This window comes from Streptomyces sp. T028, from assembly GCF_048159505.1.
In the GTDB taxonomy this organism is placed as follows: Bacteria; Actinomycetota; Actinomycetes; order Streptomycetales; family Streptomycetaceae; genus Streptomyces.
The window spans coordinates 10606-125948 of record NZ_JBLRVZ010000011.1 but is presented as its reverse complement, the minus strand read 5'-3'; the positions used below and the strand labels follow the sequence as shown (position 1 = coordinate 125948).

General features: G+C 71.6%; 92 protein-coding genes and 3 pseudogenes (1 of these 95 running past the window's edge). 51 read left to right on the top strand and 44 right to left on the bottom strand.

Going from position 1 to position 115343, the window contains the following annotated elements:
* On the bottom strand, positions 1-261 hold the 5' portion of the coding sequence (locus ACLZN2_RS11850) for an ATP-binding protein (RefSeq protein WP_416978354.1). It extends 219 nt beyond the left edge of the window; 261 of the gene's 480 nt are visible here — the first part of the coding sequence; it begins with the start codon at positions 259-261; its stop codon lies beyond the left edge, outside the window.
* Between the two features lie 518 nt (positions 262-779).
* On the opposite strand from ACLZN2_RS11850, the gene ACLZN2_RS11845 reads away from it, so the two are divergent.
* Entirely contained in the window at positions 780-1622 is an 843-nt protein-coding gene (locus tag ACLZN2_RS11845) for a glycosyltransferase family protein (protein ID WP_416978353.1), read from the top strand.
* Between the two features lie 33 nt (positions 1623-1655).
* On the opposite strand, the gene ACLZN2_RS11840 is transcribed toward ACLZN2_RS11845, so the two are convergent.
* Positions 1656-3182: a protein phosphatase 2C domain-containing protein gene (locus tag ACLZN2_RS11840; protein WP_416978352.1), complete on the bottom strand. Its 1527-nt coding sequence runs from the start codon at positions 3180-3182 to the stop codon at positions 1656-1658.
* Positions 3183-3559: 377 nt separating this feature from the next.
* Between ACLZN2_RS11840 and ACLZN2_RS11835 the strand changes: the two genes are divergently transcribed.
* Together ACLZN2_RS11835 and ACLZN2_RS11830 are read left to right on the top strand one after the other, a co-directional pair.
* The gene (locus ACLZN2_RS11835; RefSeq protein ID WP_416978351.1) at positions 3560-4543 is read left to right on the top strand and encodes a helix-turn-helix domain-containing protein; all 984 of its coding nucleotides are present in this window, start codon (positions 3560-3562) and stop codon (positions 4541-4543) included.
* Positions 4544-4613: 70 nt separating this feature from the next.
* A complete protein-coding gene (locus ACLZN2_RS11830; protein WP_416978350.1) occupies positions 4614-5096 on the top strand; it encodes a DUF456 domain-containing protein in 483 nt (160 codons plus the stop codon).
* 50 nt (positions 5097-5146) lie between these two features.
* On the opposite strand, the gene ACLZN2_RS11825 is transcribed toward ACLZN2_RS11830, so the two are convergent.
* The 6 genes from ACLZN2_RS11825 to ACLZN2_RS11800 all read right to left on the bottom strand — a co-directional run bounded on the left by ACLZN2_RS11825 (position 5147) and on the right by ACLZN2_RS11800 (position 12642).
* Positions 5147-5920 carry a class I SAM-dependent methyltransferase gene (locus tag ACLZN2_RS11825; protein ID WP_416978445.1) on the bottom strand — a complete coding sequence of 258 codons (774 nt, stop codon included), beginning with the start codon at positions 5918-5920 and terminating at the stop codon, positions 5147-5149.
* Positions 5921-6141: 221 nt separating this feature from the next.
* The gene (locus ACLZN2_RS11820) at positions 6142-6651 is read right to left on the bottom strand and encodes a methylated-DNA--[protein]-cysteine S-methyltransferase (protein ID WP_416978349.1); all 510 of its coding nucleotides are present in this window, start codon (positions 6649-6651) and stop codon (positions 6142-6144) included.
* Positions 6648-8093: a DNA-3-methyladenine glycosylase 2 family protein gene (locus ACLZN2_RS11815; RefSeq protein ID WP_416978348.1), complete on the bottom strand. Its 1446-nt coding sequence runs from the start codon at positions 8091-8093 to the stop codon at positions 6648-6650. The genes ACLZN2_RS11820 and ACLZN2_RS11815 overlap by 4 nt, the downstream gene beginning before the upstream one ends.
* Positions 8094-8167: 74 nt before the next feature.
* Positions 8168-9295, bottom strand: coding sequence for a ribosome small subunit-dependent GTPase A (gene rsgA, locus ACLZN2_RS11810; protein ID WP_416978347.1), 1128 nt, complete (start codon positions 9293-9295; stop codon positions 8168-8170).
* A gap of 276 nt (positions 9296-9571) precedes the next feature.
* The gene (locus ACLZN2_RS11805; RefSeq protein WP_416978346.1) at positions 9572-11062 is read right to left on the bottom strand and encodes a cellulose binding domain-containing protein; all 1491 of its coding nucleotides are present in this window, start codon (positions 11060-11062) and stop codon (positions 9572-9574) included.
* Between the two features lie 260 nt (positions 11063-11322).
* The gene (locus ACLZN2_RS11800) at positions 11323-12642 is read right to left on the bottom strand and encodes a radical SAM protein (protein WP_416978345.1); all 1320 of its coding nucleotides are present in this window, start codon (positions 12640-12642) and stop codon (positions 11323-11325) included.
* 150 nt (positions 12643-12792) lie between these two features.
* Here ACLZN2_RS11800 and ACLZN2_RS11795 point away from each other — a divergent pair, with 150 nt between their 5' ends.
* The 9 genes from ACLZN2_RS11795 to ACLZN2_RS11755 all read left to right on the top strand — a co-directional run bounded on the left by ACLZN2_RS11795 (position 12793) and on the right by ACLZN2_RS11755 (position 24623).
* Positions 12793-14142, top strand: a complete 1350-nt coding sequence (locus ACLZN2_RS11795; RefSeq protein ID WP_416978344.1) for an FAD-binding protein — start codon at positions 12793-12795, stop codon at positions 14140-14142.
* A gap of 147 nt (positions 14143-14289) precedes the next feature.
* Positions 14290-15537, top strand: coding sequence for an ROK family transcriptional regulator (locus ACLZN2_RS11790; RefSeq protein WP_416978343.1), 1248 nt, complete (start codon positions 14290-14292; stop codon positions 15535-15537).
* Positions 15538-15822: 285 nt separating this feature from the next.
* A complete protein-coding gene (locus ACLZN2_RS11785) occupies positions 15823-17085 on the top strand; it encodes an ABC transporter substrate-binding protein (protein ID WP_416978342.1) in 1263 nt (420 codons plus the stop codon).
* Between the two features lie 20 nt (positions 17086-17105).
* Positions 17106-18071 carry a carbohydrate ABC transporter permease gene (locus tag ACLZN2_RS11780; protein ID WP_416978341.1) on the top strand — a complete coding sequence of 322 codons (966 nt, stop codon included), beginning with the start codon at positions 17106-17108 and terminating at the stop codon, positions 18069-18071.
* Complete coding sequence (locus ACLZN2_RS11775) at positions 18068-18952, top strand: carbohydrate ABC transporter permease (protein WP_416978340.1); 885 nt, start codon at positions 18068-18070, stop codon at positions 18950-18952. Before ACLZN2_RS11780 ends, ACLZN2_RS11775 begins: the two co-directional genes overlap by 4 nt.
* Positions 18953-18964: 12 nt before the next feature.
* A complete protein-coding gene (locus ACLZN2_RS11770) occupies positions 18965-21865 on the top strand; it encodes a glycoside hydrolase family 2 TIM barrel-domain containing protein (protein ID WP_416978339.1) in 2901 nt (966 codons plus the stop codon).
* Between the two features lie 154 nt (positions 21866-22019).
* The gene (locus ACLZN2_RS11765) at positions 22020-23015 is read left to right on the top strand and encodes an ABC transporter ATP-binding protein (RefSeq protein ID WP_416978338.1); all 996 of its coding nucleotides are present in this window, start codon (positions 22020-22022) and stop codon (positions 23013-23015) included.
* Positions 23015-23818: an ABC transporter permease gene (locus ACLZN2_RS11760; RefSeq protein ID WP_416978337.1), complete on the top strand. Its 804-nt coding sequence runs from the start codon at positions 23015-23017 to the stop codon at positions 23816-23818. The genes ACLZN2_RS11765 and ACLZN2_RS11760 overlap by 1 nt, the downstream gene beginning before the upstream one ends.
* Before the next feature lie 4 nt (positions 23819-23822).
* On the top strand, positions 23823-24623 hold the full coding sequence (locus ACLZN2_RS11755; RefSeq protein WP_416978336.1) for an ABC transporter permease: 801 nt from the start codon (positions 23823-23825) through the stop codon (positions 24621-24623).
* A gap of 249 nt (positions 24624-24872) precedes the next feature.
* Here ACLZN2_RS11755 and ACLZN2_RS11750 read toward each other — a convergent pair whose 3' ends face one another.
* Positions 24873-26132 (bottom strand): MFS transporter, encoded by a 1260-nt coding sequence (locus ACLZN2_RS11750; RefSeq protein ID WP_416978335.1) that lies wholly within the window; start codon positions 26130-26132, stop codon positions 24873-24875.
* A gap of 105 nt (positions 26133-26237) precedes the next feature.
* Between ACLZN2_RS11750 and ACLZN2_RS11745 the strand changes: the two genes are divergently transcribed.
* Entirely contained in the window at positions 26238-27323 is a 1086-nt protein-coding gene (locus ACLZN2_RS11745) for an endo-1,4-beta-xylanase (RefSeq protein ID WP_416978334.1), read from the top strand.
* 25 nt (positions 27324-27348) lie between these two features.
* Here ACLZN2_RS11745 and ACLZN2_RS11740 read toward each other — a convergent pair whose 3' ends face one another.
* On the bottom strand, positions 27349-27819 hold the full coding sequence (locus ACLZN2_RS11740; RefSeq protein WP_416978333.1) for an ArsR/SmtB family transcription factor: 471 nt from the start codon (positions 27817-27819) through the stop codon (positions 27349-27351).
* 153 nt (positions 27820-27972) lie between these two features.
* On the opposite strand from ACLZN2_RS11740, the gene ACLZN2_RS11735 reads away from it, so the two are divergent.
* The gene (locus tag ACLZN2_RS11735; protein WP_416978332.1) at positions 27973-28548 is read left to right on the top strand and encodes a TetR/AcrR family transcriptional regulator; all 576 of its coding nucleotides are present in this window, start codon (positions 27973-27975) and stop codon (positions 28546-28548) included.
* Positions 28549-28878: 330 nt separating this feature from the next.
* On the opposite strand, the gene ACLZN2_RS11730 is transcribed toward ACLZN2_RS11735, so the two are convergent.
* The gene (locus ACLZN2_RS11730; protein ID WP_416978331.1) at positions 28879-29259 is read right to left on the bottom strand and encodes a VOC family protein; all 381 of its coding nucleotides are present in this window, start codon (positions 29257-29259) and stop codon (positions 28879-28881) included.
* A gap of 164 nt (positions 29260-29423) precedes the next feature.
* On the opposite strand from ACLZN2_RS11730, the gene ACLZN2_RS11725 reads away from it, so the two are divergent.
* The gene (locus tag ACLZN2_RS11725; protein ID WP_416978330.1) at positions 29424-30812 is read left to right on the top strand and encodes a hypothetical protein; all 1389 of its coding nucleotides are present in this window, start codon (positions 29424-29426) and stop codon (positions 30810-30812) included.
* Here the strand turns inward: ACLZN2_RS11725 and ACLZN2_RS11720 are convergent.
* A complete protein-coding gene (locus ACLZN2_RS11720; RefSeq protein WP_416978329.1) occupies positions 30802-32511 on the bottom strand; it encodes a DUF2264 domain-containing protein in 1710 nt (569 codons plus the stop codon). The two genes, ACLZN2_RS11725 and ACLZN2_RS11720, sit on opposite strands and share 11 nt — an antisense overlap.
* 111 nt (positions 32512-32622) lie before the next feature.
* The gene (locus ACLZN2_RS11715) at positions 32623-33675 is read right to left on the bottom strand and encodes a rhamnogalacturonan acetylesterase (RefSeq protein ID WP_416978328.1); all 1053 of its coding nucleotides are present in this window, start codon (positions 33673-33675) and stop codon (positions 32623-32625) included.
* A gap of 192 nt (positions 33676-33867) precedes the next feature.
* On the opposite strand from ACLZN2_RS11715, the gene ACLZN2_RS11710 reads away from it, so the two are divergent.
* Positions 33868-35547 carry a rhamnogalacturonan lyase B N-terminal domain-containing protein gene (locus ACLZN2_RS11710; protein WP_416978327.1) on the top strand — a complete coding sequence of 560 codons (1680 nt, stop codon included), beginning with the start codon at positions 33868-33870 and terminating at the stop codon, positions 35545-35547.
* Between the two features lie 7 nt (positions 35548-35554).
* Here ACLZN2_RS11710 and ACLZN2_RS11705 read toward each other — a convergent pair whose 3' ends face one another.
* The gene (locus ACLZN2_RS11705; RefSeq protein ID WP_416978326.1) at positions 35555-36967 is read right to left on the bottom strand and encodes an RICIN domain-containing protein; all 1413 of its coding nucleotides are present in this window, start codon (positions 36965-36967) and stop codon (positions 35555-35557) included.
* Between the two features lie 288 nt (positions 36968-37255).
* Here ACLZN2_RS11705 and ACLZN2_RS11700 point away from each other — a divergent pair, with 288 nt between their 5' ends.
* Positions 37256-39403: an autotransporter gene (locus ACLZN2_RS11700; RefSeq protein ID WP_416978325.1), complete on the top strand. Its 2148-nt coding sequence runs from the start codon at positions 37256-37258 to the stop codon at positions 39401-39403.
* Positions 39404-39459: 56 nt separating this feature from the next.
* On the opposite strand, the gene ACLZN2_RS11695 is transcribed toward ACLZN2_RS11700, so the two are convergent.
* Entirely contained in the window at positions 39460-40578 is a 1119-nt protein-coding gene (locus tag ACLZN2_RS11695) for an aminoglycoside phosphotransferase (protein WP_416978324.1), read from the bottom strand.
* Between the two features lie 99 nt (positions 40579-40677).
* On the opposite strand from ACLZN2_RS11695, the gene mmuM reads away from it, so the two are divergent.
* Positions 40678-41634 (top strand): homocysteine S-methyltransferase, encoded by a 957-nt coding sequence (gene mmuM / locus ACLZN2_RS11690; RefSeq protein ID WP_416978323.1) that lies wholly within the window; start codon positions 40678-40680, stop codon positions 41632-41634.
* An 84-nt stretch (positions 41635-41718) separates the two neighbouring features.
* A complete protein-coding gene (locus ACLZN2_RS11685; protein WP_416978322.1) occupies positions 41719-42792 on the top strand; it encodes a LacI family DNA-binding transcriptional regulator in 1074 nt (357 codons plus the stop codon).
* Between the two features lie 78 nt (positions 42793-42870).
* Here ACLZN2_RS11685 and ACLZN2_RS11680 read toward each other — a convergent pair whose 3' ends face one another.
* The 7 genes from ACLZN2_RS11680 to ACLZN2_RS11650 form a co-directional block, all read right to left on the bottom strand.
* Positions 42871-44469, bottom strand: a complete 1599-nt coding sequence (locus tag ACLZN2_RS11680) for a carboxylesterase/lipase family protein (protein WP_416978321.1) — start codon at positions 44467-44469, stop codon at positions 42871-42873.
* Between the two features lie 91 nt (positions 44470-44560).
* Entirely contained in the window at positions 44561-45832 is a 1272-nt protein-coding gene (locus ACLZN2_RS11675; RefSeq protein WP_416978320.1) for an alginate lyase family protein, read from the bottom strand.
* A 27-nt stretch (positions 45833-45859) separates the two neighbouring features.
* The gene (locus tag ACLZN2_RS11670; RefSeq protein WP_416978319.1) at positions 45860-49192 is read right to left on the bottom strand and encodes an alginate lyase family protein; all 3333 of its coding nucleotides are present in this window, start codon (positions 49190-49192) and stop codon (positions 45860-45862) included.
* Positions 49193-49222: 30 nt separating this feature from the next.
* Complete coding sequence (locus ACLZN2_RS11665; RefSeq protein ID WP_416978318.1) at positions 49223-51007, bottom strand: glycosyl hydrolase family 28 protein; 1785 nt, start codon at positions 51005-51007, stop codon at positions 49223-49225.
* A gap of 44 nt (positions 51008-51051) precedes the next feature.
* Entirely contained in the window at positions 51052-51933 is an 882-nt protein-coding gene (locus ACLZN2_RS11660) for a carbohydrate ABC transporter permease (protein WP_416978317.1), read from the bottom strand.
* Positions 51930-52928, bottom strand: a complete 999-nt coding sequence (locus ACLZN2_RS11655) for a carbohydrate ABC transporter permease (protein ID WP_416978316.1) — start codon at positions 52926-52928, stop codon at positions 51930-51932. Before ACLZN2_RS11655 ends, ACLZN2_RS11660 begins: the two co-directional genes overlap by 4 nt.
* Positions 52925-54274: an extracellular solute-binding protein gene (locus tag ACLZN2_RS11650; protein WP_416978315.1), complete on the bottom strand. Its 1350-nt coding sequence runs from the start codon at positions 54272-54274 to the stop codon at positions 52925-52927. The genes ACLZN2_RS11655 and ACLZN2_RS11650 overlap by 4 nt, the downstream gene beginning before the upstream one ends.
* A gap of 614 nt (positions 54275-54888) precedes the next feature.
* Here ACLZN2_RS11650 and ACLZN2_RS11645 point away from each other — a divergent pair.
* The 7 genes from ACLZN2_RS11645 to ACLZN2_RS11615 all read left to right on the top strand — a co-directional run bounded on the left by ACLZN2_RS11645 (position 54889) and on the right by ACLZN2_RS11615 (position 63562).
* Positions 54889-55902 (top strand): hydroxyacid dehydrogenase, encoded by a 1014-nt coding sequence (locus ACLZN2_RS11645; protein ID WP_416978314.1) that lies wholly within the window; start codon positions 54889-54891, stop codon positions 55900-55902.
* A 177-nt stretch (positions 55903-56079) separates the two neighbouring features.
* Positions 56080-57168, top strand: a complete 1089-nt coding sequence (locus ACLZN2_RS11640) for a LacI family DNA-binding transcriptional regulator (protein ID WP_416978313.1) — start codon at positions 56080-56082, stop codon at positions 57166-57168.
* A 306-nt stretch (positions 57169-57474) separates the two neighbouring features.
* The gene (locus tag ACLZN2_RS11635) at positions 57475-58812 is read left to right on the top strand and encodes an ABC transporter substrate-binding protein (protein WP_416978312.1); all 1338 of its coding nucleotides are present in this window, start codon (positions 57475-57477) and stop codon (positions 58810-58812) included.
* 11 nt (positions 58813-58823) lie between these two features.
* Positions 58824-59708, top strand: a complete 885-nt coding sequence (locus ACLZN2_RS11630; RefSeq protein WP_416978311.1) for a carbohydrate ABC transporter permease — start codon at positions 58824-58826, stop codon at positions 59706-59708.
* Positions 59708-60613 carry a carbohydrate ABC transporter permease gene (locus ACLZN2_RS11625; RefSeq protein ID WP_416978310.1) on the top strand — a complete coding sequence of 302 codons (906 nt, stop codon included), beginning with the start codon at positions 59708-59710 and terminating at the stop codon, positions 60611-60613. The genes ACLZN2_RS11630 and ACLZN2_RS11625 overlap by 1 nt, the downstream gene beginning before the upstream one ends.
* 56 nt (positions 60614-60669) lie before the next feature.
* Positions 60670-62313, top strand: coding sequence for a family 43 glycosylhydrolase (locus tag ACLZN2_RS11620; protein ID WP_416978444.1), 1644 nt, complete (start codon positions 60670-60672; stop codon positions 62311-62313).
* Between the two features lie 205 nt (positions 62314-62518).
* The gene (locus ACLZN2_RS11615) at positions 62519-63562 is read left to right on the top strand and encodes a LacI family DNA-binding transcriptional regulator (RefSeq protein WP_416978309.1); all 1044 of its coding nucleotides are present in this window, start codon (positions 62519-62521) and stop codon (positions 63560-63562) included.
* Positions 63563-63848: 286 nt separating this feature from the next.
* Here ACLZN2_RS11615 and ACLZN2_RS11610 read toward each other — a convergent pair whose 3' ends face one another.
* Complete coding sequence (locus tag ACLZN2_RS11610) at positions 63849-64508, bottom strand: ThuA domain-containing protein (protein WP_416978308.1); 660 nt, start codon at positions 64506-64508, stop codon at positions 63849-63851.
* 97 nt (positions 64509-64605) lie between these two features.
* On the opposite strand from ACLZN2_RS11610, the gene ACLZN2_RS11605 reads away from it, so the two are divergent.
* Both ACLZN2_RS11605 and ACLZN2_RS11600 read left to right on the top strand, forming a co-directional pair.
* Positions 64606-65238 (top strand): VOC family protein, encoded by a 633-nt coding sequence (locus ACLZN2_RS11605; protein ID WP_416978307.1) that lies wholly within the window; start codon positions 64606-64608, stop codon positions 65236-65238.
* Positions 65239-65363: 125 nt separating this feature from the next.
* Positions 65364-65762 (top strand): VOC family protein, encoded by a 399-nt coding sequence (locus tag ACLZN2_RS11600; protein WP_416978306.1) that lies wholly within the window; start codon positions 65364-65366, stop codon positions 65760-65762.
* Here the strand turns inward: ACLZN2_RS11600 and ACLZN2_RS11595 are convergent.
* Complete coding sequence (locus ACLZN2_RS11595) at positions 65748-66425, bottom strand: helix-turn-helix domain-containing protein (RefSeq protein WP_416978305.1); 678 nt, start codon at positions 66423-66425, stop codon at positions 65748-65750. The genes ACLZN2_RS11600 and ACLZN2_RS11595 overlap by 15 nt on opposite strands.
* 187 nt (positions 66426-66612) lie before the next feature.
* Positions 66613-67794, bottom strand: a complete 1182-nt coding sequence (locus tag ACLZN2_RS11590; RefSeq protein WP_416978304.1) for a YihY/virulence factor BrkB family protein — start codon at positions 67792-67794, stop codon at positions 66613-66615.
* A gap of 123 nt (positions 67795-67917) precedes the next feature.
* Here ACLZN2_RS11590 and ACLZN2_RS11585 point away from each other — a divergent pair, with 123 nt between their 5' ends.
* The 15 genes from ACLZN2_RS11585 to ACLZN2_RS11515 all read left to right on the top strand — a co-directional run bounded on the left by ACLZN2_RS11585 (position 67918) and on the right by ACLZN2_RS11515 (position 82960).
* Positions 67918-69552, top strand: coding sequence for an acyl-CoA dehydrogenase family protein (locus ACLZN2_RS11585; RefSeq protein ID WP_416978303.1), 1635 nt, complete (start codon positions 67918-67920; stop codon positions 69550-69552).
* Between the two features lie 299 nt (positions 69553-69851).
* Positions 69852-71144 carry a GAF domain-containing protein gene (locus ACLZN2_RS11580; RefSeq protein WP_416978302.1) on the top strand — a complete coding sequence of 431 codons (1293 nt, stop codon included), beginning with the start codon at positions 69852-69854 and terminating at the stop codon, positions 71142-71144.
* A gap of 182 nt (positions 71145-71326) precedes the next feature.
* A complete protein-coding gene (locus ACLZN2_RS11575) occupies positions 71327-72655 on the top strand; it encodes a hypothetical protein (RefSeq protein ID WP_416978301.1) in 1329 nt (442 codons plus the stop codon).
* Positions 72656-72764: 109 nt separating this feature from the next.
* On the top strand, positions 72765-73394 hold the full coding sequence (locus tag ACLZN2_RS11570; RefSeq protein ID WP_416978300.1) for a GNAT family N-acetyltransferase: 630 nt from the start codon (positions 72765-72767) through the stop codon (positions 73392-73394).
* Positions 73395-73487: 93 nt separating this feature from the next.
* Complete coding sequence (locus tag ACLZN2_RS11565; RefSeq protein WP_309500612.1) at positions 73488-73571, top strand: putative leader peptide; 84 nt, start codon at positions 73488-73490, stop codon at positions 73569-73571.
* 148 nt (positions 73572-73719) lie between these two features.
* Positions 73720-75417 (top strand): nitrite/sulfite reductase, encoded by a 1698-nt coding sequence (locus tag ACLZN2_RS11560; protein ID WP_416978299.1) that lies wholly within the window; start codon positions 73720-73722, stop codon positions 75415-75417.
* A complete protein-coding gene (locus tag ACLZN2_RS11555) occupies positions 75414-75602 on the top strand; it encodes a hypothetical protein (protein WP_416978298.1) in 189 nt (62 codons plus the stop codon). The genes ACLZN2_RS11560 and ACLZN2_RS11555 overlap by 4 nt, the downstream gene beginning before the upstream one ends.
* Entirely contained in the window at positions 75599-76309 is a 711-nt protein-coding gene (locus tag ACLZN2_RS11550; RefSeq protein WP_416978297.1) for a phosphoadenylyl-sulfate reductase, read from the top strand. Before ACLZN2_RS11555 ends, ACLZN2_RS11550 begins: the two co-directional genes overlap by 4 nt.
* A gap of 29 nt (positions 76310-76338) precedes the next feature.
* On the top strand, positions 76339-76875 hold the full coding sequence (cysC, locus tag ACLZN2_RS11545; RefSeq protein WP_416978443.1) for an adenylyl-sulfate kinase: 537 nt from the start codon (positions 76339-76341) through the stop codon (positions 76873-76875).
* On the top strand, positions 76872-77807 hold the full coding sequence (cysD, locus tag ACLZN2_RS11540; protein ID WP_416978296.1) for a sulfate adenylyltransferase subunit CysD: 936 nt from the start codon (positions 76872-76874) through the stop codon (positions 77805-77807). Before cysC ends, cysD begins: the two co-directional genes overlap by 4 nt.
* Positions 77808-77809: 2 nt before the next feature.
* On the top strand, positions 77810-79144 hold the full coding sequence (locus tag ACLZN2_RS11535) for a sulfate adenylyltransferase subunit 1 (RefSeq protein ID WP_416978295.1): 1335 nt from the start codon (positions 77810-77812) through the stop codon (positions 79142-79144).
* 262 nt (positions 79145-79406) lie between these two features.
* Entirely contained in the window at positions 79407-80519 is a 1113-nt protein-coding gene (locus ACLZN2_RS11530) for an aliphatic sulfonate ABC transporter substrate-binding protein (RefSeq protein ID WP_416978294.1), read from the top strand.
* Between the two features lie 20 nt (positions 80520-80539).
* Positions 80540-81343: an ABC transporter ATP-binding protein gene (locus tag ACLZN2_RS11525; protein WP_416978293.1), complete on the top strand. Its 804-nt coding sequence runs from the start codon at positions 80540-80542 to the stop codon at positions 81341-81343.
* Positions 81330-82211 (top strand): ABC transporter permease, encoded by an 882-nt coding sequence (locus ACLZN2_RS11520; protein ID WP_416978292.1) that lies wholly within the window; start codon positions 81330-81332, stop codon positions 82209-82211. The genes ACLZN2_RS11525 and ACLZN2_RS11520 overlap by 14 nt, the downstream gene beginning before the upstream one ends.
* An 8-nt stretch (positions 82212-82219) precedes the next feature.
* Complete coding sequence (locus ACLZN2_RS11515) at positions 82220-82960, top strand: sirohydrochlorin chelatase (RefSeq protein ID WP_416978291.1); 741 nt, start codon at positions 82220-82222, stop codon at positions 82958-82960.
* Between the two features lie 183 nt (positions 82961-83143).
* Here ACLZN2_RS11515 and ACLZN2_RS11510 read toward each other — a convergent pair whose 3' ends face one another.
* Positions 83144-84136: a helix-turn-helix domain-containing protein gene (locus ACLZN2_RS11510; RefSeq protein ID WP_416978290.1), complete on the bottom strand. Its 993-nt coding sequence runs from the start codon at positions 84134-84136 to the stop codon at positions 83144-83146.
* 70 nt (positions 84137-84206) lie between these two features.
* Here ACLZN2_RS11510 and ACLZN2_RS11505 point away from each other — a divergent pair, with 70 nt between their 5' ends.
* Positions 84207-85526, top strand: coding sequence for an MFS transporter (locus ACLZN2_RS11505; protein WP_416978289.1), 1320 nt, complete (start codon positions 84207-84209; stop codon positions 85524-85526).
* A 10-nt stretch (positions 85527-85536) separates the two neighbouring features.
* Here the strand turns inward: ACLZN2_RS11505 and ACLZN2_RS11500 are convergent, their stop codons facing one another.
* Positions 85537-86544 (bottom strand): ketopantoate reductase family protein, encoded by a 1008-nt coding sequence (locus ACLZN2_RS11500; protein ID WP_416978288.1) that lies wholly within the window; start codon positions 86542-86544, stop codon positions 85537-85539.
* Between the two features lie 33 nt (positions 86545-86577).
* A complete protein-coding gene (locus ACLZN2_RS11495; protein ID WP_416978287.1) occupies positions 86578-87126 on the bottom strand; it encodes a DUF1697 domain-containing protein in 549 nt (182 codons plus the stop codon).
* A 244-nt stretch (positions 87127-87370) separates the two neighbouring features.
* Here ACLZN2_RS11495 and ACLZN2_RS11490 point away from each other — a divergent pair, with 244 nt between their 5' ends.
* The gene (locus tag ACLZN2_RS11490; RefSeq protein ID WP_416978286.1) at positions 87371-89623 is read left to right on the top strand and encodes an MMPL family transporter; all 2253 of its coding nucleotides are present in this window, start codon (positions 87371-87373) and stop codon (positions 89621-89623) included.
* A gap of 159 nt (positions 89624-89782) precedes the next feature.
* On the top strand, positions 89783-90646 hold the full coding sequence (locus ACLZN2_RS11485) for a phosphotransferase enzyme family protein (RefSeq protein WP_416978285.1): 864 nt from the start codon (positions 89783-89785) through the stop codon (positions 90644-90646).
* 60 nt (positions 90647-90706) lie between these two features.
* Here ACLZN2_RS11485 and ACLZN2_RS11480 read toward each other — a convergent pair whose 3' ends face one another.
* The 4 genes from ACLZN2_RS11480 to ACLZN2_RS11465 all read right to left on the bottom strand — a co-directional run bounded on the left by ACLZN2_RS11480 (position 90707) and on the right by ACLZN2_RS11465 (position 95104).
* Positions 90707-91432, bottom strand: coding sequence for a 3'-5' exonuclease (locus tag ACLZN2_RS11480; protein WP_416978284.1), 726 nt, complete (start codon positions 91430-91432; stop codon positions 90707-90709).
* A 139-nt stretch (positions 91433-91571) separates the two neighbouring features.
* A complete protein-coding gene (locus tag ACLZN2_RS11475; protein WP_416978283.1) occupies positions 91572-92810 on the bottom strand; it encodes an SAV2148 family HEPN domain-containing protein in 1239 nt (412 codons plus the stop codon).
* A gap of 102 nt (positions 92811-92912) precedes the next feature.
* Positions 92913-94232 (bottom strand): copper amine oxidase, encoded by a 1320-nt coding sequence (locus tag ACLZN2_RS11470; RefSeq protein WP_416978282.1) that lies wholly within the window; start codon positions 94230-94232, stop codon positions 92913-92915.
* A gap of 59 nt (positions 94233-94291) precedes the next feature.
* On the bottom strand, positions 94292-95104 hold the full coding sequence (locus ACLZN2_RS11465) for a Tat pathway signal sequence domain protein (RefSeq protein ID WP_416978281.1): 813 nt from the start codon (positions 95102-95104) through the stop codon (positions 94292-94294).
* Between the two features lie 192 nt (positions 95105-95296).
* On the opposite strand from ACLZN2_RS11465, the gene glgX reads away from it, so the two are divergent.
* The 3 genes from glgX (at position 95297) to ACLZN2_RS11450 (ending at position 101362) form a co-directional block, all read left to right on the top strand.
* Complete coding sequence (glgX, locus tag ACLZN2_RS11460; RefSeq protein ID WP_416978280.1) at positions 95297-97405, top strand: glycogen debranching protein GlgX; 2109 nt, start codon at positions 95297-95299, stop codon at positions 97403-97405.
* A gap of 75 nt (positions 97406-97480) precedes the next feature.
* Positions 97481-99823, top strand: coding sequence for a malto-oligosyltrehalose synthase (treY, locus tag ACLZN2_RS11455; RefSeq protein WP_416978279.1), 2343 nt, complete (start codon positions 97481-97483; stop codon positions 99821-99823).
* A 288-nt stretch (positions 99824-100111) separates the two neighbouring features.
* Positions 100112-101362, top strand: a complete 1251-nt coding sequence (locus ACLZN2_RS11450; RefSeq protein ID WP_416978442.1) for a M14 family zinc carboxypeptidase — start codon at positions 100112-100114, stop codon at positions 101360-101362.
* A 40-nt stretch (positions 101363-101402) separates the two neighbouring features.
* On the opposite strand, the gene ACLZN2_RS11445 is transcribed toward ACLZN2_RS11450, so the two are convergent.
* The 3 genes from ACLZN2_RS11445 to ACLZN2_RS11435 all read right to left on the bottom strand — a co-directional run bounded on the left by ACLZN2_RS11445 (position 101403) and on the right by ACLZN2_RS11435 (position 103949).
* On the bottom strand, positions 101403-101900 hold the full coding sequence (locus ACLZN2_RS11445) for an SSI family serine proteinase inhibitor (RefSeq protein ID WP_416978278.1): 498 nt from the start codon (positions 101898-101900) through the stop codon (positions 101403-101405).
* On the bottom strand, positions 101897-103216 hold the full coding sequence (locus ACLZN2_RS11440; protein ID WP_416978277.1) for a M14 family zinc carboxypeptidase: 1320 nt from the start codon (positions 103214-103216) through the stop codon (positions 101897-101899). Before ACLZN2_RS11440 ends, ACLZN2_RS11445 begins: the two co-directional genes overlap by 4 nt.
* 181 nt (positions 103217-103397) lie before the next feature.
* The gene (locus ACLZN2_RS11435) at positions 103398-103949 is read right to left on the bottom strand and encodes an FHA domain-containing protein (protein ID WP_416978276.1); all 552 of its coding nucleotides are present in this window, start codon (positions 103947-103949) and stop codon (positions 103398-103400) included.
* A gap of 173 nt (positions 103950-104122) precedes the next feature.
* Here ACLZN2_RS11435 and treZ point away from each other — a divergent pair, with 173 nt between their 5' ends.
* Complete coding sequence (gene treZ, locus ACLZN2_RS11430; protein WP_416978275.1) at positions 104123-105868, top strand: malto-oligosyltrehalose trehalohydrolase; 1746 nt, start codon at positions 104123-104125, stop codon at positions 105866-105868.
* A 148-nt stretch (positions 105869-106016) separates the two neighbouring features.
* Here the strand turns inward: treZ and ACLZN2_RS11425 are convergent, their stop codons facing one another.
* The 9 genes and pseudogenes from ACLZN2_RS11425 to ACLZN2_RS11385 all read right to left on the bottom strand — a co-directional run bounded on the left by ACLZN2_RS11425 (position 106017) and on the right by ACLZN2_RS11385 (position 114452).
* Positions 106017-106952 (bottom strand): aminoglycoside phosphotransferase family protein, encoded by a 936-nt coding sequence (locus ACLZN2_RS11425; RefSeq protein WP_416978274.1) that lies wholly within the window; start codon positions 106950-106952, stop codon positions 106017-106019.
* Between the two features lie 62 nt (positions 106953-107014).
* A complete protein-coding gene (locus ACLZN2_RS11420; RefSeq protein WP_416978273.1) occupies positions 107015-108142 on the bottom strand; it encodes a M24 family metallopeptidase in 1128 nt (375 codons plus the stop codon).
* Positions 108143-108247: 105 nt separating this feature from the next.
* Positions 108248-108866: pseudogene (locus ACLZN2_RS11415) on the bottom strand (LysE family translocator).
* A gap of 89 nt (positions 108867-108955) precedes the next feature.
* Positions 108956-109513: a PDZ domain-containing protein gene (locus tag ACLZN2_RS11410; RefSeq protein ID WP_416978272.1), complete on the bottom strand. Its 558-nt coding sequence runs from the start codon at positions 109511-109513 to the stop codon at positions 108956-108958.
* Positions 109514-109630: 117 nt separating this feature from the next.
* Positions 109631-111808, bottom strand: coding sequence for a germacradienol/geosmin synthase Cyc2 (gene cyc2 / locus ACLZN2_RS11405; RefSeq protein ID WP_416978271.1), 2178 nt, complete (start codon positions 111806-111808; stop codon positions 109631-109633).
* 403 nt (positions 111809-112211) lie between these two features.
* A pseudogene (locus ACLZN2_RS11400) lies at positions 112212-112457 on the bottom strand (zinc ribbon domain-containing protein); the annotation flags it as partial.
* Between the two features lie 55 nt (positions 112458-112512).
* A pseudogene (locus ACLZN2_RS11395) lies at positions 112513-112632 on the bottom strand (helix-turn-helix domain-containing protein); the annotation flags it as partial.
* A gap of 234 nt (positions 112633-112866) precedes the next feature.
* Positions 112867-113514 (bottom strand): ScbR family autoregulator-binding transcription factor, encoded by a 648-nt coding sequence (locus ACLZN2_RS11390; RefSeq protein WP_416978270.1) that lies wholly within the window; start codon positions 113512-113514, stop codon positions 112867-112869.
* Between the two features lie 71 nt (positions 113515-113585).
* A complete protein-coding gene (locus ACLZN2_RS11385; RefSeq protein ID WP_416978269.1) occupies positions 113586-114452 on the bottom strand; it encodes a ScbA/BarX family gamma-butyrolactone biosynthesis protein in 867 nt (288 codons plus the stop codon).
* A gap of 215 nt (positions 114453-114667) precedes the next feature.
* Between ACLZN2_RS11385 and ACLZN2_RS11380 the strand changes: the two genes are divergently transcribed.
* Positions 114668-115318 carry a ScbR family autoregulator-binding transcription factor gene (locus tag ACLZN2_RS11380; protein WP_416978268.1) on the top strand — a complete coding sequence of 217 codons (651 nt, stop codon included), beginning with the start codon at positions 114668-114670 and terminating at the stop codon, positions 115316-115318.
* The last annotated feature ends 25 nt before the right edge of the window (positions 115319-115343 follow it).

Below are 115343 nucleotides of genomic sequence, written 5' to 3'. Positions count from 1 at the left end.
GTCGGTGTGCACCAGCGCGTTGGTGACGAGCTCGCTCGTCAGCAGTTCCGCCGTCTCCGAGCGGCCCGGCTTCCCCCAGCCCTCCAGCAGCTCGCGCAGCGCGCGGCGCGCCTCGGGCACCGCCCGCAGGTCCGCCCGTCCGAGTCTGCGACTGAGCCGCGCGTCTACGGTGTCGTCCCCCTCCGCGGTCTCCGTGTCCCGCTCTGCCGCCGAGGTGCCCGCGATCGCCGTCCGACCGCTGCCCCGTGCCTGCCTCACCATGACCCCCGCCCGCGTGCCGATGTCGGTTCCCCTCCTGCTCGAACACGTTCACGGGGATCCATGCCCGGTCGGCACGGCGCCAGTCATGTCGAATCGTCCACGCCCGGGTGTTCGGCCATGTTCGAGGGGGCGCACAAGCGGCCGGCCGGACCGCGCCCCCCGGTGCGCGGTCCGGCCGGATCACCGGGGGCGAGGCCGGTTTCCGTACCGTACGGACCCGGTTTCCGTACGATGCGGACGCGCCGCGACGGCACGGCCGTACCCCTGAAGGGCGTACGCCCGCGCGGCCCGCGAGCCGTCCCCCCACGGCCTCGCGTTCCGGCCCCGCCGAAGTTGGCCGGAATGCGTCGCCTCCACGCGGCGCGGATCAGCGACCTGCGCCTGTACCTGGTACCTCGAACTCGACTGGTCCTCCCAGGGCCGCACCGGCACGGTACGGGTACTACACGTCGGCACGCGAGTGGAAGTCATACCAGCCCTAATTAACCCAGGATGGACATTCCACCTAGGGTGTCGCCATGCGCACGCGATTCGCGGTCACCGTCCTCCGTCCACCCGGGTACCAGCACTGGGAGGTGTTCAGCGAGGTCGCCACGACGGTGCACTGCGCGTTGTCCCGTCTCGGCCACGACAGCGTGCTCACCCATGAGTCCCGGCTGGCCGGTCGCAGGCACATCGTCCTCGGCTGCAATCTGCTGCCGTCGTACAGGGCCGACCTCGCGGACGACGCGATTCTCTACAACCTCGAACAGGTCCACGGCGGATCGCCGTGGGTCACCGAGGATCTGCTGGGCCTGTTCCGGAAGCACACGGTCTGGGACTACAGCGCCCGCAATGTCGTCGAGCTCCGGCGCCTGGGCGTGGACGCCGTCCATCACGTCCCGATCGGTCACGTCCCGGAACTGGAGCGGATGCGGCCGGCGGCACGGGAGGACATCGACGTCCTGTTCGTCGGTTCCCTGAACGAGCGTCGCCTCGAGACGATCCGGCGACTCGACGCCGCCGGACTCGGCACGGTGGCCCGGTTCGGGCTGTACGGCGAACAACGTGACGCCCTGATCGCCAGGGCGAAGATCGTCCTCAACCTGCACTTCTACGAAGCCAAGGTCTTCGAGGTCGTGCGGGTGTCCTATCTGCTGGCCAACAACAGGTTCGTGGTGTCCGAGCGGGGCGGCAGCCCGCAGGAGGAGGCGCCGTTCGCCCCCGGAGTGGCCTTCGGTGACTACGCCGACCTCCCGGACCTGTGCCGGTACTACCTCGACCGGGACCACGAGCGCCGGGCTCGCGCCGAAGCGGGGCAGGCCATCATGCGCTCGCGTCGCGCCACGGACATCCTGCGTTCCGCGGTCGCCGCCCTGTAGCGCCGTCGGCGACGGCTGCCCTCGGCGACGCGCTCACGCCTCCCAGACGGCCGCCACCGTACGGTCGTCCGCGTACCCCTTGACCCGGACCTGGGTGTCGGCGAGGAACGCGGCGAGGCCGGGCGGGGCCTGGTCCGACCAGCGTTCCGTGAGGTGGGCGAAGAGCGCGGGCTCACCCCGCAGGGGGTCGGCGAGCCCGCTCGTGCACATCAGCAGGGTGTCACCCGGGCGGGCCACCGAGGCACGGAAGCGGAAGGGGTCGCGGGGCGGCTCGGGGGGCGGGTCGTAGGGGCTCGGCGGAGTGGGGATGCCGAGGTCCATGGTGAGCCGGTCGCCCTCGGGTGTCTCGGCGGGCAGCCCCCCGAACCCGACGACGGGCCCGCCCGCGATCTCGCCGGCCCTCGGCTCGAGGTCCTGCCACTCCCCGCCGCGCAGCCGGAACAGGCCCCCGCCGCCGACGCCGAAGAACACCCGGGTACGGCAGTCGGGGTCGGCGGGCAGCAGCAGACAGCGCAGGCTGGCCGCGTACTCGTCGGGTTCCAGGCCCTGTTCGGCGGCGCTGGCGCGGAGCCGGCCGAGGCTGCGGTCGGTGAGACGGTGCAGGCCGGACTTCAGGTCGCCGCGCCGGGCGGCCCTCATGTCCTGCGCGAGCCGGACATGGCTGCGGCCCACGGCCCGCCCGATCCACCGGCAGGCCTCGGCGGCGGCCCGGTGCGCGCCCGGCGTGGCCCGCGCACCGGTCGCCATCGCGACCAGCACCAGCGCGTGCTCACCGGTGCCGAAACGGGCGGTGAGCAGCGAGTCCCGGCGCGGCTCGCCCCGGTACCGCGCGGAGTCCCCGCGCACGGACGCGGCGCGCAGCGCACAGGTCCCGTACAGGGCCCCGTCCAGCACGGTGTCGGCGACGAGGTCGTCCAGCGCGTCCGGATCGGCGGTGGGCAGCGCGGTGGGCTCGGCGTCGTAGGTGGGCGGCCGGGACCCGACGTAGGCCTTCGGCTCGTCCGACAGAACGGGCAGGTCGAGGGCGGTGGGGGTCCGGGCGGGGTCCGGCGGGGCGGAGGTCAGGGGGGCGGCGGTGCCGCTGGTGGAGGTGGTGCCGCTCACCAAGGAGGCGGGGGTACCGGCGGACGGGGCGACCGGTGCCCGGTGGGTGAAGCCGGGGGGCAGCGCGGGTGCGGGGGCCGTGTCGGGGACGGTTCCGGGAGTGGCGTGAGGGCCGGCGTGAGGGCTGCTCTCAAGGCGCGGTGGCGGGACCGTGGTTCTCGGGGATGCCGGGGCGGTTGCCGTCGCCGCGTCGTCCGCCGGCCACCAGTCGGTCCGGGCGTCCGCCGCGGCGCGTTCCGCCTCCGTACGCTGCGAAGGGACCGCGTCCGCCGGGGCCTTGTCCGCCGGGCCCGTGTCCGCCGGGCCCGCGGTGCGCACCGCTCCCGCCGCCGACGCGAAGCGGTCGTCGAGGGAGTCCGCGGTGGGCGCTGGGCCCGTGTCCGCGGTGGAGTCGTCGTACAGCTGCCCCCACCAGTCGTCCTCGGGACCGGTGGGCCTTCCCCCCTGCTGGCTCATGCCCCCAATTGTCCACCGCACGGGCCGGATGAAAACGGGGCATCCGCAAAACGCACCACCGCCGAACATCCGTACGGGCGCGCCGGGACGCCGATCGCCGGGCGGTCCCACCCCCCACGGGAGAACCGCCCGGCGACCTTGGGAGTGACCCCGGCTCAGATCCCCTATGCGCCCCTGCGCTTCTTGAGCCCGGACCACGTTCTCGATGCCGAAGTGTGCACGGCGTACCTGGACCTGCGCTGTGGATGATCAATGTCTTCCCGCCGTGGCCACACCTTGGCAGAGTGACCTGCGGTACGGCGACGGTGCGCGGCGGCGGGTTTACGCCGTGACCGTTTCCCGCCACCCCTTGGATGCCGGAGGAGGGACCGCACCCGATGCTGGGAGCGATTGGGCTCGACGAGACGCACGAATCTGCGTACCGGGCGCTGGTGTCGGTGGGCGCCGCCGACGTACCCGATCTGGCACGCCGACTGGCCCTCGGCGAGTACGACACGGAGCGCGCCCTGCGCCGCCTGGAGCGGCACGGACTCGCGGCGCAGTCCTCGGGCCGACCCGGCCGCTGGGTCGCCGCGCCGCCCGGTGTCGCGCTGGGCGCGCTGCTCACCCAGCACCGGCACGAGCTGGAGCGGGCGGAGCTGGCGGCCGCGCTGCTCGCCGAGGAGTACCGTGCGGCCGCCGCCGAACCGTCCGTGCACGACCTGGTCGAGGTGGTGACGGGCGCGGCGGCCGTGTCCCAGCGTTTCCTGCAGCTCCAGCTGGGCGCGAGCGACGAGGTGTGCGCGCTGGTCACCGGCACCCCGGTGGCCGTGACCGGGGTCGACAACGACGCGGAGGAGCGGGCGGCCGAGCGCGGGGTGCGCTACCGCGTCGTCCTGGAGCGGGAGGTCCTCCACCAGCCGAACGGCATGACGGAGCTGACCGCCGCTCTCGGCCGCGACGAGCAGGTGCGGGTGGTGGAGCGGGTGCCGACCAAGCTGGTCGTGGCCGACCGCTCGCTCGCACTGGTCCCGCTCACCGGCCGCTCGGCGGAGCCCGCCGCTCTGGTGGTGCACGCCAGCGGGCTGCTGGCGCTGCTGTCCGGGCTGTTCGAGTCGGTGTGGCGGGACGCCCTGCCGCTCAGGCTCGGCGCGGACGGTGTGCTGGAGCAGCGCCCGGCCGGGCCCGACGCCACCGACCTGGAGATCCTCTCCCTGCTGCTGGCCGGGCTGACCGACGCGAGTGTGGCCAAGCAGCTCGACCTGGGCCTGCGGACCGTACAGCGCCGGGTGAAGGGGCTGATGGAGCTGACGGGGGTGTCGACCCGGCTGCAACTGGGCTGGGTCGCGCACGAACGCGGCTGGGTGACCCGGGACCGGTAACCCGTCACACGCGTACCCCACGCGTACCTCTTGACCTGCGGGTCACCCACGACTCCGGCACTCTGGGCAGATGGGAGCGTGGGAACTCCTGCTGGTCGGCCTGGTGATCCTGTTCGGCCTGTGCGGAGTGCTGGTGCCGGGGGTGCCGGGCTCCTGGCTGGTGTGGTCCGCGGTCCTGTGGTGGGCGCTGAAGGATCCGCAGCCGGTCGCCTGGTGGGTGCTCGTGGGTGCCACGGTCGCGCTGTTCCTGAGCCAGGTGGTGCGCTGGGCCCTGCCGCCCCGTCGGCTGCGGGAGAGCGGCGCGACGCCCCGGATGGCGGTGTACGCCGGGGCCGGCGCGTTGCTCGGCTTCTTCCTGCTGCCCGTACTGGGCGCGATCCCCGGCTTCATGGGAGGCGTCTACCTCTGCGAGCGCCTCCGCCTGGGCCGGCACGGCGAGGCCCGCGCGGCGTTGCGCAGGGCCATGCGCCACGGCGGCTCCAGCGTCCTGGCGGAGCTGTTCACCTGCCTGCTGATCACGGGGGCTTGGCTGGGGGCGGTGGTGTCGGGATGAACCTGTAGGGGTGAGCCTGTAGGGGTGGCCTGTAGGGGTGACCCGCCCGGTCATACGTCCCGACGGAACAGCGCCGTCCAGAGGAAGGATTCACCGAAGTACGGGGACTCGGGCCCCTGCTGCCGCATGCCCCGCAGCTCGATCTCCCTCAGGTCGCCGAAGATCCGGCGCAGGGACGCGGGGGTGTACGCGAGGCCACCCTCCAGGCGGGTGCGCCGGTAGAAGGCCTCGTCGGGGAGTTCCGAACCCATCCGCCCGGCGGCGAAGCAGGTGAGGGCGAGATGACCGCCGGGGGCCAGGGCGCGGTCGAGCAGGGCGAGATAGCTGATGCGGCGGTGCGGAGGCAGATGGTGGAAGCAGCCCGAGTCGTGGATCAGGTCGTAGGGCCCGTCGAGGGCCGCGGCGCCGGGGTCGAAGGCGTCGCCGCAGTGGAACCGGACCTCGGCTCCGGCCTCGCGGGCCCGTTCCCCGGCCCAGGCGACGGCCGTCGGGGAGAGGTCGACGGCGTCCACCTCGAAGCCCCGGGAGGCGAGGTACAGGGCGTTGCGGCCCGGCCCGCACCCCAGGTCGAGGGCGCGTCCCGGGACGATCAGCCCTCTGTCGACGTACGAGACGAGGTGCTCGTCGGGCTTCGCGACGAAGAACGGCACCGCCTTGGACCGGTCGGTGTAGAAGCCGTCCCACCAGTCGGCCCCGCCGGCCGTCCAGCGGTCGGCCTCGGGCGCGAACAGGCCGTCCAGAAGCCTCAGCACGTCGTCCACGGTACGTATGTGACGTTCCGTCAAGTCCCCTCCCCCAGGGCGTTCTTCCGGTGCGGTGAACATAACCGCGCGGGGCATGGATGACCAGCTCAGGGGGTGTGGGGGAAGGTCGTGCGCAGACGTGTGACGGACCCGCAGGTGCCGGGGCGGGCTCCCGGTCCGAGGAAGCGCCGGAAGATCCCCGGCACCCGGTGGACGGCCGTCACAGGCCCGTTCCGGGCGAAGCGGCCCCTTGTTTTTTCACGACCGCACGCCGATTTTTCACGACCGCACGCCCTCCGGTTTCACGGCCGCACACCCTCCAGCTCCAGCAGCCGGATCTTGCGCTCCAGCCCGCCCGCGTACCCCGTCAGGGAGCCGTCCGCGCCGACCACCCGGTGGCAGGGGCGCAGGATCAGCAGGGGGTTCGCGCCGACCGCCCCGCCGACGGCACGTACGGCCGCGCGGGAGGCGCCGATCCGGGCGGCGATCTCCCCGTATGTCGTGGTCGCCCCGTAGGGGACGGTGTCGAGGGCGGCCCAGACGCGCTCACGGAACTCCGTGCCCTCGGCGCGCAGCTCCAGCCGGAACTCCTTCAGTTCTCCGGCGAAGTACGCGGCGAGCTGTTCCTCGGCGGCGCGAAACGGGCCGGGATCGTGCCGCCAGCCGTCCTGGACGGTGCGTCCGCCCTTCTGTCCCGCGACGGAGAGCGAGGTCAGGGCGCCGTCGGGGGCGGCGGTCAGCCGCAGGGGGCCGAGCGGGCCGTCGACGCTGTTCCAGTACACGGGCTCGGTGCCGGTCTCGGTGCCGGTCATGGGGTTTCCTCCGCTGCACGCAGGTGGTGAAGGGCGTACGTCCGCCAGGGACGCCAGGTGTCGGGTACGTCCGCGCCGGGCGGCGCGACGTCGGGGTCACCGAGGGCGCGCGCCCTGATCGCCGCCACGGTACGGCCGTCCAGACCGGGTACGGCGAGCAGGGCGGCCTCGGCGTCGTCCCGGTCGGCGCCCGGGTCGAGGCGTACCCGGCCGTCCGCGAGGGCGACGGCGAGCGGGCCGACGGTCTCCGTCAGGGCGGCCGGTTCGGGGAAGAGATGGGTGAGGGTGCCGCAGGGCGCGTCGAGGGCCTTGCCGTGCGCGCGGACGAGCCGCTCCGCCTCCGCCCGGCCGACCAGGGCCCGTACGGCGTACTCCTCGGGGTCGGCGGCGCCCGGTGCGCGCAGCCCGGGCCGGGCGGCGACCAGCGGGGCGAGCCGGGGGTCGGCGCCGAGGCGCTCGTCGACGGCGTACGGGTCGGCGTCGAGGTCGAACAGCCGGCGCAGCCGCTGGACGGCGGTGGTGAGGTCGCGCGGGTCGGTGAGGCGCAGCCGGGCGTCGAGCCAGCCGCCGGGGTGGAGGGCGGTGGCGCGGCCCGGGTCGCCCGGCCGCTCGTCGACGGCGACGATCCCGGTGCCGTGCGGGAGGCGCAGCGTACGGCGGTACGTGCGCCCGCCGACCGGGCCGCTCACCTCCTCCACGCCGGCCACGGCCTCCCGCTCCAGCAGGTCGAACACCGTGCCCGCCCGGTAGGGGCCGCGGTGGGCGAGGCGCAGCGGGATCCCGGCCGCGGGGATCCCGGCGGCCGGGGTGGCCGTACGGCGGGAGGTGCGGACGGCGGCCCGCAGCCCCGTCGGGGTCGTCGCGTACACGGCGCGGATCGTGTCGTTGAACTGGCGCACGCTGGCGAACCCGGACGCGAAGGCGATCTCCGTGACCGGCAGCCCGGTCGTCTGGAGCAGCACCCGCGCGGTGTGGGCGCGCTGGGCGCGGGCGAGGGCGACGGGGCCCGCGCCGAGTTCGGCGGTGAGCTGCCGCTGCACCTGGCGGGCGCTGTAGCCGAGCCGTACGGCGAGCCCGGCGACGCCCTCCCGGTCCACGACGCCGTCGCCGATCAGCCGCATGGCCCGGCCCACCACGTCGGCGCGCACGTTCCAGTCGGCGGAGCCCGGCACGGCGTCCGGACGGCACCGCCGGCAGGCCCGGAAACCCGAGCCCTGCGCGGCGGCGGCCGTGGTGAAGAAGCGCACGTTGCGCCGCTTCGGGGTGACGGCGGGGCAGCTGGGCCGACAGTAGATGCCGGTCGTCTCGACGGCGAAGAAGAACTCGCCGTCGAACCGCGCGTCCCGGCTGCGCACCGCCTCGTACCGGCTGTCGTACGCGCCTTTGTCGTACGTCGCGCCTTTGTCGTACGTCGCGTCGTACCTGATGTCCTGACCCGTCATGCCCTCCAGTCTTGGCCCGGTACGGAGAGGGTGCTAGCGGGAATCGGACGTGGCGGTGACGAGCGGGTACGGGGTCACCGGGGCGGGGTGGGCCGCCAGGGCCCGCGCCCGCGCTTGGCGTCCTGCGCCGCCCGGCCCTCCGCCTGCTTGCGCTTCCAGTCCTGGCGGATGCCCGCGCGGACCCGGGCGTCGGACTTGGCGACGATCCACTGGTTCTCCCGGACGAGCTTGCGGTAGCTGTCCAGTCGGCGCGGGGCCAGGTCCCCGTCGTCGACGGCGGCGCGCACCGCGCACCCCGGTTCCGCGTCGTGCGCGCAGTCGTGGAAGCGGCAGCCCCGGGCGAGCTCCTCGATCTCCGAGAAGACCTGCCCGACCCCGCCGCCGGCGTCCCACAGGCCGACGCCGCGCAGTCCGGGCGTGTCGATGAGGACACCACCGCCGGACAGCGGCAGCAGATTGCGGGTGGTCGTCGTGTGCCGGCCCTTGCCGTCGAGGTCACGGGTGGCCTGGACGTCCATCACGTCGGCGCCGGCGAGCGCGTTCGCCAGGGTGGACTTGCCGGCGCCGGACGCGCCGAGCAGTACGGAGGTGCCCCGCCCGAGGAGCGCGGCGAGCTCCTCGAGGCCCTCGCCGTCGCGGGCGCGGACGGGGAGCACCGGCACACCGGGGGCGCTGGTCTCGACGTCCTGGACGAGGTACGCCAGCACGACCGGGTCGGGCACCAGGTCGGCCTTGGTGAGCACGACGACGGGCTGGGCGCCGGACTCCCAGGCCAGCGCCAGGAACCGTTCGATCCGGCCGAGGTCGAGTTCCACGGCCAGGGAGATCGCGACGACGGCGTGGTCGACGTTGGCGGCGAGGACCTGCCCCTCGGACCGCTTGGAGGAGGTGGAGCGGACGAACGCGGTACGGCGCGGCAGCAGCGTCCGTACGTACCGCGGATCGGCGCCCTCGGGATCGAGGGCGACCCAGTCGCCGGTGCAGACGACCTTCATCGGGTCGTGGGGGACCACGAACTCGGTGTCGGCACGGACCGGGCCGGTCGCCGTCACGACATCGCACAGGCCACGGTCGACCCGCACGACACGGCCGGGCAGCAGCCCCCGCTCGGCATGGGGGACGAACTCGGCCGCCCAGTCCTCGTCCCAGCCGAGGGCGGCGAGAGGATGCGACGAAGCGGTGGAGGAAACAGAGAGAGGCAAGGGAAACCCTTCACAGGGCGGCCCCGGCGGCGCGCGGCACGCGCGCGAAGAAGTCGGTTGGTCAGCCGGAGACCGCGGGGGTGAGGTGGACGATCGTCTGGCCGCGTCGAGCGGCCCCGGTGCCGGTGACAGCCATCGGTCACACCTCCCGTTCCTCTGTTTTCTCGTACGCCGCTGTTCTCGTACGACTCCGTCTTCGTCGTACGACTCCGTCAGGCTAGGGACACCTGACGGAGGACGCCACTCGTTTTCTCTCCCTCTTCCCCTGCGGGGTGCTCAGGAGCCGGTGCACTCCTGCCCGTTGAGCGTGAAGCCGGACGGTGCCGTGTTGGTCTCCTGCCAGGAGGCGAGGAAGCCGAAGGTGACGGTGCCGCCCGCCGCGACGGAGCGGTTGTAGTCGGCGGCGGTCGCGGTGACGCGGGAGCCCTGCTGGGCGACGCTCGCGTCCCACATCTGGTCGACGTGCTGCCCGTCCCCGAAGGACCAGGCGACCCGCCAGGACTCCAGGGCGGTGGGCGACGTGAACGTCACGCTGGCCTGGAAGCCGTCCGGCCACTGGTTGACGAGCTCGTAGCGGACCTCGCAGACGGCCGAGTCCCCGGTCTCGCCGCCGCCGGCGGTGGCCGAGGAGGTGCCCTGGGGTTCGGGGTCGGGCTTCTCGTCGTCCGCCCCGGCGCCCGGCGTGGCGCTGCCGGAGGGCGCCGGGGACGCCGACGACGGCCGGGCGGTGGCCGAGGTCCCGGGCGCGGTGGAGGACGGCACGCCGGGGCCGGCCACCGGGCTGCTGTCCGTGGGGAGGTTCTGCGCGCCGGTGTCGGTGCCGCTGTCACCGCCGAACGGCATCAGCGACGCGGCCAGTGCCAGCCCCGAGACCAGGACGGCGGCGGCGAACAGCCCATGACGCCGCAGCCGCGCCTTGCGTGCGGCGGCCCGCTCGGCCTCGCCCTCCGGGTCCGGCGCGTCGGGGCGTCCGGCGCCGAGGCGGACCTCGGCGGCGCGTCGGCGGCGCTCCAGGTACGCGAGGCCGCCCCAGCCGATGACACCGCCGGCGAGCGCGGCGGGCAGTCCGCCGCCGTGCAGCCGCAGACAGGCGGCGGCCTCCGCGCACTCCACACAGGTGGCGAGGTGCCGGGAGAGGTCGTCGGGCGTGTCGGCGCCGGGCGAGCGGGTGACGGCGTCGAGCAGCCGGACGTAGGAGCGGCACTCCGCGCTCATCGGCGTGTCGAGGTGGTTGCGGTGGCAGCGGTCGCGGAACAGGCCGCGGACCGCGTTCAGTTCCTCGACGGAGGCGTCCGGGTCGAGGCCCTGACGGCGGACGACGGTGCGCAGCGGCAGCGCCTCCACCTCCGCCAGCCACAGCAGGGTGGCGTCCGACTCGCCCATGTCGCGCAGTCCGCGCAGGGCGATGGGGCGGCTCAGCGGCGGGCAGATGTAGCGCCAGGCCTTGTCCGAGTTGAGCCAGAGGCGCAGGTCGGGGTCGAGTTTGTGGCCCTGCCCCTCGGCCTCCCAGGCGGCGGCCGTGTTGCGTACGGCGGTCAGCAGCAGGGGGATCCGGGGCAGCCGGGAGGAGCGGCGGCCGGCACCTCGCACGGTACCGTCCTCGGCGGCGCGGGCCTCGTGTATGCCGAGCGCGAACGCCTCGCGGGCCAGCTGGTTGGCCGCGGTCGAGCCGGACGTGCACAGGTCCGCGTACGACAGGACGGCGTCCCAGCACTCGGAGAACAGCGCGGCCTCCGCGGCGTCCTTCGGGGTCGGCAGGTCGGGCATTTGTCTCCTGCATCCAAATGCGAGGTCAACTCACCATGACGGCAATGGAGTTGGGGGGAACCTCGCGGCAGGCACCGAGGATTTCACGTCTCTCACACAACTGACAAGCGCCCTGTTCAAATGTCATGTAAGGACGTCCTGACAGGCGACCGCACCCCTTCTCCGCCCTGAAGTACGGACGCGGGCCCCTCTGCGTTCAACTCCGGGCCGGCCTTGTGCTCAACTCCGTGTCGGCCCGGTGCTCAACGGCGGTGCCGGGACTATACGGCGGCCGTCTCCTGCGCGGGAAGACTGTCCATGAAGGAACTCACGGAGAACACCGCGCGGCCGGGTCCGGGCGGGCCGTAACCGGGGGGCGAGGACAGCCCGAACTCGTCCATCGTGGCGCGGTAGGCCTCCAGCAGACGGATGTGGTACTCCAGCGGCGCGCCCTGCGGGTTGGCCTTGCCGAGGGGGGTGGTCGGCTCCGGGCACCAGGTGGTGAAGCGGGGTGTGATGCCGTGCGACATGAAGAAGCGCAGGCCCTCGGTGGTCGACGCGATCGCCTCGTCGACGGTGGTGAAGCCGAACGGCTCGGCCATCTCCACGCCCGCCACGAAGTTGGGGATGACGTTGCGGGCGCCGAAGACCTCCGCGGAGTCGAGGATGCGCCTGTGCCACTCGTCGCGGCCGACGTAGCGCTCCTTGCCCGGGCAGTACAGCTCGAACAGCCGGCGGTCCCACACCTCGTAGTTGGGGTGGTAGATCTGCACGCCGTAGTCCTTGAACCGCTGCACGTCGTCGCGCGGCAGCGCCTGGGCGACCACCTTGCCGATCCAGCGGCCCGGGAAGCGCTCCTCGATGGCCTTGGCGTAGTGGCCGTAGAAGTCGGCCTCGTCGCGGCCTGCGACCGTCTTGGTGATGGCGCCGCCGGTGAGGGTGTAGGCGGTGGACGCCTTCGCGGTGTCGTACTTGTCGATGATCTCGAGGGCCTCCAGCACCTCCTCGACGTCCTTGACTCCGGTATACGGTCGACCGGCGGCCTTGTGCTGTCGCCAGTTGTGGTTGATGTCGCAGTACTGGCACTCCTCCTTGGCGCCGAAGTACTGGCAGACCCGGAAGACCGTCAGATAGATGAGGTAGCCCCACTGGATGGTCGGGGCGACCTCCATCACGGACTTCCCGTTCGACAGCTTGTGCCGGTAGTACTCGGGCATGGGCGGCACGCCGACGTCCGCGATCCGCCTGCCGTCGAGGTAGAGCCCGAGCAGCCCCTCGTCGTCGGCGGCCACCCGGTAGGGCGAGGCCGGGTTCACCCGCACGGACACGACCGTGCGCCTGAGGTCGTACGGCCCACCGGTCAGGATGATCTCCTCCGGCGGGCGGCGCAGCGCGGCCTCGCCCAGCTCGGGCAGGGTGCCGTGGTCGAAGGAGAAGATGAAGTACGACTTCGGTTTGACCTCGCCCGACTCGTTGTCGCTGAGGGCGGAGGCGTCGAAGGCCACTCCCCCGCGCAGCAGGTCCTCCTTGAAGACGGCCTCCCGCGGCACATGCGGAAACCGCTCCATCAGATCCTCGACCAGCGCGGTACGGCTGCCCATCCGTCTCTCCTCCCGGCTCAGGCGTACGACTCCTCACGGTATGCCCCCGGCGGCACGCGGGCTGGGGCGGGGGGTCTCGTGTTGCGGGCAAGGTAGGTTCGACCTGGGCATTCCGGGTTCTCGATCACCTCGAAAGGGGCGGGCAGTCGCATGGGCGGGACCGTGACGGACGGGGCGGGAAAGGACGCGGGCGGGCGGGACGCGGGCGGGCGGGGCGAGTCGGGGCGCGACAGGTCGGGGCCGGGCAGGTCGGCGGGCAGCCGGCCGTGGCGGAACTGGGCCGGAAACATCGTCTTCGCCGCCGGTGAGCTGCACCGCCCGGCCTCACCGGACGCGCTGCGCGCGCTGGTGGCGGGCAGCGGGCGGGTGCGGGTGCTGGGCAGCGGGCATTCCTTCAACCGGATCGCCGAGCCGGGCGCCGACGGGGTGCTGCTGTCGCTGGACGCCCTGCCGGCCGAGATCGACGTGGACACCGCGGCCCGCACGGTGCGGGTCGGCGGCGGGGTGCGGTACGCGGCCCTGGCCCGGCGGGTGGACGAGCATGGGCTCGCCCTGCCGAACATGGCCTCCCTCCCGCACATCTCCGTGGCCGGCTCGGTAGCCACCGGTACCCATGGGTCGGGGGTGCGCAACGGCTCCCTCGCCTCGGCGGTACGGGAGGTGGAGATCGTCACGGCGGACGGCTCGACGGTCGTGATCGGGCGGGACGATGAACGCTTCGGCGGGGCCGTGACCTCCCTGGGCGCGCTCGGCGTGGTCACCGCGCTCACCCTGGATCTGGAGCCCGCCTACCGGGTCGAACAGCATCTGTTCACCGAACTCCCCCTGGACGGGCTGGACTTCGAGACGGTGGCGGGGGCCGCGTACAGCGTGAGCCTGTTCACCGACTGGCGTGCGCCGGGTTTCCGTCAGGTGTGGCTGAAACGGCGCACCGACGAACCCCTCCCAGCGTTCCCCTGGGCCACGCCCGCCACCGAGGCACTGCACCCGGTGCCGGGCATGCCGGCGGTCCACTGCACCGAGCAGCTCGGGGTGCCGGGGCCGTGGCACGAGCGGCTGCCGCACTTCCGGGCGGAGTTCACGCCGAGCAGCGGGGAGGAGCTGCAGAGCGAGTATCTGTTGCCGCGGTCGGCAGCCGACGAAATGCTGTATGCGGTCGACGAGATCCGGGAGACGGTCGCCCGTGTCCTGCAGACCTGCGAAGTGCGTACGGTGTCCGCCGACGACCAGTGGCTCAGCCCGGCCCACGGCCGCGACACGGTCGCCGTGCACTTCACCTGGATCGCCGACACACCGGCCGTACTGCCGGTGGTGCGGGAGGTGGAGGCCGCGCTGGAACCGTTCTCCCCGCGGCCGCACTGGGGAAAGGTGTTCGAGATCCCGGTCCCCGCGCTGCGGGGACGGTATCCGCGCATCGGGGAGTTCGCGGCACTGGTACGGGAGCTGGATCCCGCCGGGAAGTTCGCCAACGCCTTCGTGCGCGACGTACTGGGGACCTGATCGCGCCACCCCGCGCACCACGGCGCGGCGGACTTTATAAAGCCCCTTTCCTAACCCCTTGTCGAACGTCCTGGCACGCCATAGCCTGTCGCCGCGCCGGTGCCGTCGCCGCTACCGGCCTCGGTGCCGGGAGGCGAAGGGAGCTCGATGAAGCGCGGCACATCACGGGACATCCGCACCGCGAACCGCTACGAGGTGCTGCGCCAGATCATCGCCGCCTCGCCCACCTCCCGGCAGGAGCTGGCGGCCGCCACCGGCCTGTCCCTCGCCACCGTCGCCACGCTCGTCGGTGAGCTGCTCGACCTCCGCATGATCACGGAGGTCGGGTTCGAGGACTCGGCGGGCGGCCGCCCCCGGGGCCTCGTGGCCGTCAACGCGTCGGGGGGCGCGTTGATCGGCGTCGACATCGCGGAGACGTACGTCCATGTCGAGCTGTTCGACCTGGCGCTGAACGTGCTGGCCCGCGCAGAGGAGAACATGCGCCCCGGCGAGAGCCGCCCGGAGCAGGTGGTCGGCCATGTCACCGCGGCCGTCGGCTCGGTGGTCGCACAGGCCGGGGTGGACGCGGCGCGGGTGCTCGGGGTCGGGGTGAGCGTGCCGGGGCAGGTGGACCGGAACACCGGCATCGCCGAGTACGCGCCCAACTGGGACTGGCACGACGTGCCGTTGCTCGATCTGCTCTCCGAACACATCGCGTATCCCCTGTACCTGGACAATCCACTGCGGGCGAGCGCGGTCGCCGAGCTGTGGTTCGGGGCGGCGCGCGGGCACGGTGACGCCGTCGTGGTGAACCTCGGCACGGGCGTGGGCGCCGGTCTCGTCCTGGGCGGCGGGCTGCACCGGGGCGTCAGCAACAGCGCCGGCGAATGGGGGCACACCACGCTCGTGCTCGACGGGCGGCTGTGCCGCTGCGGCAACCACGGCTGTGTGGAGACGTACGTCGGCGCGCTCGGGATCATGCAGAACCTGCGTGAACTCAGCCCGCAGAGCACCCTGTTGCACCCGGGCGACCAGACCGCCACCATCGACGCGCTGGCGGCCGGGGTCGCCGTGAGGGATCCGGACGCGGTCAAGGTCGTACGGGACACGGCCCGCTACCTCGGCGCGGGTATCGCCGTGCTGGTCAACGTGCTCAACCCCGAGGTGGTCGTGCTGAGCAGCTGGGTCGCGGCCCGGCTCGGCGAACCCCTCCTGGAGGAGGTGCGCGAGGCTGTCGCACGGCACGCGCTGAAACGGCCGCTGGCCGCCAGCCGTATCGTCCTCTCCCCGATCCCCACCGACCCGGTCTGTCTGGGTGCGGCGACGTTCGCGCTCGAAGGGGCGCTGCAGCGCGTCGGGCAGCGGAGCACCAAACGCACCACCCCGGCCAGGAGCCGCACCGCACCGGCCCCCTGACCACCCCCTGAACCGAGGGCCGCCGGCCCCTGACACCGGCGGCCCTCACCTCCCTTTCCCCGCGCCCGCGTTCCCCATGTGCGGGCGCTCCACACCCACGTCCCACGGCGTGTTCGGAAGCGTTCGTTCGCCATCCCGAACCGATCACAACGCTTCGAGCAGACTTCGTCCAACCCCTTGCCGAAGCCTTAGCCGAAGGTTAACGTCCCGCTCCGCGACAGGAATTGAGCCACCTGACGCAGATCCACCGAGCCGTAGCCGTACTTCGAGACAAGGACGTCCACCATGTCGGCAATGAGCAACAACTGGTCCCGCCGTTCTCTCTTCCGGGCCGCCGCGGGCATGGCCGCCGCCGGCACGCTCGCCGCCTGCGGCGGCAACAACGGCCGAGGGAGCAGCGGGGGTTCGGGCAAGGCCCTCACGCAGTACTTCCACGCCTATGGCGAGGCCGGAGTCGAGCAGGCCGTCAAGCGGTACGCGAAGGCCTACAAGGACGCGAACGTCACCACCCAGTGGATCACCGGCTCGCAGTTCGAGCAGAAGCTGTTCGCCGCGCTGCTCACCAAGAACGCGCCGGACGTCTTCGAGTTCCACCCGCAGATCCAGCTCGTCAAGAGCGGTCAGGTGGCTGACCTGACCGACATCATCGAGCCGGTCAAGGACGACTTCAACCCGGCCGACATCACGTCGCACACGGTCGACGGGAAGATCTACGGCGTCCGGATGATCGACGACCCGCAGTTCTTCTTCTACCGGCCCTCGCTGTTCGAGAAGGCGAAGATCGAGGTGCCGCAGACCCTGGAGGAGCTGATCGAGGCTGCCGCCAAGCTCAAGACCAGCAAGGTCAAGGGCGCCTTCCTCGGCAACGACATCACCCCGGTGCAGAACCCGCTGATCTGGTCGGCCGGCGCCGACACCCTCACCGAGGACCACAAGGTCGCCTTCAACACCGACGCGGTCGCCGAGGGCCTCAAGCAGCTGCGTGGCCTGTTCACCAGCGGCAACCTGCTCCTCGACGCCCCCGCCGACTGGTGGGACCCGTCGGCCTTCACCCAGGGCCTGACCGCGATCCAGTGGTGCGGCATGTGGGCCATGCCCACCATGCAGAAGGCGCTCGGCGACGACATCGGCATCTTCCCCTTCCCGAAGGTCGGTTCCGCGGGCAGGCAGTCGGTCACCAACGGCGGTTGGTCGATGTTCGTCAACGCCAAGGGCGAGAACGTCGAGGCGGCCAAGGAATACGTCAAGTGGCTGTGGATCGAGCAGAAGCAGTACCAGGAGGACTTCGCCACCTCCTACGGCTTCCACATCCCGCCGCGCACCTCCCTCGCCCAGTCCGCGACCAAGCTGAAGTCCGGCCTCCCGGCCGAGGGTGTGAAGCTCTTCAACGAGTTCGGCCACTTCGACAACATCGGCTGGACCCAGGCCATGATCTCCTCGATCAACGACGTGATGGCCAACTCCGTCCGTAAGGACGGCGACCCGAAGGCCCAGCTCGACGCCGCCCAGAAGAAGGTCGACGCCGAGCTGACGAAGCTGTTCGGTTAAGCCGCCGAACGGATCACGACATGTCGACCGCCACCCCGCGCAAGGTCGCCCAGCCCGCCCCGGCCGAGGTCGCAACGACCCGGCCGCGGCGGGGCCTGCGGGCGAGCAGCACCTTCAACTTCTGGCTCTTCACCGGGCCGTTCCTGATCGGCCTGATCGTCTTCGTCTTCGTGCCCATCGTCTGGAGCATCTACCTCAGCTTCTTCGAGGCACGCTTCACGGTCACGCCGAGCGAGTTCGTCGGCTTCGCCAACTACAAGCAGATCCTCACCGACACGGACTTCCGCAACTCCCTCGTCACCTTCACCGTGTTCGCCGCGTTCATCGTGCCCGCCACCTGGGGCCTCTCCCTGGGCCTGGCGCTGCTCGTCAACCGGCTGCGGTTCATGCGGGCGTTCTTCCGGTCGGTGTTCTTCCTGCCGACCGCGTGCAGCTACGTCGCCGCGGCGCTGATCTGGAAGATGTCCATCTTCAACGGCGTCCGCTTCGGCCTGGCCAACACCGTCCTCGGCTGGTTCGGCGTCGAGAACATCGCCTGGCTGGCCAACCCCGATCCGCCCTGGTACTGGCTGGTCATCGTGACCGTCCGGCTGTGGCTCCAGTCCGGCTTCTACATGATCCTGTTCCTCGCGGCGCTGCAGAACATCCCGCAGGAGCTCTACGAGGCCGCCGCCATCGACGGCGCCAAGCCGGGCTGGCAGACCTTCCGGCACATCACACTGCCCCAGCTGCGGGCCACGTCCACCGCCGTGATCCTGCTCCTGCTGATCGCCGCCTACCAGGCCTTCGACGAGTTCTACAACCTGCTCTCCAAAACCACCTGGGGCCAGCCGCCGCTGGTCGAGCTGTACAAGATGGCCCTGGGTGAGAACCAGAACTACGGCGCGGGCAGCGCGGGCGCGGTCGTGCTGACCCTGCTCATCTGCGTCGTCACCCTGCTCCAGGGCAAGATCATGGGCTTCGGAAGGGGTGAGGAGTCCAAGTGACCACCACGGCACCCGACCTCAAGAAGGCCACCAAGCCGGCCAGGGCCCGGCGTGGCGGCGGGGTCATCGGCAACACCGGCCTGTACCTCGCGACCGGCATCGCCGCGCTCCTCTTCCTGATCCCCTTCTATCTGATCGTCCGCAACGCCCTGATGACGGACCTGGAGATCACGGGCGAGGAATGGAAGTGGTTCCCGACCGACATCCAGTGGGGCAACATCACCGAGCCGTTCGACGACGTCACGGTGGACTTCGCCCACTCCATGTGGAACTCCGTGGTCGTCGCCGTCCTGCACACCTCGGGCATCCTCCTGGTGTGCTCGCTGGCCGGCTACGGCCTCGCCCGCATCCCGTACAAGCACGCGAACAAGGTCTTCTACGCCGTGCTGGTCACCCTGATGGTGCCCACGGCCGTCACCTTCGTGCCGAGTTTCGTCCTGGTGTCGTCCCTGGGCTGGGTGGACAGTTACCGAGGTCTCATCGTCCCGGGCCTCTTCAGTGGTTTCACCTGCTTCCTCTTCCGGCAGTACTTCCTGGGGTTCCCCAAGGAGCTGGAGGAGGCGGCACGAGTGGACGGGCTCGGCTACTGGGGCGCGTACTGGCGCGTCGTCGTACCGAACTCGCTGAACTTCTTCGCCGCGATCGCCACGATCACCTTCATCAACGGATGGAACTCCTTCCTGTGGCCCCTGGTCATCGGCCAGGACCCGAGCGCCTGGACGGTGCAGGTCGCGCTGTCCTCGTACATGACGAACCAGACGGTCAACTACCACCTGATCTTCATGGCCACCGCCATTTCCATCCTGCCCCTGCTGCTCGTCTTCCTCTTCCTCCAGCGCTGGCTGGTGCAGGGGATCGCACAGACCGGCATCAAGGGCTGATCTAGGAGACAGATGTCCTTCCGCACCACCAGCACCACCACCGGCAGCACGACGGCCTTCGACTACGTCGAGGACGTGTCGCCGGGCGGCGGGGCGCTCGCGCCCCGCGCCTGGTACGCGTCCTCGGACGCGAAGTCGCTTTCCCTGAACGGGGGTTGGCGCTTCCGCCTGTCGCCGACCGCGGACGCCGAGGACGACTCGTTCGCCGAGCAGGGGTACGACGCCGGGGACTGGGCCGAGGTCACGGTCCCCGGCCACTGGGTCCTGCAGGGCGAGGGCGCCTTCGGCGCGCCGATCTACACCAACCACCTCTACCCGTTCCCGGTCGACCCGCCGCGGGTGCCGACCGAGAACCCGACCGGCGACCATCTGCGGGTCTTCGACCTGCCGGCGGACTGGCCCGAGCTGTCGGAGGAGGGCGGCGCGGTCCTGCGGTTCGACGGCGTCGAGTCCTGCGCCCGGGTCTGGCTGAACGGGACCGAGCTCGGCGAGTTCAAGGGGTCGCGGCTGGCGCACGAGTTCGCGGTCGGCCATCTGCTGAAGACTGTGGACAATGTACTGGCGGTGCGGGTCCATCAGTGGTCGGCGGGCTCCTACCTGGAGGACCAGGACCAGTGGTGGCTGCCGGGCATCTTCCGTGACGTGACCCTGCTGCACCGGCCGGCGGGCGCCGCGCTCGACTTCTTCGTGCATGCCGCCTACGACCACGTCACGGGCGAGGGCACCCTGCGCGTCGACTCCGACGTCGACGGCCGGGTGACCGTGCCCGCTCTCGACATCGATGTCGCGACCGGGGAGACGGTCACCGTCCCCGTCGAGCCGTGGACGGCGGAGACCCCCCGGCTGTACGACGGCGTCCTCGCCACCGAGGGTGAGCGGGTGCCCCTGCGGATCGGCTTCCGGACCGTAGAGCTGGCCGACGGACTGATCAAGGTCAACGGCAGGCCGCTCCTCTTCAAGGGTGTCAACCGGCACGAGTGGCATCCGGAGCGGGGCCGCGCCCTCGGCCTGGAGACCATGCGCGAGGACGTGCTGCTGATGAAGCGGCACAACGTCAACGCCGTCCGCACCTCCCACTACCCGCCCCACCCCGCCTTCCTCGACCTGTGCGACGAGTACGGGCTCTGGGTCATCGACGAGTGCGACCTGGAGACCCACGGGTTCGTCGAGCAGGACTGGCGGGACAACCCCGTCGACGACGACCGCTGGACCCCGGCCCTCCTGGACCGCGCCGCCCGCATGGTCGAACGGGACAAGAACCACCCCTCGGTGGTGATCTGGTCCCTCGGCAACGAGGCCGGCACGGGCCGCGGCCTGACCGCGATGGCCGAGTGGATCCATGCCCGTGACACCTCCCGCCTCGTGCACTACGAGGGCGACTGGAACTGCCGCGACACCGACATGTACTCCCGTATGTACGCCTCCCACGAGGAGGTCGATCGGATCGGCCGCGACCTGGACGGTGGCACCCTCAAGCGGCGCCGGCTCCCCTTCATCCTGTGCGAGTACGCCCACGCCATGGGCAACGGCCCGGGCGGACTCGCCGACTACCAGCGGATCTTCGAGTCGTACGAGCGCGTCCAGGGCGGCTTCGTCTGGGAGTGGATCGACCACGGCATCCAGCACCCGACCCTCGGCTACGCCTACGGCGGCGACTTCGGCGAGGAACTGCACGACGGGAACTTCGTCTGCGACGGTCTGCTCCTGCCCGACCGCACCCCCTCCCCCGGCCTCACCGAGTTCAAGAAGGTCATCGAACCGGTCGCCGTCGAGGGCTCCGGCGACGGCACGGTCCGCGTCACCAACAAGCAGGACTTCGCCGACCTGTCGGCGCTGGCCTTCACCTGGTCGTACGAGGCCGACGGCGAGACGGTCGGCTCGGGCACGCTGCCGGTGCCCGCGCTCGCGGCGGGCGAGTCGGCGGACGTGAAGCTGCCGCAGCCCCCGGTGGACGTCCCGGCCGGCGCCGAGACCGGCTGGACGGTCCGCGCCGCGCTCGCCGAGGACTCCACCTGGGCGTCCGCCGGCCATGTGGTGGCATGGGGCCGACTGCCGGTCGCGGCCCGGGCCGTACCGTCGGTCGCCGCGACCGTCGGCCCGGTGGCCGAGGGGCGGCTGATCACCCTGGGCCCGGCCTCCTTCCACGCCCGCACGGGCGCGCTGCGCGCCATCGGCCCGGTGGAGGTGACCGGTCTGGGCCTGGACGTGTGGCGGGCCACCACCGACAACGACGACGGCGCGGACTGGCAGTCGAACACCCGCTACGGCACGCTCTGGCGCGAGTTGGGCCTGCACCGGATGCGGCACCGCCTCGACGCGGTGGAGCTCGGCGACGACGCGCTGACGGTGCGGACGCGGGTGGCGCCGGCGGCCCGCGAGGTGGGGCTGTCGACGGCGTACACATGGCGGTCGGACGGCGATCGCCTGCAGCTGACCGTCTCCGTCACCCCTGAGGGCGACTGGACCGTGCCGCTGCCCCGGCTCGGCGTGCGCTTCGCGCTGGCCGAGGCCGACGCGGTGACCTGGTTCGGCGGCGGGCCCGGTGAGGCGTATCCGGACAGCAGGATGGCGTCGACGGTGGGCCGTTGGCAGTCGACGGTGGATCGTATGCAGACCCCGTACGTCCGTCCGCAGGAGAACGGCGCCCGCGCCGACGTCCGCTGGGCGGAGCTCGGCGGCCTGCGCATCGAGGGCGACCCGGAGTTCTGGTTCACCGCCCGCCGCTGGACGAGCGAGCACCTGGACGCCGCCCGGCACCGCACCGATCTCACGCCGGGCGACAGGGTCTGGGTCAACCTCGACCACGGCCACCACGGTCTCGGTTCACAGTCGTGCGGACCGGGCCCGCTGCCGCGGTACTTCCTGAACGCGGCACCGGCGGAGTTCTCGTTCGTGTTCACGGCCACCGGGTGACCGACAGCCGACAGCCGACAGCCGACAGTGTTCGTATACCGGTCGATCGATTAATCGATTGACCATTTGATCGATATTCCGAGAATGTGAGGACCTCTCCCGCGGCCGTGCCGGCCCCCCGTCGGCCGGCCGCGCTTCACTGGAGGTTGAACGAGTGAGCGGCACCATCCAGGTGCGCGGTCTGTGCCGCACCTTCCACACCACCGTCCGCCGCCCCGGCTTCGCCGGAGCCCTGCGTTCCCTGGTCGACCCGGAGCGGGTGGCCAAGCACGCGGTCAGCGACATCACCTTCGACGTGGACTCGGGCGAACTCCTCGCCCTGCTCGGCCCCAACGGCGCCGGCAAGTCGACCACCATCAAGATGCTCACCGGCATCCTCACCCCCACCTCCGGCGAGGCTCGTGTCGCGGGTGTGGTGCCGTACGAGGACCGGGAGCGCAACGCCCGCAACATCGGGGCGGTGTTCGGGCAGCGCACCCAGTTGTGGTGGGACCTGCCGGTGCGCGAGTCGTTCTCGATCCTCCGGGACATCTACGAGGTGCCGAACGCCGAACACAGCGCCCGGCTCGCGGAGTTCGACGACCTCCTCGCGCTGTCGTCGTTCTGGGACACGCGGGTCCGGCATCTCTCCCTCGGCCAGCGGGTGCGCTGCGATCTGGCGGCCGCGCTGCTGCACGACCCACCGGTCGTCTTCCTCGACGAACCGACCATCGGCATGGACGTGGTGGTCAAGGAGCAGGTCCGCGAGTTCCTCCGGCACCAGGTCGAACAGCGGGGCCGTACGGTCCTGTTGACCACGCACGACATGACGGAGGTCGAGCGGCTCGCCGAGCGGGTGGTGCTGGTCAACCACGGCCGCCTCGTGCTGGACGGCACACTCGACGAGATCCGCCGCAAGTTCGGCTCCACCTGGCAGGTGCGGGCCACGCTCGCCGACCCGCACGCCGAGGTCGCCGCGCTGCCGGGGATCGCGGTGGTCCGGCGCGAGGGCGCGCGGGTGGTGTTCGGTCCGGACGGGTCCGCCGCGCCGACCGTGCACCAGGCGCTGAAGTCGGTCATCGAGCGGTACGAGGTGACGGACATCGCGCTGGACGAGGCCGATCTGGAGGACGTGATGCGGGCGGCGTACGCGCAGGCGGGGGACGCGTGATGGCCGTTCTGCACGCCTGGCGCACAGCCCGTGTCACTCCGCTCGGCGAACTCCACAGCCCGCCCCGGATGACGGCCGTGCTGCTGCGGCTGACCGTCCAGGTGGTCCTGGTCGCGTCCCTGTGGCATGGCCTGTACGCCCACACCGGCACCACGGCCGGGATGGACCGCGACCAGGCGGTGACGTACGCCGTACTGGCCGTGCTGGCGTCGCGGCTGCGGGAGTTGGACCAGTACACGGGGCGCGACACCGTGATCCAGCACATGCAGTCGGGCACGATCGTCTACTGGTATCTGCGCCCGCTGCCGCCCCAGCGGTACTACGCCCTGCGGGCGCTGGGCGAGCAGCTCTACGGGCTGGCGTGGGTGCTGGCGGGGTACGCCGTGTGTCTCGCGGCCGGGGTGGTCCAGCCGCCGAAGTCGGCTGCCGTGGCCGGGGTGTTCGCGCTGAGTCTGCTGCTCGGCCAGTGGATCCTGTACTACGTCATGCTCGTCATCGACCAGCTGTGCTTCTTCACCCTGCGCAACAACGCCGCGATGTTGATCCTCATCTTCGCGCAGAACCTGCTGTCCGGGGTGTACGCGCCGCTGTGGTTCTTCCCCGACTGGTTCGTGACCCTGAGCGGCTTCCTGCCGTTCCAGGCGACGCTGAATGTGCCGCTGTCGCTGTACGTGGGCCGTATCCCGCTGTCGGACGCGGGGTCCGCGCTGCTGGTGCAGGCCGCCTGGGTGGTGGCGCTGTCCCTGTTCACCCGGCTGGTGTGGCGGCTCGCCGCCCGACAGGTCATCTCCCAGGGAGGCTGACGCCTTGAAAGCCGTTCGTCTCGTGTGGCGGATCACCCGTCTGAACTTCCGTGCCCAGCTGGAGTACCGCACCGAGTTCCTGATGATGGTCGCGATCGGCGCCGTCTGGCAGGTCTCGGTGATCGTGTTCGCCACCGTGCTGCTGACCCGCTTCACGGGGATGGGCGGCTGGGCCACCTCGGACGTCCTGCTCATCCCGGCGACCCGGATGCTGGCGCACGGTCTGATGGTCCTCTTCCTCGGCCGTATGCACGGCGTCGGATACTTCATCCAGGAGGGCGGGATCGACGCCTGTCTGCTGCGGCCCATGCCGGTCCACCGCCAGGTGCAGTTGCGCTACTTCCCCACCAACGCCATCGGTGACCTCACCGTCGCGATCGGGCTGATGATCGGGGCGCTGAACCGCAGCACCCTGGAGTGGACGGCGGGCCAGGCCGCCTACCTGGTCGCGGCCGTGCTCGGCGGCATGCTCCTGGAGGCCGCCCTGTTCACCGCGCTCGCCTCCGCGACGCTGCGCTTCCCGGCCGCCGAGTACTGGAGCCGCTGGCTGGAGGAGCTCCTCGGCACGTTCGGCAGCTACCCGCTGAACGTGCTGCCCAGGGCCGTCGGCGGTTTTCTGACCTACGGCCTGCCGCTCGCGTTCGTCGCCTATCTGCCGGCCGCCGTCCTCACCGGGCACGGCCACGACACGGGGGTCCCGTACTGGCTGGCGGCGGCCTCGCCGCTGCTGGGCGTCCTGGCGTACCTGGCCTCCCGGCTGCTGTGGCGGTGGAGTCTCGGGCACTACACGGGAGTCAACGGATGAGAGCCTGTGTCATATCCCCGGTCGGATCAGCGCGCGGCGTCATGGGGGCCCTCCCGCGCGAGCGGAGCCGAGCGTGGGGGAGCGTGCGATCGCAAGGCGCCGGAGCACCCTCGATGGGGGTGCCCCCTCTGGGGGTGGGGGTACCCCCTCTGGGGGTGGGGGTCCCCCCTCTGGGGGAGTGCCAGGCGTCGCGCGCCCGGCCGGGGATATGACACAGGCTCTGCCCCCGCGACGCCGGCCACCGGTGCCTCACCCGCGCCCCGCGCCCCGTATCGGCGTCAGCAGGGCGGCCCCGGCCACCAGGACGCAGACGGCGCCCGCGACCAGCGCCACCGGTGCGGTGCCCCGGCGCTCCGCGGCCCAGGTCAGGACGGCGGCGCCGACCGGGGCCGCGGCGTACTGAATCGTCCAGAACGCGGAGGTCACCCGGCCCAGCAGCGGCTCCGGGGTCACCTCCTGGCGCAGGGACATCGAACAGGTGCCGGCGACGGCCGTGCAGGCCAGGAAGACGGCGGTGAGCCCGCCGACGACCGGCACCTCCCGGGCCCAGCCCAGTCCGGCGACCGCGAGGCCGCTCACGGCGACCGCAGCCGTCCAGGTCCGGCCGAAGCCCAGCCGGCGCCGGACCCGCGCCACCAGCAGGGATCCCGCGATGGTGCCGAGCGCCCCGGCCGCCATGACGGTTCCGACGGTGCCGTCGGCGTGGCCCAGGTCGTGTTTGAGGTGGTAGATCACCAGGTCGTTCAGACCGAGGGTGAGGAAGCTGAAGACGAAGAGCAGGGCGGTCAGCGTACGCAGCACGGGATGGCCGTACAGGAACGTCACCCCGGTCCGCAGGTCCCGCCACAGCCCGGCCCGTTCGGCCGGTACCTCGTCCGCAGGCCGCCGCCGGATCCGTACGACGGCCAGGCAGGCGGCCGAGACGCCGAAGCTGGCCGCGTCCACACCGACCGCGGCGGCCGGCCCCGCCCAGCCCGCGAGCAGGCCGGCGCACAGGGGTCCGAGGACGCCGGCTGTGGCGGCGGTCGCGTTGAGACGGCCGTTGGCCTCGGTGAGCTGCGCGGTGCCGACGAGTCCGCGTACGACGGTGACGTAACCGACCGCGAACAGCATGCCGACGGCCTCGCACACCGGCAGCACGGTGTACAGCAGCCAGATCCTCGGCCCGAACAGCCACACCAGCGGGATCAGCCCGTAGAGCACCATCCGGACCAGGTCGCAGACGATGAGGAGGCGCCGCCGGTCGACCCGGTCCACCACCGCCCCCGCGAACACGGCCGCCACCACCGAGGCGGCACCGCCGACCGCCGTGAGCAGGCCCATCCGGGCGAGGGAGCCGGTGGCCCGCAGGACCAGCAGGGGCAGGGCCACGAGCGCGAACGAGTCGCCGAGGAAGGACAGGGTCTGCGCGGCCCAGAAGATCCCGAAGTCCCGCTGCCGCCACAGGGGTTGGCCTCCGGAGTCGGGGACGGTCCGCCGCGAGCGGCCGCTGCGGGCCCGGTACGTCACGCGTCCCCCTCCCCCTGCGTATTCCCCGGCAACCTTACGTCCGTCTGCGGCGACCCAAGGGGGAAGCACCCGCATCGCCACTCCCCCACATCCCGAGGAGCCACCGTGCCGCACACCCCGGTGAACCACCGCCTTCGGCGCCGCTTCCTGCGTCCCGTCCCGCTCGCCGTCGCGGGCGCGCTCGTCGCCGCGGCGGCTGTCGCGCTGCCGCGTCTGACGCCCGAGGCCTCGGCCGCCACGACCCTGCGCGGGTACGCCGACGGGCGCGGGGTGAAGATCGGCGCGGCGGTCGGTGACACCCCGCTGACCTCCGACGCGTCGTACACCTCGGTCCTGGACCGGGAGTTCAACTCGGTGACGGCGGAGAACGCGATGAAGTGGGACGCCGTCGAGCCGGGCCGGGGCAGCTTCAACTGGGCGGCCGCCGACCGGCTGGTGGCGCACGCCGCCGCGCACAACCAGGGCGTACGGGGCCACACGCTCGTCTGGTACGCGCAGTTGCCGTCCTGGCTGAAGAACGGCAACTTCTCCGCGACCGAGCTGAACACCATCCTCAAGAGCCACATCGACACAGAGGTCGGCCGCTACAAGGGCAGGGTGTACGCCTGGGACGTGGTCAACGAGACGTTCAACGAGGACGGTTCGATGCGCGGTTCGCTGTGGCAGAACAAACTCGGCACCGGCTACATCGCCAACGCGCTGAAGTGGGCGCACGCCGCCGATCCCGCCGCGAAGCTGTACATCAACGACTACAACATCGAGGCGGACAACGCCAAGAGCGACGCCCTGTACGCGCTGGCGAAGCAACTCCTCGCGCAGGGCGTGCCGTTGCACGGCATCGGCTTCCAGTCGCACTTCGAGGTGGGCAAGGTGCCGTCGTCGATGAAGGCGAACCTGAGGCGGTTCTCCGACCTCGGTCTGGAGGTGTCGGTCACCGAGCTCGACATCCGCATCCCGCTGCCCGCGTCCTCAGCCGAACTCGCCCAGCAGTCCACCGACTACAAGACGGCGAGCGAGAACTGCCTCGGTGTGCCGCGCTGCGCGGGGGTCACCCTGTGGGGCGTCACCGACAAGTACTCGTGGGTGCCGGGTACGTTCAGCGGCTACGGGGCGGCTCTGCCGTACAACGAGAGCTACGCGGCGAAGCCGGCGTACACCGGGCTGTCGAACGGACTCAATCCGAACGCGTGAACGATCCTGGCCTGGCTGCGGGACATCACTCCGCGGCGCCCTCGGGGAGCGTGTACGTGATGACGCGCACGCTCCGGCTCCCGGGCGGCCACCGGTCCGCCTCCCGGGTCACGTAGGGCGCGAGGAGTTCCTCGACCGCCTCCCGCAGTCCGGCCAGTTCCTCGGGGGTGACGACGATCCGGGTGTTCAGCCCGTCGGCCCGGACCTCCCACTCCGGCTCCCCGACCCGGAACCCGGGGCCCACCGCCTCCCAGCGCCGCTCCCGGCGGTCCGTCCCGGCCTGGGCGTCCCGGACCAGCCCGAAACCGGCGAGATGGCGCAGATGCCAGCTGGTCACCGAGGGCGTCGCCCCGACGTGCGGGGAGAGCTGGGAGGCGGTGGCCGGCCCGTACCGCTGCAGCCGCTCCAGGACGGCCAGCCGCACGGGGTGCGCGAGCGCCCGCATGGCCTTGGGATCGGTGGGTTCGACATCGCCCGGACGGTTACCCGAATCCATGACGTGAGAGTGTCGTGTCACAGTGCCCGAGAGTCAACTCGCGGACCGAACACGCTGGTTGAGGAGGCCCTCGCGGCCACCGGGTGAAGGGGACCGACCCCCCTTAGGATTTCTCCTGCACTGTCCAGGCCCGAGTACCCAAGGCGGTCCCCCATGCCCCGAGCCGGCCTCACCGCCGACCGCCTGGTCGCGGCCGCCGCCGAACTGGCCGACGAGGCCGGCGCCGACGGCGTCACCCTCTCGGCTCTGGCCCGGCGCTTCGGCGTCAAGGACGCGAGCCTGTACTCCCACGTCAAGAACCTCAGGGACCTGCGGATACGGCTCGCGCTGTTCGTCGGCGGCGAGATGATCGACCGGATCGCACCGGCCGTCGCCGGGCTCGCCGGCAAGGACGCCCTCGCCGCCTTCGCCGGGGCCTACCGGGAGTACGCCCTCCAGCACCCCGGGCGGTACGCGGCCGGGCAGCTCCGTATCGACCAGGACGTCGCCGTCGACTCCGCCGCGCTGCGCCGCACCGCCGAGATCACCCACGGCATGCTCCGCGCCTACGGCCTCGCCGAACCCGACCTCACCGACGCCGTCCGTCTGCTGCGCAGCACCTTCCACGGGTACTGCGCGCTGGAGGCAGGCGGCTCGTTCGGCGCACCCCGGGACGTACAGCGGTCGTGGGAGAAGGCGATCGACGCGCTGCACCTGGCGCTGACGCACTGGCCCCGCGAGGAGGCCTGACCCGGCTCCCCGCGCGGCGGCCTCAGTCCGGCGGGCTCCCGGTGCCCAGCGCCTGGACATCCCCGTACGACGGTGTCCTCCCCCGGGGCGTACGCCCTTCGCGGATCTCCGTCACCGTCTCCAGCGCCGCGCCGAGCGCCGCCGGTACAGCGGCGAGCCCAGGCTGACCCGGCGCACGCCCGGATCGGCCGGCCGGGGGACGGTCGGGCAGACCGGCGAGTAGAGGATGTCGAGGGGGGCGTCGAGGCGGGAGACGAGGTCGGCGATCGAGGCTGGGATCCCGGCCCTTCGGCAGCGGCCGAACCGTGGCCGACGCCGGGACCGGGCCGCTCAGCCCGCTGCCGTGGCCGCCCGCTCCCCCTCGCTGCGCTCCACGCAGAACTCGTTGCCCTCCGGGTCCGCGAGCAGGGCCCACCCGGTGCCGTCGGGCCTGCGCATGTCGGAGACCAGCGTGGCGCCGAGGGCGAGGAGCCGCTCGACTTCCTCTTCCCGGGTGCGGTCCTGCGGCTGGAGGTCGAGGTGGACCCGGTTCTTGACGGTCTTGGCCTCCGGCACGGTGACGAAGAGCAGGCCCGCGCCCTCGATCAGCGCCTCCTCGTCGCCGGGCTTGTCGTCCTCGTGGCGGGGCAGGCCGAGCACCTCGGACCAGAAACCGGCGAGGGCGTAGGCGTCGGAGCAGTCGATCGTCACATGGCGGATGGCAGAAGTCATGCGGGGATTGTTGTGCACGCCATGCCACGCGGCAACGCAGTAACCCCCCGTGGAAACCCCCACGGAACGCCGCGCGCGGCCCGCTGCGGAAGCCGCGCGAGGCAAGCGCGGGAATTCTCTTCCGTCACGGCAACCCTTTCCCGCCCCGGTGGCAACAACAGGCCATGACAACTGCACGACGCACAACGCGCCACCGCCGCATCCGCGCGGCCCGCAAGCCCGCGATCGGCGCCCTGGCCGCCGCCGGGGTGCTCGCCGGCGCGTGGTACGCCACCGCCGGGGCCGCGACGACCACCGCCTCGAACCTCACCCCCACCACCACCGCCGTGGCCCTCACCGCCAAGTTCCCCTACCTGTCGGCCGGGTACAACAACACGCGCGAGTGGACGCGGACGACGACCGCGGCGGCCCCCAACGGCACGTTGCGGGTGGCCTGGCCCGCCTCGGACGGCATCCATGTCACCCCGCTGACCGCCGCCGGGAAGCGCTCGGGCGCGGACACGGTCGTCAAGGGTGCCAAGGAGGTCGGCGGCCTGGTCGCGCACAACAACGGCTTCGCGCTGCTCACCCGCGTCTCCGACTCCAACAAGTGGAAGGAGACGGCGGCCGCGATCATCCGGTACACGAACGGCAAGCAGACCTTCCGCACCAAGCTCACCGGCACCGCGTCGAACGACACGGCCCCGCTGCTCGACGGCCAGCTCACCTGGAACGGCACCAAGTACGGTGCCTACTTCGTCGTGCACGGCGCGGGCGGCTTCGCCGACGGGCACTACGGCGACAAGCTGACGTACATCAGCGCCAAGGGCGCCAAGCTCAGCGGCGGCTGGGGGTGGGGCTGCAGCCACAACGAGGGCATCGCGCTGCACGCCGAGACGACCGGCGCGTTCACCTCCCTGTGCTTCGACGACTGGCGCTCCGGGCTGTTCGTCTCCACGAAGATCGGCGCCCCGGACGTCGCTCCGGTCGTGCAGCGCGAGCAGTGCTGGGCCGGTTACTGCGGCGGTACGTTCCCGGGCCGTACCGGCGACCTCGTGAAGTCCTCCACCGGCCGGTACGCCACCGCGTTCGCCTCGCGCGGCGCCGCCTCCGCGAAGAAGAACCCGGACGACTCCAGCGGGCGCGGCTGGACCGTCAAGCCGAAGACCAGCACCCACCAGGTCGCCGTCGCCTTCATGAAGAACCGCAACTCCGGCCCCGGCAAGGCGGTCTACCTCACGAGCGCGGCCGGCACGGAGAACGTCAACGTCCACATCGCCCCGTACGGCAAGAACCGGCTGCTGCTGTCCTGGGAGTCCCTGAAGAACGCCAAGTGCTCCTCCGGCACCTGCACCGGCACCTTCACCGGCACCCATCTGCGTCTCATCGACTGGAACGGCAAGTTCCAGAGCGCGGACAAGGTGGTGAGCACCCGCATCACCGGTGACATCGCGGTCCTCAAGGACGGGACGCTGACCTGGGCGTACGCCCCGGTGACCCCGACGTACGCCAAGCCGCTCAACGGTGCCTCGCCGACCACGAAGACCCTGCGGATCGCCCGCCTCAAGCCCTGACCCGTACGGCGTCCCCCGACAGGGTCACCCGGACCTCGGGGCCACCGCTCCAGCGCACCCGGATCCCGTCCGGCCCCTCCGCCCGCACGGAAACCGTCTCCTCCAGGGGGACGGTTTCCGGCGCGGCGGTGAGCCGGGCGAGCGCGACGAAGAGGGTGCCGCCGTCTCCCGTGGTACCGGTGAGGGAGCCGTCCAGACCGTGAACCGGGACGAGTTCCGCCCGTACGCCGTCGCCGGCCGCCCAGCCCGTCACCCGCACGGACGTCCCCGGCTCCGCCCCCTCCACGCGATGCGCCCGCACCTCCGTCGCCCCGCGCGCCAGCACGACGCTGGTGACCCGGGCCCCGCCGCCCGCGGTGTGCCGCGAGGCCACCCAGCCGTCCCCGGCGCCGAGCGGCTCGATACCCGTACGACTCGGGTCTCCCCCGACGATCACACTGTTGTCGTACGACGGTGAGGGCGCCGATGTGGGCGCCGGTGGGGGCACCGTCACCGTCGAGTACGCCAGCCGGGTGTAGTACGGGTCGTAGCGGACGTCCTCGCTGCCGTGGTTGTGCAGCCTGACCACGCCGTCCGCACGCGTCGACTGCAGCAGCCAGTTGGGCGCGGCGACCGGTGTCACCGCGTCCTCCCGTTCCGCCGGGCCCGGCTCCTCCGCCGCCGTCCACACGTCGTGGTCCGGGGGCAGCAGCAGGCCGAGGAAACCCTTGCTCGCCCAGTAGGGGGAGGCGGGACCCGAGTAGCCCTGGAGGACGGCGGGGTCGGGGCCGTGCCAGCCGAGGGTGAGCAGCCCGCGTTCGTCGACGGCGCCCCGTTCCAGGAAGTACTTCAGGGCGCCCGAGGCCAGTCGGCGTGTCTCGCCGGGCGGCAGCGGGGTGTGGCCGGTGAGGGCGCCCAGCCACAGGGGGGCGGTGGTCGCGAAGCGGTAGGTGAGGGAGCGGCCCTGGTGCATGGGGGCGCCGTCGCCGCCGAACAGCCGGGCGTAGTCGGCGAGGTGGGCCTCCAGCCGACCACCGTATACAGACAGCAGTCGACTGTCGTCCGCGAGCCATGCGTGCAACACCGGATACAGGTGCATCGCCCAGCCGTTGTAGTAGTCGTACTTCCGGCCGTCGCCGTCCGTGTACCAGCCGCCGCCGACGTACCACTGCTCGATCCGCTCCAGACCGCGGTCGATCGCCTTGCCGGACGCCTCGGTCTCGTGGCCGATCTCCTGGAGGAAGCCGCCGACCGTGACGGGGAACAACTCCCAGTTGCAGGGCCAGGGTTCGGCGGTCAGCGCGTCGCCGAGCCAGTCCGCGGCCCGCTGCCGTACGGCGTCGTCCAGCCGGTCCCAGAGCAGGGGGCGGGTCAGCCGCAGCGCGAGGGCGATCGACGCGGCCTCGACGAGCGGCTGGCTGCGGTCCTCGATGCGGGGCCAGACGCCCGAGACACCGGCCGCGAGTCCGTCCGCGTATCGCTGCAGGGCCGTCTCGTCGCGGCGGAAGGCGGCCAGCAGCAGGGTGCGGGCGTATCCCTCCAGTCCGTCGGAGAGGCGGCCCGACCAGCTCTGCCGGTCGCCGGGGAAGTGGTAGAGGGCCTGGTCCTCGGTGGCGTACGGCTCCACCGCGGCGAGCAGGGCGTCGGCGGCCGCCTCCCAGTGGGCGCGGGTGTAGCCGGTACGGGGGCTGAGGACGGGGTCGGCGGGCGGCAGGTGCATCGGCGTTTTCTCTCTCGGCACGCGGTGGGTCGGGACCTGGTGGGACCTGGTCCCGTAGGGGTCAGGCAGCCCTGGGGGCGTCCCGGTTCCGGTCGGGGCGCCCCCAGGAGTTCATCCCACCCGCACGGTGCCCCTGGGCACCAGGTGCTGGGCGACGAGTTCGTCGCGGACCAGGCCCGCGTAGACCGTGGCTCCGTACACGGAGGTGTGCGTGTTGTCGCGTTTCTCGTTGTACAGGTAGAGCACCTTGGAGCCCTCCACGCCCAGGGATTCCACCAGCGCCTTGGTGCTGGCGGTGAGGTCGATCAGCGGTACGTCCTGTTCGGCGGCGACCGAGCGGATCACCGCCGGGTGGTCCACGCCGAGTCCGTTGACCAGCAGGGCCGTCGGGTTGTTCAGCGTGCCGTCGGCGTTGAACCAGCGGCGCACGATCGGGGTGACGAGGACCGGCCTTCCGCCCTTCTCCCGTACCCCCGCCACCAGTGTCCCGAGGTTCGTGCGGTACGTCACCTCGTCGGTCGTCTTGTCGTTGTGCGCGAGCTGGATCAGGACCGGGTCGCCGGGGCGGATCAGCGGCTGGACAGTGGCCCACAGTTGCGGGTTCTGCAGGTAGGTGACCGTACTTTCCCCGGAATCCGCGTAGTTGGCGACGGAGGCGCCCCTGCGCAGGTACTGCGGCAGTTCCTGGCCCCAGCCGGTGTAGGGCTCGCCGGGCTGGTCGCACACGGTGGAGTCGCCGACGAGGAAGATCTGCCGGGCGTGCCGGGCGGGGGTGACCCGGATGTCCGCGAGGGCGGGTGCCGTGCCGCCGAGTACCAGGTCCAGTCCGGGGGTTCCCTCGGCGCCCGTCGGTTCGCCCTCCGGCGTACGGACGTTGACGGTGAAGCTGCGGACGACGTGTTCGCCGGCCGGGACGGCGGTCTCGGCGAGCAGCGCCCGCCGGGTCTCCCCGCTGACGGAGGTGCTGGAGTCGGCGTCGCCGCCGAGGACGACCCGGACGTCGTAGGTGCCGGGCGGGACGTCGAAGTGGCAGGCGCCGGCGGTGCAGTGGTCGATGCCGAGGGGCGCGGGACGGTGCTCGTGCGCCCGGGCGGAGGCGGGGACGGCCGTCAGGACGGCGGTCAGTGCCAGCGCCGCCGGCAGGGCGATGTTGAAACGTCTCACTCGGGGCTCCTCCGTCACGGCGGCAGTCCTGGCGGCTGGACCGTACCGCCTTCGGCAAGCGCTTTCTAGATCCTGTACCGATTTCATGAGATTGCCAACCTCCCGCGAGTGAAAGCCCTTTCGCGAAATCGATTCAACTGTCACTCTCTCCCACACCCGCACACCCCACACCTCCCGAAGGAGGCTCCCCCCATGTCCGGATCCGACAGTCACCCGGTCCGACGCCGCACCTTCGTCCTCTCCGCCGCGGCCGCGGCCGGTTCGGCCGCCCTCGCCGGCCCACTCGCCTCCCCCGCCTCCGCCGCGAGCTTCGGCTGGAGCGACGACGGCTCGAACTACGTCGTCGACACCGGCGCGAGCCTGGTCTTCAAGGTCAGCAAGACCAACGGCGACCTGACCTCGCTCGTCCACAAGGGCATCGAGTACCAGGGCTACGACGGCAAGAACTCCCACATCGAATCCGGCCTCGGCACCTCGACGGTGACGATCGGCCAGTCCGGTCCGACGATCCTGATCTCGGTCGCCTACGGCACACTCAGGCACTACTACGCGGCCCGCAGCGGCGAGAACAACATCTACCTGTGGACCAACAAGGCCGACACCTCCGTCTCGGCCACCCGCTACATCCTGCGCGTGAAGACGGGCCTGTTCCTCAACGACGAGCCCGACTCCTACACGTACACGTCCTCCACCATCGAGGCCTCGGACGTGTTCGCGAAGTCGGACGGCCAGACCCGCTCCAAGCACTACTCCAAGGTGCGCGTGATCGACTACAACTACGTCGGATGGTCTACAGGATCCGTCGGACTGTGGATCGTCCGCAGCAACCACGAGAAGGCCTCGGGCGGCCCCTTCTACCGCTCCCTGCTGCGCCACCAGAGCGCCGACGGCGGCGGCCTGTACGAGATCCTCTACTACGGCGAGAACCAGACCGAGGCCCAGCGCTTCGGCCTCCAGGGCCCCTACGTCATCGCCTTCACGGACGGCGGCGCGCCCTCCTCGTCCCTCTATCCGGGCACCCTGACCACGTCCTGGGCCGACTCCCTCGGCATCTCCGGGTACGTCGCCGCGAGCGGGCGGGGCCGGGTGGCCGGCGTCGGCATCAGCGGACGGAACACGGCGTACCCGTACACGGTCGGGCTCGCCAACTCGGCCGCCCAGTACTGGGGGTCGGCACGGGCCTCGGACGGCTGGTTCTCCATCGGCGGGGCACTGCCGGGGACGTACACACTGACCGTCTACAAAGGCGAGTTGGCTGTATACAGTACACAGGTGACCGTATCCGCCGGCGGGACGACCACCCTCAACACGATCACCATCCCGTCCTCCAACGACCCGGCCAACGCCGGCGCGATCTGGCGGATCGGCGACTGGAACGGCACGCCCGGCGGCTTCAAGAACGCCGACCTGATGACGTACGCGCATCCCTCCGACGTACGGGCCGCCTCCTGGACCGGGAACGTGGTCATCGGCAGCGGCACCGAGACGTCCGCCTTCCCCTGCTACCTGTGGAAGGACGTCAACAGTGGCATCATCGTCTACTTCCGGCTGACCGCCGCCCAGGCCGCCGCAGCGCACACCCTGCGCATCGGCGTGACGACGGCCTACGCCAACGGCCGGCCGCAGATCGTCGTCAACGACGCCTGGACGTCGGCCGTCCCCTCCCCGCCCACCCAGCCGAGCACCCGGTCGCTGACCGTGGGCTCCTACCGGGGCAACAACCACACGTTCACCTACAGCGTCCCGGCGTCGGCCTGGCTGACGGACACCAGCGCCTACAACCAGCTGAGGATATATGTGGCGAGCGGTTCGGGGACGACGTCCTTCCTCAGCGCGGGCACGTCGATCGACGCGATCGACCTGCTCGCCTGACATCACGTCATGAACTCTGTGTCCACTGCTGGTTCGTACCGCCGTTGCACGTGTAGGTGATGATCGCGGCCGAGTTGGCGGTGGACGCGCCGTTCACGTCGAGGCATTCGCCGCTGGCCCGGGACTTGATGTTCACGTAGCTGCCGCTGGTGGTCACGGACCACTGCTGGGTGGTGGCCGAGGAGTCGCAGTTCTCCTGGGAGACGGTGCTGGCGTTCTCCTGCACGCACAGGGAGCTGTGGCGGGCGACCAGCTGGTAGTAGCCGCTTCCGACGGACTTGAACCAGTACTTCTGGTTGTTGCCGCCGTTGCAGGTGTACTGCTTGATCTGGGTGCCCTGCCACAGCGACTGGCTGGTCACGTCGGCACACTTGGAGGAGTGCCGGGCGACCAGCGTGTTGTAGGTGGCGCTGGTGCCGGTCACCGTCCCGGCGGCCGTGTCCACGGTGACCTCCGGGTACCAGGACATGGACAGGGTCGTCGAGGTCGGGAAGGTCAACGGCAGCCACACGTAACGGGAGTCGTTGACGGTGCCGCTGAAGGAGTTGCCCCAGCGGTCGCCCATGTAGAGGTACGACGTCCCCGAAGTGCCCTGGACCGGAAGGACGTACGCGGTCTGCGAGCCGTAGGCGGTGGAGTCGCCGACGTTCGTCATCGACGTCCATGGGCCGGACAGGCTCGTCGCGGTGGCGTACTGCTGCTGGTTGGGGTTCCAGCCGGTCGCGCCCGAAGTCAGCATGAAGTAGACGCCGCCCCGCTTGAACAGAGCCGGCGCCTCACGGTGGCCGCCCGCCCAGGGGTTCGCGACGAGGCTGTCGATGGCCGTGTAGTCGGCGGTGAGCTTGTAGATGTGCAGGTCGTAGTTCTCGTTGGCGGCGGAGATCATGTAGCCGGTTCCGTCGGTGTCGACGAAGGTCGTGATGTCCCGGGACATGTGCGAGCCGAGCGGGCGGAAGCTGCCCTGGTAGGTGTAGGTCCCGTCGACGGTGTCGGAGACGGCGACGGCCGCGCGGGCCTCGCTGTAGTCGGTGCCGTTCTCCTTGTGCATCCACATCACGAACTTGCCGGTGGACGCGTTGTAGACGACCTTGGGCCGCTCGATGTAGGCGGTGCCGAGCTCGGAGGCGCTGGACTGGGTCAGGACATGGTTCCTGAACTCCCAGTTCTTCAGGTCGGTGGAGCGGTAGGCGTCCACGTACCGGAAGGTGTTGTCCGCGTTGCGGTCCTCACCGAACCAGTAGTAGTAGCTGCCGACCTTGATGACACCGCCGCCGTGCGCGTGCACGACAGCGCCGGAAGTGTCGGTGAACTGGACGCCGTTGGGGACGGTCACGGCCGCCGCCTGGGCGGGGCCGGCGGTGGCGAGTGCGCCGGCCAGCGCCAGACAGAGGGCGAGCAGGGTGGCGTACACACGTCTCATGGGGATACCTCTCGGGGAACGGCCACCTTCACGGGACTACAGGTGTGTTCGGGGCTGTGGGGGTGTTCGGGAGTGTGGGGGTGTTCGGGACTGCGGGGGCGTTCGGGACTGCGAACAACATGTGGAATGACGAACGCCGAAAAGGTAAGGGTGTGTTACCAGCGGGTCAACGGGTCGGACGGGACTTGACAGAAAGCCTTTTCCGGAGGGGGCCCGGCGGGACCCGGACGATTCCGGCGCGGCACAGAATTTCTGTTATCGGCGGTGACCCCGTAGCGTCTCCGACCCGTGCGCACCCCCCTCCACACCTCAGCAGCGGCCGCCGGGGCCCTCGCGGCCGTCGCCGCCCTCCTGGCCACCGCTCCCCCGGCCGTGGCCGCCGGCGCCCGGGACGTCACCGCCGACGTACTCGCGAACCGGGACGTGACCCTCACCGGCGACACGGTGATCAGCGTTCCCTCCGGGACGACGACGTACGACGGCGTCCTGCGCGGCGAGGGCACGCTCACCGTCCGCGGCGGCGGAACACTGGTCCTCACCAAGGACAGCGACTTCACCCTGCCGAAGGCCCGGCAGCGGCAGGTCGTGCGCACGCAGGGCGGCAACCACCCGTACACGACGGTCACCCGCCCCGACCCGCCCGCGATCACCGTCGAACGCGGCACGACCCTGCAGTACGGCACCGGCGGCGGCACCGGACTGATCGGCCACTTCCCCTACAACACCCCCGGATACCAGCTCAACCAGCTCAACATCCGCGTCGACGGCACCCTCCGCCTGTCGCTCACCCGCACCTTCAACATCGGCACCATCAGCGGCTCCGGCCTGGTCACCCAACCCCGCAACATGTGGGGCACCCTCGACCTGGCGGGCACGCACCCCTTCTCCGGGGTCATCGACAACGGCACCGGCATGGCCGTCGGCCGCCCCGAGTACCCCGTGGCACTGCCCAGCGCCCGCGCCGTCCTCAACCAGGGCTCCTGGATCATCGACACCCCGCTGAACCAGACGATCACCCTGCGCCAGGACTTCTACCAGCGGGAGTACGGCAGCGACGTCAACGTCCACAGCCGGCCCGGCAGCAAGGTCGTCCTCACCGGGCAGTACAGCTACAGCGACCGGGGCGGGGACACGCATCCGTCGCTGAGCGACTCGGGCCTCAACTGGCGTGCGATTCCTCATCAGTTGAACAAGCGGGGCACCAACATCGAGGGTGCGGACGTCCGGTGGGGCGACGGCACCACACACCGCATCTTCATGCCGGGCACCAAGGACACCGTCTACATCAATCTGCACGAGCGCAGCGGACGCCGGTCGCTGCTGACGTTCGACTACAACGGGCCGGTGACGCTCGGCGCCCCGATCGGCGGCGGCCAGTACCACGACACGCTCGCCGCACCCGGCGCCGGGGACATCGTCATCGCCGGCACCAGGGGGAACGACGTCACCTTCGCGGCCGCCCAGCACTACGACGGCTCCACGACCGTCGAGAAGGGCGCGGTGCTGCGACTGGGCTCGGGGGCGGCGGGCGGTGACGGTTCCCTGCTCACCGGCACGGCGCGGCGGCGGATCGTGAACAACGGGACGCTGGTCGTGCGGAACACCACGACTCCCGTCTCCCTGTCGGGGATCGGCGGCAGCGGCGCGCTCGTCCAGTCCGGGGCGGCGACCACGACCCTCACCGGGTCCTCCGTGACGTACACCGGGACGACGACGGTCCGCAGGGGAACCCTGGCCCTGCGGAACGGGGCGAGTCTCGCCAACAGCCGTGCGGTGCGGCTGACTTCGGCCGGCTCGCGGCTGGACACGGGCGGCTCGGCGTTGCGGGTGATGAGCACGCTCGACGGCAAGGGCACGGTGAAGGGGGCCGTGACCAACGCGGGCGTGGTCGCGGGCGCGTTGACGGTGAGCGGTGACTACGCCCAGAGCGACGAGGGGCAACTCGTGCTGGGTGATGTGCCGTTGAAGGTGGGCGGTCGGGTGCGGCTGGGCGGGGGGCTCGACCTTTCGAAGGCCGCGAAGGCTGCGAAGGCTGCGAAGGCAGAAGAAGGGGCGAAGGCAGAAGAAGGGGCGAAGGAGATCACCGTGCTCGACCACACCGGGCGCGGGGCGGTCTCCGGCACCTTCGACGGGCTGCGGGAGGGCGCCCGGGTGCAACTCGCCGACGCCGTCTACCGGATCAGCTACCGGGGCGGTGACGGCAACGACGTGGTGCTCACCGCCGACAGCAGGAGCGCCTCTCCCTCCGCCACCCGCAAGTCGTCCGCTTCCGGCGACGTGGCGGCCAGGACCCACAGCGCGAGCACCGGGATGAGCAGCGGGATGGGGTGGTGGCCGTATGTGCTCGCCGCGGGGCTGCTCGCCGGACTCGGGATGCCGATGACGCTGCGGAGACGGGCCAGGCCCCGCCGAGGAGGCGGGCGGCACGCGGGGTAGGGAGTGCCCGAAGGCCACCGCCGCGGTGCGGTCGACGGCGGAAGGGCCGACCACCGCTACCTGCCGCTGGGCGCCTCCGGGAATCCCACCCGCGGGGCCAGGGAGCGCGCCTCCGCCGCCCACCGGCCGAGGAAGGCGAGCGTCAACCCCCGCTCGTGGTAGCGCAGTTCGGCCGACACCGTCCGCTCGCCGCCGTAGTCCAGCTGTGGGTGGCCGGCGCGGGCGAGCATACGGGCCGTGAGCCAGTCGTACTTCACTGCCGACGCGCACACCGCGAGCCGCACAAGGCGCTCGTCGCCGCGCCAGCCGCTCTCCCGCAGGCCGTGCAGGTACGCGTCGTAGGCGGAAGCCGCGTACTCGGGGAGGCGGGCAGCGGGCAGGAAGAGGTCGAAGACCGTGTCCGGGAGGTAGTTGCCGAGGTCCTCGCCGAGCGCGCCGTCGCCCGCGAACGCCCAGTCGAACGCCACGGACTCCGCACCGTCCGACGAGCGGACGTTCGCCGGCCACATGTCGAGATGACTGAAGGCGCGCGGGAGGCTCTCCATGATGTCGAGGAACCAGTCCCGGTCGTGGTGCAGCCGGACCATGTCGGTGCGCAGGCCGGGCGGGAAGTGGTCGCGGACCAGGGGCTGCCGCCAGGCCTCGTCGTCGTCGAGGAGTTCCTGGCCGAGGGTGTTCTTCCCGACGTACTGGCGCAGGAAGCGCCGGGTCAGCCAGGGCTGGTCGACGGGCGGTGCCGCACCCTGGGCGCGGCCCAGCCGGTGGAGGTGTTCGATGTGCCGGGTGAGCGGCCAGGCCGTGGCGGGTTCGCCGACGACGTGTTCCAGCCACAGTGCGAGGTCTCCGTCCGGCCGCTCGACGCAGGCCAGCAGACGGGGGGCGCGGACGCCGTACGGCTGCCAGCGCGCGTCCAGGCCGGAGGCGTAGACCTCGGCCTCGCGCCGCCAGTAGTTCCAGTGCCGCGGGTCGTCCGAGGCGGCCCAGGCGCCGTCCGTTCCCTTGGCGCGGGTGAGGATCTTGAGCACCGCCGAGCGGTCCCCGGCCGAGACGGTCCAGACACCGCCGGTGACACCGTTCATCGGGTTGTGCGTGAGCGGGGTGAGCCGGGCGGATCCGCGGGGGGCGCCGAGCAGCTCGCCGGCTTCCGCGTGGACGAGGTCGGTGTCGGACGGCATCCGCCAAGGCTAGCGGGGCTCTCTCCCACATGGTGGGCGATCTGTTCACGGGATGGACGGAGCGGGCCTCTGTACCGCCGCTTCGACTAGCGTCGTGACATGACCAGCGACACCCCTTCCCCCGACGGCGCCCCTTCCCCGTACGGCGCCCCGCTCGCCGAGGCCCTCGCCGCCGGAACCGTCGTCCTCGACGGCGGCATGTCCAACCAGCTGGAGTCCGCCGGGCACGACCTGAGCGACGAGCTGTGGTCCGCGCGGCTGCTGGCCGAACGGCCCGAGGCGATCACCGAGGCGCACCTCGCCTACTTCGAGGCGGGCGCGAACGTCGCGATCACCTCCAGCTACCAGGCCACCTTCGAGGGCTTCGCCAAGCGTGGCATCTCGCACGAAGAGGCCGCCCGGCTGCTGGCGCTGAGCGTGGAACTGGCCCGGGAGGCCGCGCGTCAGGCCCGGGACAAGGGGATCACGCAGCCGCTGTGGGTGGCCGCGTCGGTGGGGCCGTACGGCGCGATGCTCGCGGACGGCTCCGAGTACCGGGGCCGCTACGGGCTGAGCGTGGCGGAGCTGGAACGCTTCCACCGGCCCCGTCTGGAGGTCCTGGCCGCCGCGGCGCCCGATGTGCTGGCGCTGGAGACCGTGCCCGACGCCGACGAGGCCGAGGCGCTGCTGCGCGCGGTGCGGGGGCTGGGAATGCCGGTCTGGCTTTCGTATACCGTCGACGGTGGACAGACGCGTGCCGGTCAGCCACTGGATACCGCGTTCGCCCTGGCCGCCGACGTCGACGAGGTGATCGCGGTCGGCGTCAACTGCTGCGCACCCGAGGACGTCGACTCCGCCGTCGCGACCGCCGCCCGGGTCACGGGCAAGCCGGTCGTCGTCTATCCCAACAGCGGAGAGGCCTGGGACGCCCGGGCCCGCGCCTGGAAGGGCCACTCCTCCTTCGCTCCCGAGCAGGTCCTCGGCTGGCGGGACTCGGGTGCGCGGCTGATCGGTGGCTGCTGCCGGGTGGGCCCCGAGGCGGTGGCGTCGATCGCGCGGACCCTGCGAACGGCGTAGTTCCACCGCCCGCACCTGCGGACACTGCTAGCCTCCGCTCGTGGAAACCGGTTGCTGCCGGTGTTTCCGAAGGGGAGGGGCGGGATGACGAGAAAAAGCGCGGACGCGGCGCGCAGCACCATCCGTGACGTGGCGGCCCGGGCGGGGGTGTCCGCCTCGACCGTGTCGCGGGTGCTCGGCGGGGTGTATCCGGTGAGCACCGAGACCCGTACACGGGTGCTGCAGGCCGTCGGCGAACTGGACTACGTCGCCGACGCCCGCGCCAAGGCGGTCGCGGGGGCCGGGACGCCCACCCTGGCGTTCGTGCTGGAGGACATCACCGGGCCGTCGTTCGCCCACATGGCCCACGGTGTCGAACGCGAGGCGCACCGGCTCGGCCATCTGTGCCTGGTGTGCAGCACGGAGGGCGACGTGGGCCACGAGCTGGACTTCGTCGAGACGATGCGGGCCCAGCGGGCCACCGCCGTGATCCTGGTCGGCGGCGGCGCCGACACCCGGGAGTACCGCGAACGCACCCGCCGCATGGCCGACTCACTGGCGTCGGCGGGATCCCGGCTGGTGCTGTGCGGGCGCCCGCCGCTCGGCCCGGGCGCGCCGGTGACGGTCGTCGAGTACGACAACGAGGGCGGCGCCTTCGCCCTCGTCGCCCACGTCCTGGCCCAGGGCCACCGCCGGGTGCTGTTCCTCGGCGGCAAGCCGGACCACACCACGGCGCTGGGCCGGGAGCGCGGGTACACCGAGGCCCACCGGGCGCGGGGCGTCGAGGTGGACCCGGCGCTGGTGCTGCACGGCGACTTCACCCGTGACACCGGGCATCGTCTGGTGCGTCAGGCCCTGGAGCAGGGTCTGGACTTCACGGCGGTCGTCGCCGCCACCGACATGGTCGCGGCGGGGGCGCTGACCGCCCTGCACGAGGCCGGCCTGGACGTGCCGGGCGATGTTTCTCTCACCGGTTACGACGACATTCCCTTCGCCCGCGACCTGAGTCCCGCCCTGACCACGGTGCACGTCCCCTACGAGGAGCTCGGCCGCCTGGCGGTCCGCACGGTGCTGGGCCGCTCCCCGAACGCGCCGGGCGAGCATCTGCTGCTGGGCACGCACGTGGTGGTGCGGGACTCGGTGGCGGGGGTGGGAAAGGGTTCGGCGGCGGCCAGGTGAAACCCCGGGCCACCGGTCACCGCGTCACCACCGTCCCTGCGGTCACTGCGGTCACTGCCGTCGCTGCCGTCGCTGCCGTCACCGGCGTCGCACTCCCCCGGCCCTGCTCAGCCACCGCACCGCCGACCTGAGCTCCGTACGGCGCACGACACGGCCGCCGGCCGACGGGTCCGGCGGCCCGGTCACCGAGGGCTCCTCGGGGGAGGTTCCGGCCACCGCCCACAGCGCCAGCTCCGCGTCGCGTGGCCCGTACGCCGTGTACGGCGCCGCGTCGCCCTCGCCGAAGACCCGTACGGGATGCCGGGCGTCCCACGCCTCCCATCCCGGATCGCCCGTCGCCGCGAACCGCACCCACGCGGTGTGCATGGCGTCGGCCAGTTCCTGCGGGGCGCCCTCCCCGGCGAGCTTCGCGGACTCGGGGGTGTAACCGGTGTCGAAAACGAACCCGAGTTCCAGCGCGTGGCAGGCGCCGAGGCCGGGACGGAGCGAGGTCCAGGCGAACTCGTAGCCGTACGACGTCCCGGGGCGGGCGTCGGCCAGGCGCTGCAGCGGCAGGCGCAGCAGGTGGTCGGTGACCAGCTGGCCGACGATCTCGGTGGTGCCGGCCTCGGGGTGCAGGGCGCGGTAGCCGCGCGGCACCTCGTGGCCGCAGTGGCAGCGGGCCATGGCGCCGGCGAGGGCGACGGCGCCGAGCCGGTCGACGCGTTCCAGCAGGCCGCCCGGGACGAGCCAGAGCCGGTACTCGTCGCGGGTCCAGCCGAAGAGGAGGTCGGTGCCGAGGGCGGCGTCGCCGTCGACGAGGGCTTCCAGCGGGTCGCGCGGGACCAGGTCGCCGTCGACGACGATGCCGAAGGCGGGACCGCCCAGGACCGGGCTGCTGAGTCTGCCGATGTCGGCCTGGGTGCGCAGCAGCAGGTCGCGGTCGACGGCGGCGAAGGCTTCTGCGGTGGCGGGGATCCTCAGCCGGTTCGCCATCCGGCGCACCATGCGGCGTACCTTGTCCCGTTCGAAGGCCTCGGGCGGCCCGCTCTGCAGGACGGCCCGCCGGAAGAGCCCCTGGGCCTGCGGGGCGGCGATCAGCGCGCCGGTGCTGATGGCGCCGGCGGACTGCCCGGCCAGGGTGACCCTGTCGGGGTCGCCGCCGAAGTCCCTGATGGACCGGTGGACCCATTGCAGCGCGGCGAGTTGGTCGCGCAGGCCCGGGTTGGCGGGAGCGTCGGGAAACAGTCCGTAGCCCTCCACTCCCAGCCGGTAGTTGATCGAGACGAACACGATTCCGTCGCGCGCGAAGTGCCGTCCGTCGTACACCGGAACGGCCGAGGATCCCCTGGTCAGGGCCCCGCCGTGCAGCCACACCAGGACGGGGAGGCGGCCGTCGGGGCCGGGTTCGGGGGTCCAGACGTTGAGGTTGAGACAGTCGTCGCCGGGCACGACGGGGTCGGACAGGTACTGGGCGAAGGCGTCGGAGTACGGCGGTTTCGGCGGCGTCGGCCCGAAGCCGCCCGCGTCGCGCACCCCGTCCCAGGGTTCGGGCGGCTCGGGCGGCCGGAACCGGCGGAGGCCGAAGGGCGGGGCGGCGTACGGGATGCCCCGGAACACCGCGACGCCGCGCTCGTACCTGCCGCGTACCGCCCCGTAAGGGGTTCTGACCACGGGGTTCGCCTGGTCTGCCGTCATGCGCCCACCAGCCCTTCGCCGCCTCGTGCACCGGTAACACAAGAGCACCACACCACCGGGGGGTATTCCGGTGCACGAGGCGGGAAAAGGGCTATTTGGCGTACATCAGCGTGCCGAAGCCGAGCTGGTCGTAGCCGCCGCTGGTGGAGCCGTAGTCACCGCCGCCGCCCTCGGGGGCGACGAGGTTGTAGTACATCTGCGAGATGTACTTGTCGTCCAGGTACAGCCGCCGGTTGTAGTGGAAGTGGAGCATGGCCCACACCGGGCGGATCTGGCCGCGGCTGCCGGAGCCGATCACGGTCTGCGACTGCTGGGAGCAGTTCGTGCCGCTGCCCCAGGTGTAGGTGGTGTACGGGACGTCCAGGCCCAGGTTGTACTTGGCGACGTACTGGGCCGCTTTGAAGAACCTCCTGCTGTCGTAGCTGTACAGGTCGTCGCCCTGGTTCCAGGCCATCTCGCAGATCGCGCCCATCTGCCCCATGCCCATGATGGTGTGGCCCTGGTCACGGCCGGACTCCTGCCACTGGCCGAGGTCGTAGCCGTCGACGCCGCTGTACAGGAACGGCACCGCGTTCTGGATGGAACCGTTTCCCGCGCCGGTCTTGAAGTAGTTGACGGCCTGGTCGTACTTGGCGGCGTCGTCGGTGAGGATCCCGATGGCCATGACCGAGGCCATGTTGCACAGGTCCCAGTTGGCCCAGTAGTTGGTGATGCAGGCGCCGTTGTGCTGGGTGAGGAACTGGTTGTTGAGCGGGTAGAAGACGTTGACCATCATCTGCTGGAACGCGGCCAGGTCGAACCCCGCGTAGCCGCGCATGAGCTCGGCGGCCTGGCAGAACGTCCAGCCGTAGATGCCGGCGGCGAGGAACCGGTCGGCGTTGCCCTGGATGGACGTGAGGGTGTCCGCCCAGGCGTTGAGGATGCGGACGGCGCAGTCCGCGTTGGCGCTGGTGCCGCCGACGACCCAGCGCAGGGCGTTCTGGTAGGCGGCGGCGATGTCGTTGTAGAGGAGGCCGTAGTTCTCGGGGTAGCCCGAGCCTCGGTAGACGGTGGCCTGCGGGTTGGGGGTCCAGGTGGACGCCGAGTGGGAGTTGGCGGTCAGCCGGTTCCAGCCGGACAGCCAGGGGTCGGTGCCCGCGGCGACCCTGACCTTGGCGCGGTTGATGTCGCCGGCGTTGTGCAGCATGCCGGGGTGGGTGAAGGTCGCGGGGGCCGCGTCCGCCGTGGTGGCGGCGACCGCCGTAGTGACGGCAGACGCAGCACCCAGTGCGACGGCCGCGGTGAGGCCGCCGGCGGTCTTCAGCAGACCGCGACGGCTCAGCTCACCGGTGTGGAGGTGCTGGTGGGGGGAAGTGCGGCTCATCGTGGTGCATCTCCAATCCATGGAGGATCAGTCGGTGGTGATACTCACCTCGCCGAACTCGGTGGTGCAGCGGGCCAGGGGGCTGCGGGAGCAGACCACGAGGCCCACGTAGTAGGGGGCGTCGCCGAAGCCGGGGATGTCTCCCGCGGCGAGGGGGGTCCAGCTGACGCCGTCATCGGTGGAGAAGGACGCGCTGAAGGTGGTGCCGGAGCGCTTCAGCCGCAGCAGGGTGGGCAGGCCGACCGTGCCGCTTCCGGAGAAGGCGGAGGCGCCGGCCACGGTCTTGCGCAGCATGAGCTGCGCGGTGGTGCCACCCGTGACGACGGCTCCGGCGGCCTGGTCGAACGGGGACAGCGACTTGGCCATGAGCAGGCCCACCCGGTCGCCGCTCGTCCCGCTGCGGGAAACCAGCCGGGCGGTCACCTCGCAGTCGCCGGTGACGGGCTGCCGTACGAACTGGCCTGTCATGCCCTGGCCGTTGGCGTTGAGCTCGTACCCGGCGCCCCGCACCACGAAGGTCCCGTCCTCGTAGGCGGAGCTGCCGGGCGTCTGGATGGCGACCACGCCGAGCGTCCCGAAGGCGCGGTCGTCGAGGACCACGTCGCCCAGGTCGCCGTACGTCCACGGGCCGGGCGGAGGAGTGCCGACCGTGAGCGTGAGCGTGCCGCTCCCGTCACCGGCGGCGTTGCCCGCGGTGGTGACGACGGTGAACTCGCCCGTCTCGTCGGGGGTTCCGGAGACGACACCGGTGCGCTTGTCGAGGCGCAGGCCGTCCGGCAGGCCGTCGGCGGTGAACCGGATGGGCTCGTGCGAGGCCCGCAGTACGTGCCGGAAGGGGACGCCCTTGTTCGCGAACGCGGTGGCCCGGGAGGTGAGTTCGGGCACCGAAGGCGTCGGCATCTGCGCTGCGGCCGGCTCCGACAGGGGGCCGCGCCCGCCGCCGTTCGACTTGGAGACGACGTAGTGGTACGTCGTGCCGGGCGTTCCCGTGGCGTCCGCGTACGTGATGCGGGCACCGAACCCGACGGGGCCGACGGAGGTCGCGATCGTCTGGAACGGGCCGTCCGCGCCGGTGGCCCGCAGCACCTTGTACCGGGCCGAGAGGTCCGGGTCGGTCCAGGCCAGCTCCACAGCGTCCGCGCCCGTGGTTGCCCGCAGGTCGGTGGCGGCGCGCCGGGAGCGTGGCGTGCTCCAGACCTCGCCGGTGGCCGACGACGTCACGGTGACGCAGTCGAAGGCTCCGGTGCCGGTCTCGGCGTAGTCCTCGTCGACGCCGAGGCAGGAGGTGAGGGCGAGTCCCGCGTACGCGGTGTATCCGAGGTCGACCTCCGTGGAGCCGACGTCGGTCCAGCGGATGCCGTCCGGGGAGATGGCTCCTGTGCAGCGCCGGCCCTTGCGGGTGACGCGCACCCAGTACGGCATGCGCAGCCGGTAACCGTCGCCCGCGCCCTCGACGTACGGGGCCTCCAGCGGGGTCGCCGACTCGGGCAGTTCCCCGAGGTTGGAGATCGGGAACGACGCGCTGGTGGTGATGGCCTCCTGCTGGCTGGGCGGCACGGGCGTGCTGCCGGTGGCGGAGACGGACGCGCCGGTCGTCGGGCGTACGGTCCACACACCGCTCCAGGTGTGCAGCGGCAGGCCCTGGATCAGCATCGACGCGTGCGCGGCGTCGGCGTCGAGGGAGTCGCGGAGGGTGACGCCGATCTTCGAGTACTGCGAGCTGAGCGGGAACACGATGCGTGCGGTGACGGATCCGTCGCCGGGCAGCGGCAGGTGCGCCACCCGGTAGGTGTCCGCGGTGCCGCTCGCCTCCAGCACGAACCGCTCGCCGTCGAAGACGGCGGACCCGGCACGCTTGACGTCCCCGACGTCCTGGGTCGCCCAGGGTTCGGGCAGGCCGGCGGCGGCCGCGACCCAACCGGAACTGTCGCTTTGGCCCTGGGAGTTGGCGGCGGTGACCTGGTAGTAGTAGGTCCGTCCCGTGCGTGCGTCGGTGTCGGTGTACGTGGGCGTGCCGATGCCGGAGGCAATCTCCTCGTACGTCCCGTCGGGGCTGGTGGCCCGCTGGACGGTGTACTCGTCCGCCCACGCGGACGGCAGCCAGCTGACGGTGACGGCCTGGTCGTCGCCCGTCGCCGTGACGCCGGCCGGAGCCGTCGGCACGGTCGGCGCCGGGGCCGTCGTGCCGGCGTAGGTGAAGGTGCCGAAACTGGGCAGGTCGTCGTTGCTGCCCTCGACGACGCGGGCGCCGCCGGTGCCGCGGAAGACGGCCGCCTTCGTGTACGGGGTGTCGAGGCCGCGAACGCCGGCGTAGTGGGCGTAGTACATCTCGTAGATCGGCGGCAGGGTTCCGCGGACCTTGCTCGAGACGGTCGTCTTGATGTACTTCCCGGTACGGTCCAGGTCCGGCGTGAAGGGGACGCCGTCGTCGCCGAGGTTGTAGCGGGCCGCGTACTCCGCGTTGGCGAGGATGCGGTTGCTGTCGAAGCTCCACAGGTCGACGCCCTGGTTCCAGGCGACCTGGGCGGCGTCGCCCATCAGGCCGACGGCGAGCTGCTCGTGGCCCTGGTCGCGGCCGGACTCCTGGCCCTGGCCGGCGTCGGTGACGACGCGGTTGCGGACGCTGCCGTTGCCGGCGCCCGCCGCGACGAACCGCAGCGCGTCCTCGAAGAGCGTGCGCTCCTCGCAGAACACGCCGATGGCCAGGATGGACTGAACGGCCGTCAGGTCCCAGTTGCCGTTGGCGTACAGCATGTATCCGGAGATCGCCGGATACCAGACGTTCAGGAAGGACTGCTCACAGCGGGCGATGTCGGCGTCCGTCCAGCCGTCGTAGTCGCTGTACCGGAGCAGCTCGGCCGCGTTGACGAACTTGAAGGCCTGCAGTCCGGCGCCGAGCGGGCCGTCGGCCCCGGTGACCATCGTCAGGGACGCCGACCAGGCATTGAGGATGTCACGCGCCTTGTCGGCGTTGGCCCGGTTGCCGGTCACGCACCACATGAGTGCGTTCTGGTAGGCGGCGGCCGAGTCGGCGACGGCCTGGTTCTGGAAGTTGGTCGGGCCACGGCCCCAGGAGGTGATCTGGCCGGTGTTCTGGATCGTGTACGTCGACTTCGAGCGGGCGTGGGCGGAAAACGTCAGGTAACCGTTGTAGATCGGCGATTCCTGAGCGGCGACCGCGGCCTTCATGCGCGCGAGGTCGGCGGCGCTGTGCAGCAGTCCGGGGTGGGTGAAGGCGCGGGGCGTGGTGTCGTCGCTCTGGGCCCACGCCGCCGCGGCGGAGGCGGACAGCAGTCCGGTTCCGGCCGCGGCCACGAGTCCCGTCGCGCCGAGGAAGTTCCGCCGGCTGAGAGGAAACACGGGTGACTCCATGGTTCTAGAGGTGCTGCGTCACGCGTGCTCTACGGTGAACGTGACGGTCTGCGTGGCGGTGCCCACGCTGTTGGTGGCCGAGACCCTGGCGGTGGAGCTTCCGACGTTGTCCTGCATGGTCCCGGAGATCAGACCCGTGGCGGTGTCGATCTCCAGCCCCTTCGGCAGCCCGTCGGCGTTGAACGACGTCGGCAGCCCGGAGGCCGTGATCAGGTAGTTGAAGACCTGGTTCTTGGTTCCGGTGGCCTGGTCCGAGCTGGTGATCACGGGCTGGTCGGTGGACGTCGCCTCGGTGGAGTTCAGGAACCGCGTGTTCAGTACGTGCTCGTTGGCGTAGGCCGGCATCATGTCGGTGAACTTGTACCAGCCGGGCTTCTTCATCCCGTTGCCGATGAACTTGCCGTTGATGACGAGGTTCTGGAAGGTGACGTTCTGGATGGCGTGGTCCGCGTCGTAGCCGACCATGATGGACGGGTTGGCGTGGGTGCCGGTGTACGTGAGGTTCTTGATGTAGACCCCGTCGATACCACGGCCGACGGAGGTGTTGTACGACTTGTTGAACATGACCCGCATGTTGATCAGCTGGCCCCAGCGGAAGTCCTCCACCCGGATGTCCTGGGCGCGGACGTTGCGCACCAGGTTGCTGTCACCGGGGTTGAGCGCGATGCACCCCTGGTAGTCCATCTGCGGTTCGCGGTGGTCCAGGATGTCGATGTTGCTGAAGACCAGGTTCTCGATGGTCTCCGGGTTGTCGGTGTTGCCGTGCGTGCCGACGTTGATCGGGTGCGCGACGTCCGCCCAGAGGGTGGAGTTACGGACGGTGATGTTGCGGCAGTCGCCGTAGTAGTCCCAGCGGTGGGCGTAGATCGCGATGCAGTCGTCGGCGTTGCGCATCCAGACGTTGTCGATGAGGACGTCCTCACTGGAGAAGACGTCGATGCCGTCGCCCCACTGCCCGTGGCTGTAGGAGTGGAAATCGCGGATCGTCACCTGCTTCGACTGGCCGACGGTGCACGCGTAGCCGCTGCTCGGGTTGAGCACCATGATGCCGTCGATCTCGATGTTCTTGGAGTACTGGAGCAGGACACCGCTCGGCGAGTTGTACAGCACGCCGCGGCCGATCAGCCGGGCGTTCTCGACGTTGACGAACTCCACCCGGGAGGTCAGCACCGCGCCGCCGGCCAGGTAGACCGTCTTGCCGCTGGGCACCTTCACCACGTTGTCGGTGGTCTTGTGCAGGCCCGGGCCGAAGTAGATGACGTCGGGGTCGTCCGGGTCGGGTACGTGCGTCTCGATCGGGTTGGCGTGCAGCTGCAGGTTGTCGAAGATCTCGCCGTTGATCTCGATGGAGAGGTTGCGCGGCTCGGTGAGGGTGAAGCTCACCGTGGCGCCGTCCACCGTGAACTGGGTGCCGTACGACAGGGGGCGGATCCGTGCGGAGCCGATGGTGCCCTTGGACGAGGTGACGGCGACCTCGACTGTGCCCTGGAAGTCGAAGGTGGCGACGGAGGAGTTGTAGACCGGACCGCTGCCGGTGTCCGCATTGATCCACTTCGCTCTCGCGCGGTAGACCGGCACCGTCTGCCATTCGCCGCCCGGCGTGCGGGCCTTGACGGAGAAGCTGGCGTTGGTCGGGACCCCGGACGGGATGGGGTACACGACCAGCTTGTCGGCCGATGCCGGGGTGTCGTCCGCTCGCGCGGTGCCGGCCGCCGCGCCGATCAGGGAGTACGCGGCCGCGGCGGCGCCCGCGGCCTGGAGAACGGTGCGCCTGGACAGACCGGTGCTCAGGTTGTCGTTCATGGTGCGGTTCCTTCAGTAAAGGGAGGGATGAGAGATACGGAAGATCACTTGAGGCCGGAGGTGGACATCCCGGCCACGAAGCCGCGCTGGGCGACGAGGAAGATCAGCAGGATGGGCACCACGTACATCACGGAGGCCGCGGCCTGGAGTTCGGGGACGGGCTGCCCGGCGGGGGTGTTGTAGGCGGTCATGATGGCGACGGCCAGCGTGGAGCGGTCGCTGGACAGCAGCAGCTGCGGGGCGATGTAGTCACCCCAGGTCCAGGTGAAGGCGATGACGAAGCTCGCGGAGAGGACCGGCCAGGACTGGGGCAGGAAGATCTGCCAGAACATCCGGGAGAAGCCGCAGCCGTCGACGATCGCCGCCTCCTCCAGCTCGCGGGGCAGGCCGGCGAAGAACTGCCGGAAGAGGAAGACAAGATACGGCGCCGCGGACAGCCCCCACAGTACCCACGGCCAGTAGGTGTCGACCATGCCGAGCTTGGCGAAGATCAGGTAGGTCGGCAGCAGGGTGATGATCTGGGGCAGCATCATCGAGCCGATCAGGATGCCGAACAGCGTCTTCTTGCCGGGCGCGGTCAGACGGGCGAAGCCGAAGCCGACCCAGGCCGAGCTGAGGGTGACGAGGGTGGCGTAGATGAGGGCAATGACCAGGGAGTTGCGGGTGTAGCCGAGGAAGTCGATCTGGTGGAAGGCGTCGGTGAAGTTGTGCCACTGGAACGCCTCGGGCAGCCAGCGGACCGGGGAGGAGGCCAGTTCGGCCTGGGTCTTGAGGCCGGAGACGACCAGCCAGCCGAACGGGCCGAGGAACAACCCGGTGATCGCGACGAGGAACGTGTAGAGGACGAGGCGGCTGCCGCGCACCTTCACGCGGGCCGAGGACGCCGAGGACGCCGAGGACTGGGAAGAGAGGCTGGTGGCGGTCACTTCTTCGCCTCCGGGTCGACGTTGTAGAAGACCGCGCCGGACGTGAACCTGAAGATGAGGCCGGTCACGACGAGGATCAGGGCGAAGAGCACCCACAGCAGCGCGGAGGCGTAGCCGTAGCGGCCGATCGCGAAGTACTGCGCGAACACGTGCATCATGTAGAGGTAGTTGGACTGCGGGACCAGCGTGACGCCGGCCGTGGTGCCGTCGGGGGCGAGCAGCAGCGGCATGATGGTCTGCACCGAGGCGATGACGCCGGTCACCGTCTGGAAGAGCAGCACGGGTGACAGCAGCGGCAAGGTGATGCTGCGGAAGGTCCGCCAGGCGCTCGCTCCGTCGACGCGGGCCGCCTCGTGCAGTTCCCGGGGCACGTCCTGGAGCCCCGCCAGCGAGATGATCATGATGTTGCCGGCGGTCCACAGCACCGTCATCAGCAGCACGTAACGGGCGTAGGGGTCGGCCAACCAGCCGAGGGCGTCGATCCCGAAGAGGTTGAGTACGCCGTTGGCGGCGCCGGAGTTCTGATCGAAGAGCTGCTTGAACGCCAGGCCGGCGCCCACCGGCGGCACCACGGCCGGGAGGTAGAGCAGGGTGCGGAACAGTCCGCGTGCTCTGAGCGGCCGGTTGACCAGGACCGCGAGGCCGAGCCCCGCGAGGATCGACAGCGGCACCGAGGTCACCGCGAACAGACCGGTGCGCCCCAGGGCGTCCCAGGTGACCGGGTCCGACAGCAGCTCTCGGTAGTTGTCGAGCCCGACGAACCGCCAGTGGGGCGATAGGCCGTCGAAGGTGGTGAGGCTGAGCCACAGCGCGTACGCCATGGGGGCGACGGTCAGCAGCAGGAAACCGATGATCCAGGGCGAGGTGAACATGTAGAACGCCCGGTGCCTGCGCGCGGTCATGGAGATCCTGGGCCGGTTCGCGCCCCGGGACGGGGCCGCGGTCGCGGCCGGTTCCGGCCGACCGGCCCTGGAGGTGATCTGCCCGGTTGTCATCCGACCTGCTCCTTACCGCGCGCGAGCTGCTCGTTCATGGCGGAGTTGAGGCGTCCGGCGAGGGTGTCGACGGACATCTGGCCGGTCATCGCCGCCGGGGCGATCTGGTTGAAGAGGGCGTCGAGCGCGTCCGCCGTGGCGTACGGGGTGAAGGAGATCAGCGAGAAGTGCTTCAGCTCGGCGTCCTGCACCTTCAGCGTCCGCTTCTGGTAGTCCTCCTGCGCCGGCATCAGCGGGCGCAGCGACTTCAGGGTCGGGATGCCCCAGCCGCCGGAGGCGCGCGCCTTGGCGGGTCCCTCGCCGAAGAACCACTCGAAGACGCGCCATGCGGCGTCCTTGTTCCGTGCCTCCTTCGGCATCCACAGGCCGGTTCCGCCCTGGCAGGGACTGATCCGCGGGCCGCCCTCGAAGACGGGGGCGGGGGCGAGGCGCGACACCTTCGCCAGCTTCTTGTCGGTGTTGATCATGCCGCCGAGCCAGTAGCCCGAGTTCGACATGGCCATCCGGTTGGCCTGGTAGGTGGGCCCGTCCCAGGCGTTGGGGTCGGGCTGGATGGCGCTCGGCCCGACCTTGGTCCTGCAGTAGTCGATGTACCAGCCCAGGGCCTTGCGGGCCTCGGGGGCGGTGAAGTCGACGCGGGTGAAGTCGTCGGTGAAGAGGCTGCCGCCGGCCGCCGCCGTCAGGCAGGCGAGAAGGCTCGATTTCATCAGGCCGTTGTAGCTGCCGCCGAAGACGGTGGTCTGGCCGTTCTTGCGCTGGGCGAGGCGCTTCGCGTTCTCCAGCCACTCCTCGTAGGTGACCGGTTCGGTCTCCGGCGGTTGGTCGACACCCGCCTTGTCGAAGAGGGAGGTGTTGCACCAGTACATGGAGTCCTGGGAGAAGTCCTTCGCCATGCCGTAGCGCGGCCCCTTGCCCTGGGTCGTGCCGTCGTAGCGCCACAGGTTGTTGACCGGGTCCAGGTCGCCGGGCCGGAGGACGCTGCTCCTGGCGAAGTACGGATCCAGTTCCTCCATGACGTCCCGCGCCGCGAAGTACGGCGTGTCGATGGCGCCGACGCCGCGCACCAGGTCGGGCGGGTTGCCGGTGGTCATCATCGCGATCAGCTTGGTGATGTCGTACTTCACCAGGACGATCTTGATGCCGAGGTCCTTGTGGGCCTGCTTGACGTCGTCACCGGTGATCTCCCCCGACTTGACCATCACCGTGACGGTGTCGCCGGATCCACTGACCCCGCTGGAGACCTGCAGGGCACATCCGCTCAGCGCCGCCGCGCCGGCCACGGCGCCACCTGCCGAGAGCGCGAGGAAGCGACGTCGACTGGGAGGGGCGCCGGCGTCAGAGCGCATGGAAACCTCGCCTTCTGGTTCGGGGATACGGGCCCGGGTGCTGCAGGGACACGAACGCCGACTGCAGCGAGATCGTCGTAGTAACAGGTAGCAACCGGTTGCTAGAGCGAGTGGCCAGAGCTTGTGCCGGTCTTGAGGTCACGTCAAGGGTCTGCGCAGACTTTCGAAAACTCTGCACGAGGACCAGGCGGTCCGCGGTGTTACCGCAGGACGATCTTCACTGCGCCGAAAAGTTCCATCTGACCTGCGAAGATCGAAGCAAATGCCGAGACGCCCCACCGGCCCGGACCAGCCCTCCAGCGATTTCGCCGGCGCGCACACCGAGGCGCCGCCATTGCCCGTCCTTGGCAACCGGTTGTGACGAAGACGTGTCCACCCCCACTCCACCGTTTCGAGGCCGGAAACATGTTTCGAGCCTGCCTGCGGCTCGTCCGCGCCGCCCCGCACCAGGCGCTCAGGCCCTCAACTACCGCCCCGACGTGGCCCTTTGCCGCCAAATCCGCTGGAAAGGATCTCAGCCCCAGCCGTTCCTCACACCGATTGACCCCGGCCGCAGGCCAGATCTACCGTAGAAGACGCTTTCAGAAAATGTTTCCCAGGCACTCAGGAGAGTCATGCCAAGCGCCCAGCTGCCCAGGGCCGTGTTCGCCATGGATCCGGTGCACCTCCCCCTGCTGTTCCCCGCGCCGCTCCTGGACCGGCTGCGGCGGACAGCCGACATCGACCCCGCGCTCGTCGTACAGGACTTCGCCGACCCGGCCGCCGCGTCCGCGCTGGCCCGCGCCGAGGTCCTGATCACCGGCTGGGGGTGCCCCCACCTCGACGCGGGCGCCCTCGCCGCGGCGCCCGGGCTGCGCACGGTGCTGCACGCGGCCGGCTCGGTCCGCTCCCTCGTCGGCGAGGCCCTGTGGAGCCACGGGGTAACCGTTTCCAGCGCGGTCACCGGCAACGCCGTACCGGTCGCCGAGTACACCCTCGCCATGATCCTGCTCGCGGGGAAGGACGCCTTCACCCACCGCGAGAGCTTCCGGCGCACCCACTCCTACCCCACCCCCGCCGAGACCGCGCCCATCGGCAACCTCGGCCGGCGCATCGGCGTCATCGGCGCCTCCCGGGTGGGCCGCCGTCTCCTGGAGCTCCTGCGCCCGTACGACTTCGAGGTCCTCCTGCACGACCCGTACGTCGACGCGGCCGAAGCCGCCGAGCTCGGCGCGCAGCTGTTCTCCCTGGAGGACCTGCTGCGCCACAGCGACATCGTCAGCCTGCACGCGCCGGACATCCCCGAGACCCGCCACATGCTCGACCGCGCCCGGCTCGCCCTGGTCCGGGACGGCGGGGTGCTGATCAACACCTCCCGGGGCGCCCTGGTCGACCACGCCGCCCTCACCGACGAACTCGTCTCCGGCCGGCTGCACGCGGTCCTGGACGTCACCGATCCGGAACCGCTGCCCGCCGACTCCCCGCTCTACCGGCTCCCCAACGTCTTCCTCACCCCGCACATCGCGGGCTCTCTCGGCAACGAACTGGAGCGGCTCGGCAGCATCGTCGTCGAGGAACTGGAGCGTCTGGCCGCGGGCCTGCCGCCGGCCCACCAGGTACGGCACGCGGACCTGGCCCGGGTGGCGTGATGCCCGCCCCCGTGCCGTCGTCCGACCCGGTTTTCCACAGGGCCCGGACGGCCCCGGCGAGCGTTGTCCACAGGCCGCTCCACCTGCCAGAACGATGGGATACCGTTTCGCCACCGGCGCGGTACCGCCCCACGTTCCGCCCGGTCATCGCGTCATGACGGGGAAGGAGCCACGACGGTGAGTCAGCGCAGGACGGCCGGCGACGCCGGACGAGCGACCATCCGCGACGTGGCGGAGCGCGCGGGCGTGTCGGTGGCGAGCGTGTCGCGCGTGCTGTCCGGCAACTACCCGGTCTCGGAAGAGCTGCGCCGCCGGGTGATGAAGGTCGTCCGGGACCTGGACTACGTCACCAACGCCCACGCCCGCTCCCTGGCCGGCGGCGGCACCCCGACGGTGGCGATCCTCCTCAACAACATCACCGGCGCCGCCTTCGCCCATGTGGCCAAGGGCGTCGAGGGCGCCGCCACGCTGCGCGGATGGCTCTCCCTGGTCGGCACCACCGGCGACGACCCGGAGCGCGAGCTGACGCTGGTCAACATGATGCGGCAGCAGGGCGTCGCCGCGGTGGTCCTGCTCGGCGGCGCCTACGACTACGAGGAGTACCAGCTGCGCATGGCCCGCTTCGCGCGCTCCCTGGACGCGGCGGGCTCGCACCTGGTCCTGGTCGGCAGGCCCCCGCTGGAGGGCGACGTACCGGCCACGACGGTCGACTACGACAACGAGTCCGGCGCCTACGCCATGGCCAGCCATCTGCTGTCCGCGGGTCACCGGCGCATCCTGATCCTGCCCGGACCGGCCGGCCTCAGCACGGCGCAGAGCAGGCTGAAGGGTGCCCGGCGGGCCTTCGAGGCGTACGGGGTGCCGTTCGACCCGGGCCTGGTCCGGCACGGTCCGTACGACGACGAGCACGGGTACGCGGCCGTCGAGACGGCCCTGCACGAGACCCCGGACTTCACCGCCGTGCTCGCCGGGACGGACATCGTCGCGGCCGGAGCCATGCAGGCGCTGCGCGCCGCGGGTCTGCGGGTGCCCGACGACGTGTCGATCGTCGGCTACGACGACATCCCGCTGGCCTCCCAGCTCACCCCCCAGCTGACCACCGTGCACGTCCCGTACGAGGAGATGGGCCGCGTCGCGCTGCGTGCGGTCGCCGACCGGCGTGAGACGGGCGCGGGTGCCCGCAAGGGCGGCGACGGCGAGCATCTCGTGCTGGGCACCCATGTCGTCGTAAGGGACTCGGTGCGGCCGCCGAAACGGCGTGGCTGACCCGATGCGCCCCTGCGCGGAGGCCTCGTGATGATCTAGTTACGTAAACGGTTTCCGTCGCTCCGACCAGCGTCAATGCTCCGCGGACCTCGCTCTTCTGCAACTTTTTGCCGCACACCTCTTGATAAGCGTGGACCGCTCGGCCTACCGTCCTCAGCAACCGGTTTCTACACCTTCCGCTTCGGCCGACCCCCACGAGCGCCAGCCGATGTCGTAGCCGACGTGTCCGGCCACCGTTCCCGGCCAGTACCGAGCCGCCGTTCTCGCTTCCGCCGAGACGCCTACTTCCCGAAGGATCACGGTCAGATGAACTCCACCAACCCCCGGAGAAGGTTCACCCGCGCCGCCGTTGCCGGACTCGCGCTCACAGGTCTGCTCACCGCCTGCGGCGGGTCTGGGGACGACGACTCGTCCTCGAAGTCGTCCGGCCCCGTCACCCTCCCCTTCTGGGGCTGGGCGAACGGCCAGGAGACGATCGTCAAGATGTTCAACGCGTCCCACAAGGACGTGCAGTTGAAGTACACGAAGGTCACCGACCAGCTGACCATGCAGAAGCAGCTCGCGAACGCCGTCAAGGCGAAGAACGCGCCCTGTCTGCTGCAGAACACCGCCGAGTACGTGACGAGCTGGGTCTCGCAGGGCGCGCTGGCCGACATCAGCGAGTACGTCGGCTCCAGCAAGGACAAGTTCCTCCCCGGCGCGTGGGCGGGTGCCCAGGTGCAGGGCAAGGTCTACGGCGTACCCACCAGCGCGGCGCCGGCGTTCACCATCTACCGCACCGACGTCTTCAAGAAGTACGGGCTGGAGCCGCCGGCGACCTGGGACGACTTCATCGCCGCGGGCAAGGTGCTGAAGAAGCACGGCATCCACGTCACGAACTACGCCGGTGAGGACCCCAGCACCCTGGAGGTGCTCGCCATGCAGGCCGGCGCGCACTGGTACTCCATCGACGGCGACTCCTGGAAGGTGGACTTCCAGGACGCGGGCAGCCTGAAGGCCGCCGAAGTGATCCAGCAGGTCATCGACAACGACCTCAACTCCAAGCTGTCGTTCGCCGATTACGCCGCCCTGCAGCAGAACTACGACAACGGCGGCACCGTCACCCGGCAGATCTCCACCTGGCAGATGGGCGGCATGGTGAACAGCTTCACCAAGTCCTTCGGGCAGTGGGCGCTGTCGCCTTGGCCGACGTACAAGGGTGAGGCGGCCAGGACGCCGGCGGGCACCAACCAGAGTGCCAACATCAACCTGGTCACCTCGCAGTGCAAGTACAAGAAGCAGGCCGCCGAGGCCGCGCTGTGGCTGTCGACCGACAAGGGCGCGGTGGACAGCATGGCGAACCCGGAGACCGGCAGCGGTGTCATGCCGAGCCTGACCGACAGCGCGGGCTACGTGGACAAGGCGATCTCCGAGAAGCTGCTCGGCGACAACTACGAGCCCGCCAAGAAGACCGTCACGGACAGCCTGGGCACCGTCACCACCGACTGGACCTTCGGCCCCGACTGGACCGCGATGTTCACCGAGTTGCAGGCGCAGTGGGGCAAGGTGGTCGCCAAGCAGCAGAAGGTCACCGACCTCCTCGCGCACATGCAGGAGTGGACGGTCGCCGATCTGAAGTCCCGCGGCATCAGCGTCAAGGGCTGAGGCGCCGGCCGATGATTCGCTCACTGCGCTGGAAGGGTGCCGCGTTCACGGTGCCCTTCCAGCTCGGCTTCGTGTTCCTGTATCTGGTCCCGATCGGATACGCCGTCCACCAGTCGCTGTACCGGACCCAGCAGTCCGGGCTCGGCCTCGGCGGCTCCACGGACGAGTTCGCCGGTCTCGCGAACTACCGGCAGGGGCTGACCGATACGGCGTTCCTCGGGTCGATCCTGCGCGTGGTGCTGTTCGCCTGTGTGCAGATCCCGCTGATGCTGCTGATCAGCCTGGGACTGGCGCTGCTCCTCGACACGCTCGCTTCCCGTGCGGCGAGCCGCTTCCGGATCATGCTGCTGGTTCCGTACATGATCCCGGGCGTGGTCGCCGCGATCGTGTGGATCAACCTGTACAGCCCCGAGGTCGGCCCGCTGACCACGCTGGGCAGGGCCCTCGGGTTCGACTGGAACTTCTTCGCCCCGTCCATGGTGTGGCCGTCCATCGGCAACCTGCTCACCTGGCACGGCATCGGCTACAACATGGTGATCATCTACTCGGCGCTGCAGGCGGTGCCGCGTGAGCTGTTCGAGGCCGCCCGGCTGGACGGCGCGAGCGAGATCCGCATCGCCCGCAGTATCAAGGTGCCGTACGTGCGCGGGGCGCTGGTCCTGACCGGTCTGCTGTCCGTCATCCAGATGCTGCAGATCTTCAACGAGCCCGCCCTGTTCCGGAACGTGACCCCGCAGACGGTGAACGACAGCTTCACCCCCATCATGATCATCTACAACCAGGCGTTCAACGCGAGCAACTACCACTACGCCGCCGCCCTGTCCGTCCTGCTGGCCCTGATCCTGGGCGTCGCCTCCTTCCTCTTCTACCGGCTCACTTCGAAGGAGGCCGACTGATGACGCTCACCGAGGACCGCCCGAGAACACGTGCCGTGCGCAGGCTCAGCCGTCCCGACCCGGCCGCCCGCGGCAGGGGCGGTCAGCGGTTCGTCCTGATCGGCCTGGTGCTGGCCAGTGTCTACAGCCTGTTTCCCGTGTACTGGCTGATCATCGCCGCGACGAAGGACCGCATCGGGCTCTACCAGAGCAACGGCCTGTGGTTCTCCGGCTGGCACCTGTGGGACAACCTGCATCAGCTGTTCACGTACGAGGACGGCATCTTCCTGCGCTGGACCGCCAACTCCCTGCTGTACGCCGGTGTCGGCTCCCTCGGCGGCACGATCATCGCCCTCGCCACCGGCTACGGCCTCGCCCGCTTCGACTTCCCGGGCCGGGGCCTGGTCTTCGCGTGTGTGGTGGGCTCGTTCCTGATCCCGCTCGCCCTGCTCACCCTGCCGCTCTACCTGCTGTTCTCGGCGATCGGCATGGTCGACACCCCCTGGGCGATGCTGGTCCCCTGCCTGATCAACCCGTTCAGTGTCTACCTCGCCAAGGTCTACACCGAGGCGACGATCCCCTACGAGCTCCTGGAGGCGGCCCGTATCGACGGCGCCGGCGAGCTGCGCATCTTCTTCAGCATCGTGGTACGGATGATGACCACGGGCGGCGCCACGGTGTTCCTGCTGGCCTTCGTCAACACGTGGAACGCCTTCTTCCTCCCCCTGACCGTCCTGCGTGGCGAGGAGAACTGGACCCTCAACCTGGGCCTGTACAACTGGAGCGGCAAACGCATGGAGTCGGGCGTCGACCTGACGGGGCTGGTGCTGACGGGGGCGTTGTTGTCGATCGTGCCGATGGCGATCGTGATGGTGGCGATGCGGCGGTATTGGCGGACCGGGGTGACTCTGGGGGCGTTGAAGTGAGTGCTGTGGACAGTGGACACGCTTCCATCGACCGCACACGAGCCGCCGTCGACGGCATACAGTCGACGGCCGTCGCCCGGAATCCCGTCATCCGTGGCTTCGCCCCCGACCCCTCCCTGATCCGGGCCGGTGACTGGTACTACGTGGCGAACAGCTCCTTCGAGTGGTTCCCGACGATCCCGATCCACCGGTCCCGTGACCTGGCGACCTGGGAGTACGCCGGCCATGTCGACGGCGCGGCGCCGGGCGGGACGCTGGCCGGCGTCCCCGACTCGGGCGGCATCTGGGCGCCGTCGCTGAGCTGGGACGGCGAACGCTTCTGGGTGGTCTACTCCGTCGTACGGTCGGTCGGCACGCCCTACTTCGACCAGGACACGTACGTCACCACGGCGCCCGGGGTGAGCGGCCCGTGGGCACTGCCGCGCCGTGTCCCGAGCCATGGTTTCGACCCCGCCCTCTTCCACGAGGACGGCCAGCTCTGGCTGCTCAACCTGCAGAACGACCACCGCCCCGGCGGACAGCGTTTCGCCGGTATCGTCCTCACCGAACTGGACCGCGACACCCTCGCCCCGCTCGGCGGCACGCACCTGCTGCTTCAGCACGAGCGGCTGATCGAGGGGCCGAAGCTGCTGCGCCACGACGGCTGGTACCACCTGCTGCTGGCCGAGGGCGGCACCGGTTTCGAGCACGGTGTCCGTACGGCCCGCAGCCGCCGGCTCACCGGGCCGTACGAACTCGACGACCGCCCGATGCTGACCTCCCGCGACGATCCGAGGCTGCCGTTGCAGAAGGCGGGGCACGGCGAGTTGGTGCGGACGCCGGACGGCCATTGGTTCCTGGGCCACCTCGCGGCCCGCCCGCTGCACACCCCGGACGGCCCCCGCTGCACTCTGGGCAGGGAGACCGCGATCCAGTCGGTGATCTGGGACGCGGAGGGAAGACCCCGGCTGCGGCAGGGGGGTTGGCATCCGGCAGTCGAGGTCGCCGTACCGCGAGCCGCGGGAGAGGCCGCGCAGGGAGCAGCCGCGCCGGGGGAAACCGACCGGGGTCCTCAACCCGCCTCTCCCGAGGCCCCGTTGGGCTGGCCCTGGAGCACCCTGCGTGAACCACCGACCGCCTCATGGGCGGACACCGTCTCCCGGCCGGGCTGGATCCGGCTCCGCGGCCGCCAGGGACCGGAGTCCCGCTGGGCGCAGAGTCTGCTCGCCCAACGCCTCACGGAACACCGAGCCACTGCCCAAGTCACGGTCGAGGCACGGCCGTTCACCTTCACGCAGGCCGCAGGTCTGATCCTGCGCTACGACGCGGAGGCGTACCTCTCGCTCGACCTGACCTGGGCGGAGTCCCCGGGTGAGCCGCAGCGCGGCCAGCAGTGGCGGGGCGGGGGCAGGACCGTGCTGCGCCTGGTGGAGCGGGACGAGACGGGGGCGCGGCAGGCCGCGGTCGTGGAGGTCGACGCGAGTGCGCCGGTCACGCTGGGGGTGACCGTCGAGGGCGCGGAGGCGTGTTTCTGGTACGTGCGTGAGGGGGCGCGCACTCCGGTCGGCCCGGCTCTGGACTGCTCCCGGCTGTCCGACGACCACGGCGGCCGGCTCCGGTTCACGGGCACGCTGGCCGGCATCCACGTACGGGACCTGGTCGACGCGGCGTTCACGGCGGACTTCCGGGACTTTCGGCTGACCTGCGCGGCGGGCGACTGAGGCGGGTGGGGCTCGGCGGATGTGCCTGCCCGGTTTTCGGAACTTCAGCCCCCCAAAGTCCCGGCCACCCCCGGCGTCTTCACCTCTCGCCGCCCCGCCCCTAGGATAGCAAGCGCTTTCTGCGAGCCGCCTGTTCGGATCGGCTCCGAAAGGGCGCTGGTCGAGCTTTCGCTGGCCCTCGGGCGGGCCGGAGAGGTGGTTCCCCATGGTGCGCACGGCGAGTGCGGGCGCGACGGCCGGTCCGACGCTGGCGGTCGTGGCCCGGGAGGCGGGGGTGTCCGTGCCCACCGCGTCCAAGGTGGTCAACGGGCGGGAGGATGTCGCGCCCGAGACCAGACGGCGGGTCACGGAGGCGCTGGACCGGCTCGGCTATGTGCGCAGACCGCGGTTCGACGCGTCGAAACCGCCCCGGCTGGTCGATCTGGTGGTGCACTCGCTCGAGAGTTCCTGGTCGGGGGCGGTGCTGCACGGGGTGGAGGAGGCGGCGCACGACGCGGGGCTGGACGTGGTGGTCTCGGCCGCGCTGTCGCGGACCCGGGCCGGCCGCCCGCAGCGGGGGTGGCTGGACAAGCTGACCGTGCGGGGTTCGGCCGGAGTGCTGTTCAATCTGGCCGAGTTGACGGACTCTCAGTACGCGTGGCTGGAGCAGCACCGGACACCGTTCGTGATGATCGATCCGGCGGTGGAGCCGCCGCCGGGAGTGGTGTCGGTGGGTGCGACGAACTGGCGGGGCGGGGTGACGGCGACCGAGCATCTGCTGGCGCTCGGCCATGAGCGGATCGCCGTGGTCGCCGGGCCGCGCCGGAAGATGTGCAGCGGCGCGCGGGTGGCGGGGTACCGTTCGGCGCTGGCGGCGGCGGGGCTGCCGTATCGGGCGGATTACGTGCGCAACGGTGGTTTCGACGAGTCCACCGCCCATCGCCGGATGCGGGAGCTCCTCGATCTCCCCGAGCCGCCGACGGCTGTCTTCGTGTGCTCCGACGCGATGGCCCTGGGGGTCTACCGGGCGGTGCTGGAACGGGGGTTGAGGGTCCCTTACGACATCAGCGTGGTGGGGTTCGACGATCTGCCGGAGTCCCGCTGGGCGAGCCCCGCGCTGACCACCGTCCGGCAGCCGCTGGCCGAGATGGCGGCGACGGCGCTGCGGCTGCTGGTGCGGATGATGGACGGCGAGCATCCGGAGGGGACCCGGACGGAGCTGTCGACGCGCCTGGTGGAGCGGGCGAGCACGGCTCCGCCGAGACACTGAGCGCACGGCACATCGGTCACGACATCACCATCACGGCTTCGGCGAGTTCCGCAGCCCTGCCGACTCGCAGAAGCGCGGGCCGTGCGGGGCCGTTCAGTCGGCGTCGGGTCCCTGCTCCACCGCGGTGGGCGGCGGCGAGGGTCTCGGCGCGGTGCGGGATGTCGGGCAGTCCGTAGTCGATCCCCTCCCGCAGCTTGGTGCCTCAAGTCAACGTCCGGCTCCTCCTGACCGGCTTGCGCGCGGGCGTCACTCACCCCGATGGCTCTACCGGTTCACCGCGGAAACGTCACTGGGCGTCGCGGCCCACCCGGGCCGCCCAGGCGATCCCGCCCCGCAGATGGGCCAGGAAGTCCGGGTCGCGGTAGGCCTCGGAGGCGTGTCCGAGGGCGGTGTAGAAGACACGGCCCGCGCCTTCCTCGCGGCACCACACGAGGGGGTGGTCGGCGCCCATGCCGCCGCCTTCGTACGACGACTCGTCGGCACCGGCGAGGACGCGGACCCGTCCGCGGGGGCTGGCGCGGAAGTCGTACCACTCGTCGGTGAAGTCCCAGACGGTGGGCAGATGCCGGGTGGCGGGGTGGCCGTGGTCCTCGATCACCGCCTTGCCGGGCTGGTAGTCGGGGTGGCGGTCGAAGCGGGCGCCGAGGAGTTCGCCGTAGTACGGCCAGTCGTACTCGGTGCAGGCCGCGGCGTGCACGCCGACGAAGCCGCCGCCCGAGCCGACGTATCCGGCGAGGCGCTCGCGCCCGGCGGGGGTGAGGACCTCGCCGCTGGTGGAGAGGAAGACCACGGCCGCGTATCCGTCGAGCGGGGCCTCCAGGGCCGCCGGGTCCTCGCTGTGGTCGACGGTGAAGCCGTCGAGGGCCTGTACGGCGGTGACGGCGTCCGGGATGGAGTCGTGGCGGTAGGCGGTGGTGCGGGTGTACACGAGCAGGCGGGCGGTCATGCCACCGAGCCTATGACCATGGGCGGCCGTGTCCCAAGGAGATCGCCGAGCGAAAGTTTCAGTGCCCCTTGAGGCGGGGCGCGTAGGCTCGGGCGGGATGAACACCATTCCCGCACGTCTCGACCACATTGTCCTCGCGACCCCCGAACTGGCGGCGACAGTCGCGGAGTTCACCCGGCGCACGGGAGTGGCACCCGCGCCGGGCGGGGTGCATCCCGGGCACGGCACCCGCAACCATCTGGTGGGCCTGGGCGGTGGCGCCTATCTGGAGATCCTCGGCCCCGATCCGGACCGGCCCGCACCGGCGGGTCCTGGCCCGTTCGGCGTGGGCGGTCTCGACACGGCGCGGATCCTCACCTGGGCGATCAGCCCCGCTGACCTGGACGCGACGGTCGCGGCGGCCCGTGCCCGGGGCTACGACCCGGGTGACGTACGGGAGATGAGCCGGCGGCGGCCCGACGGCTCGCTGCTGCGGTGGCGGCTGACCGACGGCGGTTCCCCGCATCCGTCCGGGCTGGTGCCGTTCCTCATCGACTGGGGTGCCGCGCCCCACCCGTCCGCGTCCGCGCTGCCGGTGACCCCGCTGCGGGAGCTGACCGCCACGGCTCCCGACCCCGACGAACTCCGCCCGCTGCTGACCGTCCTCGGCACGGATCTCCACCTCACCGAGGGTCCGGCGGCGTTCTCCTTCACGGTGGACACCCCTAACGGGCCGGTGACGTTCGCCTGAGGATCAGGGGCTGAGGATCTGGGACGGAGGATCTGGGACGGAGGATCCGGGACGGAGGATCCGAGGGGGCCGGGGTGTCCGTTTCCTTCAAGACCGGCCGTCGCCGGCGCGCCTACGGTGGCCGCATGAGTACACGATTCGACGCCATCGGGCTGGTCGTCTCCGACATGGCCGCCTCCGTCGCCTTCTACCGCCGCCTGGGGTTCGCGTTCCCGGACGGCGCCGAGGGGGAGCCGCACACCGAGGCGGAGCTGCCGGGCGGGCTGCGGCTGATGTTGGACACCGAGGAGACCGTGCGTTCCTTCCATCCGGGCTGGCGTGCGCCGTCCGGGGGCGGACGGGCCTCGCTCGCGCTGCGCTGCGACGGGCCGGCCGAGGTGGACGCGGTGTACGAGGAGCTGGTGGGCGCCGGTCACCACGGCGAGCTGAAGCCGTGGGACGCCTTCTGGGGGCAGCGGTACGCCGTCGTGCACGACCCGGACGGCAACGGCGTCGACCTGTTCGCGCCGCTACCGCAGCAGTAGGCCGCTCAGGGTCGTACCGGTGAACTCGCGTACGTCACGGGCGAGATGGGCCTGGTCGGCGTATCCGGCGCGGGCCGCCGTGTCGGCGTACGGGACTCCGGCCCGGGCGAGGTCGAGGGCGCGCCGCAGGCGCAGGATCCGGGCCAGGGTCTTCGGGCCGTAGCCGAAGGCGGCGAGGGAGCGGCGGTGCAGGCGGCGTGCGCCGAGGCCGAGTTCGTCGGCCGTCGCGGAGACGGACCGGCCCTCGGCGAGCGCGGTGACCAGCCGGCGCAGTTCGGGGTCGGGCGGGGCGGCCCGCTCCAGGGCCAGCTCCTCCAGTGCCGTGGCCGGGTCGGGGGCGGCGGCGACACGGCCGGTCAGGCGCCGTACGCGGGCCGCCGGCCACAGATCGGCCAGTTCCACGCGACGGTCGCGCAGCGCGTGGGCCGGTACGCCGAGCAGGGCGGGCGCGGTGCCGGGGTAGAAGCGGACGCCGGCCCAGGTGGTGGGCGGTCCGTCGGGGACGTGGGCGTGGGTGTCGGGCCCGGCGACGAGCAGCCGGCCGTCGTTCCACAGCAGGTCCATGCAGCCGTCGGGCAGCACGGGGCGCGCATCGGACCCCGGCACGGGTGCGTTCGTCCAGACCACCGAGCCGGCCAGCCGGGAGGGCCGTTCCTGATACACGTGGGCCAGGCTACGCCGCGCCCCCGGCCCGCCGTACACCCCATCGCGCACCGCCACACGGCCCGCGCCGAGCAGGCATCCCCGGTCACTCCGGCGCGGCGGGACAAAGTGTGCGCTCAGTCTCAGTGACACGCCGTGTGTGCGGCGTGTCGGCGGCGTGTCGCTGAGACTCGATCACCACTTCCCCTCACTTCCCACCCGCCCCCGGCTCCTCCCCGTTCGGGCCCGTGGTGCCGTTCGGCTTCGGGGAGGCCTTGGCGTGGGTGCGCAGGCGGGCGGTGACGTCGTCGGGGGGCAGGAAGCGGGACCAGCGTTCGGGGAACTCGGAGGGCATGTCGGGGTCGTCGGGGTCCTCGTCGTGGGTGCGGGCGGCGGCCATACGGATGACGTACTCGGCGGCCTCCTCCTCCCGGTGGCGTTCGTTGGCGGCGCGGGCGGCGGCGGTGGCGGCGGCGGGCCAGACGCTGTCGATGGCGGCGTTGACGGCGGCGCCGACCAGCACGGCGAACGCGGACACGCCGATCCACAGCAGGACGGCGACGGCGGCGGCGAGGGAGCCGTAGATGGTGGCGCCCTCGATGGTGTTCGTGAGGTAGATGCGCAGCAGGAAGCTGCCGAGGACCCACATGCCGAGGGCGACGAGCGCGCCGGGGACGTCCTCGATCCACGGGGAGCGCACGGGCACCGACACGTGGTAGAGGGTGGTCAGGAAGGCCACGGACAGGACGATCACCACGGGCCAGTACAGGACCTGGACGACGGTGGTCGACCAGGGCACGATCCGTACGACCGCGTCGGGTCCGGCGACCATGAGGGGCAGGGCGACGGAGCCGATCAGGAGGGCGGCGAGGAACAGCAGGAACGCCACCAGCCGGGTCTTGACGATGCCGCGGACGCCGTCGAGGCCGTACATGACGGTGATGGTGTCGATGAAGACGTTGACGGCGCGGGAGCCGGACCACAGGGCGAACAGGAAGCCGATGGAGATGACGTCGGGGCGGCCGCCCTTCATGACGTCGTCGAGGATGGGCTGGGCGATCTGTGCGACGCCCTTGTCGGACAGGACCGTGCGGGACGCTTCGAGGAGGTTGCTCTCCAGGCTGCTGATGGAGTCGGTGCCGGTCCAGTCGTCGACGTAGCCGAGCAGGCCGATGAGGCTGAGCAGCAGGGGCGGCACGGACAGCAGGGTGAAGAACGCGGCCTCGGCGGCGAGGCCGAGGATGCGGTACTCGATGCAGGAGTTGACGGTGTCCTTCAACAGCAGCCAGGCGGTCCGGCGCTTGGAGACGTTCCGGTAGAGGGCACGCGCCCGGTGGAGGCGTCCCGTGGGGCCTCCGGGTTGCTCGGGTGACTGACTTGCTGGCTGCACGCCCTAAAGGTATCCGCCGTTCGGGTCCGCACTCACCTTCGGCAAGGTCACATCGCCTGGTCGGGGAGCGGCGCGCGGACCTCGGGTCGCCGTGCGGGGCGTACCCGGGGGTAGGTTCGCGGTATGGCAGGCAGCACGCACACCGTGACCAATCAGCCCCCCGAACTGAGCGGGTACGACGTCTACGGCGCCGACCGGGCCCTGGTGTCCGCCGTGGAGCGGCAGCTGGATCCCGCGCTGGTGGAGGAGGCGCGCGACGAGTTGTCCGCGCTGGGGCGGGCCGCCGGGTCGGAGCAGTTGCGGGAGTGGGCGGTGCAGGCCAACGAGCATCCGCCGAGGCTGCGGACGCACGACCGGTTCGGGCACCGGGTCGACGAGGTCGACTTCCATCCGGCGTGGCACCGGCTGCTCGGCAAGGGGGTGGGCGCGGGGTTGACGGCGGCGTGGGCCCGGCCGGGCGGGCATGTGCGGCGGGCGGCGGCGTTCGTGGTGTGGACGCAGGTCGAGGCGGGCAACTGCTGTCCGCTGTCGATGACGCACGCGGCGGTGCCGGCGCTGCGGGTGGACGCGGAGCTGGCGGCCGAGTGGGAGCCGCGGCTGACGTCCATGGTCTACGACCGCGGTCTGCGGCCCGCGCGGTCGAAGGCGGGGGCGCTGTTCGGGATGGCGATGACGGAGAAGCAGGGCGGCAGCGACGTACGGGCGAACACGACGCGGGCGGCCGCGCTCGCGGAGGCGGGGACGTATGCGCTGACCGGGCACAAGTGGTTCTGTTCGGCGCCGATGTCGGACGCCTTCCTGGTGCTGGCGCAGGCTCCCGGGGGTCTGACGTGTTTCCTGGTGCCGCGGGTGCTGGAGGACGGCGGCCGCAATGTGTTCCGGCTGCAGCGGCTGAAGGACAAGCTGGGCAACCGGTCGAACGCGTCGGCGGAGGTGGAGTTCGAGGGGACGTGGGCGCGCCGGGTCGGGGACGAGGGGCGGGGGGTGCGCACGATCATCGACATGGTGGCGGCGACCCGGGTGGACTGTGTGCTGGGGTCGGCGGGGCTGATGCGGCAGGCGGTGGCGCAGGCGGTCCATCACTGCACCTACCGCGAGGCGTTCGGGGGGAGGCTTCGCGACAAGCCGTTGATGCGCAATGTGCTGGCGGATCTGGCGGTGGAGTCGGAGGCGGCGACGGCGCTGGGGCTGCGGCTGGCGGCGGCGTACGACGACGGGGGTGAGCAGGAGCGGGCGTTCCTGCGGATCGCGGTGCCGGCGGCGAAGTACTGGGTGACCAAGCGGTGTGCGCCGCTGGTGGTGGAGGCGGCGGAGTGTCTGGGCGGAAACGGGTACGTGGAGGAGTCGGGGATGCCGCGGCTGGTGCGGGAGTCGCCGCTGAACTCGGTGTGGGAGGGCGCGGGCAATGTGCAGGCGCTCGATGTGCTGCGGGCGTTGCAGCGGGAGCCGGGGGCGCTGGACGCGTATCTGCGGGAGGTGGGGCGGGCGCGCGGGGCGGACCACCGGCTGGACGCGGCGATCAAGGGGCTGCTGACGGAGTTGGCCGATCTGCACGGGGTGGAGGCACGGGCGCGGCGGCTGGCGGAGCGGTTCGCTCTGGTGCTCCAGGGGGCGCTGCTCGTGCGGTTCGCGCCGCCGGAGGTGGCGGACGCGTTCTGTGCGTCGCGGCTCGGCGGGGACGGGGGTGCGGCGTTCGGGACGCTGCCGCACAGCCTCCCGCTGGCGGCCCTGGTGGATCGGGCCGCTCCGGGGGTGTGAGCTGGGAGGACAGGTGCGGGGGTGGTGCTGCGCCGACACGGCACCACCCCCGCGGCTTTGGCCCTGCGAGGCCAGAATCGCCGCTCGGGACGGCGTGGCTCAAGTTTCGGACACGGTGTGGATGTTCACCAGGGTTGCAAGGGGTTGCAACTTGTCGGCGGTTGTGACCGGAGTGCACCCCTCCGGGCGTGGTGGGCGGCAAGATGGGGCCTTCGGCACGACTGGAAACAGTCGGTTGGAGACAGCCGTGCCGACAGCAGATGATCGGTCGTTCTCTCCGTGTCCCCCGGGAGGCTCCTGTGGCCAACTCGCCGTTGTACGTGGATCGGCTCGCGGCCGTGGACGCCGCGCGGGCGGCGCGGGTGCTCAACGAGGTGCGGGACGCGCGTCTGGCGGGCCGGCGGGCGCGGCTCGCGCCGCGTCCGGTGATCGAGCAGTCATGGGAGCGGATGCTGCGCGGCGGGGTGGATCCGGAGCGCGGTTTCCCGCCGGGGACGCTGGGCGCGGACGAAGTGCGGCGGCTGCGGGAGGAGTCGCCGCTCAGGGAGGTGCTTCGGGAGCTGCGCGAGGGGCTGTTGTCGGTGGCGGACGTGGCGCAGCACATCATGGTCGTCGCCGACGAGGAGGGCCGCGTGCTGTGGCGGGAGGGTTCTTCTCCCGTGCTGCGCAAGGCGGACGGGCTGGGGCTGGAGCCGGGCGCGGACTGGGGGGAGGGGGTGGTCGGCACCAACGGGGTGGGGACGCCGGCGGTGGTGCGGCGGCCTGTGCAGGTGTTCGCCGGTGAGCATTTCGTGCGGTCGCACGGCAGCTGGACGTGTGCGGGTGCCCCGATCTGCGATCCGCGCAACGGCCGGCTGCTGGGTGTGGTCGATGTCAGCGGGCCGCTGGAGACGATGCATCCGGCGACGCTGGCCTGGGTGGAGTCGGTGGCCAAGCTCGCCGAGGCGCGGCTGCGGGAGTTGCACGTGGGGTCGCTGGAGCGGCTGCGGGCGGTGGCGGCGCCGGTGCTGGCCCGGTTGGGCGGCCGGGCGGCGGTGGTGGACGGGGACGGCTGGACGGCGGCGGTGAGCGGGATGCCGTACGTCAACCGGATCGCGCTGCCGAAGTCGCCCTCGGCGGGGCGGCGGTGGCTGCCGGCGCTGGGGCTGTGCGCGCTGGAGCCGCTGGCGGGGGGCTGGCTGGTGCGGGCGGTGGACGAGGCGGGCGGGCGGGGGCCGGGGGACGCCACCCGGATCGTGCTGGATCTGAGCCGGTCGCGGCGCTGGTCGGTGACGGTGTCGGGCGGGGCGGGCACCTGGTCGCACGAACTCAGTCCGCGGCATGCCGAGTTGCTGTATCTGCTGGCGGTGCACCGGGGTGGGCGCAGTGCGTCGGGGCTGGCCGAGGACATGTTCGGCGATCCGGCGCGCACGGTGACGGTGCGGGCCGAGATGTCGCGGGTACGGCGGTATCTGGGGGGTTTCCTGGAGCACCGGCCGTATCGTTTCTGCGAGGAGGCGGAGGTCGAGGTGCGTCTCCCGGCCGACCCGGCGGGCCTGTTGCCGCACTCGACGGCACCCGCGGTGCTGCGGGACCGGACCCGCACGCCGTGACGGCACGCCGCGATTGCACACTGTAGCGAGAATGCTGCACTCGGTGGCATCTTCCGCGTATTTGCGAGGTCTTCGTCCGGGACGGGCACCGACTGCCGTAGCATCCCTCTACGGGTCACCCCACCTGCTCCTCGGTCAACGTACGGATCATCAGGCGCAGTTGGCCCGCCTCGGGAGGACGAATGAGACATCGCGGCCGACATCGCCGGCGCAGGCGGGGCAGGGCGGTACGGGCGTTCCTGACCGGGACCGCCCTCGCGCTCACCGCAGCCGCCACCATGATCAGCGCCTCCCAGGCCACGGTCACCGACGACGGTCCCGGGGCCCTCAAGCCGCTCGCCGCGTCCGCGGGGACCGGGCAGCCGGGCCTGACGCAGCAGCTGGTCCCGCAGGCCGACCTGGACCGGCTGGCCGGTGCGATGGGCGGCCCGGTCGGGGTGGGCGCCGTACTCGCCGACGCCGACGGCGTGCTGCGCGACGCGGACGACTGCTCCACGGCCGAGCGCGCGGACCTGCCCGTCTCCCCCGCGGCCACGCGCGCGTACTGCTGGAACGCCGGTGACACCGAGGGCTGGGAGCCGGGCGCGGTCACCACTTCGGGCGACGCGGACGACGACGGCGTCTGGGGCAGCAACCGGGTCGTGCTCTCCGCCTGGTCGGACACCGGCGGCGCGTCGACCGACCAGGGTCTGGCCCGGGTCGCGTTCGTCGACGCCAACGACCTCGGCCACCTCTCCTACACCTGGGTGCTGCTGGCCGTGCCGGTGGACGGCGGCCGGGACTACCGAGGGCTGGTCTCCCATGTCTCCGGGATGGTCTGGTACCAGAACAGGCTGTTCGTCACCGCCGACGACGGGGACTCGGCCGCGCTGTACGTGTACGACATGAACCGCGTCCAGCGGACCGACGTGGCCGGTGAGGTGGTCGGCCGCACGGACGGCGGCTGGTCGGCGCACGGCTACCGGTTCGTCCTGCCGGCCGTCGGCTCCTACCTGCTCGACGGCGCGGACGCCCCGCGGCCCACCACGATCTCCCTCGACCGCAGCACCGCGCCGGACACGCTGGTCGCCGGCGAGTGGACCCTCGACGGCGGCGACCGTTCCGCCCGGCTGTGGCGCTACCCGTTCAGTACGGTCGCCGGCCACGGGGGCCTGCTCGCCGCCGACGCCGACGGGCGGGTGCGGGTGTCGGAGGCGTACGAGACGAAGCTCACCGGCGTGCGCGGTGTGCTGGCGTATGCCGACGCCTGGTACGTGAGCCGCGCGGCCGGGGGCGGGGACCGCCACGGGATGCTGTGGCGGCAGACCACCGCCAAGAAGGACGGGGCGCGGGCCGCGGAGTGCGGCACCGCCGGATCGCACGCCTGCTGGAGCACGCGTACGGAGTCCCTCTCCTACTGGGCGGAGACCGGCGAGGTCTGGACCCAGTCCGGCCGCGTGCTGTTCGCCACACCCCTGTCCGCGATCGCGAGCACGGCGTCGGAGCACCCGGCGAGCATGCCGGCGCAGTAGGAAGCGGGAAGGGCCGGCCCGGGCGCGGCCGGGGCGGACCGATCCGGGTCGGCGGTCGGCCCGTGGACCGCGATCGACAGATCCTCGACCGCGATGATTCCCTGACCGTATGACCAACATCCCCGTGACCACCTGGTCCCTGGAGCAGACCACCCCGGCCGACCTCCTCCCGGCCGCCGCGCCGGACGGTGACGTCCGGATCGTCCGCGCCGAGGTGCCCTCGCCCGAGTTCAGCCGCTTCCTGTACGCGTCCGTCGGCGGCGACATCCGCTGGATCGACCGGCTGAGCTGGCCGTACCCGCGCTGGGCCGAGCAGCTGGCGCGTCCGGGGGTCGAGACCTGGGTCGCCTACGACCACGGCACGCCGGCCGGGTACGTGGAGCTGGAGCCGCAGGACGACGGGGTCGTGGAGATCGTGTACTTCGGGCTGATCCCGGCCTTCCGCGGACGGCGGATCGGCGGACATCTGCTGTCGTACGGCGCCGCCCGCGCCTGGGACCTCGGGGACCGCTGGCCGGGCCTGCCCGAGACCAAGCGGGTGTGGCTGCACACCTGCAGCCTGGACGGCGAGCACGCCATGGCGAACTACCAGCGACGGGGTTTCAAGCTGTTCGACACCAGGGTGGAGGAGCAGCCCGAGGTGTCCGCGCCGGGCCCCTGGCCTGGTGCGCACGCCGTCCGACCGGCCGCGCATACCGGTTCTGACCTGCGGGGACAAGGGGCCGTGCGCGCCATGTGATCGACGACACCCCTGTCTCACATTTCGGGACAAGGGTGTCCACATGGCGGATAAAGCTGGACTGTGTCCAGATCGCCGTGACACGCTTCCGCCATGTCTGGAACTGGAATTGCCTTGGTGAGTCGGCGGCACGTCGACCTCGGCCGCATGTCCAGCGCCATCTGTCCGGCGGGCTGACAGCACAGCACCGCTGACATCTCCTGCTCCAGTCTTCCCTCCGCTTCCCTCTGCTTTCCCCCGGCGCAACGACGCGCACATATCCCCCCATGCGCCCGTACGCGCAGGTCAGAGCCGGTTTCCGCCTGTCCCGAAGGACGTATTCACGATGGCCGCCACCCCACAGAACCCTGCCGCCTCCGCGCCCCGCCGCAAGGTGAGCCGTCACCGCGGTGAGGGGCAGTGGGCCATGGGGCACCACACCCCGCTCAACGGCAACGAACAGTTCAAGAAGGACGACGACGGTCTCAATGTGCGGACACGCATTGAGACGATCTACTCCAAGCGCGGCTTCGACTCGATCGACCCCAACGACCTGCGCGGCCGTATGCGCTGGTGGGGGCTGTACACCCAGCGCAAGCCCGGTATCGACGGCGGCAAGACCGCGGTCCTGGAGCCGGAGGAGCTGGACGACAAGTACTTCATGCTGCGGGTGCGCATCGACGGCGGGCGCCTCACCACCCAGCAGCTGCGGGTGATCGGTGAGATCTCGCAGGAGTTCGCCCGGGGCAGCGCGGACATCACCGACCGGCAGAACATCCAGCTGCACTGGATCCGCATCGAGGACGTCCCCGAGATCTGGAACCGCCTGGAGGCCGTCGGGCTGTCCACCACCGAGGCCTGTGGTGACTGCCCGCGTGTCGTGATCGGCTCGCCGGTCGCCGGGATCGCCGAGGACGAGATCATCGACGGCACCTGGGCGATCGACGAGATCCAGCGGCGGTACATCGGCAGCAAGGAGTTCTCCAACCTGCCGCGCAAGTTCAAGTCCGCGATCTCCGGCTCGCCGCTCCTTGACGTGGTGCACGAGATCAACGACATCGCGTTCGTCGGTGTGGAGCACCCCGAGCACGGCCCCGGCTTCGACCTGTGGGTCGGCGGCGGCCTGTCCACCAACCCTAAGATCGGTGTGCGGCTCGGCGCCTGGGTGCCGCTGGCCGAGGTCCCCGACGTCTGGGCCGGTGTCATCGGCATCTTCCGGGACTACGGCTACCGGCGGCTGCGCACCCGCGCCCGCCTGAAGTTCCTGGTCGCCGACTGGGGCGCGGAGAAGTTCCGCCAGGTGCTGCAGGACGAGTACCTCAAGCGCGAGCTGGTCGACGGCCCCGCGCCCGCCGAGCCCGTCTCGCGCTGGCGCGACCACGTCGGGGTGCACCGGCAGCAGGACGGCAACTTCTACGTCGGGTTCGCCCCGCGCGTCGGCCGGGTGGACGGCACCACCCTGGCGAAGATCGCCGACCTCGCCGAGGCCCATGGCTCGGGCCGGGTGCGCACCACCGTCGAACAGAAGATGATCATCCTCGATGTGGTGGAGGACCAGGTCGACTCGCTGGTCGAGGCCCTCGAGGCGCTGGACCTGACCGCGAAGCCGTCCCCGTTCCGGCGCGGCACCATGGCCTGCACCGGTATCGAGTACTGCAAGCTCGCCATCGTCGAGACCAAGCAGCGCGGCTCCTCCCTGATCGACGAGCTGGAGCGCCGGCTGCCGGAGTTCGACGAGCCGATCACCATCAACATCAACGGCTGCCCGAACGCCTGCGCCCGTATCCAGGTGGCGGACATCGGTCTCAAGGGACAGCTGGTCCTCGACGACAACGGCGAGCAGGTCGAGGGCTACCAGGTGCACCTGGGCGGCGCGCTCGGTCTGGAGGCCGGTTTCGGCCGCAAGGTCCGCGGTCTGAAGGTCACCTCCGAGGAACTGCCGGACTACGTGGAGCGTGTGCTGACGCGGTTCCAGGACGAGCGCGAGGACGGCGAGCGGTTCGCCGCCTGGGCCGCGCGGGCCGGCGAGGAGTCCCTGTCATGAGCGAGCGGGCCGCCCCCTTCTACTGCCCCTACTGCGGCGACGAGGACCTTCGACCGAGCGAAGCCTCGGAAGGCCGTCACGGCGCCTGGGAATGCGCGGCGTGCAACCGCGCATTCCAGCTGAAGTTCCTCGGGCTGCTGGCCCGGGGCGTTCAGCGCACCGACACGGGAGGGGACCGGATATGACGACGGTTCAGGAAGGCCGTACGACCGAGGAGTTGAAGGCGCTCGCCGAGCAGGCGGGCCGCGACCTGGAGGACGCCTCCGCCCTGGAGATCCTCCAGTGGGCGGTGGACACCTTCGGCAAGGGCTTCTGCGTGACCTCCTCCATGGAGGACGCGGTGGTCGCCCATCTGGCGTCCCGGGTCCGCAAGGGCGTGGACGTCGTGTTCCTCGACACCGGCTACCACTTCCCGGAGACCATCGGCACCCGCGACGCGGTCGAGGCCGTGATGGACGTCAACGTCATCACGATCACACCGCGCCAAACGGTCGCCGAGCAGGACGCCGAATACGGGCCGAAGTTGCACGACCGCGACCCCGACCTGTGCTGCAGGCTGCGCAAGGTGCAGCCGCTGGAGGAGGGGCTCGCGGGATACCAGGCCTGGGCCACCGGCCTGCGGCGCGACGAATCCGAGACCCGGGCGAACACCCCGGTCGTCGGCTGGGACGAGAAGCGGCGCAAGGTAAAGATTTCGCCGATCGCCCGCTGGACACAGGACGACGTCGATGCGTACATCACGGAGCACGGCGTACTGTCCAACCCCCTCCTGATGGACGGCTACACCTCCGTCGGCTGCGCCCCCTGCACCCGCCGGGTCCTCGAGGGCGAGGACACACGCGCCGGCCGCTGGGCGGGACGCGCCAAGACCGAGTGCGGACTGCACGGCTGACCCCCATGACACAGACATTGGAGAACCACGTGACGACCGGAGCCACCGTCTGGCTCACGGGTCTGCCGAGCGCCGGCAAGACCACCATCGCGTACGAGCTGGCCGGCCGGCTGCGCGCGGAGGGCCACCGTGTCGAGGTGCTCGACGGCGACGAGATCCGCGAGTTCATCTCGGCGGGCCTCGGTTTCAGCCGCGAGGACCGGCACACCAACGTGCAGCGCATCGGTTTCCTCGCCGAACTGCTCGCCCGCAACGGCGTGAAGGCGCTCGTGCCGGTGATCGCGCCGTACGCGGACAGCCGGGAGGCGGTGCGGGGGCGCCACCAGGAGGGCGGGTCGGCGTACCTGGAGGTGCATGTGGCGACCCCGGTCGAGGTGTGCTCCGTACGTGATGTGAAGGGCCTGTACGCCAAGCAGGCGGCGGGCGAGCTGACCGGGCTGACCGGCGTCGACGACCCGTACGAGATGCCCGAGTCGCCCGATCTGCGGATCGATTCCCAGAACCAGACCGTGCAGGAGTCCGCGGCGTCGGTGTACGCGCTGCTCAGCGAGAGGGGTTTGGTGTGACGACCGTCGCCACGACCGAGGAGGGCACGGCCAGTCCGTACGCCCTCAGCCACCTGGACTCGCTGGAGTCCGAGGCGGTGCACATCTTCCGCGAGGTGGCGGGCGAGTTCGAGAACCCGGTGGTGCTGTTCTCCGGCGGCAAGGACTCCATCGTCATGCTGCACCTCGCGCTGAAGGCGTTCGCCCCGGCCGCGGTCCCCTTCTCGCTGCTGCACGTCGACACCGGGCACAACTTCCCCGAGGTCATCGACTACCGCGACCGGGTCGTCGCCGAGCACGGGCTGCGGCTGCATGTGGCGTCCGTGCAGGACTACATCGACCGTGGTGTACTGCGCGAGCGGCCCGACGGCACCCGCAACCCGCTGCAGACCCTCCCGCTCACCGAGAAGATCCAGTCGGAGAGGTTCGACGCCGTCTTCGGCGGCGGGCGCCGCGACGAGGAGAAGGCCCGCGCGAAGGAGCGGGTGTTCTCGCTGCGCGACGAGTTCTCCCAGTGGGACCCGCGCCGCCAGCGGCCCGAGCTGTGGAACCTGTACAACGGCCGCCACGCACCCGGCGAACACGTCCGTGTGTTCCCGCTGTCCAACTGGACCGAGCTCGACGTCTGGCAGTACATCGCCCGCGAGGACATCGAACTGCCCGAGATCTACTTCGCGCACGAGCGGGAGGTGTTCCAGCGGTCCGGGATGTGGCTGACCGCCGGTGAGTGGGGCGGCCCGAAGGACGGCGAGACCGTCGAGAAACGCCTCGTGCGCTACCGGACCGTCGGTGACATGTCCTGCACCGGTGCCGTCGACTCCGACGCGGTGACCCTGGAGCAGGTCATCACCGAGATCGCCGCCTCCCGGCTCACCGAGCGCGGCGCCACGCGTGCCGACGACAAGCTCTCCGAGGCCGCGATGGAAGACCGCAAGCGCGAGGGGTACTTCTAATCATGAGCACGATCACCGCCGAGGAGCTCTCGGCCACCACGCTTCTGCGGTTCGCCACCGCCGGTTCCGTCGACGACGGCAAGTCCACCCTCGTGGGACGGCTGCTGCACGACTCCAAGTCGGTCCTCACCGACCAGCTGGAGGCCGTGGAGCGCGCCTCGGCGAGCCGCGGCCAGGAGGGCCCCGACCTCGCGCTGCTCACCGACGGTCTGCGGGCCGAGCGCGAGCAGGGCATCACCATCGACGTGGCGTACCGCTACTTCGCCACGGCGAAGCGGCGGTTCATCCTCGCCGACACCCCGGGCCATGTGCAGTACACCCGCAACATGGTGACGGGTGCCTCCACGGCCGAGCTGACGGTGATCCTGGTCGACGCCCGCAACGGCGTGGTCGAGCAGACCCGCCGCCACGCGGCGATCGCGGCCCTGCTGCGCGTCCCGCACGTCGTCCTCGCCGTCAACAAGATGGACCTGATCGACTACCAGGAGTCCGTGTTCGCCGCGATCGCCGAGGAGTTCACGGCGTACGCGACCGAGCTGGGCGTCCCGGAGGTCACCGCGATCCCGATCTCGGCGCTCGTCGGCGACAACGTCGTGGAACCGTCCGCGAACATGGACTGGTACGGCGGCCCGACGGTCCTGGAGCACCTGGAGACCGTGCCCGTCAGCCACGACCTGGCGCACTGCCACGCCCGGCTGCCCGTGCAGTACGTGATCCGGCCGCAGACCGCCGAGCACCCCGACTACCGGGGCTACGCGGGCCAGATCGCGGCCGGCACCTTCCGTGTGGGCGACCCCGTCACGGTCCTGCCGTCCGGCCGCACCTCGACGATCTCCGGGATCGACCTGCTGGGCGCGCCGGTGGACGTGGCGTGGACGACGCAGTCGGTGACCGTGCTGCTCGCGGACGACATCGACGTCTCGCGCGGCGACCTGATCGTGCCCAGCAAGGACGCGCCCGCCACCACCCAGGACGTGGAGGCGACCGTCTGCCATGTCGCCGACCAGCCGCTGGCCGTCGGTCACCGGGTGCTGATCAAGCACGGCACCCGCACGGTCAAGGCGATCGTGAAGGACATCCCGTCCCGGCTCACGCTCGACGACCTGTCCCTGCACCCGCACCCGGGACAGCTCGTCGCCAACGACATCGGCCGGGTGAAGATCCGCACCGCGGAGCCGCTGCCGGTGGACTCCTACGCGGATTCGCGCCGTACGGGATCGTTCATCCTGATCGATCCGGCCGACGGCACAACGCTGACCGCCGGGATGGTCGGCGAGTCGTTCGCCTCTCCCGAGCCCGTCAAGGACGAGTCCGACGACGACGGTTGGGACTTCTGACCGTGAACTCCGACGGGTTCTACGGGATGTTCGCGAAGGAGGGCGGCCGTGTCGGCAGCGGCGCCCTCGGCTGGGGGTCCCCCCGAACGGAGTTTGGGGGAGGGCAGGGCGGAGTAGCGCGATGTGGGTTCTGACGTACGCGCACCGCCTGCGCGCCCCGTCCCCCCACTCGACGTCCCGGAAGCGACGAAGACCCTTTGCCGATTACCCGGCCACGACCTGAGAGACCGTGACCGCCGGGCCAACGAGAGGAACCCCTCCCGTGCCTGCCTCCCGCTCAACGCTGCTTCGCCGCGGCCTCGCCGCCGTAGCCGCTCTGCCCCTCCTCGCCCTCGCCGCCTGCGGCTACGGCTCCCAGGCCAAGGACACCAACGCCAACGAGAAGGTCGCCGCCGGAGCGGAGAAGATCGACGGGCTCGACACCGTCAAGATCGGTTACTTCGGCAACCTGACCCACGCGACCGCGCTGGTCGGCCGTGAGCAGGGCATCTTCCAGAAGGCACTGGGCGGCACGAAGGCCTCCTACGCCACCTTCAACGCCGGTCCCTCCGAGATCGAGGCGCTCAACGGCGGTTCGATCGACATCGGCTGGATCGGCCCCTCCCCCGCGATCAACGGCTACGCCAAGTCCGACGGCAAGTCCCTGCGGATCATCGGCGGTTCGGCCTCCGGCGGCGTGAAGCTCGTCGTCAACCCGGACAAGGTCAAGTCCCTCAAGGACGTCAAGGGCAAGAGGATCGCCACGCCCCAGCTCGGCAACACGCAGGACGTGGCGTTCCTCAACTGGATCGCGGACCAGGGCTGGAAGGTCGATGCGCAGAGCGGCAAGGGCGACGTCACCGTCGTCCGCAGTGACAACAAGGTGACGCCGGACGCGTTCAAGGCGGGCTCGATCGACGGGGCGTGGGTGCCGGAGCCGACCGCGTCGAAGCTGGTCGCCGAGGGCGGCAAGGTACTCCTCGACGAGTCGACGCTGTGGCCCGACAAGAAGTTCGTGATCACGAACATCATCGTGTCGCAGAAGTTCCTCACCGAACACCCGAAGGTCGTCGAGGCCGTGCTGAAGGGCTCGGTCGACGCCAACAAGTGGATCAACGCCAACCCGGACGAGGCGAAGGCGGCGGCGAACAAGCAACTGGAGGCGGACTCCGGCAAGGCGCTGCCGACGGACGTGCTCGACCCGGCGTGGACGTCGATCCAGTTCATCAACGACCCGCTGGCCTCCACCCTCAACACCGAGGCGGAGCACGCGGTCACGGCGGGTCTGCTGGAGAAGCCCGACCTGAAGGGCATCTACGACCTGTCGATTCTGAACAAGGTCCTCAAGACCGAGGGTGAGCCCACGGCCGACGACGCCGGTCTCGGCGTGAGCTGACCGAAATCCACGAGATCCCGATGAGTTCCCAGGAGGTGACGACCATGAGCACGACCCTCGCCAAGGCCGCCGAAACGGTGGAGTACGCGGCACGCCTCGACCACATCTCGAAGTCCTTCGCGGGACCGGGCGGGCAGCAGCTCGTCCTGGACGACATCACGCTCGATGTCGCCCCGGGCGAGTTCGTCACCCTCCTGGGGGCCTCGGGCTGCGGCAAGTCGACGCTGCTGAACCTGGTGGCCGGGCTGGACCGGCCCACCACCGGATCCATCACGACCGACGGCCGCCCGGCGCTGATGTTCCAGGAGCACGCCCTGTTCCCCTGGCTCACCGCCGGCAAGAACATCGAACTCGCCCTGAAGCTCAGGGGAGTTCCCAAGAACGACCGGCGCGGCCGCGCCGAGGAGCTGCTCGAGCTCGTCCGGCTGAAGGGCGCGTACGGCAAGCGGGTGCACGAGCTGTCGGGCGGTATGCGCCAGCGGGTCGCGATGGCCCGCGCGCTCGCCCAGGAGAGCCGGCTGCTGCTGATGGACGAGCCGTTCGCCGCGCTCGACGCCATCACCCGGGACGTGCTGCACGACGAGCTCACCCGGATCTGGACGGAGACGGGCCTGTCGGTCCTGTTCGTCACGCACAACGTGCGCGAGGCGGTGCGGCTCGCCCAGCGGGTGATCCTGCTGTCGTCCCGGCCCGGCCGGATCGCGCGTGAGTGGGTGGTCGACATCCCGCAACCGCGCCGTATCGAGGACGCCCCCGTGGCGGAACTGTCCCTGGAAATCACCGATGTCCTGCGTGGGGAGATCCGCCGTCATGGCCAGCACTGAGACGAAGACCGCCGCCGACACCGAGAGCGTCGAGGCCGGTCTCGACGCGCTCGACGGCATCACCACCACCGGCCGGACCCCGTTCGCGCGCACCTTCGTGGACAAGATCCTGCCGCCGATCGTCGCGACCGTGCTGCTGCTGGTCGTCTGGCAGATCGCGTTCAAGGTCGTCGACGACCCGAGCAAGCTCGTGGGGCCCGGCGACGTCTGGAACACGCTCAGGACGGCCTGGCTCGAAGGGACCCTGCTCGGCTACATCTGGACCAGCGTCTCGCGCGGTCTGCTCGGCTTCCTCTTCGCGCTCGCCATCGGCACCCCGCTGGGCCTGCTGGTGGCGCGGGTGAAGTTCGTGCGCGCGGCCATCGGCCCGATCCTGTCCGGGCTGCAGTCGCTGCCGTCGGTGGCGTGGGTGCCGCCCGCGGTGCTCTGGCTGGGACTGAACAACTCGATGATGTACGCGGTGATCCTGCTCGGCGCGGTCCCCTCGATCGCCAACGGCCTGGTGTCCGGCGTCGACCAGGTGCCGCCGCTGTTCCTGCGGGCCGGCCGCACCATGGGCGCGACGGGCGTCAAGGGCACCATCCACATCACGCTGCCGGCCGCGCTGCCGGGCTATGTGGCGGGCCTGAAGCAGGGCTGGGCGTTCGCGTGGCGGTCGCTGATGGCGGCGGAGATCATCGCCTCCTTCCCCGATCTCGGCGTGGGCCTCGGCCAGCTGCTGGAGAACGGCCGCAACGCCAACGACATGGGGATGGTGTTCGAGGCGATCCTGCTCATCCTGTTCGTGGGCATCGCCATCGACCTGCTGATCTTCAGCCCGCTGGAGCGGTGGGTGCTGCGCAGCCGCGGCCTGCTGGTGAAGGGCTGAGCGTCAGGATGCGCACCGAGCCGGTTCTCCTCGTCGTCGCCCACGGCAGCCGCGATCCGCGGCACGCCGCGACCGTGCACGCCCTCGTGCGGCGGGTACGGTCGCTGCGGCCGGGGCTGCGCGTGGAGACCGGCTTCCTGGACTTCAACATCCCCTCCGTGCACGGGGCGCTGGAGTCGCTGGCGGCCGACGGCGTACGGGATGTCGTGGCCCTGCCGCTGCTGCTGACCCGCGCGTTCCACGCGAAGGCGGACATCCCGGCGGTCCTCAGGGACGCGCCGCCGCAGCTGCGGATCCGGCAGGCCGAGGTGCTGGGCCCGTCGCCGCTGCTGCTGTCGGCGCTGGAACGACGGTTGTACGAGGCGGGGTTGTCGCCCGCCGACAAGCCCTCGACCGGGGTCGTGCTGGCCTCGGCGGGGTCCACGGACCCGGAGGCGATCGCAGTGATCGCAGAAATCGCGCGGGAGTGGCGGCACACCGGTTGGTGCGCCGTGCGGCCTGCGTTCGCCTCCGCGTCCCTGCCGCGCACCGAGGACGCGGTGCGCGAACTGCGCGCGCTGGGCTGTGCGCGGGTCGCCGTCGCGCCGTACGTCCTGGCGCCCGGTTTCCTGCCGGACCGCATCGCGCGCGGCGCGACCGGGGCGGACGTCCTGGCCGAGGTACTGGGCCCGGCGCCGGAGGTGGCACGGCTGCTGCTGGACCGGTACGACACGGCACGCCTGCCGGCACTGACGGCGGTCGGGGCCTGAGCGGCCGCTGAGCGGGCGGGGCGAAGTCGGCTGCGGTGCGGCAGCGCCCCAAAGGGGCGCGGGGCTGTGTCGATATGCGGCTCCGCCGCGATGGGGGTCCCCCCGCTCGAGCGAAGCCGAGAGCGGGGGAGCGACCAGCCCCGGCGGACCCGCAGATGAAGCACCGGACTTACAGCGAAGCGTTCAGCGGTCCTCGCGGCACAGCGCGTCGCCGAGACGGGTGCGGCCGTACCGGACGATCCGTCCGCTTCTGGTGCGGCTGAGCAGACCGGCGTCGTGGAGGACGGTCAGATGCTGGCTGACGGCGCCCGGGGTGATGCCGAGGCGGTGGGCGAGTTCGGTGGTGGAGGCCGGTTCCGCGAGGAGCAGGAGCAGCCGGGCGCGCGGGCGGCCGAGGAGGCGGGCCAGGGTGTCGTCGGTGACCGGGGGCGGGCTCTCGGACAGGGTGGCGCGGCCACGGGCCGGGTAGATGAGGGTGGGCGGCCGGGACGGGTCGATGAGGGGCTGGGCGCCCCGGGCGAACACTGTCGGCAGCAGGACCATGCCGCGTCCGGCGATGCTGGTGTCGCACCAGGGAGCCTGCATACGGAAGTCCGTGGTGGTGAGCCGCAGCCGACCGGAGTGCCAGGAGAGCCTGCGGTCCAGCCCGGTCAGCAGCGCCCCGGCGCCCTGCTCGGCGAGCACGCGTCCGCGGTGGGCGAGATCGGCCTCCAGGATGCTCTGTGCGCGCGGCCACCAGTCGGCGGCGAGGCAGCTGTGCCAGTAGGCGTCGAGGGCGTCCGCGGTACGGCTGAGCAGCGCGGCGGGGTCGGCGAGGCCGCGGGCGACGACGGGCGGCAGGGCCTGCTCGGTGCGGAAGGCGGCGCGGAAGTCGGCGGCGACGACGTCCAAAGGGGTGGCGCGGACCTGGTCGAGTTCGTCGGCGAAGGCGGGGCGGGCGCGTTCGGGGCGCGGGGTGAGGAAGTCGGGCACCCACAGCCAGGGGGAGACGAGCGAGGTCAGCAGCGCGTGGTCGAGACCGTCCAGGAGCGGGCGGATACGGCGCAGCCAGGGCCGGTGGTGCGGATAGGCGGCCGGGTCGTGCAGCGAGCGCAGCGAGAACACCGCCTCCTGGAGCGGGGAGTAGGCGAAGGAGGTGGTGGCGAGGTCCCCGACGGCGAACCGGAACTCGATCATGTGCTGCCGATCATTTAGTGACAGGCTAAATGAGTGCCGGGCGCGGTGCGCCACCGGTTTTCCTTCCCCCATGACCTCGACACCGGCCAATTCGGCCTCCGACCAGGGCAGTTCACCTTCCTCCACCCCGCCGCAGCGGGTCAACCGGGTCTCCGGCCTGCTCCCCGCCGACCCCGTGCTGCGCCGCGCGGCGCTGCTGACCGTCCTCAACTCCCTGGGCAACGGACTCTACTTCCCGCTGGGCGTCCTGTACTTCACCCGGATCGTCGGCCTTGACGCGACGTCCGTCGGCCTCGGCCTGACGTTCGCCGGGCTGACCGGCGTCGCGGCCGGGGTGCCCGCCGGACGGGCGGCGGACCGCTGGGGCGCCCGCCGGGTGGCGTCCTTGCTGTGGGGCGGAACGGGGGTGGCGACGGCCGCGTACGTCCTCGTCCACTCGTACGCCGGTTTCCTCGCGGCGGTGGTCTGCGCGACGGGACTCCAGATGGCGTCGCGCGGGGTGCAGGGCGCGCTCTACGCCGACGTCCTGCCCGCGGCGGGCCGGGTGGAGGCACGGGCCTATCTGCGGATGGTGACGAACGTGGGAATGGCGATGGGCGGCCTGCTCGGAGCCGTGGCCCTGCAACTGGACACGCGGAACGCCTATGTGACGGTGATTCTGCTGAACGCGCTGTCCTTCGCGGGCCCGGCGCTCCTCATCCCGGGCCTGCCGCTCGCCCCGCACGCGGTGGACCGTGCGCCCCTCGCGGCGGACGCCCCGGCGGCGGACCGCTGGCGTGCGGTGCGTGATCTGCCGTTCCTGGCGGTGACCGTGCTGAACGCCGTCCTGGTCGTGCAGTACACCCTCTCCGAGGTGGGGCTGCCGCTGTGGATCGTGGAGCGGACCGAGGCTCCGCGCTGGACGGCGGCCCTGCTGATGATCGTCAACTGCGTCCTGGTGGCCCTCCTCCAGGTGCGGGTCGCCCGCCGCGCCTCCCAAGTGCCCAGCGCCGTACGGGCGATGGGCTTGTCGGGTCTGCTCCTGGCCGCCGCCTGCGCGGTGTACGCCGTCTCGGCGGGCCTCTCCCCCGTCTGGGCCGTCCTCGCGCTCACCGTCGGCGCGGTGGTCCACGTCCTCGCCGAGGTGCTGTCGGCCGCGGGCGGCTGGACCCTCGGCTACGAACTCGCCGACGCCCGCGCCCACGGCGTCTACCAGGGTGTCTTCGGCGCGGGCATGTCCGCGGGCATGATGGCGGGCCCGGCCCTGGTCACGGTGACCGCGGTGCGGCACGGTGCGCTGGGCTGGGGGGTGCTGGGTGTGCTGTTCGCGGCGGCGGGGCTCGCGGTGGGGCCCGCGGTGCGGTGGGCGGAGCGGGACGGGTGGCGGGGGGAGGCGCGGCATTCCGGCTGACGGCGGCTGCTCAGCCGCTGACGGCGTCGGCCAGTCGTACCAGCTCCTCCACCGGCAGGGACCCCGGTGCCCGCCGCTCCCGCGCGAACTCGTTCGCCAGTCGCTGGAGGAGTTCGTTCAGCGGGGTCGGTACGCCGTGCAGGCGGCCGAGGAGGGCGATCTCGCCGTTGAGGTAGTCGGCCTCGATGGTGCCGGCGCCCCGGCTGAGGGACTGCCAGGAGGAGCCGCCGCCGCGTGGGACGCCGTCGAGGGGGACGAGGGTGACCTTGTCGCCCCGCACGGCACGCTGTTCCTCGGCGCTCGCGTACGCGATGCCCGCCGCGTCGAGCACGGCCGCGCCCTCCGCCCGTACCCGGGCGAACAGCGCCTCGGCCCGCGGGTCGCCGACCGGGCCGCTCACCGCCTCCAGCGCGTTGGCCAGGTTGGACAGCAGTTTGGCGTACTGCCAGCGGGCCACGTCCTCGACGACCGGTGCCTCGAAGTGCGCCTTCTCCAGGTCGGCGGCGATCCGGCGGGCCGTGTCGTCGGTGCCGTGCGGGTGGCGGCCGAGATGGAGGATGCCGGTGAGCGGGGTGCCGGCGGCGGAGACCACGCCGGGTTCGACGTGGGTGGAGGGCAGCCACACGCAGACGCCGTACACGTGCCGGAAGCGGCGCAGGGCCAGGCGCTGGCTCTCGACGCCGTTCTGCGCGCAGAGCAGCGGCAGCCTCTCGGCGGCCGTGCCGCCGCCCTCGACCGGGGCCGGGCCCCAGGTGCCGAGGGCCGCTTCGCTGTCCTGGGTCTTCACGGCGAGGACGAGGACGTCGTCGGCGCGCAGCACGCCGAGTTCCGCCGGTCCGGCCACCACGGGCAGCCGGTGGGTCAGCTCGCCCTGCGGCACTCTCAGCCGCAGCCCGCCCTCCTTGAGTGCCGCCGCGTGGGCGCCCCGTGCGACCAGGACGACCTCCTGCCCGGCCTCCGCCAGCCGCCCGCCGACGGTGCCGCCGACCGCCCCTGCCCCGATGATTATGTAACGCATGGGACGAGCCTCGCACAGTCACCGGTGCGGTCATCACGGCTCGGTCATCTCCACCAGCTTCACCACGGTGTTCCAGTTCCGGCTCGTCGCCACCAGCCCCTTGGTGAAGCGCGGCCTCGACAGCATCTCCCCGAGCTTGGAACGGCCGAGGCCGTCCGGGGCGTACAGGTACAGCGCGCGGTCGCCGAGGCGGAACTCCTCCGGGAGGTGGGCGGCCTGGTCGATCTCCGCGAACCGCCCGGCCTCCACGGGCCCGGAGAAGTACGTGACGTGGAGCTGCTTGGGCTGAAGGTCGGCGGCCGGGAACGGGCAGGCCTCGGCGATCGTCTTCAGGTACGCGTGGTCGCGTACGAGCACGTCGACGTCGAAGCCGAACTCCTGGGTGATCGCCCCGGCCAGCTCGGCGGCGAGGCTCTCCTCGTCGCCGTGGGCCGAGGAGAAGACCGCCTGGCCGCTCTGGAGGTAGGTGCGGACGTCGCCGTAGCCGAGCCCTCCCATCAGGGTGCGCAGGCCGGCCATCGGGAGCTTCCTGGCGCCGCCCACGTTGATCCCGCGCAACAGGGCCGCGTACATCGTCGTCATGCCCGTCAGCCTAGGGTCCGGGGCCGGTGAGGGCCGGTCGAACCCTGGTTCCCACCCCCTAGATCACAAGGTAGATGTAGGGGTCCACCTCCTCCCCTGCGGTGAGACGGCCCGCTCCGACGGGAGGACCCCGGCGCCCCGGACTTCACCGGGCAGCACGACGAGAAGGCTTTATCCGGCTCATACCTTCGAAACGAAAGGTGGCGGCAGGGGGCTGCCACCGCTCACGAGGGAGCAGCCCGTCATGGCACATGGAGATACGCGGGTACGGGGCCTCGCGGCCCGGGCCGGCGGCTGGAGCGCACGCAACCGATGGGCCGCCGTCGGTATCTGGGTGCTGTTCGTCGTCCTGGCCATGGGCATCGGGTCGGCGATGGGCACGGTCGAGGTCAAGGAGAGCGACCAGCTGGGCGGCGAGACCCACACCGCCGCGAAGATCGTCGAGGACGCGGGCATCGAGGAGCCGGCCGGGGAGACCGTGCTCGTCCAGGCGAAGGACGGTTCGGTCAAGGCCACCGACGCCGAGTTCCGGTCCGCGGTCACCGCGGTCGTGACGGCCGTGGAGGGGACCGGCGAGGTCACGGACGTGACCTCGCCGTACGACACGGGCACGATCTCGAAGGACGGCCGCAGCGCGCTCGTGCAGTTCGACATGCGCGGCGATTCCGACACGGCGGGCGAGCGGGTCGAGCCGGTGCTCGATGCCGTCGCCGGGGTGCAGAAGGAGCACTCCTCGCTGCGGATCGAGGAGATCGGCGGCGCCAGCATGATGAAGACGTTCGACGACGCGTTCGGCGACGACTTCCAGCAGGCCGAGTACTCCGCGGTGCCGGTGGCGCTGGGCATTCTGCTGATCGCGTTCGGTGCGCTGGTGGCGGCGCTGCTGCCGGTGGCGCTCGCGCTGACCGCGATCATGGCGACGACGGGTCTGATGGCGATCGTCAGCCACTTCCAGCCGATGGACGACACCGCCAGCTCGGTGATGCTGCTGGTCGGTCTGGCCGTGGGCGTCGACTACTGCCTGTTCTATCTGCGCCGTGAGCGCGAGGAGCGCGAGGCCGGGCGGGACGCGGGGACCGCGCTGCGGATCGCGGCGGCGACCAGCGGCCGGGCCGTGATCGTCTCCGGTGTCACGGTGTGCGTGGCCATGGCGGGCATGCTGTTCACCGGGCTCGCCACGTTCGAGGCGATGGGCCTGGCCTCCCTGATGGTGGTGGCGGTCGCGATGGTCGGTTCGGTGACCGTGCTGCCCGCGCTGCTGTCGCTGCTCGGTGAGCGGGTGGAGAAGGGCCGGCTCCCGTTCCTGCGGCGGCGCCGCAAGAGCGGGGCCGCGGGCGGCAGCCGGTTCTGGTCGGCCGTCCTCAAGGGCGTGCTCGCCAAGCCCGTGGTCTCCGTGGTGGTCGCGGCCGGCGCGCTGCTGGCCGTCGCCGCACCGGCGCTCGGCATGAAGACGCAGAACCTCACCCTGGACCAGGAGTTCGGCGACTCGCTGCCGATCGTGCAGACGTACAACCGGGTCAACGAGGCCTTCCCGGGCGGTTCCGAGCCGGCCACGGTCGTCGTCAAGGCGGACGACATCAACTCCTCCGAGGTGAAGGACGCGCTCGCGCGGTTCAAGGAGCAGGCGGTCGCCTCGGGTGCCTCACGCGGCCCGGTCGAGATCAAGCTGCACGACGCGCAGAACGTCGCCTTCGTCTACGTCCCGCTGGTCGGCGGCTCCGACCAGGACAGGGCGGGCGCGAGCCTGGACACGCTGCGCGACGAGGTGCGTCCGGCCACGCTCGGCAAGGTCGACGGCGTCGAGGCGCCGATCACCGGTCAGGTCGCGGGCAACAAGGACTTCAACGACCAGCTGGTCGGCTCGGTCGCCCCGGTGTTCGCGTTCGTGGTGGTCTTCGCCTTCCTGCTGATGCTGCTGTCGTTCCGCTCGCTGACGGTCGCGATCACCTCGATCGTGCTCAACCTGCTGTCGGTGGGCGCCGCCTACGGCATCCTCGTCGCCGTGTTCCAGCACGGCTGGGGCGCCTCGCTGGTGGGCGCGGAGGGCGTCGGCGCGATCATCACCTGGCTGCCGCTGTTCCTCTTCGTGATCCTGTTCGGCCTGTCGATGGACTACCACGTGTTCGTGGTCTCGCGGATCCGTGAGGCGCGGACGCGGGGCCGGAGCACGAACGACGCCATCCAGCACGGGGTCGTCACCACGGCCGGTGTCGTGACCAGCGCCGCCGTCATCATGGTCGCCGTGTTCGCGATCTTCGGAACGCTGTCCATGCAGTCCATGAAGCAGATGGGCGTGGGCCTGGCCGCGGCCGTGCTGATCGACGCGACGATCATCCGGGGTGTGCTGCTCCCCGCGGTGATGGCGCTGCTCGGCGAGCGCAACTGGTACCTGCCGAAGTGGCTGGACTGGCTGCCCGACATGACGCACGACGAGTCGCCGGAGGCCGTGGCGGGCGGGACGGCGCGCGACGACGAGGGCGAGCGGCTGCCCGTCTGATTCCAGACTCTGATTCCAGCCGCACAAGCTGAGGGCCCGTCGGTCGCAGGGGAACCGACGGGCCCTCCGGCGTGCCCGGGCCACCCGGGTGCGGGCACCGGGCCCGACCTGTGGGAATGCGAGACTGACCGGAATCTGCGGAGGACACGGAGGCGGGCGATGGACGAGGCAAGGGCGCGGGACGTACTGGCCGGTGCGGGGGTGCTGCCCGGTCCGGCGCGGGACGCGCGGCTCCTCGCCCTGGGGGAGAACGCGGTGTTCGCCGCCGGTGGCCTGGTGGTGAAGGTGGGCCGGGACGCCGAACTCCTGGACCGGGCGCGGCGCGAGCTGGACATCGCCGCCTGGCTGGAGCGTGAAGGTGTCCCCGCCGCGCGGGCGGCCCGGCCGGAGCCGCTGCTGGTGGAGGGGCATCCGGTGACGGTGTGGCACCGGCTGCCCGATCCCGTACGGCCCGCGGAGCCCCGGGATCTGGCCGAACTCCTACGGCTGGTGCACGCCCTGCCCTCCCCTTCCCTCGGTCTGCCGAACCGGGATCTGCTGTCCGGGGTGGAGCGCTGGCTGCGGCTCGCCGGTGGTGCGATCGATCCGGCGGACGCGGCGTATCTGCGGAAGCGCCGCGACGGTTTCGCAGCGGCGGCCGCCGCGCTGACCCCCCGTCTGCCGCCGGGCCCGATCCACGGCGACGCGCTGCCGCGCAATGTGCACGTGGGCCCCGACGGCCCGGTCCTGGTCGACCTGGAGACCGTGTCGGCGGATCTGCGGGAGCACGATCTCGTCGTGATGGCCCTCTCCCGCGACCGCTACGGTCTTCCCGCCGAGGACTACGACTCCTTCACCGAGGCCTACGGCTGGGACGTACGGGAGTGGGAGGGCTGCGCGGTGCTGCGCGGGGCCCGGGAGACGGCGAGCTGTGCCTGGGTCGCCCAGCACGCGCCCGCCAACCCCAAGGCGCTGACGGAGTTCGAGCGCAGGGTGGCGTCGCTGCGGGACGGGGACGAGGCGGTGCGCTGGTACCCCTTCTGAGCCCGCCCCGCCGACGCTCCTGCCTGATTCGACGCCCCCGCCTGATTCGACGCCCCCGTCCTACCCGATGCTGCTGTCCGCCGGCTCGCGGACCGGCCAGGAGCCGTCCACGACCGCGTCCGTCTCGCCCTTGCGGCGCAGGAAGCTCTGGAAGTCCGCCGCCCAGGCCGCGTACCACTCGATCTGGCGGCGGTGCAGCTCCGCCGGGCCGAGGGCGCCGATCTTGGGGTGGCGGACGGCTATCGCGCGGGCCAGCCGGGCGGCGGCGAGGGCGTCGGCGGAGGCGTCGTGCGCGGCGTCGAGGGTGACGCCGTACTCGGCGCAGACCGCTTCGAGGTTGCGCTTGCCGCGGCGGTAGCGGTCGACCGAGCGGTCGATGGTGTACGGGTCGACGACCGGGGCCGGATCGGGGCCGCCGAGCCGGTCGCGCAGGGAGGGCAGGCCGTGGCGGCGCAGTTCGGCGGAGAGCAGGGTCAGGTCGAAGGTCGCGTTGTAGGCGACGACGGGGACGCCGGTGCGCCAGTAGCCCGTGAGGACGTCGGCGATCGCGTCCGCGACGCGGTCGGCGGGGCTGCCCTCGGCGGTGGCCCGTTCGTTGCTGATCCCGTGCACGGCGACCGCGTCCGCCGGGATCTCCACGCCCGGGTCGGCCAGCCACTCCTTGCGCCCGAGGACCTGTCCGTCCCTCACCTCGATCACGGCGCCCGTGACGATGCGCGCCTCGCGCGGATCCGTCCCGGTCGTCTCCAGGTCGAAGCCGACGAGCAGCTCCCGGTACCAGGCCATGACGGCCCCCCTTCTTGGTGGTGCTTCCCCCAGTGGTCTCCACCTTCGCATGCGGCACTGACAATCAGAGGACCGCGTTCCGCTTACCGCTCGGAGGGGGCGTCACGGACCGCCGGAATCCCCGGACCATGGGGATGAATCAGGACACGGGGCGCGAATCCGCCCAGGCCAGTTCGAATTCCTCGCGGTAGGCCGCGAAAAGGCCCCCCTCGTCCACCTCGCCCGGTTTGACCACCCGGTTGCCGCCGCGCAGCACCAGTACCGGCGCCTCCATGCCGCGCATACGCCGCAGATAGGACTGGACGACCGCTATGCCGTCGGTGCCGTCGCCGTCGACGAGGTAGGCGGTGAAGCGGGGCGTCTCGTCGTACACCTGGATCTGGAAGGCACCCGGGTCGCGCAGCCGGGAGCGGACGCGGCGCATGTGGAGGATGTTCATCTCCACCGAGCGGCTGAGTTCGCCCCGTTTCATCCCGAGTTCGCGTTCGCGGCGCTTGACCGCGCTGGAGGCCGGGTTGAGGAAGAGCAGCCGGACGCGGGCGCCCGCCTCGGCGAGGCGGACCAGACGGCGGCCGGAGAAGTTCTGCACGAGCAGGTTGAGCCCGATGCCGATGGCGTCGATACGGCGGGAGCCGTCGAAGATGTCCTCGGCGGGGAACTGGCGCAGCAGCCGCACCCGGTCGGGGTGGACGGCGACCACGTCGGCGTACCGGTCGCCGACGAGGTCCTCGACCGCGTCGACGGGCAGCCGGCGCGCGGAGGGCACGTCACCGCCGGTGCCGAGCATCTCCAGAAGGCGGGCCGAGGCCCGCTCGGCCTGGTTCAGGACCGCCTCGGACAGGGCCCGGTTGCGGGAGACGACGTTGCGGGTCACCTCCAGCTCGTCCAGGGCGAGTTCGACGTCCCGGCGGTCGTCGAGGTAGGGCTCGAAGCACGGCCAGTGCTGCACCATCAGCTCGCGCAGCTGCGGCAACGTCAGGAAGGAGATGACGTTGTCGTCGGCCGGGTCGAGCAAGTAGCCCTTGCGGCGGCTGACTTCGCGTACGGCGACCGCGCGCTGCACCCATTCCTGTCCGGCGGGGCCGGCCGCGGCGACCACCCACTCGTCGCCGTTGACGGGTTCGTAGATGGGCCGCAGCACGGCGGCCACCACGGCGCGCAGCCGCTGTTCCACGAGGTTCAGCCAGATGTAGGCCCGGCCGGCCCGCTGGGCGCGGGTGCGCACCTCGCGCCAGGCGTCGGCGTCCCAGTCCAGCTCCGGGCCGATGGCGTTGGTCTCCATCGGCCGGGCCAGGGACACCGTTCCGGGCGGGACCTCTGTGGAGTTCCCCTCGTGACCCTCGTCACCAGGGGGCAACTCCAGCCCTCCCGAGCCCACCCAAGCACCGCCTTCCGCTCCCCCGAGCTGTCCCCGTCTCAACGATCAAGGAAGGGTACTCCGGGAGCGGTCGGCGGTGCAGCCGGATGGGCAGGTCGTTTCTCAACTGCCGGGGAACGGGTCGCCGTTCTCACCCTTGAGCGCGGACGGCGTGAGCGGATTCATGGCCGTGACGTCCCTGGGGGCGATGGCGAAGCCCTGCCAGTGGACCGGCATGGGCTGCTGGTCCTCGTCGCGGGCGACGTGGTGGAAGCCCACGTTCACCCAGGCCACGGGGTGCTTGAGGGTCTGCCCGTTCACCCACTTGTCGACGGTCTTCGGGTGTCCCGTACCGCAGTTGAGGGGGTTGTTGGTGGCGTACATCTCGCACTTGTTGTACTCGGTGAAGTAGACGTCGTGCTTGGTGAAGCTGCGTCCGGGGTACTTGGTGGTGGCGCCGGGGACGAGTTCGTAGCTGCGCTTGTGCCCGTCCTTGTTCTTGCCGATGCTGCTGACCACGCGCCACCAGCGCATGTTCTTGGCGTCGCCCGCGAGTTCCTTGGTGACGGCGGTGCGGGTGGTCTTGGCGGTCGGGCCCTGCTGGCCGCTCGCGGGTGCGCTGACGACCGAGTCGTACTGCTCGATCTTGTTGGCGGAGGAACCGTCGAGGCCGAAGTCGAGCCGCCAGAAGACGTTGTGGCTGTGGCTGGTGGCGTAGGAAGTGGCGCCCTTGCCTATGGGCCAGCCGCGGCCGTCGCCGGCGTCGTAGTCGTAGGGCGAGAGGCTGCCGGTGGCACCGACGTTCATGTTGACCGTGCCGTCGTCGGAGAAGCGCCACTCGGTCATGTACTCGTACCAGCCGACCTTGTTGACCGTGTAGATCAGCAGGTCCTTGCCCTGGGCCTGGTAGACCTTGTTGTTGTCGGCCTGCATGCGGTAGGCGTGGCCGCGCGAGCGGGTCGTGGTGCACATGCCCTTGACGTTCGTGCTGGGCTCACCGGGCTGCGGGACCTTGATGGTCTTGATGGTGCCGCCGGGGCACTCCGCGGGGGCCAGATTGACCAGCCCGGAGCCGAAGTTGTAGTCGGTGACGTCGTGGTACTCGGCCTGGCCGTCGTCGTACGGCACATGGATCTGGGCGATCTTGGCGCTGGTCAGGACGCGGATCGGCTTGGTCTCGCCGGGCGGCTGGTAGGTGACCTTCTCCAGGACGAGCCCGGACTTGGCCTCGTAGCGCCAGCACATGCGCCAGGTGGTGCCGGTGGAGAGCTTCTGTTCGATGCGGTAGGCGGCGCTGCAGTCGGCGGCGGCCGCCGCCGCGGGGGCGGTCTTCGGCTGGGCGACGGCGGGGCCGGCCCCGGCGGTCGCGCCGGCGGCCAGCGCGGCCAGGGACAGCCCGAAGGCCGCCCCCTTCTGGGTACGGCTCATTCTGGTGACGCGCATGAGGACATGACTCCCTGACAGGAGATGGCGGGTGGGAAAAGTGGACGTGCGGGGCCGTGTCAGCCGTCGAGCTTCGTGACCTTGCCGGTGCTGAGGTCGATCACCAGGGACCGGGCGTCGATCCAGGGGCCGTTCGTCACCTTCGGCAGCAGTCGTGCGCAGCGGTGCTCGCCGCACTTGTCGAGTGCGGCCGGCTGGGCGCCCGGGACCGAGTGGTAGATCATGCTGGCCAGCTGCAGCTGGTCCGGGGAGGTGAGCTCCTTGCCGGTGGCGTCCTTGTAGTCGGCCTTCAGGCCGGCGCCGAGCGGGTCGGCGATGAGGACCCGGGCCGCCTCGTTCTGCTCGGCGGGGCTCAGCGGCGGCTGGACGCCGCGCTGGGTGCCGGTGTTCTCGACCTTGCCGGTGTCGAGGTTGACGGTCTTTGTGACGACCGTGTCGGTCTTGTAGTCGTAGAACGTCACGTCCGCACGCCGGGGCGCGTCCGGGTCGTCGACCTCGTCGGCGTCGGGCGCGGCGAGTTCCGCGCCGAGGCTCTGCGGGCCGCGCTCGCCCTCGACGTTCTGTGCGGCGTTGAACGCCTGCCGGCTGAGCGCGAGGCGCTCGGCCCGCTCCATCTCGTCGTCCGTGAGCGGGTCGCCGCCCTTGCCCTTCTCGCCCTCGTCGGGCGCGGCCTCGACGACGCCCGCCGGCACCGAGCCGCCCTCCCCGGCGGCCGCCGCCTGCCCGGCGCTCTGTCCGGTCCCGCTGCCTGTCTTGTCGTCCGCCCCCGCCGTGCCCGGCAGGGTGATCGCGACCATCACGGCTGTCGAAGCCACCGCGATGGCCGTACCCGCCACCACCTTGCCCAGGTGGCGGCGCACTGTTGTGCGCACAATTGCCCCCTACTCCCCCTGTTGCCCGGGAGTACGTGTCTCTGCCCCACTGAATGCGGCATACGCCGTGTGCCGGCGTATGCACTGGTCGACAGGTAAGAGGGCAGTAAGTCGAAGGCGGTTCCATCAGTTTCCGCGAGACTCGGGCGGCAAGGCGCCCCGGGGCGGCGGCACACCTGAAAGAGTCGGTTCATGCAGGTCTGGCCTGGAGAGGCGTACCCCCTCGGTGCCACGTACGACGGCGCCGGCACGAACTTCGCGGTCTTCACGGAGGCCGCGGACCGAGTAGAGCTGTGTCTGCTGCACGACGACGGCTCGGAGACGGCGGTGGAACTGCGGGAGAGCGACGCGTTCGTCCGGCACGCGTACGTGCCCGGCGTGATGCCCGGTCAGCGCTACGGCTTCCGGGTGCACGGTCCGTACGACCCCGCGCGCGGGCTGCGCTGCAACTCGGCGAAGCTGCTCCTGGACCCGTACGCCAAGGCGGTCGCGGGCGCGATCCGGTGGGGCGAGGAGGTGTACGGCTACCCCTTCGGTTCCCCCGAGAAGCGCAACGACCTCGACTCCGCGCCGCACACGATGACGTCGGTGGTGGTCAACCCGTACTTCGACTGGGGCGACGACCGGCCGCCGCGCACCGAGTACCACCGCACGGTGATCTACGAGGCCCATGTGAAGGGTCTGACGATGCTCCATCCGGGGCTGCCGGAGGAGCTGCGCGGCACCTACGCGGCCCTCGCGCACCCGGCACTGATCGAGCATCTGACCGGGCTCGGGGTGACGGCGCTGGAGCTGATGCCGGTGCACCAGTTCGTCAACGACCACCGGCTGGTCGACATGGGGCTGAACAACTACTGGGGCTACAACACGATCGGTTTCTTCGCCCCGCACAACGCGTACGCCTCCTGGGGCGACCGGGGCCAGCAGGTGCTGGAGTTCAAGTCGGCGGTGCGGGCGCTGCACGACGCGGGGATCGAGGTGATCCTCGACGTGGTCTACAACCACACCGCCGAGGGCAGCCATCTGGGCCCGACGCTGTCGTTCCGCGGGATCGACAACCAGAAGTACTACCGGCTGGCCGAGGACGCCCGCTACTACACGGACACGACGGGCACGGGGAACTCGCTGCTCATGCGGTCCCCGCACGTCCTGCAGATGATCATGGACTCGCTGCGGTACTGGGTGACCGAGATGCACGTGGACGGCTTCCGCTTCGACCTCGCGGCGACGCTCGCCCGGCAGTTCCACGAGGTGGACCGGCTGTCGTCGTTCTTCGACCTGGTGCAGCAGGACCCGGTGGTCTCCCAGGTGAAGCTGATCGCGGAGCCGTGGGACGTGGGCGAGGGCGGCTACCAGGTGGGCAACTTCCCGCCGCTGTGGACGGAGTGGAACGGCAAGTACCGGGACACCGTGCGCGATCTGTGGCGGGGCGAGCAGCGCACGCTCGCGGAGTTCGCCTCCCGGCTGACCGGCTCCTCCGACCTCTACCAGGACGACGGCCGCCGCCCGCTGGCCTCGATCAACTTCGTGACCTGCCACGACGGGTTCACCCTGCACGACCTGACGGCGTACAACGACAAGCACAACCTGGCCAACGGGGAGGACAACCGGGACGGCGAGAGCCACAACCGGTCGTGGAACTGCGGGACGGAGGGCGAGAGCGACGACCCGGAGGTGCTGCGGCTGCGGGCCCGCCAGATGCGCAACTTCGTCGCCACGCTGCTGCTGTCCCAGGGTGTGCCGATGATCAGCCACGGGGACGAGTTCGGGCGTACGCAGAAGGGCAACAACAACGCCTACTGCCAGGACAGCGAGCTGGCGTGGGTGCACTGGCCCGAGGGCGGCAGCGAGCTGCTGGACTTCACGCGCGCGCTCACCCGGCTGCGCCGCGAGCACCCCGTGTTCCGGCGGCGGCGCTTCTTCCACGGGCGGCCCGTGGAGGGCACCCACGACGAGCTGTCGGACATCGCCTGGTTCACTCCGGAGGGCGGCGAGATGGCCCAGCGGGACTGGGAGCGGGCGCAGGCGTCGGCGCTGTCGGTGTTCCTCAACGGCAACGCGATCTCTGAGCCGGGGCCGCGCGGGGAGCGGATCTCCGACGACTCCTTCCTGCTGCTGTTCAACGCCTCGTCGAAGCCCCTGGAGTTCGTGGTGCCCGTCGACCACGGGCGGCAGTGGCAGGTGGTCGTGGACACCGCCGACCCGGAGCCCGTCGCGCAGGGTGCGGGCCGCAAGGTGCAGGCGGGCGACCGGCTGACCCTGGTGGACCGGAGCATGACGGTGCTGCAGCGGCCGGCCTGAGCCCGCGCGGTGTTCGCGGTGAGCCCGGTGAGCCCGGGTGACAGGAAAGCGGGCGGGGCGGGTACGTAGGTCTCCATGACCTCTGCGCGCCCCGCCCCCGTCACACCCACGGCCACCTACCGGCTGCAGCTGCAGCCCGCGTTCCCGTTCGCGGCCGCGGCGGAGGCCGTGCCGTATCTGGCCTCGCTCGGTGTGTCGCATCTGCATCTCTCGCCGGTCCTGGAGGCCGTACCGGGCTCGCCGCACGGCTACGACGTGGTGGACCACGCGCGCGTGCGTGCGGAACTGGGCGGCGAGGAGGGGCTGCGGGCGCTGGCGGGCACCGCGCGGGAGCACGGGCTCGGGCTGGTCGTGGACATCGTGCCGAACCACATGGCGATGGTGCCGCGCCACAACCGCGCCCTGTGGGAGGTGCTGCGGGAGGGCCCGGAGTCGCCGTACGCGCGCTGGTTCGACATCGACTGGGAGGCGGGCGGCGGCCGGCTGCTGCTCCCCGTCCTCGGCGGCCCGGTCGGCGCGGAGCTGGAGCGGCTGCGGGTCGACGGCGGGGTGCTGCGCTACTACGACCATGTCCTGCCGTTGCGGGAGGGCACCGCCGAGCTGCCGCTGCCGCACCTGCTGGACGCCCAGTGGTACCGGCCGGTGTGGTGGCGGCTGGCCCGCACCGAGCTGAACTACCGACGGTTCTTCAGCATCTCGGAGCTGATCGGGGTGCGGGTGGAGGACCCGGAGGTCTTCGAGGCCACCCACGGCACGATCCTGCGGCTGCTGCACGAGGGCGTCCTCGACGGGCTGCGGATCGACCACCCGGACGGCCTCGCCGACCCCGACGGCTATCTGGAGCGGCTGCACGAGGCCACCGGCGGCCGCTGGACGGTCGTGGAGAAGATCCTCGCGGACGGGGAGCGGCTGCCGGACTCCTGGCCCGTCGCCGGCACCACCGGCTACGACGCCCTGCGCCGCGTCGACGGCCTCTTCACCGATCCCGCGGGGGCCCGGGAGCTGCTGGACCTGTACCGGCGCTTCGCGGCCCCGCAGACCGACCGCGGCGGCGACTGGGCGGCGACCGCGCGGCGGGCCGCGTACGGGGTGCTCTCGCACGAGCTGGCGGCCGAGCGGGACCGGCTGACCCGGCTCGCCTCCCGGATCTGCGCGGACGCCCCGGATCCCGCCCTGCGCGACCGGGCGCCCTGGGCGCTGCGCACGGCCCTGGAGGAGCTGCTGGTCCGGCTGGAGGTGTACCGGCCGTACGCCTCGGGCGACGCGGCCGCCGTGGTCACCGAGAAGGCGGCCGAGGAGGCCCGGGGGGCGTTCACGGTGGCGGAGGAGGCGGGCGCCGTCGACGTGGTGCGGTCGCTGGTGCTCGGCGGGGCGGGGCCGCTGCGCGCGGAGTTCCGGGCCCGCTTCGCGCAGACGGCGTCCGCGCTGCGCGCCAAGGCCGTGGAGGACACGGCGTTCTACCGGTACGTCCCGCTGCTCGCGGCGAACGAGGTGGGCGGCGAGCCGGGCCGCCCCGGGGTGTCCCCGCCGGAGTTCCACGCGTACTGCGCGCGCGTGCAGCGCGACTGGCCGGCGACCGGGACGGCCGTCTCGACGCACGACACCAAACGCAGCGCCGACGTACGGGCCGCGCTGGCCGTGCTCACCGAGTGCCCGGACCGCTGGGCGGAGGTCCTGGAACGGGTCACGCGCGCGGAGGCGGAGGTGCCGGACGGTCAGCTCGCGTGGGCCGCCTGGCAGACGGTCTTCGGACTGGGCCCGGCGGCCCCCGAGCGCGTCCAGGAGGCGCTGCTCAAGCACGTGCGCGAGGCGGGCCTGTACACGAGCTGGACCGAGCAGGAGCCGCCGTACGAGGAGGCGGTGGCCGCGTTCGTCGCGGTGGGCCCGTGCGGGGCGCCCGGCGAGCGGGTGGCGGAGCTGCGCCGCGCGCTGGACCCGCACATCCGGGCCAATGTGCTCGGCACGGCTTTGGTGCATCTGACGATGCCGGGCGTGCCGGACGTCTACCAGGGGACGGAGGACGACTACCGCGCCCTGGTGGACCCGGACAACCGGCGTCCCGTACGGTTCCCCCCCGAGGATCCCGGCCCCAAGGCGGCGGTGACCCGGGCCGCGCTGCGGCTGCGCCGGCGCCGGCCGGGCTCGTTCGGGGCCGCGGCGACGTACGAGCCGTTGACCGCCGAGGGGCCGGCCGCGGAGCACTGCCTGGCGTTCGCGCGCTCGGGCGGGACGGTCACGGCCGTGACCCGGCTGTCGCTGCGGCTGGCGCGGGCGGGCGGCTGGCGGGAGACCCGGCTGCCGCTGCCGCCGGGGCGGTGGGCCGACGTCCTGACACCGGGCCGGGAGTTCGAGAGCCACGCACGCGTGGCGGACCTTTTCGCTGAGCTGCCGGTGGCGTTGCTGGAGCGCGCGGACTGAACTGCAGCGCCCCAAAGGGGCGCGGGGCCTTGTCGACATGCGGCTCCGCCGCGATGGGGGTCCCCCCCCCGCTCATGGGGGTCCCTCCCGCTCGAGCGAAGCCGAGAGTGGGGGGAGAAGCCGAGAGTGGGGGAACGACCAGCCACGACGGACCCGCAGGTGACGCACCGGGCTTCCGCCGAGCGCTCAGCCCTTCCGGGCGCCCCCGAAGGCTCCCCTGGGCGTTCTTGACAGTTCACGGAGTCCGTGGGGTACTGCGGAGAGCGAAGCCGGTCGGACATGACGGGGGTGAGTCTCCTGCCGGTGCTGCGCTACCCGACGGTGAGTGAACTGACGTCCCGCGCCCGGGCACTGACCGTGCGGCATCCCGGTCTGTGCGCCCTGCGGCAGGTGGGGCTCTCCCGCGCGGGCCGTCCGCTGCAGCTGCTGTCCGTGGGGCGCGCGCGGCGGGCCGTGCTGGTCGTCGCGGGTGCCCACGCCAACGAGCCCACCGGCGGCCCCACCCTGCTGGCCCTGGCCGAACGGGTGCTGCACGAACGGGAGTTGCGCAGTGACACCTCCTGGCACTTCCTGCTGTGCGCGGACCCGGACGGCGCGAGTCTGCACGTCACGCCCGCGCCGCGCAGTCTGCTGGAGTACCACCTCGGGTTCTTCCGGCCCGCGGGCCCGGAGCAGCCGGAGTGGTCGCCCGCCGTGCTGCCGCCCGACCGGCTGCCACCCGAGACCCGCGCGCTGACCCGGGTCATCGACGAGCTGCGGCCCTACCTCCAGGTGACCCTGCACGGCACCGATCTGGGCGGCAGCTGGGTGCAGTTGACGAAGGACATCCCGGGGCTCGCCGAGCCGTTCGCGAAGTCGGCGGCGCAGTTGCACATCCCCGTCGAGACGGGCGCCTCGGACGCGGCGGGCTGGCCGGTGTCCGGGCCGGGGGTGCGGGTGATGCCGGACGCCGACGCGGGGGCGGCGTACCCGAGCATGCCGGACGACGCCCGGAACAGTACCTGGTACCACGCGCATCGCTACGGCGGTCTGACGGCGGTGGTGGAGGTGCCGATGTGGGCGAGCGACCTGGTGGACGACTCCGCTCCGCATCCCGCGCCGGCCGCGGCGATCCGGCGTCTCGCGGCGCGGCTGCTGCGGGACGCGCGGGAGGTGGAGCGGGTGCACGCCGAGGCGCTGCCGCGTCTGGAGGGCGTGGACGGGCCGCTGCTGCGGGCGGCGAGATGGGCGCTGGAGCTGGTGCCGGGACTGGCCGCGGACTGGACCCACACCCCGCCCGCGGACACGACGATGGCGTACGTCGGCAGCGTGGACGCCTTCGCCCGGCGGCTGCCCCTGAGGGCGGCGGCGATGCTGTGGCGGGTGCTGCAGGAGAGCGACGACCACGCGGCCCCGCGGCTGGAACAGCTCGTCGAGGTGTGGAGCGACGCGTTCGCCGTCCGCTTCGGCGCCCGCTGGGTACCGCTGGAGCACCAGGTCGAGCACCAGAGCCGTACGGTCGTCGCGGCGGCCCTGCACGCGCGCGAGAGGGCGGCGTAGGGCACACGCGCGTACCGTGACGCCGCCCCCTCTGCCGGGGTCAGGCCCCGGGTGCCGCGGTCTCGGTCTCGTCCAGGGCGAACACCGCGCCCGTCCTGGCCTGCATCTCGCAGGCGTTCGAGAAAGTCTCGGTGTACGCGACGGGACGCCCGTTCCACTGTCCGCTCGCGTGGGCCGTCACCGGCGCGTAGACGAGGGTGCAGACGGTGTCCCGGGCGGCCGGGAGGGCGTGGAGGTCGCCGTTGACCGCGGTGAGCTGGTCGCAGGCCTCGGCGGCGCGGCGGTGGCCCTGGGGCGGGCCGCACAGCAGCAGGGCGCCGCGGGTGCCGGCGGTGGGGGCGGTGTCCCGGGTGACCGAGAGCTGGAGCCAGTTGCCGGGCTTGGGAGCCTGCGATGCCGGGGGTGCCGGGGAGGTCTGGGAAGCCGCCTGTACCGGAGCGGCACCGGCGGCGAGGAGGAGGGCTGCCACGGCCGGCAGCAGGGCGCGCCGCACGGGTGCCGGGGGAAGGGGGTGCGGGGCGGGGTGCGAGTGTCTCATTCCCGGTGCATCGGCACGGCGGCCTGGGTTCCCCAGTCCGGCTCACCCGAACGCGTGGGCCGGCGGGGCCGACCGGCCAGTTCGAACGCCGCGAGCACGACCCGCGCCTGGTACTCCACCTGGCGGGCGACGGGGATCCAGCGGGCCTGGCAGTCGTCCCGGTAGGCGGCGCACCACCGGTCGATGAGCGCGTCCAGCTCCGGCAGCACCCCGGCCGGGTCGTGGTCCGCGCCCCTGACGAGCTGGTGCAGCAGGCCCGCCGTGCGGACGGCGATGCGCCGCCCCGCGATGCGCAGTGCGGTCAGATGGGCGGTGCTCAGCGGCGGAAGGGGGTGCCCGGGGTCGGCGGTGTCGGGGTCCCAGGCGTCGGCGAGCCCGGGGCAGACCAGCAGGTAGTCGTCGACGGGCGCGAGCAGCCGGTCCGCCTCGGTGGTCCCGGCGAGCCGGGGCCGCACCCGGGCGAGGATGTCCTCCAGCACGCGTGAGTCGTGGCGCAGGTCGCCGCTCACGGCCCGCAGCGCCGCGTCCCGGTCGGCGGGCGGGGAGCCGTCCTCCACGGCGGCCACGCCCCACATGGGCGCCTCGACGACCGCGGTGACCGTGCCGTGCCGGTGCGGGTGGTACCAGGTGGACTCGACGGCGGCCTCGGTGATGGCGGCGGCCAGGTCGCGCGGGTGCGGCGGCGGGATCCGGTAGACGGCGGGTCCCAGGCCGGGCCAGTACAGGGTGTCGTAGGCGCCGAGTTCACGCGGGATGCCGAGGCGGGCGGCGGCGTGGGCCATGCGCCGGTCGATGCCGGGCAGGTCGCGGGTGAGTTCGACGAAGCCGCCGCCGACGTCGACGCCGTGCAGCGAGCACTGGAAGAAAGGTTTCAGTTCGTCCTGGAGGCGGAGCAGCGCGCGGGTCTCCGGGAGTGCGGCGGCGGCCGCCCCGTCGGGCAGCCACTCGGGCTGTTCGAGGAAGCCGGGCCGGAAGAAGTGCCGGAAGTAGCGGCCGAGGCTGTAGGGGCCGGTCAGCCAGCCCTCGTTGCGGCGCAGGCCGTCGGGGTCGAGGCAGAGCAGCAGGTTCCAGGTGGCGTCGGCGCCCTCGGTGAGCCGGGGGTCGGCGAGGGCGCGTTCGGCCAGTCTGAGGACGGTGGCGCCGCCGACGGGCTCGTTGGCGTGCGGTCCGGCGACGACGAGGGCCTGGCGGGCGCCCCGGCCGACGGAGAGCAGCCACAGCGGGGTGCCCGCGCGGGAGACGCCGACGCGGCGGAGCCTGGCGTCCCGGGGGCGGCGGGCGGCGAGCGCGGCGGCACGGGCCGCGAGCTCGTCCACGGTCGGGTAGCGGAGGAGTGGCGGCAGGGCACACCTCCATGACGGCGCCGTCGCTTCACCGGGCGTATCCGGTGTACGCACCCTGTGTCATGGTGTGGGGGTACGTCAACACCACCGTATCCGCCCTTACTTGGGCAAGACGGTCGAGCCGCCCCGCCCGGTCGCCCGGCGGCGGCGCGGTTCAGTTGACGGAGAGGCGGAACGCCACCTTCCCGAAGGAGACCTGGTCGCCCTCGCGGACGACGGCCGCGCCGATGACCCGGCGGCCGTTGACGGTGGTGCCGTTGGTGGAGCCGAGGTCGCGCAGCACCCACATGCCGCCCTGCCGGGTGAGTTCGGCGTGCACCCGCGAGACGCTCTCGTGGGTCAGCCGCAGCCCGTTGACGGGGTCGCGGCCGATGCGCAGCGCCTGTTCGGTGCCCGGATGCGGCAGCAGCAGCTTGGGCAGCCGCTCGGCCTGCCAGGCCCGGCGCAGCCGCACGGTGAACCCGGAGAGGGCCTCGACGGAGCCGAAGACCACGCGCGCGAAGCGGTTCTCCTTGGGCAGGTCGGCGGTGAGCGCCGCCAGTTCGTCGGAGTGGTGGGCGGCGAGCGCGAGTTCCATGCGCCGGATGAACGTGTCGTGCGACAGGCGGCCCATGGCGACGCCGTCACGCAGCACCTTCAGCGCCCTGTCGCGCTCCGCGTCGGACAGCCGCGCGGGGTACGGGTTCACCTCAAAAGACGACGTCACGCTCGTGATTGTCGGTCAGTGAACCCCGGGTGTCCAGGAAACGGGGAAACGCTCGCACGCGCGCGTGGCCGAAGACACCCGCCGCGCCGGGGGTGTTGCCTCGGTGGTGGGGTCCGTTTGGAGCACGATGGACCCGGCTACATCACGGTGAGCAGACGTAAGGGGAACCGTCCGTGCAGTTCGAGGTGTGGGCACCACAGGCCGGCCGGGTGACGCTGGAGTGCGACGGCGTCACACGCGCGCTCCGGCCCGATCCGGAGCGGGCCGGCTGGTGGACGGGCGAGGCCGAGGCCGTCGACGGTACGCGGTACGGCTTCGCGGTGGACGACGGTCCGGTGCGTCCGGACCCGCGCTCGCGCCGTCAGCCGGACGGGCCGGACGGGCTGAGCGCGGTCGTCGACCAGGACCGGTACGCGTGGCGCGTGGAGTGGTCCGGGCGACCGCTGCCGGGCGCGGTCCTGTACGAGCTGCACGTGGGCACGTTCACCGCCGACGGCACCCTGGACGCGGCCGCCGGGCGTCTCGGCCATCTGGCCGAACTGGGCGTCACCCACGTCGAGTTGATGCCGCTGTGCCCGTTCCCGGGCCGGCACGGCTGGGGGTACGACGGGGTCTCGCCGTGGGCGGTGCACGAGCCGTACGGCGGTCCCGAGGCACTGAAGCGGTTCGTCGACCGGGCGCACGGACTGGGGCTCGGCGTCGTCCTGGACGTCGTGCACAACCACCTGGGCCCGTCGGGCAATTACCTGCCCGAGTTCGCCCCGTACTTCACCGAACGCCATCACACGCCCTGGGGCGCGGCCGTCAACCTGGACGCGCCCGGCTCGGACGAGGTGCGGGCGTACCTGCTGGGCAGTGCGCTGGCCTGGCTGCGGGACTACCGGATCGACGGGCTGCGGCTGGACGCGGTGCACGCGCTCGCCGACACGCGCGCGTGCCACTTCCTGGAGGAGCTGTCGACGGCGGTGGACGCGCTCGCCGCCGACACTGGCCGGCCGCTGTTCCTGATCGCCGAGTCCGACCTCAACGACCCCCGGCTGATCACGCCCCGCCGCCAGGGCGGCCTCGGGCTGCACGCCCAGTGGAACGACGACTTCCACCACGCCCTGCACACCGCGCTCACCGGGGAGTCCCAGGGCTACTACGCCGACTTCGCGCGCGATCCGTTCGCGGCGCTCACCAAGACCCTCACCGGCGGGTACTTCCACGACGGCGGGTACTCCGGCTTCCGGGAGCGGCGCCACGGGCGCCCGCTGGACCGCGCCCGCGTCCCCGCGCACCGGCTGCTGGGCTACTCCCAGACCCACGACCAGGTCGGCAACCGGGCGCAGGGCGACCGGCTCGGGGCGGCGCTCTCCCCCGGGCTGCTCGCCTGCGCCGCGGCGCTGACGCTGACCGCGCCGTTCACGCCGATGCTGTTCATGGGCGAGGAGTGGGCGGCGGGCACGCCCTGGCAGTACTTCACCGACCACACCGATCCCGAGCTCGCCGAAGCCGTACGGCGGGGCAGGCGGCGGGAGTTCGCGGCGCACGGCTGGGCCGAGGCGGACGTACCGGACCCGCAGGAGCCGGCGACCCGGGACCGCTCCTGCCTGGACTGGGCGGAGCCGGAGCGTGACCCTCACGCGCGCGTGCTGGCCTGGTACCGCGAGCTGATCGCGCTGCGGCACGCGCAGCCGGACCTCACCGACCCCGACCTCGCCGACATCAAGGTCGCCCATGACGCCCGGGCACGGTGGCTCGCCTTCCGGCGGGGGGACGTGCGTGTGGCGGTGAACCTCGGCAAGAACCCGGCGGCGATTCCGCTCGGGCCCCGCCCGGCCCGCGTCCTCGCCGCGTGGGAGCCGGTTTCCGTCCCGGGGGCGGACGGGCTGCTTCAGGTGCCTGGGGAGTCGTGCGTGGTGCTGTTGCAGGAGTGAGCGTTTCCCGGTGTCGGGCGAGCGGCATCCCGGGGGGGCGGATCCTGTCGTCTGCCGAGTGCGGGTTCGTCGTGGCCGGTCGCGCAGTTCCCCGCGCCCCTTGGGGGCGCAGTGCCGGCCGTCGCTCAGCCGCCCAGGCGCATTTGCCCTACCCCTCCTCGTCCTCCCGGAGGTCCGTCACGCGTTCCAGCAGGATCGGCTCCCAGGCGTGGCGGAGGTGGGTGTGCAGGACGGGGAGCGGGGTCGTGCCGTGGCCGTTCAGGCGGTCGGCGAGACGGCTGACGCTGTCGCAGCGGGCGAGCCAGAGGCCGCGCAGGCAGGGGCGGGCGCCGTAGCCGGCGAGGGTGGCGGCGCGGACGGCGGCGCCGGAGCCGACAGCGAGGGCGAGTCCGGCGATGTCCTCGGCGGGGTCGCCGATCACCGCGTCCGTCCAGTGGAGGACGCCGCGTACCCGGCCGTCGGCGCTGACCACGAGGTGCTCGCCGCGCAGCCGGTGGTGGACGAGCACGGCGGTGGCGGGCTGCGCGGCGAGCTGGGCGGCGCCGGCCTGGGTGAGCTGGTGCAGGCGCCCGGGGTCGAACTCGTCGGCGCGGGCGAGGGTGTCGGCGGCGGCCACGGCCATGCGGCGCAGCGCCTCCAGGGAGCGCGGGGCGGTGCGGGGCACGCCGAGCGTCTCGGCCTGCCGGGGCGGTACCTCGCGCAGTCCGCCGAGGAGGCCCGCGAGGTCGGCCTCGCCGACGGCGGACACGTCGTGCTCCTCGGCGGTGCCGCCGGGCACCTTGGTGTCCAGGGTGTAGGTGAGCCCCGGGGACCACTCGCCGTGCGCGACGCTGGTCGGCACGGCGACGGGCACGTGCGGGCGGACGAGGTCCCGCAGCCGCAGTTCGCGGCGCCGGCGGACGGTGGCGTCGTGGTCGGGGGCGAGCCGCAGCACATGCCGGGTGCCGACCCACCAGGTCCAGTGCCCGCCCTCCTCGGCGACGGGCCTCACCTGGGGTCCCGGTCCGCCTGGGCCGCCCTCCTTGAGGAGCGCGCGGACCAGTCGGCGGACGGTGTCCGCGGTGGGTGTCGGTGCCTGGGTCATGATCGCGCCGTTGCCGTTCGGGTGGGTGCCGGACTCCTGAGGGGTGGGCTGGTGGGGCGGGCTCAGTCGACGACGACCAGCTCGCGGGTGGTGTCGTTGAGGCGGCGGCCGCCGTCCTCGGTGACGGTGACGATGTCCTCGATGCGTACCCCGAACCGGCCGGGCAGGTACACGCCGGGCTCCACGGAGAAGCACATGCCGGGCACGAGGGCCTGTTCCTCGCCCTCGATCATGTACGGCGGCTCGTGGGTGGTGACGCCGATGCCGTGGCCGGTGCGGTGGATGAAGTACGCGCCGTACCCGGCGTCGGCGATGACCGCGCGGGCGGCCCGGTCGACCTCCTGGCAGGCGACACCGGGGCGTACGGCGCGGAAACCGGCCTCCTGGGCCTCGCGGACGAGGTCGTGGACCCGGCGTTCCTCGTCGGTGGGTTCGCCGACGTGGACGGTGCGGGAGGTGTCGGAGCCGTAGCCGTCCTTGAGGCCGCCGAAGTCGAGGACGACCATGTCGCCGCGTTCGATGACCCGGTCGCCGACCTCGTGGTGCGGGTTGGCGCCGTTGGGGCCGGAGGCGACAATGGTGAAGTCGACCTGGGAGTGCCCGAACCGGCGCAGCAGCTCGGCGAGGTCGGCGCCGACGTCGGACTCGCGGCGCCCGGCGAAGGGCATGGTGCGGATCTCCTCGAACGCCCGGTCGGCGGCGGCGCCCGCGGCGGCCATCAGCTCCAGCTCGGCCGTGTCCTTGACGGCCCGCAGCATCGGCAGGACGTCGGTGAGGGCGGCGTAGGAGGTGCCGGGCAGGGCCCGTTGCAGGCCCAGCAGGTGCATCGCCCAGGCGTTGTCGCTGACGCCGAACCGTCCGCGCGGGTCGAGGAGGGCGGCGGTGACGGCGTAGGGGTCCTTGCCGTCGGTCCAGTCCCGCAGGGTGAGCGCGGAGGCGCCGGCCGCCTTCGCGGCGTCCGGGGCCTCCAGGGTGGGGACGACGAGGACGGGGTCGTGGCCGGGGGCCAGGGCGAGCAGGGTGAGCCGTTCGGTGGCGGCGGGGGGTGCGTACCCGGTGAGCCAGACGAGGTCGGGTCCCGGTGCCACGAGCAGCCCGGCGAGTCCGGCGTCGGCGGCGTCGCGCGCCGCGCGTTCCATACGGGCCCGGTAGTCGTCGGCGGTGAAGGGCGCGTACGCGGTGCCGGTCATCCGGGTCTCCCTCGGTGGTGACGATGACTACGGGCAGTATCCTGCCCGGACAGCGGGGGCCGCGCGAGCCGGTTCGCGCGGCGCACGCGGGCGCGTCGGGCCCGCTCAGCCCTCCAGCGCCATACGGACACCCAGGAGCAGCAGCACGCCGCCGGAGACCTGCTCCAGGCGGCGGCGCACCCCGGCCCGGGACAGCACGGCCTTCATCCGGCCGACGAACCAGACGTAGAGGCCGTAGTAGCCGACCTCGTAGACGGCCCACAGGGCGGCGAGGCCCACCTCCCCCACTGCCTTAAGGGCGTGGGAGGTGCCCCCATGGGCAGGTGCGGGGCGCCCTCGGGGACGAACTGCGGCAGGAAGGACAGGGCGAAGACGGCCGCCTTGGGGTTGGCGAGGTTCAGCAGCAGCCCGGCCCGGTAGGACGCCCGGCCGCTCCGTTCCCCGGTGTCCCAGTCCGTGGCACCGGCACCGGCACCGTCGTCACCGTCCCGCTTCATGCGGCGCGCCTGCCGCAGCGCCTGGACGCCGAACCAGACCAGCACGATCGCGCCGACGACGCGCATCACGTCGTACGCCACCTGGGAGGCCGCCAGCAGGGCGGTCAGGTCAGAAAGCCGGCGCGGCGGCTGCGCAGCGACTCCTTGATGATCAGCACGGTGCTGGGTCCGGGTGAGGCGGCGACGAGCGTGCAGGCGCCGAGGAAGGCGAGGAGGGTGCTGGGCATGGGCTCATGGTCGCCCTCCGGGGGCTGCCGTGACCAGTGGCGCTCGACGGGGGCCGGTCCGCCGCGCCACGCCTTCCGGCCGGGTGAGCTCACACGACCACACCGGGAACGACGACCAACTGATGGTGGACGCCGCTCTCATGACGGATCGTCAGAGTGACCTGGCGACCGGGGCGGGTCTCTCCGACCGCGCGGGCCAGGTCCGTCGCCGAGTCGATCCGCGTCCCGCCGAACGCCAGCAGGACGTCTCCTCGCACCAGCCCCGCGGTGTACCCGGGCCCTGGCACGTGGACGGCGACGATCCGGGCGCCCGCCCGCTCCGCGTCCACGGCCTCCACGCCCAGGGTGGCGCGGGCGGACCGGGGCGACGACGCGGCGGAGCCCGGACGCGCGGGCTCGGCCAGGGCCCGTCCCGTCTTCCGCTGGAACTCCGTCAGTCCGCTCATCCCGATCGCGGTCGCCCCGACCGTGCCCAGCCCCACGCCGGAGAGCAGGAGTAGCGCTCCGGCGAGCAGGACGAGCAACGGGGCCGTCAGCCGGCCGCCTCGGAGGGCGGCGTGCGGGTGCCGGGCCCGGCCGCCCCTCTCGGCGCCGCCGCCGGGGTCCTGGCCGGGCAGGGGCTTGGGACGCAACGCGGTCTGTTCCATGGATCGCCTCCGCCTGGTGCCCTACCCGGGGCACCGGCGCCCGACGTACCACGAACGAGTGAGACTGGCTCAGGGGCAGCAGCGGTACGGGCGGAACGACTGCCCACAGCGGCGAGGTCAGCCGGTGTGGCCCGCCGTGTGGGGGACGGGCACAGCGGGGGCGCGGTCCGGGAGGAAGCCGTGGGCTCGGCGGGCGAGGTGGGCGGGCTTGTAGCGGTCGACCTCGCGATGCCAGTGCAGCACGCCGGCCATCCAGTTCCGCAGGTCGGCCACGTAGTTCCCCATCGCGGCCCGCGCCTCGGCGGACAGCTGGAAGTCGTCGTACAGGACGGGCAGTTCGTGCGCGACGATGTGTTCGAACTGGCGCATCCGCTGGGTCATCAGGTCGTGGACGATGCCGAGCGCGGTCGGGTAGTCGCAGCCGAAGAAGTTCTGCACGACGAGGATCGCGTTGTGCATCTCGCCCTCGTACTCGATCTCCTTCTGGTACGAGAAGACGTCGTTGGTGAGACAGCCGTGGTCGATGGCGGCGTTCTCCAGGGCCTGGACCGGGCCGGTGCGGTGGATCTCGGGCGGGATCGCGGGGCCCTGGCCCATGCGGCACATGCTCAGGGTGAGGTCGGAGCCGAAGGTGGCGCGGCGCATCTCCAGATAGTCGACCGGGTCGGGGACGCGGTTCTGGACATGGTTGGACAGCTCCCACAGCCAGCTCTCGGTCATCTTGTCGACGGCGGCGCGCAGGGGACGCCGCTCGTCGGGGGTCAGACCGGCGGTCGTGCGGGCCCACAGGTCGATCAGGCCGCGTTCCATGCCGTTGACGGGGACGACGGGTACCGGCTCGTCGTCGAGGGGCATGCAGGCCGACAGGCGGGCGGTGGTCAGGCGGGCGCCGGCCAGGTCGTGGCGGCGACCGAAGACCAGGGGGTAGTAGTCGTCGGCGTAGGTGCCCCAGGCGAGCCACTGGGCGCTGAGGTCGAGGGCCTCGGGGGTGGCGTCCGGATCGAGGCCGGCCGAGCACAGCGGGAGGTCGTAGGCGTCGAGCTTGTCCTCGTCCCAGACGCCCTCCGCCAGCATGCCCGTGCCGTGCATCCACGCGGTCAGGCGGGGGCGGGCCGCCGCCAGATGGGGGCTGAGTTCGACCTGGTAGGGCATGTGGAAGTCGGGCAGCAGCGACGGGCCGACCTTCTGGAACGGCACGTGCGCGTAGGCGCGCAAGCGTTCCGAGGCGGCCGAGGCGAGAAGCGCCACGACGTCGGCGGCGGTGGTGCCCGGGCCGGTCAGCCGCTGCCAGGGGGCGACGGAGACGGCGCCCTGGTTCATGTAGCGGCTGGAGCGCAGGTGCCACTCGTGGCCGCCGGACTGCCAGTCCTGCAGGCCCTTGGTGTACGCGGCGACGGCGGCTACCTCGTCGGGACCGAGACCCTTCTCCAGGGCGAGGGCGGGCACCTCGGTGAACGCGGTGTGCTCGAACTGGTGGAGACGGGAGGTGAGGATGTCGTTGACGGTGTCGGCTGCCTCCTGGGTGGTGCAGCCGAAGAAGGTCTCCAGGACGAGCACGCCGTTGCTGTTCTCCCCCTCGTCCTCGACCTCGCGCTGGTAGGAGAACAGGTCGTTGCGCAGGTGGACGGCGTCGGAGAAGGTCTCCATCAGCACACGCAGCGGCCTGGAGCCGGCCACGGACGCGGGGACCTCGGCGGTGGCGTACTCCACGAGCCCGGCCGACCAGGGGGCGCCGCCCACCTTGCGCCGCATCTCGATGTACTCGACGGGGTTCGCGATCCGCCCCTCGTCGATGTTGGACAGCTCCCACATCGACTCGTTGAGGAGATGTTCCGTGGCCACGGCGAAGCGGCGCAGCCAGTCCTGCGACATGGCGGGCACGGTGCGCTCCCACAGGTCCTTCAGCCCCGCCTCGACCGGGTTGCGCGGCTCGGGTACGGGCGCGGCCGGGTCCAGCGGCATGAACAGCGGGAGCCGCTCCAGATGGGCCTTGCCGGCGGCGCGGTCCGGGATGCGCTTGAACATGTCGAGGAAGTGGTCGTCGAAGAAGAACACCCACACGTACCAGTCCGTGATCAGCGACAGCGCGGTGCCGTCGCAGTCGGGGTGGGTGTAGGCGCAGAGCAGGCCGTAGTCGTGCGCCTCCAGGTCGGCCTGCTCCCAGATCCCGGACCCCTCCAGCATGCCCATGTCGCGCGCCCAGCGCGTCGAGTGGGCGCGTGCCTCCTCGACATGCGGGTTCAGCCGGGCGGGGTGCGGCATGTAGAAGTGCGGGAGTTCGAACGGCTGCGTCATGACCGGGGCCCTACCCGGGGGCCCGGGAGGCATCCGTACGGCGGCACATGATCACACCATCGCGTGAACCGGACGCGCAAGGCCGCCCGCGAGATCCCCCGGTTCCCCCACACGCGCCCTTCGTGGGCGTCGGCGGGGAGCGGTTCGATCACGCCCTTCAGGCAGCTCTCCAGAGTCGCGTCCAGGGCGCCGCGAACGGCGGGGTCGTAGGGGAAGGCGTCCCGTACCTGCCGGATGATCGCCGGGTGCCGCTCGGCCAGGACGCCGTGCGCGAAGGAACCGGGCTCGTCGCCGACGATGACGGGCGGCGGGACGGTTCGGTGTCGGGCATACGGCTCACCTTGACATGCTCCTCGCCCTGAAGGGCGAGGATTCTGGCCTTCCCTGACTGGTCGCTGAGCCGCTACGCGGCACGGGGTCCGGTCGGGAATCCATGGCTTCCTGTTTCTTCGCGCTGTGCCGGGATCTCTCCTGGTCTTACCGGCGCTCCGCAGGCCGGTACCGCCAGTCCGGCGGCCTGTTTGACGTTGATCGCGGCATTGTGGTCCCGGTCGTGGACCGCGCCGCAGGCGGTACAGGTCCATTCCCGGACGTCGAGGGGTTTGGGTCCGTCCACGGCGCCGCAGGTGGAGCAGGTCTGGGAGGTCGGTGATCAGGCGCGTGGACAGCTGACCGGCCGTCGGGAACGGCCGCCCGGCCTTACGGGCGTCCTCACGGGCGCGGACCGCGTCGTTGAACACGACGCGGGCGCACCCGAACGCCCTGGCCAGCGCGGCCCGCTGGGCGGCATCGGGGTACAACCTGAAGGCGTACCTGAGCTGCATGGCGATCACAGCAGGCAAGTCGAACCCACGTCGTCACCGGGAACATGTGAGCGACTCGTCACCGTCACGAGCAGGGTCCGGCTCCGCCGGAACGCCACCGCGACGCCACCGTCAGATTCGCCTCACCCCCGGCCTGAAGGCCGGAGAACCGCGAATGAATCCCGGTAGCGCCCGTGGTGGGCGCGGGTCGGGTATTCGTCAGCGTGTGAACGCCCCCGTGTCCCGCCGCTCCGGTCAGCCCACCATGATCTCCCGCTCCAGGCGCGCCGCCAGGCTGAGATAGCGCGGGCGGCGGGGCACCGGGACGAGGCCGCGGATGAGGACGAACCACATCTCGGCCATACGGCGCGGCAGCCGGGCCGCCGGCTCGCGGGAGCGGCCCACGACCCGGGTGCCCACGAAGAAGCAGACCAGGGAGTGGGCGACGGCGTCGATGTCGACGTCCGGATGGATGTCGGACTCCTTCATCGCGCCCACGAGCCGACGGGTCATCAGCTCCAGCCACTCCGTGAACGGATGCCGCAGGGGTGGCTTCACCGGGACTCCCCCGGTGGCGAGCCGGAGCCCCGCGCGGGCGATCGGGCCCTCGACCGAAAGCCGCGCGAGGCCGAACGTGAGGCGCATCAGCGCTTCGAGTGCCGGATAGCCCCGGTCGTCGATCTCGACGGCGACCCGGCGTGAGGCCTGGGACTGCAACTCCATGATGGCGTGGGCGAGATCCTCCTTGGCCGCGAAGTGGAAGTAGAGCGCTCCCTTGGTGACATGGGCGTGCTCGACGATCTCGCTCAGGCTCGTCGATTCGTAGCCGTGCCGGTCGAACAGGTCGGCAGCGGCCGTGATGATCGTCGCGCGGGTCTGTTCGGCGCGTAACTGCCTCGCCATCGACTGGCACTCTCCTGGGCCGGTAAAGAACGGGTCATGCCGTTTGTTTCTTACCCCCAGTACACAATAGCTCACCGTGCGGCGGTACCCACCAGGCACTCGAAGACCGTCGACTCCCCTTGGGTTCCGACGACTTGCACGTCGGTCCCATGACCTCCCTTGGCCTCGATCCAGATGGGTTCGTCCAGCTCGGCGTACCGCTGGAAGTGCGCGTGGTACGCCACGGGCGACTGGTCGTCGGCTCTGAGCAGCCGGGCTGCCTGGCGGGCCGCCTCCAGGAGCAGCATGCCGGGAACGTGGTCCAGTGGATGGTCAAAGAAAACGGGGTGTGCGGTATCTACCCGCAGCTGCCAGCGGTCGGTTCCGTCGGCGGGGGCGAGGACCACGTCGGTGGGCAGCGCGCGGTTCACGTCGGCCGGCGCGAGACCGTCCGGCGGGGGTGCCGCGGTCACCGACTCGGGGGTGCGCCCGCCGCGCAGCCGGCGGTAGACGGGCCCGCCGACGACGGTGAAGGCGACGTCCGCCGTGGCCACCGGTTCGCCCTCGCGCCGTACGAGGGCGGTGTACCGGGCCCCGGCGGGGCGCCGGCCGCGGTACTGGACCTCGGTGAAGACCAGCTCCACCTCGGGTTCCGCCGGCAGCGGGCCCACAGCCAACCGCCCTGCCACTGTGGCGACTTGGAACTCCTGCATGACGAACTGGTGATCCAGGGGAACGTCGTACTCGGCATGCGTGATCAGGGTGCCGGCCTGCCGGACCGTCTCGACGACGAGCAGCGGGTCATAAGCGGACCAGTCGGGCGACACGTGTAACCCATGGGCCCGTGGCCACTGGGCGGAGACCGAGAACCGGTCGTCCCCGGTACGCCGCCAGCCGGTCAGCAGGGTCTCCGACAGGGCCGCGCGGTGCACGAGTTGCCGAGGCACGGTTGCGGTCAAGGACGGAGCGTCGGCAAGCTGCCGCGGTCGAGTCATGTCTCTCCCTACGGTCCCCCGAAGGCCATGGCAGACGGCGAAACCGTCCGCTCCGGTAAGCGTTAGAGTACGAGGCGACCGGTTTGTTTTCAATGAGATCAGTCGACGGCATCCTATGATCGGGGCGGACCGCGGGAGATCGCGGGTTCCGGCCAACTCCGTGCCGTGAAGGGGCTCTTATGGCGAAACAGGAGCGCGCCATCCGGACGCGCAGGGCGATCGTGGAGGCGGCCGGCGCGGTCTTCGACGAGCACGGCTACATGTCCACCACCATCGCCATGGTCCTGGAGCGCGCCGAAGTCACCAAGGGCGCCCTGTACTTCCACTTCGCGTCGAAGGAATCACTCGCCCAGGCCGTCCTGAACGAGCAGGTGCCGTTCGGCGCGGTGCCGCCGCAGTCCTGCAAGCTGCAGGAGATCGTCGACATGACCTTCGTGGTGGGTCAACGGCTGCTGAGCAACGCGCTGTTGCGGGGCAGTGTGCGGCTGGCGGTGGACCAGGAGACGCCGTCCGGCATCGATCACGGCGAGCCGTTCCGGCAGTGGGCGCAGCGGCTCACCTCCCTGCTGGAACTGGCCCGCGAGCGGGGCGAGTTGCTGCCGACGGTGAAGCCCCGGGAGACCGTGGAGCTGCTGGTGGGTTCCTTCACCGGCATCCAGCTGATGTCGCGGGCGCTCACCGGCCGCGCGGATCTCGCCGACCGGCTGTCGGTGATGTGGGCGCACATGCTGCCGAGCATCGCGGTGCCCGGTCTGCTGCCGCGCCTGGACACCCGGGCCGACCGGGGCGAGCGGGTACTGGCCTCGCTGGAGGAGCGGGCGGCGTCCTGACGGCGTACGGGAACAGCGCGGCGGG

Excerpts from the sequence above, each read along its gene's own strand:
- ACLZN2_RS11845 (WP_416978353.1), top strand. The coding sequence starts at position 780 with ATGCGCACGCGATTCGCGGTCACCGTCCTCCGTCCACCCGGGTACCAG.
- ACLZN2_RS11840 (WP_416978352.1), bottom strand. The coding sequence starts at position 3,182 with ATGAGCCAGCAGGGGGGAAGGCCCACCGGTCCCGAGGACGACTGGTGG.
- ACLZN2_RS11835 (WP_416978351.1), top strand. The coding sequence starts at position 3,560 with ATGCTGGGAGCGATTGGGCTCGACGAGACGCACGAATCTGCGTACCGG.
- ACLZN2_RS11830 (WP_416978350.1), top strand. The coding sequence starts at position 4,614 with ATGGGAGCGTGGGAACTCCTGCTGGTCGGCCTGGTGATCCTGTTCGGC.
- ACLZN2_RS11825 (WP_416978445.1), bottom strand. The coding sequence starts at position 5,920 with ATGTTCACCGCACCGGAAGAACGCCCTGGGGGAGGGGACTTGACGGAA.
- ACLZN2_RS11820 (WP_416978349.1), bottom strand. The coding sequence starts at position 6,651 with ATGACCGGCACCGAGACCGGCACCGAGCCCGTGTACTGGAACAGCGTC.
- ACLZN2_RS11815 (WP_416978348.1), bottom strand. The coding sequence starts at position 8,093 with ATGACGGGTCAGGACATCAGGTACGACGCGACGTACGACAAAGGCGCG.
- ACLZN2_RS11805 (WP_416978346.1), bottom strand. The coding sequence starts at position 11,062 with ATGCCCGACCTGCCGACCCCGAAGGACGCCGCGGAGGCCGCGCTGTTC.
- ACLZN2_RS11800 (WP_416978345.1), bottom strand. The coding sequence starts at position 12,642 with ATGGGCAGCCGTACCGCGCTGGTCGAGGATCTGATGGAGCGGTTTCCG.
- ACLZN2_RS11795 (WP_416978344.1), top strand. The coding sequence starts at position 12,793 with ATGGGCGGGACCGTGACGGACGGGGCGGGAAAGGACGCGGGCGGGCGG.
- ACLZN2_RS11790 (WP_416978343.1), top strand. The coding sequence starts at position 14,290 with ATGAAGCGCGGCACATCACGGGACATCCGCACCGCGAACCGCTACGAG.
- ACLZN2_RS11785 (WP_416978342.1), top strand. The coding sequence starts at position 15,823 with ATGTCGGCAATGAGCAACAACTGGTCCCGCCGTTCTCTCTTCCGGGCC.
- ACLZN2_RS11780 (WP_416978341.1), top strand. The coding sequence starts at position 17,106 with ATGTCGACCGCCACCCCGCGCAAGGTCGCCCAGCCCGCCCCGGCCGAG.
- ACLZN2_RS11770 (WP_416978339.1), top strand. The coding sequence starts at position 18,965 with ATGTCCTTCCGCACCACCAGCACCACCACCGGCAGCACGACGGCCTTC.
- ACLZN2_RS11760 (WP_416978337.1), top strand. The coding sequence starts at position 23,015 with ATGGCCGTTCTGCACGCCTGGCGCACAGCCCGTGTCACTCCGCTCGGC.
- ACLZN2_RS11740 (WP_416978333.1), bottom strand. The coding sequence starts at position 27,819 with ATGGATTCGGGTAACCGTCCGGGCGATGTCGAACCCACCGATCCCAAG.
- ACLZN2_RS11735 (WP_416978332.1), top strand. The coding sequence starts at position 27,973 with ATGCCCCGAGCCGGCCTCACCGCCGACCGCCTGGTCGCGGCCGCCGCC.
- ACLZN2_RS11730 (WP_416978331.1), bottom strand. The coding sequence starts at position 29,259 with ATGACTTCTGCCATCCGCCATGTGACGATCGACTGCTCCGACGCCTAC.
- ACLZN2_RS11725 (WP_416978330.1), top strand. The coding sequence starts at position 29,424 with ATGACAACTGCACGACGCACAACGCGCCACCGCCGCATCCGCGCGGCC.
- ACLZN2_RS11720 (WP_416978329.1), bottom strand. The coding sequence starts at position 32,511 with ATGCACCTGCCGCCCGCCGACCCCGTCCTCAGCCCCCGTACCGGCTAC.
- ACLZN2_RS11710 (WP_416978327.1), top strand. The coding sequence starts at position 33,868 with ATGTCCGGATCCGACAGTCACCCGGTCCGACGCCGCACCTTCGTCCTC.
- ACLZN2_RS11705 (WP_416978326.1), bottom strand. The coding sequence starts at position 36,967 with ATGAGACGTGTGTACGCCACCCTGCTCGCCCTCTGTCTGGCGCTGGCC.
- ACLZN2_RS11695 (WP_416978324.1), bottom strand. The coding sequence starts at position 40,578 with ATGCCGTCCGACACCGACCTCGTCCACGCGGAAGCCGGCGAGCTGCTC.
- mmuM (WP_416978323.1), top strand. The coding sequence starts at position 40,678 with ATGACCAGCGACACCCCTTCCCCCGACGGCGCCCCTTCCCCGTACGGC.
- ACLZN2_RS11685 (WP_416978322.1), top strand. The coding sequence starts at position 41,719 with ATGACGAGAAAAAGCGCGGACGCGGCGCGCAGCACCATCCGTGACGTG.
- ACLZN2_RS11680 (WP_416978321.1), bottom strand. The coding sequence starts at position 44,469 with ATGACGGCAGACCAGGCGAACCCCGTGGTCAGAACCCCTTACGGGGCG.
- ACLZN2_RS11675 (WP_416978320.1), bottom strand. The coding sequence starts at position 45,832 with ATGAGCCGCACTTCCCCCCACCAGCACCTCCACACCGGTGAGCTGAGC.
- ACLZN2_RS11665 (WP_416978318.1), bottom strand. The coding sequence starts at position 51,007 with ATGAACGACAACCTGAGCACCGGTCTGTCCAGGCGCACCGTTCTCCAG.
- ACLZN2_RS11655 (WP_416978316.1), bottom strand. The coding sequence starts at position 52,928 with ATGACAACCGGGCAGATCACCTCCAGGGCCGGTCGGCCGGAACCGGCC.
- ACLZN2_RS11650 (WP_416978315.1), bottom strand. The coding sequence starts at position 54,274 with ATGCGCTCTGACGCCGGCGCCCCTCCCAGTCGACGTCGCTTCCTCGCG.
- ACLZN2_RS11645 (WP_416978314.1), top strand. The coding sequence starts at position 54,889 with ATGCCAAGCGCCCAGCTGCCCAGGGCCGTGTTCGCCATGGATCCGGTG.
- ACLZN2_RS11635 (WP_416978312.1), top strand. The coding sequence starts at position 57,475 with ATGAACTCCACCAACCCCCGGAGAAGGTTCACCCGCGCCGCCGTTGCC.
- ACLZN2_RS11630 (WP_416978311.1), top strand. The coding sequence starts at position 58,824 with ATGATTCGCTCACTGCGCTGGAAGGGTGCCGCGTTCACGGTGCCCTTC.
- ACLZN2_RS11625 (WP_416978310.1), top strand. The coding sequence starts at position 59,708 with ATGACGCTCACCGAGGACCGCCCGAGAACACGTGCCGTGCGCAGGCTC.
- ACLZN2_RS11615 (WP_416978309.1), top strand. The coding sequence starts at position 62,519 with ATGGTGCGCACGGCGAGTGCGGGCGCGACGGCCGGTCCGACGCTGGCG.
- ACLZN2_RS11610 (WP_416978308.1), bottom strand. The coding sequence starts at position 64,508 with ATGACCGCCCGCCTGCTCGTGTACACCCGCACCACCGCCTACCGCCAC.
- ACLZN2_RS11605 (WP_416978307.1), top strand. The coding sequence starts at position 64,606 with ATGAACACCATTCCCGCACGTCTCGACCACATTGTCCTCGCGACCCCC.
- ACLZN2_RS11600 (WP_416978306.1), top strand. The coding sequence starts at position 65,364 with ATGAGTACACGATTCGACGCCATCGGGCTGGTCGTCTCCGACATGGCC.
- ACLZN2_RS11585 (WP_416978303.1), top strand. The coding sequence starts at position 67,918 with ATGGCAGGCAGCACGCACACCGTGACCAATCAGCCCCCCGAACTGAGC.
- ACLZN2_RS11575 (WP_416978301.1), top strand. The coding sequence starts at position 71,327 with ATGAGACATCGCGGCCGACATCGCCGGCGCAGGCGGGGCAGGGCGGTA.
- ACLZN2_RS11570 (WP_416978300.1), top strand. The coding sequence starts at position 72,765 with ATGACCAACATCCCCGTGACCACCTGGTCCCTGGAGCAGACCACCCCG.
- ACLZN2_RS11565 (WP_309500612.1), top strand. The coding sequence starts at position 73,488 with ATGTCTGGAACTGGAATTGCCTTGGTGAGTCGGCGGCACGTCGACCTC.
- ACLZN2_RS11560 (WP_416978299.1), top strand. The coding sequence starts at position 73,720 with ATGGCCGCCACCCCACAGAACCCTGCCGCCTCCGCGCCCCGCCGCAAG.
- ACLZN2_RS11555 (WP_416978298.1), top strand. The coding sequence starts at position 75,414 with ATGAGCGAGCGGGCCGCCCCCTTCTACTGCCCCTACTGCGGCGACGAG.
- ACLZN2_RS11550 (WP_416978297.1), top strand. The coding sequence starts at position 75,599 with ATGACGACGGTTCAGGAAGGCCGTACGACCGAGGAGTTGAAGGCGCTC.
- ACLZN2_RS11535 (WP_416978295.1), top strand. The coding sequence starts at position 77,810 with ATGAGCACGATCACCGCCGAGGAGCTCTCGGCCACCACGCTTCTGCGG.
- ACLZN2_RS11525 (WP_416978293.1), top strand. The coding sequence starts at position 80,540 with ATGAGTTCCCAGGAGGTGACGACCATGAGCACGACCCTCGCCAAGGCC.
- ACLZN2_RS11520 (WP_416978292.1), top strand. The coding sequence starts at position 81,330 with ATGGCCAGCACTGAGACGAAGACCGCCGCCGACACCGAGAGCGTCGAG.
- ACLZN2_RS11515 (WP_416978291.1), top strand. The coding sequence starts at position 82,220 with ATGCGCACCGAGCCGGTTCTCCTCGTCGTCGCCCACGGCAGCCGCGAT.
- ACLZN2_RS11510 (WP_416978290.1), bottom strand. The coding sequence starts at position 84,136 with ATGATCGAGTTCCGGTTCGCCGTCGGGGACCTCGCCACCACCTCCTTC.
- ACLZN2_RS11505 (WP_416978289.1), top strand. The coding sequence starts at position 84,207 with ATGACCTCGACACCGGCCAATTCGGCCTCCGACCAGGGCAGTTCACCT.
- ACLZN2_RS11500 (WP_416978288.1), bottom strand. The coding sequence starts at position 86,544 with ATGCGTTACATAATCATCGGGGCAGGGGCGGTCGGCGGCACCGTCGGC.
- ACLZN2_RS11495 (WP_416978287.1), bottom strand. The coding sequence starts at position 87,126 with ATGACGACGATGTACGCGGCCCTGTTGCGCGGGATCAACGTGGGCGGC.
- ACLZN2_RS11490 (WP_416978286.1), top strand. The coding sequence starts at position 87,371 with ATGGCACATGGAGATACGCGGGTACGGGGCCTCGCGGCCCGGGCCGGC.
- ACLZN2_RS11485 (WP_416978285.1), top strand. The coding sequence starts at position 89,783 with ATGGACGAGGCAAGGGCGCGGGACGTACTGGCCGGTGCGGGGGTGCTG.
- ACLZN2_RS11480 (WP_416978284.1), bottom strand. The coding sequence starts at position 91,432 with ATGGCCTGGTACCGGGAGCTGCTCGTCGGCTTCGACCTGGAGACGACC.
- ACLZN2_RS11470 (WP_416978282.1), bottom strand. The coding sequence starts at position 94,232 with ATGCGCGTCACCAGAATGAGCCGTACCCAGAAGGGGGCGGCCTTCGGG.
- glgX (WP_416978280.1), top strand. The coding sequence starts at position 95,297 with ATGCAGGTCTGGCCTGGAGAGGCGTACCCCCTCGGTGCCACGTACGAC.
- treY (WP_416978279.1), top strand. The coding sequence starts at position 97,481 with ATGACCTCTGCGCGCCCCGCCCCCGTCACACCCACGGCCACCTACCGG.
- ACLZN2_RS11445 (WP_416978278.1), bottom strand. The coding sequence starts at position 101,900 with ATGAGACACTCGCACCCCGCCCCGCACCCCCTTCCCCCGGCACCCGTG.
- ACLZN2_RS11425 (WP_416978274.1), bottom strand. The coding sequence starts at position 106,952 with ATGACCCAGGCACCGACACCCACCGCGGACACCGTCCGCCGACTGGTC.
- ACLZN2_RS11420 (WP_416978273.1), bottom strand. The coding sequence starts at position 108,142 with ATGACCGGCACCGCGTACGCGCCCTTCACCGCCGACGACTACCGGGCC.
- ACLZN2_RS11410 (WP_416978272.1), bottom strand. The coding sequence starts at position 109,513 with ATGGAACAGACCGCGTTGCGTCCCAAGCCCCTGCCCGGCCAGGACCCC.
- cyc2 (WP_416978271.1), bottom strand. The coding sequence starts at position 111,808 with ATGACGCAGCCGTTCGAACTCCCGCACTTCTACATGCCGCACCCCGCC.
- ACLZN2_RS11390 (WP_416978270.1), bottom strand. The coding sequence starts at position 113,514 with ATGGCGAGGCAGTTACGCGCCGAACAGACCCGCGCGACGATCATCACG.
- ACLZN2_RS11380 (WP_416978268.1), top strand. The coding sequence starts at position 114,668 with ATGGCGAAACAGGAGCGCGCCATCCGGACGCGCAGGGCGATCGTGGAG.